The 114542-nt window shown below is 67.1% G+C and carries 94 protein-coding genes, 3 tRNA genes and 2 pseudogenes (2 of these 99 only partly in view); 46 read left to right on the forward strand and 53 right to left on the reverse strand.

From position 1 onward, the window contains the following. The 5 genes from KB879_RS07430 to KB879_RS07450 all read left to right on the forward strand — a co-directional run. Positions 1-556, forward strand: the 3' portion of a protein-coding gene (locus KB879_RS07430) for a tRNA-dihydrouridine synthase (protein WP_013956455.1). 413 nt of this gene lie to the left of the window's left edge; 556 of the gene's 969 nt are visible here — the last part of the coding sequence; the start codon falls outside the window, past its left edge; its stop codon occupies positions 554-556. Positions 557-701: 145 nt separating this feature from the next. Continuing rightward, positions 702-2081, forward strand: a complete 1380-nt coding sequence (rimO, locus tag KB879_RS07435) for a 30S ribosomal protein S12 methylthiotransferase RimO (protein ID WP_035820084.1) — start codon at positions 702-704, stop codon at positions 2079-2081. 92 nt (positions 2082-2173) lie between these two features. Beyond that, entirely contained in the window at positions 2174-3358 is a 1185-nt protein-coding gene (gene bktB / locus KB879_RS07440) for a beta-ketothiolase BktB (RefSeq protein WP_013956457.1), read from the forward strand. A gap of 8 nt (positions 3359-3366) precedes the next feature. Next, positions 3367-4005 (forward strand): hypothetical protein, encoded by a 639-nt coding sequence (locus KB879_RS07445; RefSeq protein WP_013956458.1) that lies wholly within the window; start codon positions 3367-3369, stop codon positions 4003-4005. A gap of 166 nt (positions 4006-4171) precedes the next feature. Continuing rightward, positions 4172-5395 (forward strand): cystathionine beta-lyase, encoded by a 1224-nt coding sequence (locus tag KB879_RS07450; protein ID WP_013956459.1) that lies wholly within the window; start codon positions 4172-4174, stop codon positions 5393-5395. 6 nt (positions 5396-5401) lie between these two features. On the opposite strand, the gene KB879_RS07455 is transcribed toward KB879_RS07450, so the two are convergent. From KB879_RS07455 to mfd, 8 genes are all read right to left on the reverse strand, one after another. Next, the gene (locus tag KB879_RS07455) at positions 5402-5641 is read right to left on the reverse strand and encodes a DUF2789 domain-containing protein (protein WP_010810122.1); all 240 of its coding nucleotides are present in this window, start codon (positions 5639-5641) and stop codon (positions 5402-5404) included. A gap of 117 nt (positions 5642-5758) precedes the next feature. Beyond that, positions 5759-7408 (reverse strand): PepSY domain-containing protein, encoded by a 1650-nt coding sequence (locus KB879_RS07460; protein WP_211980976.1) that lies wholly within the window; start codon positions 7406-7408, stop codon positions 5759-5761. 10 nt (positions 7409-7418) lie between these two features. Further along, the gene (locus KB879_RS07465; protein ID WP_153955275.1) at positions 7419-7721 is read right to left on the reverse strand and encodes a hypothetical protein; all 303 of its coding nucleotides are present in this window, start codon (positions 7719-7721) and stop codon (positions 7419-7421) included. After that, a complete protein-coding gene (locus KB879_RS07470; protein WP_013956462.1) occupies positions 7718-8005 on the reverse strand; it encodes a hypothetical protein in 288 nt (95 codons plus the stop codon). The genes KB879_RS07465 and KB879_RS07470 overlap by 4 nt, the downstream gene beginning before the upstream one ends. Positions 8006-8213: 208 nt before the next feature. Beyond that, positions 8214-9068, reverse strand: coding sequence for a phosphoserine phosphatase SerB (gene serB / locus KB879_RS07475; protein ID WP_013956463.1), 855 nt, complete (start codon positions 9066-9068; stop codon positions 8214-8216). Between the two features lie 114 nt (positions 9069-9182). Next, entirely contained in the window at positions 9183-10562 is a 1380-nt protein-coding gene (locus KB879_RS07480) for an amidohydrolase (protein ID WP_013956464.1), read from the reverse strand. Between the two features lie 233 nt (positions 10563-10795). After that, positions 10796-12010, reverse strand: coding sequence for an acetylornithine deacetylase (argE, locus tag KB879_RS07485; protein ID WP_013956465.1), 1215 nt, complete (start codon positions 12008-12010; stop codon positions 10796-10798). 76 nt (positions 12011-12086) lie between these two features. Further along, positions 12087-15536: a transcription-repair coupling factor gene (mfd, locus tag KB879_RS07490; protein WP_013956466.1), complete on the reverse strand. Its 3450-nt coding sequence runs from the start codon at positions 15534-15536 to the stop codon at positions 12087-12089. Between the two features lie 142 nt (positions 15537-15678). Between mfd and ispD the strand changes: the two genes are divergently transcribed. Both ispD and ispF read left to right on the forward strand, forming a co-directional pair. Next, entirely contained in the window at positions 15679-16491 is an 813-nt protein-coding gene (ispD, locus tag KB879_RS07495) for a 2-C-methyl-D-erythritol 4-phosphate cytidylyltransferase (RefSeq protein ID WP_013956467.1), read from the forward strand. A 4-nt stretch (positions 16492-16495) separates the two neighbouring features. After that, on the forward strand, positions 16496-17005 hold the full coding sequence (gene ispF, locus KB879_RS07500; protein WP_013956468.1) for a 2-C-methyl-D-erythritol 2,4-cyclodiphosphate synthase: 510 nt from the start codon (positions 16496-16498) through the stop codon (positions 17003-17005). Here the strand turns inward: ispF and KB879_RS07505 are convergent, their stop codons facing one another. From KB879_RS07505 to ompR, 6 genes are all read right to left on the reverse strand, one after another. Then, positions 17006-17578 carry a GNAT family N-acetyltransferase gene (locus tag KB879_RS07505; RefSeq protein ID WP_013956469.1) on the reverse strand — a complete coding sequence of 191 codons (573 nt, stop codon included), beginning with the start codon at positions 17576-17578 and terminating at the stop codon, positions 17006-17008. It lies immediately after the preceding gene. A 183-nt stretch (positions 17579-17761) separates the two neighbouring features. Then, positions 17762-18283 carry a carboxymuconolactone decarboxylase family protein gene (locus tag KB879_RS07510; protein WP_211980977.1) on the reverse strand — a complete coding sequence of 174 codons (522 nt, stop codon included), beginning with the start codon at positions 18281-18283 and terminating at the stop codon, positions 17762-17764. 106 nt (positions 18284-18389) lie between these two features. Next, positions 18390-18938, reverse strand: a complete 549-nt coding sequence (locus tag KB879_RS07515; protein ID WP_010810110.1) for a peroxiredoxin — start codon at positions 18936-18938, stop codon at positions 18390-18392. A gap of 297 nt (positions 18939-19235) precedes the next feature. Continuing rightward, entirely contained in the window at positions 19236-20537 is a 1302-nt protein-coding gene (locus tag KB879_RS07520) for an MFS transporter (protein WP_013956472.1), read from the reverse strand. Positions 20538-20761: 224 nt separating this feature from the next. Then, positions 20762-22111, reverse strand: coding sequence for an ATP-binding protein (locus KB879_RS07525; protein WP_211980978.1), 1350 nt, complete (start codon positions 22109-22111; stop codon positions 20762-20764). 24 nt (positions 22112-22135) lie between these two features. Then, complete coding sequence (ompR, locus tag KB879_RS07530; protein ID WP_010810107.1) at positions 22136-22858, reverse strand: two-component system response regulator OmpR; 723 nt, start codon at positions 22856-22858, stop codon at positions 22136-22138. Positions 22859-23172: 314 nt separating this feature from the next. Between ompR and KB879_RS07535 the strand changes: the two genes are divergently transcribed. Further along, positions 23173-23514, forward strand: a complete 342-nt coding sequence (locus KB879_RS07535; RefSeq protein ID WP_211980979.1) for a hypothetical protein — start codon at positions 23173-23175, stop codon at positions 23512-23514. 46 nt (positions 23515-23560) lie between these two features. On the opposite strand, the gene KB879_RS07540 is transcribed toward KB879_RS07535, so the two are convergent. Beyond that, the gene (locus KB879_RS07540) at positions 23561-24823 is read right to left on the reverse strand and encodes a Zn-dependent hydrolase (RefSeq protein WP_013956475.1); all 1263 of its coding nucleotides are present in this window, start codon (positions 24821-24823) and stop codon (positions 23561-23563) included. A 44-nt stretch (positions 24824-24867) separates the two neighbouring features. Continuing rightward, on the reverse strand, positions 24868-25704 hold the full coding sequence (gene hpnD / locus KB879_RS07545; RefSeq protein ID WP_013956476.1) for a presqualene diphosphate synthase HpnD: 837 nt from the start codon (positions 25702-25704) through the stop codon (positions 24868-24870). 326 nt (positions 25705-26030) lie between these two features. On the opposite strand from hpnD, the gene KB879_RS07550 reads away from it, so the two are divergent. Together KB879_RS07550 and KB879_RS07555 are read left to right on the forward strand one after the other, a co-directional pair. Next, positions 26031-27245, forward strand: coding sequence for an efflux RND transporter periplasmic adaptor subunit (locus KB879_RS07550; RefSeq protein WP_153955278.1), 1215 nt, complete (start codon positions 26031-26033; stop codon positions 27243-27245). Between the two features lie 4 nt (positions 27246-27249). Further along, positions 27250-30363 (forward strand): efflux RND transporter permease subunit, encoded by a 3114-nt coding sequence (locus tag KB879_RS07555; protein ID WP_211980980.1) that lies wholly within the window; start codon positions 27250-27252, stop codon positions 30361-30363. Positions 30364-30376: 13 nt separating this feature from the next. Here the strand turns inward: KB879_RS07555 and KB879_RS07560 are convergent, their stop codons facing one another. From KB879_RS07560 to KB879_RS07630, 15 genes are all read right to left on the reverse strand, one after another. Continuing rightward, a complete protein-coding gene (locus tag KB879_RS07560) occupies positions 30377-31396 on the reverse strand; it encodes a nitronate monooxygenase family protein (protein ID WP_013956479.1) in 1020 nt (339 codons plus the stop codon). 14 nt (positions 31397-31410) lie between these two features. Further along, positions 31411-32403, reverse strand: a complete 993-nt coding sequence (locus KB879_RS07565; protein ID WP_013956480.1) for an acyl-CoA dehydrogenase family protein — start codon at positions 32401-32403, stop codon at positions 31411-31413. Between the two features lie 26 nt (positions 32404-32429). Beyond that, positions 32430-33596 carry an acyl-CoA dehydrogenase family protein gene (locus tag KB879_RS07570; RefSeq protein ID WP_013956481.1) on the reverse strand — a complete coding sequence of 389 codons (1167 nt, stop codon included), beginning with the start codon at positions 33594-33596 and terminating at the stop codon, positions 32430-32432. A 38-nt stretch (positions 33597-33634) separates the two neighbouring features. Beyond that, positions 33635-35188, reverse strand: a complete 1554-nt coding sequence (locus KB879_RS07575; protein WP_211980981.1) for an acyl-CoA synthetase — start codon at positions 35186-35188, stop codon at positions 33635-33637. Positions 35189-35210: 22 nt separating this feature from the next. After that, positions 35211-36140: an SDR family oxidoreductase gene (locus KB879_RS07580; RefSeq protein WP_153955280.1), complete on the reverse strand. Its 930-nt coding sequence runs from the start codon at positions 36138-36140 to the stop codon at positions 35211-35213. Between the two features lie 38 nt (positions 36141-36178). After that, positions 36179-37159, reverse strand: a complete 981-nt coding sequence (locus KB879_RS07585; RefSeq protein ID WP_041228366.1) for a tripartite tricarboxylate transporter substrate binding protein — start codon at positions 37157-37159, stop codon at positions 36179-36181. A 78-nt stretch (positions 37160-37237) separates the two neighbouring features. Then, on the reverse strand, positions 37238-38425 hold the full coding sequence (locus tag KB879_RS07590) for a lipid-transfer protein (RefSeq protein WP_013956485.1): 1188 nt from the start codon (positions 38423-38425) through the stop codon (positions 37238-37240). Between the two features lie 34 nt (positions 38426-38459). After that, complete coding sequence (locus KB879_RS07595) at positions 38460-39599, reverse strand: acyl-CoA dehydrogenase family protein (protein ID WP_153955282.1); 1140 nt, start codon at positions 39597-39599, stop codon at positions 38460-38462. A 111-nt stretch (positions 39600-39710) separates the two neighbouring features. Beyond that, positions 39711-42476, reverse strand: coding sequence for a LuxR C-terminal-related transcriptional regulator (locus KB879_RS07600; protein WP_013956487.1), 2766 nt, complete (start codon positions 42474-42476; stop codon positions 39711-39713). A 156-nt stretch (positions 42477-42632) separates the two neighbouring features. Further along, positions 42633-43823 carry an amidase gene (locus KB879_RS07605; RefSeq protein WP_013956488.1) on the reverse strand — a complete coding sequence of 397 codons (1191 nt, stop codon included), beginning with the start codon at positions 43821-43823 and terminating at the stop codon, positions 42633-42635. 37 nt (positions 43824-43860) lie between these two features. After that, positions 43861-44874: an ABC transporter ATP-binding protein gene (locus KB879_RS07610; RefSeq protein WP_013956489.1), complete on the reverse strand. Its 1014-nt coding sequence runs from the start codon at positions 44872-44874 to the stop codon at positions 43861-43863. Between the two features lie 10 nt (positions 44875-44884). Next, a complete protein-coding gene (locus KB879_RS07615; protein WP_013956490.1) occupies positions 44885-45916 on the reverse strand; it encodes an ABC transporter ATP-binding protein in 1032 nt (343 codons plus the stop codon). Positions 45917-45919: 3 nt separating this feature from the next. Then, positions 45920-46807: an ABC transporter permease gene (locus KB879_RS07620; protein ID WP_013956491.1), complete on the reverse strand. Its 888-nt coding sequence runs from the start codon at positions 46805-46807 to the stop codon at positions 45920-45922. 10 nt (positions 46808-46817) lie between these two features. After that, positions 46818-47768, reverse strand: a complete 951-nt coding sequence (locus tag KB879_RS07625) for an ABC transporter permease (protein WP_013956492.1) — start codon at positions 47766-47768, stop codon at positions 46818-46820. Positions 47769-47891: 123 nt separating this feature from the next. Continuing rightward, complete coding sequence (locus KB879_RS07630) at positions 47892-49514, reverse strand: ABC transporter substrate-binding protein (protein WP_049800552.1); 1623 nt, start codon at positions 49512-49514, stop codon at positions 47892-47894. A gap of 216 nt (positions 49515-49730) precedes the next feature. Between KB879_RS07630 and KB879_RS07635 the strand changes: the two genes are divergently transcribed. Continuing rightward, positions 49731-50978: a Zn-dependent hydrolase gene (locus KB879_RS07635; RefSeq protein ID WP_211980982.1), complete on the forward strand. Its 1248-nt coding sequence runs from the start codon at positions 49731-49733 to the stop codon at positions 50976-50978. Between the two features lie 22 nt (positions 50979-51000). On the opposite strand, the gene KB879_RS07640 is transcribed toward KB879_RS07635, so the two are convergent. The 3 genes from KB879_RS07640 to KB879_RS07650 form a co-directional block, all read right to left on the reverse strand. Further along, the gene (locus KB879_RS07640) at positions 51001-51348 is read right to left on the reverse strand and encodes a hypothetical protein (RefSeq protein ID WP_013956495.1); all 348 of its coding nucleotides are present in this window, start codon (positions 51346-51348) and stop codon (positions 51001-51003) included. 156 nt (positions 51349-51504) lie between these two features. After that, positions 51505-52305, reverse strand: a complete 801-nt coding sequence (locus KB879_RS07645) for an IclR family transcriptional regulator (protein ID WP_013956496.1) — start codon at positions 52303-52305, stop codon at positions 51505-51507. A 229-nt stretch (positions 52306-52534) separates the two neighbouring features. Then, positions 52535-52621, reverse strand: a tRNA-Leu gene (locus tag KB879_RS07650). Between the two features lie 274 nt (positions 52622-52895). On the opposite strand from KB879_RS07650, the gene KB879_RS07655 reads away from it, so the two are divergent. Further along, positions 52896-53270, forward strand: coding sequence for a VanZ family protein (locus KB879_RS07655; protein ID WP_013956497.1), 375 nt, complete (start codon positions 52896-52898; stop codon positions 53268-53270). Here the strand turns inward: KB879_RS07655 and KB879_RS07660 are convergent. Further along, positions 53245-54102 carry a 23S rRNA (adenine(2030)-N(6))-methyltransferase RlmJ gene (locus tag KB879_RS07660; RefSeq protein ID WP_013956498.1) on the reverse strand — a complete coding sequence of 286 codons (858 nt, stop codon included), beginning with the start codon at positions 54100-54102 and terminating at the stop codon, positions 53245-53247. The two genes, KB879_RS07655 and KB879_RS07660, sit on opposite strands and share 26 nt — an antisense overlap. A gap of 166 nt (positions 54103-54268) precedes the next feature. Between KB879_RS07660 and mnmC the strand changes: the two genes are divergently transcribed. The 8 genes from mnmC (at position 54269) to KB879_RS07700 (ending at position 65222) form a co-directional block, all read left to right on the forward strand. Further along, entirely contained in the window at positions 54269-56242 is a 1974-nt protein-coding gene (mnmC, locus tag KB879_RS07665; RefSeq protein WP_013956499.1) for a bifunctional tRNA (5-methylaminomethyl-2-thiouridine)(34)-methyltransferase MnmD/FAD-dependent 5-carboxymethylaminomethyl-2-thiouridine(34) oxidoreductase MnmC, read from the forward strand. Between the two features lie 229 nt (positions 56243-56471). Continuing rightward, positions 56472-57827, forward strand: coding sequence for a trigger factor (tig, locus tag KB879_RS07670; protein WP_013956500.1), 1356 nt, complete (start codon positions 56472-56474; stop codon positions 57825-57827). A 102-nt stretch (positions 57828-57929) separates the two neighbouring features. After that, positions 57930-58580 (forward strand): ATP-dependent Clp endopeptidase proteolytic subunit ClpP, encoded by a 651-nt coding sequence (clpP, locus tag KB879_RS07675; RefSeq protein WP_011615108.1) that lies wholly within the window; start codon positions 57930-57932, stop codon positions 58578-58580. A 230-nt stretch (positions 58581-58810) separates the two neighbouring features. After that, positions 58811-60088, forward strand: coding sequence for an ATP-dependent Clp protease ATP-binding subunit ClpX (gene clpX / locus KB879_RS07680; RefSeq protein WP_013956501.1), 1278 nt, complete (start codon positions 58811-58813; stop codon positions 60086-60088). Between the two features lie 255 nt (positions 60089-60343). Next, positions 60344-62755: an endopeptidase La gene (gene lon, locus KB879_RS07685; RefSeq protein WP_013956502.1), complete on the forward strand. Its 2412-nt coding sequence runs from the start codon at positions 60344-60346 to the stop codon at positions 62753-62755. Positions 62756-62946: 191 nt separating this feature from the next. Then, positions 62947-63022: transfer RNA gene (locus KB879_RS07690), tRNA-Val, on the forward strand. 48 nt (positions 63023-63070) lie between these two features. Then, a tRNA-Asp gene (locus KB879_RS07695) sits at positions 63071-63147 on the forward strand. Positions 63148-63287: 140 nt separating this feature from the next. After that, positions 63288-65222: a SurA N-terminal domain-containing protein gene (locus tag KB879_RS07700; protein WP_013956503.1), complete on the forward strand. Its 1935-nt coding sequence runs from the start codon at positions 63288-63290 to the stop codon at positions 65220-65222. Between the two features lie 75 nt (positions 65223-65297). Here the strand turns inward: KB879_RS07700 and KB879_RS07705 are convergent, their stop codons facing one another. Further along, positions 65298-65954, reverse strand: a complete 657-nt coding sequence (locus KB879_RS07705) for an arylesterase (RefSeq protein WP_013956505.1) — start codon at positions 65952-65954, stop codon at positions 65298-65300. Between KB879_RS07705 and KB879_RS07710 the strand changes: the two genes are divergently transcribed. Next, entirely contained in the window at positions 65953-66651 is a 699-nt protein-coding gene (locus tag KB879_RS07710) for an ABC transporter ATP-binding protein (protein WP_153955284.1), read from the forward strand. The genes KB879_RS07705 and KB879_RS07710 overlap by 2 nt on opposite strands. Here KB879_RS07710 and pgi read toward each other — a convergent pair. The 5 genes and pseudogenes from pgi to tnpA (KB879_RS07735) all read right to left on the reverse strand — a co-directional run. After that, complete coding sequence (gene pgi, locus KB879_RS07715) at positions 66648-68291, reverse strand: glucose-6-phosphate isomerase (protein WP_013956506.1); 1644 nt, start codon at positions 68289-68291, stop codon at positions 66648-66650. The two genes, KB879_RS07710 and pgi, sit on opposite strands and share 4 nt — an antisense overlap. Positions 68292-68428: 137 nt before the next feature. After that, positions 68429-69391 (reverse strand): DMT family transporter, encoded by a 963-nt coding sequence (locus tag KB879_RS07720; RefSeq protein WP_013956507.1) that lies wholly within the window; start codon positions 69389-69391, stop codon positions 68429-68431. Further along, entirely contained in the window at positions 69388-70974 is a 1587-nt protein-coding gene (locus tag KB879_RS07725; RefSeq protein ID WP_013956508.1) for a bifunctional ADP-dependent NAD(P)H-hydrate dehydratase/NAD(P)H-hydrate epimerase, read from the reverse strand. Before KB879_RS07725 ends, KB879_RS07720 begins: the two co-directional genes overlap by 4 nt. Positions 70975-70980: 6 nt before the next feature. Beyond that, positions 70981-72279 (reverse strand): D-amino acid dehydrogenase, encoded by a 1299-nt coding sequence (locus KB879_RS07730; protein ID WP_013956509.1) that lies wholly within the window; start codon positions 72277-72279, stop codon positions 70981-70983. A 147-nt stretch (positions 72280-72426) separates the two neighbouring features. Then, positions 72427-72726 (reverse strand): annotated as a pseudogene (gene tnpA, locus KB879_RS07735) (IS200/IS605 family transposase); the annotation flags it as partial. 54 nt (positions 72727-72780) lie between these two features. Between tnpA (KB879_RS07735) and KB879_RS07740 the strand changes: the two are divergent. Then, positions 72781-73941 carry an RNA-guided endonuclease TnpB family protein gene (locus KB879_RS07740; RefSeq protein WP_049800573.1) on the forward strand — a complete coding sequence of 387 codons (1161 nt, stop codon included), beginning with the start codon at positions 72781-72783 and terminating at the stop codon, positions 73939-73941. A 105-nt stretch (positions 73942-74046) separates the two neighbouring features. On the opposite strand, the gene KB879_RS07745 is transcribed toward KB879_RS07740, so the two are convergent. The 4 genes from KB879_RS07745 to KB879_RS07760 form a co-directional block, all read right to left on the reverse strand. Next, positions 74047-75369, reverse strand: a complete 1323-nt coding sequence (locus KB879_RS07745) for a TRAP transporter large permease (protein ID WP_153957025.1) — start codon at positions 75367-75369, stop codon at positions 74047-74049. Beyond that, entirely contained in the window at positions 75369-75920 is a 552-nt protein-coding gene (locus tag KB879_RS07750; protein WP_153957026.1) for a TRAP transporter small permease subunit, read from the reverse strand. The genes KB879_RS07745 and KB879_RS07750 overlap by 1 nt, the downstream gene beginning before the upstream one ends. Positions 75921-76012: 92 nt before the next feature. Then, positions 76013-76978 (reverse strand): TRAP transporter substrate-binding protein, encoded by a 966-nt coding sequence (locus KB879_RS07755; RefSeq protein WP_013956514.1) that lies wholly within the window; start codon positions 76976-76978, stop codon positions 76013-76015. A 124-nt stretch (positions 76979-77102) separates the two neighbouring features. After that, positions 77103-78467, reverse strand: a complete 1365-nt coding sequence (locus tag KB879_RS07760) for an amidase (RefSeq protein WP_013956515.1) — start codon at positions 78465-78467, stop codon at positions 77103-77105. Positions 78468-78725: 258 nt separating this feature from the next. On the opposite strand from KB879_RS07760, the gene KB879_RS07765 reads away from it, so the two are divergent. The 3 genes from KB879_RS07765 (at position 78726) to KB879_RS07775 (ending at position 84427) form a co-directional block, all read left to right on the forward strand. After that, positions 78726-79331, forward strand: coding sequence for a winged helix DNA-binding protein (locus tag KB879_RS07765; protein WP_013956516.1), 606 nt, complete (start codon positions 78726-78728; stop codon positions 79329-79331). Between the two features lie 190 nt (positions 79332-79521). After that, positions 79522-83568 carry a phosphoribosylformylglycinamidine synthase gene (gene purL / locus KB879_RS07770; RefSeq protein ID WP_211980983.1) on the forward strand — a complete coding sequence of 1349 codons (4047 nt, stop codon included), beginning with the start codon at positions 79522-79524 and terminating at the stop codon, positions 83566-83568. 253 nt (positions 83569-83821) lie between these two features. Then, a complete protein-coding gene (locus tag KB879_RS07775) occupies positions 83822-84427 on the forward strand; it encodes a cytosine permease (protein ID WP_228772814.1) in 606 nt (201 codons plus the stop codon). Here KB879_RS07775 and tnpA (KB879_RS07780) read toward each other — a convergent pair. After that, a pseudogene (gene tnpA / locus KB879_RS07780) lies at positions 84320-84619 on the reverse strand (IS200/IS605 family transposase); the annotation flags it as partial. The gene KB879_RS07775 and the pseudogene tnpA (KB879_RS07780) overlap by 108 nt on opposite strands. 54 nt (positions 84620-84673) lie before the next feature. Here tnpA (KB879_RS07780) and KB879_RS07785 point away from each other — a divergent pair. From KB879_RS07785 to KB879_RS07800, 4 genes are all read left to right on the forward strand, one after another. Then, a complete protein-coding gene (locus KB879_RS07785) occupies positions 84674-85834 on the forward strand; it encodes an RNA-guided endonuclease TnpB family protein (protein WP_049800573.1) in 1161 nt (386 codons plus the stop codon). A gap of 183 nt (positions 85835-86017) precedes the next feature. After that, positions 86018-86194 carry a hypothetical protein gene (locus KB879_RS07790; protein ID WP_194946851.1) on the forward strand — a complete coding sequence of 59 codons (177 nt, stop codon included), beginning with the start codon at positions 86018-86020 and terminating at the stop codon, positions 86192-86194. Further along, positions 86191-86463: a creatininase family protein gene (locus tag KB879_RS40185; protein ID WP_211980984.1), complete on the forward strand. Its 273-nt coding sequence runs from the start codon at positions 86191-86193 to the stop codon at positions 86461-86463. Before KB879_RS07790 ends, KB879_RS40185 begins: the two co-directional genes overlap by 4 nt. Beyond that, entirely contained in the window at positions 86433-86966 is a 534-nt protein-coding gene (locus KB879_RS07800; RefSeq protein WP_211980985.1) for a creatininase family protein, read from the forward strand. Before KB879_RS40185 ends, KB879_RS07800 begins: the two co-directional genes overlap by 31 nt. A gap of 9 nt (positions 86967-86975) precedes the next feature. On the opposite strand, the gene KB879_RS07805 is transcribed toward KB879_RS07800, so the two are convergent. The 6 genes from KB879_RS07805 to KB879_RS07830 all read right to left on the reverse strand — a co-directional run bounded on the left by KB879_RS07805 (position 86976) and on the right by KB879_RS07830 (position 91202). Then, positions 86976-87275 (reverse strand): hypothetical protein, encoded by a 300-nt coding sequence (locus KB879_RS07805; RefSeq protein WP_013956521.1) that lies wholly within the window; start codon positions 87273-87275, stop codon positions 86976-86978. Positions 87276-87318: 43 nt separating this feature from the next. Beyond that, positions 87319-88113, reverse strand: a complete 795-nt coding sequence (locus KB879_RS07810) for a peptidylprolyl isomerase (protein WP_013956522.1) — start codon at positions 88111-88113, stop codon at positions 87319-87321. 4 nt (positions 88114-88117) lie between these two features. Beyond that, a complete protein-coding gene (locus KB879_RS07815; protein WP_013956523.1) occupies positions 88118-88432 on the reverse strand; it encodes a BolA family transcriptional regulator in 315 nt (104 codons plus the stop codon). 40 nt (positions 88433-88472) lie between these two features. After that, a complete protein-coding gene (locus KB879_RS07820) occupies positions 88473-89012 on the reverse strand; it encodes a septation protein A (RefSeq protein ID WP_013956524.1) in 540 nt (179 codons plus the stop codon). A gap of 38 nt (positions 89013-89050) precedes the next feature. Beyond that, positions 89051-89515, reverse strand: coding sequence for a peptide-methionine (R)-S-oxide reductase MsrB (gene msrB, locus KB879_RS07825; RefSeq protein ID WP_153954832.1), 465 nt, complete (start codon positions 89513-89515; stop codon positions 89051-89053). Positions 89516-89630: 115 nt separating this feature from the next. Beyond that, positions 89631-91202, reverse strand: coding sequence for a YdiU family protein (locus KB879_RS07830; RefSeq protein WP_153954831.1), 1572 nt, complete (start codon positions 91200-91202; stop codon positions 89631-89633). Positions 91203-91660: 458 nt separating this feature from the next. Here KB879_RS07830 and KB879_RS07835 point away from each other — a divergent pair, with 458 nt between their 5' ends. From KB879_RS07835 to KB879_RS07865, 7 genes are all read left to right on the forward strand, one after another. Further along, positions 91661-93286 (forward strand): 3-(methylthio)propionyl-CoA ligase, encoded by a 1626-nt coding sequence (locus KB879_RS07835; protein ID WP_013956528.1) that lies wholly within the window; start codon positions 91661-91663, stop codon positions 93284-93286. 140 nt (positions 93287-93426) lie between these two features. Further along, complete coding sequence (locus KB879_RS07840; RefSeq protein ID WP_013956529.1) at positions 93427-94677, forward strand: branched-chain amino acid ABC transporter substrate-binding protein; 1251 nt, start codon at positions 93427-93429, stop codon at positions 94675-94677. Positions 94678-94867: 190 nt separating this feature from the next. Further along, positions 94868-95815: a branched-chain amino acid ABC transporter permease gene (locus KB879_RS07845; RefSeq protein ID WP_010810051.1), complete on the forward strand. Its 948-nt coding sequence runs from the start codon at positions 94868-94870 to the stop codon at positions 95813-95815. Between the two features lie 4 nt (positions 95816-95819). Then, positions 95820-97133, forward strand: coding sequence for a branched-chain amino acid ABC transporter permease (locus tag KB879_RS07850; protein WP_013956530.1), 1314 nt, complete (start codon positions 95820-95822; stop codon positions 97131-97133). Beyond that, entirely contained in the window at positions 97130-97903 is a 774-nt protein-coding gene (locus KB879_RS07855; RefSeq protein WP_211980986.1) for an ABC transporter ATP-binding protein, read from the forward strand. Before KB879_RS07850 ends, KB879_RS07855 begins: the two co-directional genes overlap by 4 nt. After that, positions 97903-98616, forward strand: coding sequence for an ABC transporter ATP-binding protein (locus KB879_RS07860; RefSeq protein WP_153954830.1), 714 nt, complete (start codon positions 97903-97905; stop codon positions 98614-98616). The genes KB879_RS07855 and KB879_RS07860 overlap by 1 nt, the downstream gene beginning before the upstream one ends. Positions 98617-99137: 521 nt before the next feature. Further along, complete coding sequence (locus KB879_RS07865; protein WP_153954841.1) at positions 99138-101348, forward strand: TonB-dependent siderophore receptor; 2211 nt, start codon at positions 99138-99140, stop codon at positions 101346-101348. 94 nt (positions 101349-101442) lie between these two features. On the opposite strand, the gene KB879_RS07870 is transcribed toward KB879_RS07865, so the two are convergent. After that, positions 101443-103005, reverse strand: coding sequence for an amino acid permease (locus KB879_RS07870; protein WP_211980988.1), 1563 nt, complete (start codon positions 103003-103005; stop codon positions 101443-101445). A gap of 489 nt (positions 103006-103494) precedes the next feature. Between KB879_RS07870 and KB879_RS07875 the strand changes: the two genes are divergently transcribed. The 10 genes from KB879_RS07875 to KB879_RS07920 all read left to right on the forward strand — a co-directional run. Continuing rightward, complete coding sequence (locus tag KB879_RS07875) at positions 103495-105576, forward strand: 3-hydroxyacyl-CoA dehydrogenase NAD-binding domain-containing protein (RefSeq protein ID WP_153954828.1); 2082 nt, start codon at positions 103495-103497, stop codon at positions 105574-105576. Between the two features lie 30 nt (positions 105577-105606). Then, complete coding sequence (pncA, locus tag KB879_RS07880; protein ID WP_211980989.1) at positions 105607-106251, forward strand: bifunctional nicotinamidase/pyrazinamidase; 645 nt, start codon at positions 105607-105609, stop codon at positions 106249-106251. Positions 106252-106298: 47 nt separating this feature from the next. Beyond that, positions 106299-107477 carry an acetyl-CoA C-acyltransferase gene (locus KB879_RS07885; RefSeq protein ID WP_013956537.1) on the forward strand — a complete coding sequence of 393 codons (1179 nt, stop codon included), beginning with the start codon at positions 106299-106301 and terminating at the stop codon, positions 107475-107477. A gap of 300 nt (positions 107478-107777) precedes the next feature. Next, a complete protein-coding gene (locus KB879_RS07890; RefSeq protein ID WP_153954827.1) occupies positions 107778-109640 on the forward strand; it encodes an acyl-CoA dehydrogenase in 1863 nt (620 codons plus the stop codon). 46 nt (positions 109641-109686) lie between these two features. Then, positions 109687-110469, forward strand: a complete 783-nt coding sequence (locus KB879_RS07895; RefSeq protein WP_013956539.1) for an SDR family oxidoreductase — start codon at positions 109687-109689, stop codon at positions 110467-110469. Positions 110470-110596: 127 nt separating this feature from the next. Further along, positions 110597-111034: a PaaI family thioesterase gene (locus KB879_RS07900; RefSeq protein ID WP_013956540.1), complete on the forward strand. Its 438-nt coding sequence runs from the start codon at positions 110597-110599 to the stop codon at positions 111032-111034. Between the two features lie 93 nt (positions 111035-111127). Then, positions 111128-112138: an NADP-dependent oxidoreductase gene (locus KB879_RS07905; protein ID WP_013956541.1), complete on the forward strand. Its 1011-nt coding sequence runs from the start codon at positions 111128-111130 to the stop codon at positions 112136-112138. A gap of 77 nt (positions 112139-112215) precedes the next feature. After that, entirely contained in the window at positions 112216-113064 is an 849-nt protein-coding gene (locus KB879_RS07910) for a class II aldolase/adducin family protein (protein WP_153954826.1), read from the forward strand. 40 nt (positions 113065-113104) lie between these two features. After that, a complete protein-coding gene (locus KB879_RS07915) occupies positions 113105-114040 on the forward strand; it encodes a glutathione S-transferase family protein (protein ID WP_153954825.1) in 936 nt (311 codons plus the stop codon). Between the two features lie 60 nt (positions 114041-114100). Beyond that, positions 114101-114542: the start of an SDR family oxidoreductase gene (locus KB879_RS07920; protein WP_013956544.1), read on the forward strand. It continues 461 nt past the right edge of the window; the window shows 442 of its 903 coding nt (coding positions 1-442); its start codon is at positions 114101-114103; its stop codon lies beyond the right edge, outside the window.

Genomic DNA, 114542 nt, shown 5'->3' on the forward strand with positions numbered 1-114542 from the left:
GGCAAAAATGCGGCTGGGCGTCTCCGATACCTCGTTGGCGATTGATTGCGCCACGGCGCTGGCCGAGGGCGGCGCGGCCTCCCTCGTGGTCCATGCCCGGACGCGGGACCATGGCTACCGGCCGCCGGCCCACTGGGACTGGATCGCGCGCATTGCGGCGGCGGTGGACGTGCCCGTGATTGCCAACGGAGACGTCTGGACGGTCGCGGACTGGGAACGCTGCCGGGCCGTCAGCGGTTGCGCCGACGTGATGATCGGGCGCGGCGCCGTGTCCGACCCTTTCCTGGCCTTGCGCATTCGCGGGCTGATGGACAGCACGCCGTCAGACGAGGAGTGGCCACTGGTGCTGCGCCAGATCGCCACTTACCTGAAAAAGCTGCATGCCCGTATTGCCTCCTGCCACGAGCATGGGCGCGTGAAACTGTGGCTCAGCTATCTCAAGCGGACCTGGCCACAGGCCGCCGAACTGCATGCAGCCATCCGGCGCATGCAGGGCTCCGTGGAGATAGAGCGGGTCCTGGAAGGCCTGCCGGGAGCTGCTACCGCGCCGGAATGACGCGGCATTGCCGCAGCCTGGGCCACATGTGTGGAGTCAGGCGCCGAGAATTCATGGCAAACGGTTAAAATGCGCGATTGGCTCACCGGCCGCCGGCCCTGTCCCCGCATATTCCGCCGCGCCTGCCCCACATTCGGATTGCACCGTGAAAAACCCTTCAGAATCAACGACCCAGAAAGACCATAGTCCGCGTGTGGGATTCGTTTCCCTTGGCTGCCCCAAGGCGCTGGTCGACTCCGAGCAGATCATCACCCAACTGCGCGCCGAGGGCTATGCCATCAGCGGCACCTATGACGGCGCCGACCTGGTCGTGGTCAATACCTGCGGATTTATCGACGAGGCCGTGCAGGAGAGCCTGGACGCCATCGGCGAGGCCCTGACCGAAAACGGCAAGGTCATCGTCACCGGCTGCCTCGGGGCGAAGAAGGATGCGGCGGGCCACGACATCGTGTCGTCGGTGCACCCCAAGGTGCTGGCCGTGACCGGCCCGCATGCGCTGGGCGAGGTGATGCAGGCGGTGCACACGCACCTGCCCAAGCCGCATGACCCGTTCACCGACCTGGTGCCGGCCGCCGGCATCAAGCTGACGCCCAAGCACTATGCCTACCTGAAGATTTCGGAGGGGTGCAACCACCGCTGCTCGTTCTGCATCATCCCGTCGATGCGCGGAGACCTGGTGTCGCGCCCGGTGGCCGAGGTCATGCTGGAGGCCGAGAACCTGTTCAAGGCCGGCGTCAAGGAACTGCTGGTGATCTCGCAGGACACCAGCGCCTACGGCGTCGACGTCAAGTACCGCACCGGCTTCTGGAACGGCCGCCCGCTCAAGACCCGCATGACCGAACTGGTGGCGGCGCTGGGCGAGCTGGCTGCGCAATATGGCGCCTGGGTGCGCCTGCACTACGTCTACCCGTACCCGCACGTGGACGAGATCATCCCGCTGATGTCGCAGGGCCACGTGCTGCCGTACCTGGACGTGCCGCTCCAGCATGCGCACCCAGACGTGCTCAAGCGCATGAAGCGCCCGGCCAATGCCGAGAAGACCATGGATCGCATCCGCGCCTGGCGCGAGATCTGCCCTGAGCTGACCATCCGCAGCACCTTTATCGCCGGCTTCCCGGGCGAGACCGAGGCGGAGTTCCAGACGCTGCTGGACTTTATCGCCGAGGCCGAGCTGGACCGCGTCGGCTGCTTCGCCTATTCGCCGGTGGAGGGCGCCACCGCCAACGACCTGCCGGGCGCGCTGCCCGACGAGGTGCGCGAGGAACGCCGCGCCCGCTTCATGGAAGTGGCCGAAGAGGTCTCGGCGCGACGCCTGCAGCGCAAGGTCGGCCAGACCCTGCGCGTGCTGGTGGACGAGGTCAACCAGGACGGCGGCATCGGCCGTTCCTCCGCGGATGCGCCGGAAATCGACGGCCTGGTCTATATCGCGCCGCCGGAGCGCCATTCCCAGCGCTACCGCGCCGGCGAGTTCGTCGACGTGAAGATCACCGGCGCCGACGGCCACGATCTGTGGGGCGAGGTCTGAAACGGGTTGATTAGGTAAAAGTACGCTCGTTCGATTTCGTCCGCGTCCCGCTATACTGTGCGGTGCAACATAACCCTCATGGAGACAAAGTCATGACGCGTGAAGTGGTAGTGGTGAGCGGTGTCCGTACCGCGATCGGGACCTTTGGCGGCAGCCTGAAGGATGTGGCGCCGGCGGAGCTGGGCGCGCTGGTGGTGCGCGAGGCGCTGGCGCGCGCGCAGGTATCGGGCGACGATGTCGGCCACGTGGTGTTCGGCAACGTGATCCAGACCGAGCCGCGCGACATGTATCTGGGCCGCGTCGCGGCCGTCAACGGCGGGGTGACGGTCAATGCCCCCGCGCTGACCGTGAACCGCCTGTGCGGTTCGGGCCTGCAGGCCATCGTCAGCGCCGCGCAGACTATCCTGCTGGGCGATACCGACGTCGCCATCGGCGGTGGCGCGGAAAGCATGAGCCGCGCGCCGTACCTGGCGCCCGCGGCCCGCTGGGGCGCACGCATGGGCGATGCCGGCCTGGTCGACATGATGCTGGGCGCGCTGCACGATCCCTTCCATCGCATCCACATGGGCGTGACCGCCGAGAACGTCGCCAAGGAATACGACATCTCGCGCACGCAGCAGGACGAGGCCGCGCTGGAATCGCACCGCCGCGCTTCGGCCGCGATCAAGGCCGGTTACTTCAAGGACCAGATCGTCCCGGTGGTGAGCAAGGGCCGCAAGGGCGATGTCACCTTCGACACCGACGAGCACGTGCGTCATGACGCCACCATCGACGACATGACCAAGCTCAGGCCGGTCTTCGTCAAGGAAAATGGCACGGTCACGGCCGGCAATTCCTCGGGCCTGAACGACGCCGCCGCCGCGGTGGTGATGATGGAGCGCGCCGAAGCCGAGCGCCGCGGCCTGAAGCCGCTGGCCCGTCTGGTGTCGTACGGCCATGCCGGCGTGGACCCCAAGACCATGGGCATCGGCCCGGTGCCGGCGACCAAGATCGCGCTGGAGCGCGCCGGCCTGCAGGTGTCGGACCTGGACGTAATCGAAGCCAACGAAGCCTTTGCCGCGCAGGCGTGCGCGGTGACCAAGGCGCTCGGCCTGGATCCGGCCAAGGTCAACCCGAACGGCTCGGGCATCTCGCTGGGCCACCCGATCGGCGCCACCGGTGCCCTGATCACGGTGAAGGCGCTGCATGAGCTGAACCGCGTGCAGGGCCGCTACGCGCTGGTGACGATGTGCATCGGCGGCGGGCAGGGTATTGCCGCTATCTTCGAACGCATCTGAGGTTAGCCTTGCGCCCGGCTTTGCTGACGAAGAACCTCTGCACGCTGGGCCTGGCCGCCGTGCTCGCCCTGGCGGGCACGGTGCAGGCAGCGCCGGGCACCGAGCTGTCGACCGGCCCGGCTAACGTTGCACCCGCTGGCGGGCCTGCCGGCGGGGAAGGCCTGGGCATCAACCAGGCCATTCGCGACGGCGAAGCCCGGCGCGGCGGCACCTCGCTTTCCACTGGCGCGCCAAGACCTCTGGCGCCGCGGCCGGAATATGCGTCGCTGCCGGTCTACGTCGGCAAGGTCGGCGACCAGCCGGTGCGGCTGCGCCTGGGCCCCAAGCCTGACGAGCGCGACAGCGTGCGCGGCGAATACGCAGGCCGTGGCGCCGGTGTGCGCCTGCTGGCCGGCGAGTGGGAGGGCGGCGCCTTCCTGATGGAGGAGTCCGACGACGGCACCCGCGTGTCGGGCAACTGGGAAGGCAGCATCGACGCCAGCGGCGCCGTGCGCGGCACCTGGACCGATGCGTTCAACCCGGCCATCGTGCTGCCGTTCTTTATCCGCCCGCTGGGCGTGCTGGTGATCCCCCCGTTTGACATGACGCCCAACAGCGGCGTCACCTACGCGCCGCCAGCGCCGAAGTCCTCGATTTCCGGCTGGTAAGCCGTTTCCTGGTGCCCGCCGTTGCCATCAGCGGTGGCGCGGCCGGCATTTGCTGGTAAGCTCGAAGGCTCATCGAGTCTCATTCCTGACCGTTGCCGCGCTTCTGCCCGGGCATACCGCCGGGGCAGCGCGCCGTGGCCGGCCAGCAGCCAGCAAGGAAACCGCCGTGTCCGATTCGCCATCCGACAAGCCCGCGTCGCCCGCCCATTACCTGCAAACCGTTGCGGTCCAGCCCGAGCTGGAGATCGCGCCCGGCTTTGCCTCGTTTTCTCCCGCCACGCACCGCGGCTCCACCGTGGTGTTCCGCAACCTGGCCGAACTGCGTGCCCATGGCGACGGTGCGACCACTTACTGGCGCTATGGCCTGCACGCGACGCCCACCAGCGAGGCGCTGTGCCAGCACCTGGCGCTGCTGGAGGGCGCGCGCCACACGCTGCTGCAGCCGTCAGGACTCGCAGCAATCTCGCTGGTCTACTTCGCGCTGCTCAAGAGCGGCGACGACGTGCTGGTGCCGCGCAACGTCTACGGCCCCAACCGCGACCACGGCGAGTGGCTGGCACGCGAATTCGGCGTGACCGTGCGCTACTACGACCCGATGGACGCCGCTGCGGTGGCGGCGATGATCCGGCCGAATACGCGCCTGGTCTGGATGGAGTCGCCCGGTTCGGTGACCATGGAAGTGCCCGACAGCGACGCCATCGTCGCCGCGGCCAGGGCGCGCGGCGTGCTGACCGCGATCGACAATACCTGGTCGGCCGGCATCTACTTCCGCCCGTTCGACAAGGGCATCGATATCTCGGTGCAGGCGCTGACCAAGTACCAGTCCGGCGGCAGCGACGTGCTCATGGGCGCGGTCCTGACCTGCGACGATGCCCTGCATGAGCGCCTGAAGCGCACCCGCATGCTGATGGGCTGGGGTGTTTCCGCCGATGACTGCCACCTGGTGCTGCGCGGGCTGCCGAGCCTGCCGGTGCGCCTGGCCGCGCATGACCGTGCGGCCCGCGAAGTGGCGGAGTGGCTGCACCAGCGGCCCGAGGTTTCGCGCGTGCTGCATCCGGCGCTGCCGGACTGCCCCGGCCACGCCAGCTGGCGGCGCGATTTCACCGGTGCCAGCGGGCTCTTTGCCATCATCCTGCGGGCAAGCTATACGCGCCAGCAGGTGGATGCCTTCGTCGAGGCGCTGCAGCTGTTTGCGATCGGCTGGTCCTGGGGCGGCGCCCACAGCCTGGCCGTGCCATACCACGTGCAGGGCATGCGCCCGGCGGGCACCTGGCCGCCGGCCGGCTGGCAGGACACCGGCGAACTGGTGCGGCTTTATATCGGCCTGGAAGACACGCGCGACCTGATCGCCGACCTGCGCCAGGCGCTGGAGGCTACGCTGGCCGCGTAAGCGGCCTCAGGCCGGCTGTCTCAGGGCGAGATTGAGCTGGTCGACGACCTCGGCCCAGTCGGCGTCGTCCAGCAGCTCGTCGCGCAGCAGCGTAGCCTGGGCGGGGGTCCAGAACGGTGCCTCGGCCAACTCGACATCGTCGGGCAGCGGGGCGTGCGTGCCGATAAAGCTGCGGATGCTGGCTTCGTCGGAGGCCAGGCCGAGTTGGGCGAACAGTTCGGAAAACTGGTGGAAGGTCGATTCCATGGCGGTCGGCTCGATGTTGTTGGCCTGAGATAGTGTAGGGCAGCGGCCGGGCTGGCGCGGTCAAGGAAACAAAAACGGACGCTGCTGCGTCCGTTTTTGCGTGCGGGCGCCGTGCGCTCAGGGCGTATCCGCGCTGGGCATCGTCTTGGCGCTCGCGGTGGGCTTGGCGGCTTGTGCTGCTTGGGCTGCCTGCGGCATCGCCCACACCGACTCCGCCGGCCAGCTGCGCGCGCGGCGCTGCGTGGCGCGGGCCAGGGCGACAAAGCCCGCGGCCAGCGCGATCGCGCCGATATCGAAGCCGGCGATGATCCAATGCCCGCTGGGGATGCTGTGCAGCAGGTGGTCGCCGGTCAGGATCGCGTTCGCCAGCGGCACGGTCAGCGACGCCAGCGCGGCGGCGTAGAGCAGCTCCACCGCGGCGCGTACCGGCGGGCGCAGCAACGCCCAGGCACAGGCCAGACCAAACACCGTGAAATAGGTGTAGCTCACCGCGCGCTCCGGCCACAGCAGCGCCGCCGGGAAGCACAGCGCCACGCCGATGCAGCAGCCGATGCACACACCGACCGTGCCCTGCGCCAGCAGCCGGTGCACGCGCGGCTGCTCGGCCTGGCGCACCTTGCGCCGCGACTCGATCCACAGCAGGTTGCCCGAATAGAACAGGAAGGCGCCGGCCAGCCCGGCCAGCAGGTAGACCAGGCGCACCGGCAGCTCGCCGAAGGTGCCGAAATGCAGCGCGTACAGCGCGCTGTAGAGCCCGTGGTTGCTGTCGCGCGTGCCGGCGGTCTGGTTGGCGGTCAGCTGGCCCGCGTTGGGCTCGCCGCTGGCGGCATGGATGCCGACCGAGCCCAGGTTGCCGAGGGCCTGCGTGCTGGTGCCGCGCACTTCCACCACGGCATTGGCGTCGCCAAAGCGCTGGAAGCGGAACGACTCGGGCGCGAAACGCTCGCCGCCGTGCTCGCGCGCAATCTGCATCAGCGTGGCGGTGGGCATGGTCGGCACCGTACGGCCGGCCGCGGCCACTTCCGGTACGGCGGTGGTGGCACGGGGCACCGCCTCAAACAGGCGGCCGTCGAAGGTCAGTGTGTTGAACACCGTCATCAGCACCAGCGACACGGAGAACAGCGCGCCGGTGATGGCAAAGACCAGGTGGAAGGGCAGGCTGAACAGGCCCAGCACATTGTGGGTGTCCATCCAGAAGCGCTTCAGGTTGCGCCCGGGGCGCACCGCGAACAGGTCCTTCTTCAGCCGCGGCAGGTGCAGCAACACGCCCGACACCAGCGCCAGCCCGTACAGCACCGAGATCGCACCCATGAAGTAGATGCCGCCGACCGGGATCCCCAGCGAGTAGTGCAGGCTGTTCAGGAACGCCGACAGTTCGCCGATCACCTGGTCGCGCGAGGTGTCGCGCTGCATCGCGGCGTCGCCGGCCAGGCGGGCGTCGGTGGTCATCTGCCACTCGCCGGACTTGTCCTGCCAGTAGGCCGAGATATTGGGCTCGCCCTCCGACGGCATGATCACGTAGGAACTGGCCGCGGCCTCGGGGTGGATCGCGACCAGTTTCTGCATGAAGCGGTCGACCGCGGCCGGGTCGGCCTTGGCCTCGACCGGCGCGCTGCCCTTGAGCCGCGACGGCGACTGCCACACATGCAGTTCGTGGTGGAACACGGTGACCGCCCCGGCAAAGAAGGCGATAAACAGGGCCCAGCCGGCCATCAGGCCGACCCAGGTATGCAGCATCTGGTACAGGCGCAGGGTTGCGGTTTTCAAGATGGCATTCTCAGGAGGCGGGCAGTGCAGCCGGCGCCAGGCCGGCCAGGCGCAGCGCCCACAGCGCACCGAAGCAGATCAGGTTGGCGCCGCCCAGCCAGATCCAGGCGGTGCGGCTGGAACGGAACAGCAGGCTGGCGCTGATGATGGCCACCCACACCGGCAGGCAAGCCGCCACGGCCGCGACGATGCCGGTTTCCCAGCCGCCCGGCAGCCACAGGATCGACAGCGTGCACACCGCCACCGCCAGCGGCAGCCCGAGCAGCGCACCGGCCAGCCATTTGGTGCCTATCGCGGATTGGTCTGCGCTCATGCCCGTTGCTCCCGTGCCGCCCAGCGCTTGCGCGCGGCATAGGTGCCGATAAAGGGCCATACCGACAGCGCGCAGGGCACTGTTACCAGGCTGGCGGCAATGGCCACGGGCCAGCCGTCGGTGGTGCTCCACAGCCAGGTGCTGACGATGGCCAGGGCCAGGCCCAGCCAGCCCAGCACACGCGGTTGCGCGATCCTGCCGGGCGGCAGCAGGACCTGGTTGGGCGCGGCCAGGTACAGGCACGCGGCCGCAGCCAGGCCAACAAGGACGGCCAGAACTTGCATGGGGCAATGTCAGATAAACGAACATTAATGATAATGATTCGTATTTGAAGAGGCAAGCGCTAAGTAGACGCTGCGTCTCAGGGATGTATCTGCACTTGGGGAGGGACTTGCGCTGGCTGTAGCGCGAATTGTCGCTGGCGGCCCGGGTGGGTGGGGCCAGCCGGGCGCTTGCCGCCCGGCGCGAAGCCGCGTTTGCCGCGGACAGGGATCAGTGCGGGAACAGCGCCAGCAGGCCGTCCAGCCCGACGTGGTTGAACGCGACGCTGGCCTGCGCGCGCACCACCGGCTTGGCCCGAAAGGCCACCGACAGGCCGGCCACGGCCATCATCTTCAGGTCGTTGGAGCCATCGCCCATGACGATGGCCTGGTCCGGCGTGGCGCCGATCTGGGCGCAGACTTCCTGCACGGTGCGGGCCTTGACGTCGGCATTGACGATCTCGCCAACCACATTGCCGGTCAGCTTGCCGTCGACGATCTCCAGCGTATTGGCGCGGGTCACGTCGAGTTTGAGCCGTGCCTTGAGCTTCTCGGTGAAATGCACGAAGCCGCCCGACACCAGCAGCGTGCGCAGGCCCAGCGCCTGCACGGTCTGCAGCATGCGCTCGGCGCCCGGCGACAGCCGCAGGCGCTCTTCGTAGACGCAGTCCAGCACGCTGGCGTCCAGCCCCTTGAGCAGGGCCACGCGGCGGCGCAGGCTCTCGTTGAAATCGGTGATCTCGCCGCGCATGGCGGCTTCGGTGATGGCAGAGACCTCGGCCTTGAGGCCGCAGAAATCGGCGATCTCGTCGATGCACTCGATCGTGATCAGGGTCGAGTCCATGTCCATTGCCACCAGGCGGAAGTCGGACAGCTTGCGCCCCGGGGGCACCACTGCCCAGTCGATCGCGCGCGGGCCGCAGAAATCGTCCAGCGCATCGCGCAGCGCCGGCGTCAGCGGCGCGCATTCCTCGGCGGCCGCCACGGTATCGCTGCGCAGCACCAGTTCAGAGGCGCGGGCCAGGGTGCGGGCGGTGTCGAGGTCGGCGGTGGGAAGCGGGGCGGTGCTCTGGAGGATCAGGGGCATGACGAATGAGGATCGGGCGCTTGCCGCGCTGGCGGCAAGGCGGGGAGGGGCTGGCCGCAATGCGCGCGGCAAAACTGTTATTGTAGCCCCGCCGCAGCGCCCAGGGCGAGCCGCTCAGCGCTGCGCCATCACCATGTAGTCCACGGTCAGGCTGGACAGGGCGCGCACGCCGTTGATCAGCGCCGGCTCGTCCACATAGAACTCAGGCGAGTGGTTGGAAGGCGCCTTGGTCACATCCTGGCCCTTGGGCGTCACGCCGAGGTTGAAGAACAGGCCCGGCACTTTCTCTTGGTAGAACGAGAAGTCCTCCGACGCGGTCGCCTTGGGCGTGATCATCCAGTTGCCTTCGCCGGCCACGCGCTGCAGCGTGGGTGCCATCTTCTCGGTCAGGGCCGGCTGGTTGATGGTGGCGTTGTACAGCTCCACCACGCGGAAGTTGGCCTCGGCCCCGGCGCTGGTGGCGATGGCCTCGGTGGTGCGCTTCATGCGGGCATGGATGTCCTTCTTCATGCCTTCGTCATAGGTGCGCACGGTGCCCATCATCTCGACCTTCTCCGGCACGATGTTCATGCGGTTGCCGCCGTGGATGGTGCCCACGGTGATCACCGACGGTTCCAGCATGGCGTTGACCTGGCGGCTTTGGATGGTCTGCAGGCCCATCACGATCTGCGACGCCACCACGATCGGGTCGATCCCGCCCCACGGCCGCGCGCCGTGCGTCTGGCGGCCCTTGACGTCGATCCAGAACTGGTCGGCCGCCGCCATCGAGGGGCCGCTGCGCCAGCCCAGCTTGCCGGATTCGATGCCGCTGCTCACATGCAGGCCGAAGATCGCATCGACCTTGGGATTGTCCAGCACGCCCTCGGACACCATCTGCTTGGCGCCCCAGGTGTTGGAGCCATTGGGTTCGAAGTCGGCCGGGCTTTCCTCGGCCGGCTGGAAGATGAACTTGACCGTGCCGGGCAGCTGGTCCTTCATGCCGGCCAGCACTTCGGCGGTGGCCATCAAAATCGCCACGTGGGTGTCATGGCCGCAGGCGTGCATCACGTCCACTTCCTTGCCCAGGTACTGGCCCTTGGCCTTCGACGCGAACGGCACGTCCACGCGTTCCTTGACCGGCAGCGCATCCATGTCGGCGCGCAGCGCCACCACCGGACCGGGCTTGCCGCCCTTGAGCACGCCGACCACGCCGGTCTTGGCCACGCCTGTCTTCACTTCCATGCCGAGCTTGCGCAGGTGGTCAGCCACCAGCTTCGCGGTGCGGGTCTCGTAGTTGCCCAGTTCCGGATGCTGGTGGATGTCGCGGCGCCATGCGATTAGTTGTTTCTCGACGGCCTTGGCGCGGGTTTCGATCTGGGCGTGGAGGGTGTCGGCGGAGATGGGGGCCGGCGTGGTCTGTGCCTGCGCGGTGTTGCAGAGCAGGCCGGCGGCGAGGGCCAGGCCGGCGAGAGCAAAGCGGGTGGTGGGACGGGATGCGGAATCACGGACAGCCATGCAAGGTCTCCTTCGTTGTTGTTGGTGTAATGCAGGCAGTGTGGCGGCGCGCGGCAAGTGCAATGCGCCGGGAAAAGCGGAGTGGTTTCTCCCCTCTCCCTTTGGGAGAGGGGCGGGGGAGAGGGCAGGCGTATCTCGATGCGATGCGCGTCATTCGCCGAAGCGCTGGCCCCCTCCCCCGGCCCCTCTCCCGCAATCGGGAGAGGGGAGCAAAGCTCTGGCACGCTCGGCAGTCAGCTCACGCGCAAGCTGTCGACCACCTTGTGCAGGAAGGCCTCGCAAGCAGCCAGCTGCTCCAGCGAAACAAACTCATCCGGCTTGTGCGCCTGCTGGATATCGCCAGGCCCGCATACCACGGCGGGAATGCCGGCGCGCTGGAACAGGCCGGCCTCGGTACCATAGGCGACCTTGTTGGTGTCGCGGTCGGCGGTCAGCGCGCGCACCAGCTGCGTGATGGCTTCCTGCTCGGCCACGTCCAGCGACGGCGCGGCCGCGATCTTGCTCAGCGTCAGGCCGGCGTCGTCATGCTCGGCGCGCATCTTCGGCAGCAGCACGTCGTTGGCGTAGGCCTGGATGCGGGCGTAGATGGCTTCGGGATCCACGCCCGGCAGGTTGCGGAACTCGAACACGAACTCGCACAGCGCCGGGATGGTGTTCAGCGCGATGCCGCCCTGGATGGTGCCGGTCTGCGCGGTGGTGTAGGGCACGTCGAAGGCCTGGTCGTAGGGTCCATTGGCCTTGAATTCATCGGCGATGTCGCGGATGAAGCAGATCAGGCGCGCGGCGTATTCGATCGCATTGACGCCGCGCGGCGTCAGCGACGAGTGCGCGGCCTGGCCCCTGACGCAGCAGCGGTAGGCGTTGATGCCCTTGTGCGCGACGATCACGCGCATGCTGGTGGGTTCGCCGACGATGCAGCCGCCGGGCGTCACGCCGCGGTCGCGCAGTTCGGCCAGCAGGTAGGGCGCGCCCATGCAGCCGATCTCTTCGTCGAAGGACAGCGCGTAGTGCACCGGCTCGCGCAGCCTGGCCTGCAGGATGGCCGGCAGCAGCGACAGGCTGGTGCCGATAAAGCCCTTCATGTCGCAGGTGCCGCGGCCGTAGAGCTTGCCGTCGCGCACCACCGGCTTGAACGGGTCGGTCGTCCAGTCCTGGCCGTCCACCGGCACCACGTCGGTATGGCCGGAGAGCACGATGCCGCCGTTGGTGCTGCCGTCGGCGGCAGGCACGGTGACGAACAGGTTGGCCTTGTCCCGCTGCGGGTTGTAGCTCAGATGCGGCTTCAGTCCCTTGGCCAGGAAATGGTCGCGCACCGACTCGATCAGGCCCAGGTTGGAGTGGCGGCTGGTGGTGTCATACGCGACCAGCCGCTGGGTCCATTCAAGCGCGCTGCCGCGCGCGGCGGTTTCGGTGACGGGCTGGCGGTGGGAGGCGGCGTGGGCAGGCATTGGGGCGTTATCGCTAACTTGTTAAGTACTTGATGCTACACCCGGTCGGGCGCCGCGTCCATGCAGGATGCCCGTCCTACGCCAGTTGCCGCAACGTATGCTTGATGGTCTGCGCGCGGATCGCCACGTCCGGCATCTTGGCCTCGATGCGCAGCTTGTCCTGCCCGGCCAGCTTGATATGGCGGTTCTTCTGCACCAGGTCGATGATGCGCATCGCGTCGATCGGCGGGTTGGGCACGAACTGCACGCTGATGGTGGCCTCGCCCGCGTCGATCTTGCGCACGCCCAGCGGCGCCGCGGCGATGCGCAGCCGGTGGGTCTCGACCAGTGCCTGCGCCTGCGCCGGCAGCCGGCCGAAGCGGTCGATCAGCTCTTCCTGGATGTCGTCCACGCGCTCGGCGGTCTCGCAGTTGGCCAGCCGCTTGTACAGCGACAGGCGCTCGTGCACGTCGGCGCAGTAGTCGTTGGGCAACAGCGCCGGCGTGCCCAGGTTGATCTCGGTGGTGGCGGCCAAGGGCGCCATCAGGTCGGGCTCCTTGCCCGCCTTGAGGGCCTTGACCGCGGCGTTGAGCATGTCGGTGTAGAGCTGGAAGCCGATCTCGTGGATCTCGCCCGACTGCTTGTCGCCCAGCACCTCGCCCGCGCCACGGATTTCCAGGTCGTGCATGGCCAGGTAGAAGCCGGAGCCCAGTTCTTCCATCTGCTGGATGGCCTCCAGCCGGCGCCCCGCCTGCTTGGTCAGGCCCTCGACGTCATGCACCAGCAGGTAGGCATAGGCCTGGTGGTGCGAGCGCCCGACCCGGCCGCGCAGCTGGTGCAGCTGCGCCAGGCCGAACTTGTCTGAGCGGTGGATCAGGATGGTGTTGGCGGTCGGCACGTCGATGCCGGTCTCGATGATGGTGGTGCACAGCAGGATGTTGTCGCGGCGCGCGACGAAGTCGCGCATCACGCGTTCCAGCTCGCGCTCGTGCATCTGGCCGTGCGCGACGGCAATGCGCGCCTCTGGCACCAGCTCGGCCAGCCGCGCGCGCTTGTTCTCGATGGTCTCGACCTCGTTGTGCAGGAAGTATACTTGGCCGCCGCGCTTGAGCTCGCGCAGGATGGCCTCGCGGATCACGCCGTCTTCCTCGCGCCGCACGAAGGTCTTGATCGCCAGCCGCTTCTGCGGCGCGGTCGCGATCACCGAGAAGTCGCGCAGGCCTTCCAGCGCCATGCCCAGCGTGCGCGGGATCGGCGTGGCGGTCAGGGTCAGCACGTCGACCTCGGCGCGCAGGGTCTTCAACGCCTCCTTCTGGCGCACGCCGAAGCGGTGTTCCTCGTCGATGATGACCAGGCCCAGGCGCTCGAACCTGACCTGGTCGGACAGGATCTTGTGGGTGCCGATGACGATGTCGACGGTGCCTTCGTTGATCTGCTTGATGGCCGCGTCGATCTCTTTCTTGGTCTTGAAGCGCGACAGCTCGACGATGCGCACCGGCCATTCGGCAAAGCGGTCGGACAGCGTCTGGAAGTGCTGCTCGGCCAGCAGCGTGGTCGGCGCCAGCATCGCCACCTGCTTGCCGCCCAGCACCGCGACAAAGGCCGCGCGCAGCGCCACCTCGGTCTTGCCGAAGCCCACGTCGCCGCAGACCAGCCGGTCCATCGGCTTGCCCGAGGTCATGTCGGCGATCACCGCGGCAATGGCGGCGGCCTGGTCCGGCGTTTCCTCGAAGCCGAAGCTCTCGGCAAAGGTCTCGTAGTCCTTGGGCGAGAGCGGGAAGGCAAAGCCCTCGCGCGCGGCGCGGCGCGCGTACAGGTTGAGCAGCTCGGCAGCGGTGTCGCGGATCTGCTGGGCCGCCTTGCGCTTGGCCTTGTCCCACTGGCCCGAGCCCAGGTGGTGCAGCGGCGCGGTATCGGGATCGGCGCCGGAATAGCGCGAGATCACGTGCAACTGGTGCACCGGCACGTACAGCTTGCTGCCCTTGTCGTAGTCCAGGTGCAGGAATTCCTCGTCGCCCTGGCCCATGTCCAGCGTGACCAGGCCCTGGTAGCGGCCGATGCCGTGCTCGCTGTGCACCACCGGGTCGCCGATCTTCAGCTCGGCCAGGTCGCGCACCATCGAGTCAACGGCGGAGGCCTGCTCCTGCTTGCGGCGGCCGGTGCGGCGCGTGGTGCCGGCGTAGAGCTCGGCCTCGGTGACAAAGGCGATCTGCCACTGCGGCAGCGCAAAGCCGCTCTGCAGCGGCGCCACCGCGATCGAGAAATGCGCTTCGCCGGCCAGGAACGCGGCAAAGTCGTCCACCGGATGCGGGCGCAGGCCGCTTTCGGCAAAGAGCTGCAGCAGGGTCTCGCGCCGCCCGGCCGAGTCGGCGCACATCAGCACGCGGGTCTGCTTGTCGAGCAGCAGCGCTTCCAGGTTGACCAGCGGATCATCGGCGCGGCGGTTCACCGCGACGTCGGGCAGCATGGCCGAGAACGCGGCCTGGTCCGCATTGGCTTCGGCCTGGAGCACCAGGCGCGCCATCGGCTTGGCGGCAACGAAGAACTGCTCCTCGGACAGGAACAGGTCCGCGGGCGGCAGCAGCGGGCGCTCGCGGTCGTGGCGCATGAAGTTGTAGCGCTGCGTGGTATCGGCCCAGAAGCGGCGGATGGCCTCGTCGACATTGCCGGCGAAAGCCAACTGGGTATCGGCGGGCAGGTAGTCGAACACGGTTGCGCTGTGCTCGAAGAACAGCGGCAGGTAGTACTCGATGCCGGCCGATGGCACGCCGTTGCCGATGTCCTTGTAGATCGGCGACTTGGTCGGGTCGCCCTCGAACACCTCGCGCCAGCGGCCGCGGAAGGCGGTGCGCGCGGCTTCGTCTAGGGGGAACTCGCGCCCGGGCAGCAACCGCACCTCCTTGACCGGGTACAGGCTGCGCTGGGTATCGGGGTCGAAGGCGCGGATGGTTTCGATCTCGTCGCCGAACAGGTCGATCCGGTACGGCAGCGCCGAGCCCATCGGGTACAGGTCGATCAGGCCGCCGCGCACGCTGTATTCGCCGGGACGCATCACCGCGCTGACGTGCTCGTAGCCGGCCAGCGTGAACTGGGCCTTGAGCGCGTTCTCGTCCAGGCGCTCGCCCTGCTTGAAGAAGAAGGTGTAGGCCGCCAGGAAAGCCGGTGGCGCCAGCCGGTACAGCGCGGTGGTGGCCGGCACCAGCATCACGTCGCATTGCCCGGTCTGGATATCGTGCAGCGTGGCCAGGCGCTCGGACACCAGATCCTGGTGCGGCGAGAAGCTGTCGTAGGGGAGGGTTTCCCAGTCGGGCAGCAGGCGCACGCGCAGCTCGGGCGCGAACCAGGGGATTTCCTCGGCCAGGCGCTGGGCATCGACCGCGTGGGAGCACACCACGGCCAGCATCGGCGCGCGCTCGCGGTGCTGCCGAGCGTACGCGGCCACAGCCAGCGCATCGGCCGAGCCGCGCAGGCCGGCCACGCTGTGGCGCAGCCCCGGCTTGACCAGCGGCAGGTTGAGAAAGGGGAAGGCGGGCTTGGCGTCAGGCATGTCGGCAGCGGGGCGTTCAAAACGACGATACCCCGCCGGCATTGCGGGCGGGGGTCGGAGCAGGGGACCTCAACGGCCCGTGCCGGGCACGCGTCAATGCGGAATGGCGCGGCATGGCGACGGGCAAGGGCCGTATTATAGAATGCGCACCGGTTGTCCCGCTGGCCATGCTGGCCGGCAGGCGCCCGCGCCTCTTTCACTCCACCCCGATCCTGTGTCCGCTCGCCGCTTTGCCCTGATTCCCTGTGCCGGTTCCGGCAGCCGCGCCGGCGGCGCCGTGCCCAAGCAATACCAGACCGTGGCCGGCCGGCCGATGATCTGGTACGCGCTGGCGGCGTTCTCCGCGTGCGACGCCATCAACGCCACCGCGCTGGTGCTGGCGCCCGACGACATGCCGCTGGAATCGCGCTTCGGCGCGGCGGCGTTTGCCGGGCTGCGCTTCGATACCGCCTTTGTCGGCGGCGATACCCGCCATGCGTCGGTGCTGGCCGGGCTGCACCACCTGGCGCAGCTGGGCGCGACCGAGAGCGACTGGGTGCTGGTGCACGATGCCGCGCGCCCGGGCCTGACCCCGGCGATGATCCACGCACTGGTGCGCGCGGTGGAAAGCGACGGCGACGACGACCCTGACGCCGCCATCGGCGGCATCCTGGCTGTGCCGGTGCCCGACACGCTCAAGCGTGCCCAGGAAGACGCCCGCATCGGCGCCACGGTGCCGCGCGAGGGCCTGTGGCAGGCGCAGACGCCGCAGATGTTCCGCCTGGGCGTGCTGCGCCAGGCGCTGCAGGACGCCATGGCGGCCGGCGCGGTGGTCACCGACGAGGCCAGCGCGATCGAGCGCCTGGGGCTGCATCCGCGTCTGGTCAACGGCTCGCTGCGCAATTTCAAGGTGACCTACCCGGAGGACTTCGCACTGGCCGAAGTGCTGCTGGGCAACGACGGCAAAGGAGACTGACCGCATGATGCCTTTCGATATCCGGGTGGGACAGGGCTATGACGTCCACGCGTTGGTGCCTGGCCGCAAGCTGATCCTGGGCGGGGTCGAGATCCCGCATGACCGCGGCCTGCTGGGCCATTCCGATGCGGATGCGCTGCTGCACGCGGTCACCGACGCGCTCTTCGGCGCGGCCGCGCTGGGCGATATCGGCCGCCATTTCCCCGACACCGACGCGCAGTTTGCCGGCGCCGACAGCCGCGCGCTGCTGCGCGAGGCCGCGCGCCGCGTGCGCGCGGCGGGCTATGAAATCGGCAATGTGGATGCCACCGTGATCGCGCAGGCGCCCAAGCTGGCCCCGCATATCGGGGCGATGGTGGCGAACCTGGCGGAAGACCTGGGGGTGGCGCGCGGTCGCTGCAACGTCAAGGCCAAGACCAACGAGAAGCTGGGCTTCGAAGGGCGCCAGGAGGGCATCGTGGCGCAGGCCGCGGTGCTGCTCTGGCGCGCCTCGGTGGGCGACGTGCAGGACTGATCAGGGCCGCGCGGCGTCTGGTGCCGCGTTTTCCGGCGGGATGGCGTAGGTGTAGTCGATCAGGCGGGCCATTGCGCCCGCGCGCGCACCGGCTTCGGTGCGCTTGGTGAAGCCCATCTGCTGGCACAGCCGGTTGGCCGATGCCATTTCCGGCATGGTGCGCACCACCAGCGTGGACGCGCCGATATCGCGCGCGCGCTGGATGCAGATCTGCATCAGCGTGCGGCCCAGGCCCAGGCCGCGCGCCTGCGGGCTCACCGACAGCAGCCGCGCTTCCGGCTGGGTCAGGGTGATGGTGCTGCCGTCCAGTGCCGGCAGCGTGGCGCCCGGATGGCAGAACAGCACGGCGCCCATGATGCCGTGATCGGTCTCCGCCACCCACCATTCCATATCCGGATGGCTGGTCGCCAGCACCGCCTGCATGCCGCGCTGGAACGAGGCGCGGCAGTCTTCCATGATGGCTAGCTCATATTGCCCGTAGGCTTGTTGCGTGACGGCGGCGATGTCGCCCCAGTCATGCACCGCCGCGAGGCGGTAGTGGAAGCGGGGGGAAGTCGGCGAAGGCAGGGTCATGGCAGGCTGTAAGTGCGTGTCCTGCCTGGATTGTAGGCCGATCGCCGCACGTGTGCAGCCTCGGCGCGGAGCGGTTGCAGGATGGGAACAGCCGGCAATTCCTGATGGGAAGCTGCCGGCTGCTGTGCTACGGCGCCCGTGGCAGGGCGCCGCGGAGGGCGCGGGGGCGCGCTTTGGCGGGGCTTATTGCGCGGCGATCACGTTGGCGGCGGCCACGATCACGGCGGCGATGCGGCCGACATCGCGCAGTTGCTGCGCGGTCATGCCCTGTTCATTCTTCAGCAACTGGTAGTGCGACTTCACGCAGAAGTGGCACTTGCCCACGATTGAGGCGGCCAGCGCGTACATTTCGAAACGGCGCTTGTCCACGCCGCCATGGGTGGCATAGGCGTTCATGCGCAGGCCGGCCGGCTGGGTGGCCAGGTCCGGATCGTCGGCCATCTCGACGTACGGGTACCAGGTGTTGTTCATGCCCATCAGCGCCGCTGCGGTCAGCGCGGCGTTGGTTTCCTCGGGCGACAGCACGCCGGCGTTGCGGATGGCATCCACCAGCACCTTGCTCTGCGCCGCGAATGCCGCCGCCAGCGCCACGCCCACCGCATCGTTGCCTTCCAGCGAAGAGCGCGCGATAGTGCCGTCCACGTTCAGGCGGATGTCCTTGGCGTAATCGGGGATGAGATTTTTAATCGCGCTGAGGAATTCCATTTATTTCTCCTATCGATCGGGGCTCAAAAAACCCGCGCAAGCGGGTTTTGATGCGGAGGGCAGGACCCTCCGCGAATCGCCACGGTGTCTGGCGACAGACAGCAAATTACAGCGTGGCGCCACCAACGGCACGGTTGCACGGGCACAGCTCGTCCGTTTGCAGACCGTCCAGGATGCGCAGGACTTCTTCCGGGTTGCGGCCCACGTTAAGGTTGTTCACCGACACGTGCTGGATCACGTTGTCCGGGTCGACGATGAAGGTCGCGCGCAGCGCAACGCCGGCAGCGTGGTCACGCACGCCCAGCTGGTCGATCAGCGAACCGGTCACGTCGGCGAATTGCCACTGGTTCAGCTTGTTCAGGTCCTTGTGTTCGCGGCGCCATGCCAGCTTGACGAATTCGTTGTCGGTCGAGCCGCCCAGCACGATCGCGTCGCGGTCGGCGAAGTCGCCGTTCAGCTTGGCGAAGGCAACGATTTCGGTCGGGCAGACGAAGGTGAAGTCCTTCGGGTAGAAGTAGATGATCTTCCACTTGCCTTCGAACGACTTTTCGGTGATGTCTTCGAAAGCCGACTGGCCGTTCTCTTCGTGATTGTTGAAACCCGGCTTGACACCGACGACGTGGAAGGCTTCGAGCTTGTCACCAACGGTCTTCATAGACTATCTCCTGATACGGTTGCAATGAGAGCGGTGCTGCCGCCGCGCGGCTGGCGTGGGCCGGCTGCGTGGCTTACCGCGACAAAACGTGATTATGCGTCATCACCAGATGCCGGGCTAATTGATATTCTCAAAGAGCCCGATAGGCAAGGCATGTGACGCCTGGAGCGAATCCCGGCATGGGCAGCCGCGCGGCATCAGCCTGGCGGCTTCGATGCGGAAGGGCAAGTATGCCATGCGCGATGGGCCCGCTCATGGCAAGTTGGTGACGATTGCGGCGAGTTCAACCCGCCATGTTCAGGCCGGATGCATGACCGGCTCCGCGCGGCGCGCCCGGAAGATCACCAGCGTGGCGACCAGTCCGCACAGCGCGGCGAACATCAGCCACAGTCCCGGCGCCGCCTTGTTGCCGGTGGCGTGGATCAGCCAGGTCGAGATTGCCGGCGTGAAGCCGCCGAACAGCGCCGTGGCCAGGCTGTAGGCCAGCGAGAAGCCGGTGGTGCGCACCGCGGGCGGCATGATCTCGGTCAGCGCCACCACCATCGCGCCGTTATAGCTGCCATACAGGAACGACAGCCACAGTTCCACCATCAGCAGCCGCGAGAACGACGGCTCGGCCACCAGCCACGACACGGCAGGGTACGCGGTCAGCAGCGTCGCCACGGTGAAGAACAGCAGCAGCGGCTTGCGCCCGATGCGGTCCGACAGCGCGCCCATCAGCGGCAGCCAGATAAAGTTGGACAGGCCCACGCACATGGTGACGATCAGGTTGTCGGTGTCGTCCAGCTTCAGCACGGTCTTGCCGAAGGTCGGCGTGTATGCGGTGATCATGTAGAACGACACCGTGGTCATCACCACCATCATGCAGCCGGCCAGGATGATGCGCCAGTTGTCCAGCATCGAGCGGTAGATCTCGTCGATGGCGGGGCGGTGCTTGCGCGCCTTGAAGGCTTCGGTCTCTTCCAGCGAACGGCGGATCAGGAACAGGAACGGCACAATCAGGCAGCCCACCAGGAAGGGAATGCGCCAGCCCCATTCATCCATCTGCGCCGGCGCCAGCATGGCGTGCAGGATCACGCCCAGCAGGCCGGCGAAGATCACCGCCACCTGCTGGCTGCCCGATTGCCACGCGACGTAGAAGCCTTTGCGGCCAGGCCTGGCGATTTCCGACAGGTAGACCGAGACGCCGCCCAGCTCCACGCCCGCGGAGAAGCCCTGCAGCAGCCGCCCGGCCAGCACCAGCAGCGGCGCGGCCACGCCAATGGTGGCGTAGCCCGGCACGCAGGCAATCAGCAGCGTGCCCATGGCCATCAGCGCCAGCGTCATGATCAGGCCCTTGCGGCGGCCATGGCGGTCGATGTAGGCGCCCAGCACGATCGCGCCCAGCGGCCGCATCAGGAAGCCCGCGCCAAAGGTGGCAAGGGATAGCATCAGCGAGGCGAACTCGTTGCCGCTGGGGAAGAAGGTCCTGGCGATGGCGGCCGCGTAGAAGCCGTACACCATGAAGTCATACATTTCCAGGAAGTTGCCGCTGACGACGCGGAACACGGTGCGGAACCCGTGCTGCGCGCCGGGGGTGGCTGCGGAGGTATCTGACATGGCTGTCTCTCAGGCACCGCCGGTGGCCCCGGCGGCATGATGGTTCGGAGAAGTCAGCCAGGCGTGCGCGGGTCACGCCGCGTGGGAAGGATTTCGCCGCGGGCCTGATGACGGGCGCCAGTGTGCGCCGCGACCCTGTCATTGCCCTGACGAAAGCCTTTCAGAAGCCTATCAAAGGCTGTCGAAAACCTGTCAATGCGCCGGGGATGGCGCTCAGGTGACGCTCAGGCGCGCCGGAAGCAGGCGCTGACCACCAGACCGGTAGCCGGGGCGGCGCGGTTGGCCAGCAGCAGCCGGCCGCCATTGCGCTGCATGATGCGGTTGACGATGGACATGCCCAGCCCGGCGCCCTTGGCCTCGCTGCGCGCGGCGTCGAGCCGGTAGAAGGGCCGCGTCAGCAGCGACAGCTGGCCGTCGGGCACGCCGTTGCCGTGGTCGGCCACGGTCAGCACGGCCTCCTTGTCGTCCACGCGCGTGGTGATCTCTACCACGGCCATGCCGCTTTGCTCGTCCTTGGCATAGCGGCGCGCGTTCTCGACCAGGTTGTCCAGGATGCGCTGCACTTCCATGCGGTTGGCCACGGCCATCACCGGCTCATTGGCGCGCACGTGCACGCGCACGTCGTCATGCGCGGCGTAGACGCCCACGGCATCGTGCACCAGCGCCGACAGGTCCACCGGCTCGACGGTCTCCAGCGGCGGCCGCGCGTAGTTGAGGAACTGGCCGATGATCGCGTCCATCTGCTCGATGTCGGCGATCATAGCGTCGCGCGTGACAGTGTCCATCGGCGACATCTCGGTTTCCAGGCGCAGCCGCGTCAGCGGCGTGCGCAGGTCATGCGAGATGCCGGCCAGCATCACCACGCGGTCGTCGTCGAGCTGGCGCAGGTCGCGCACCATCTGGTTGAAGCTGTGGTTGGCCAGCGCCACTTCGCTGGCGCCATGCTCGGGCAGCGGCGGCGGGTCGCCGCCGGCGCCGATGGCGCGCGCGGCGTTGGCCAGCCGCTTGAGCGGGTAGTTGACGCGCGCGGTGATAAAGGCCGCGCCGATGATCGACAGCAGCAGCGCGGCAATACTCCACCACAGCCACTGGATGCCGGGCACGCGCTCGAAGCGCTCGGGGCTGATCGCCACCCAGTAGTCGTCGCCCTCGATCTCGAAACTGACCCACACGCCAGGAATGTCGTTGACGGTGGTGGCCAGCACCGTGTCCTCGCCCAGGCGGCTGCGGATCTCCTGCTGCACCAGGGTGGTCAGGAACGGGTTGGCGGTGGGCGCGGCGAAGTCGTCGTCCTTCTCGCGCGGATAGACCTTGATGCCTTCGTTCTGCACCAGGTCGAGCAGCAGGAAGCGGCGCCGGGCGGGGTCGGAATAGAGCAGGGCGGCGCGCGTGAGCTTGACCACGCTGACCACCTGCATGGCGATCTGCTGCGCGCGCGGGGCGCGTTCGAACAGCCGGTAGCTCTGGAACCAGATGCCCAGCGAAATCGCCAGCAGCAGGGCGATAAGCATGAAGGTCCGCCAGAACAGCGAACCAAAGAACCGCGTTGCGGTTCTACCGATTACGGTCGCCACGATGGGAACAGCGGCCGCGATCGGTTACTTCACGCCATCGGGGATGAAGACGTAGCCCAGGCCCCACACCGTCTGGATAAAACGGGGGTTGCTCGGGTCCGGCTCGATCAGCTTGCGCAGGCGCGAGATCTGCACGTCCAGGCTGCGGTCGAACACTTCGTATTCACGGCCGCGCGCCATTTCCATCAGCTTCTCGCGCGAGAGCGGCTGGCGCGGATGGCGGGCAAACACCTTGAGGACGGAGAACTCGCCAGTGGTCAGCGTGATTTCCTCATCGTTCTTGGTCAGCGTGCGCGTGGCCAGGTTCAGCACGAAGTCGCCGAAGGCGAAGGTCTCGGGCGTTTCCGACGGGGCGCCGGGCACTTCGGCCGGGCCCTTGCGGCGCAGCACCGCGTGGATGCGCGCGATCAGCTCGCGCGGGTTGAACGGCTTGGGCAGGTAGTCGTCGGCGCCCATTTCCAGGCCGACGATGCGGTCCACGTCCTCGCCCTTGGCGGTGAGCATGATGATCGGGGTCTGGTCATTGGCCCCGCGCAGCCGGCGGCAGATCGACAGGCCGTCTTCGCCCGGCATCATCAGGTCCAGCACCAGCAGGTCGAAACGCTCGCGCAGCCAGAGCTTGTTCATCGCGGTGGCGTTTTCCGCCACCAGCACGGTGAAACCCTGTTCGCCCAGATAGCGGCGCAGCAAATCGCGCAGACGCGGGTCATCGTCGACGACAAGAATCTTGTGGCTGGTATTTTCCATGGCGGTATCTTAGCGACTATCGCTTTCGCTCAAAATGGCTTAACAAAACGTTACATACTTTACCCCGTGGTATGGCAGTGTGCACCAATCGTGCGATTACACTGCGCAATCCGTCTTTTTGGGCGCCATGCGCGGCAGGTTTCCACGCATTTGCACCAGACGAACCACTGCCTCGCCCAGCCTGCCTAGCCCGCGCTGGCGCGATGCTTGCAGAGGGTGCGGCGCCGGACGGGGTACCGGAATTCCCGGCCTCAGGGCAGTCCATCCAGTCAGTCCAACGGCTGCTTTTCCCGAGGCCAAGATCGCCATTATCAATGAAAGTGAACCGAACCCGGCACGGGCATCCGCAGCATGGTATCGCCGGCGCCTGCCTAGCGCTGGCCGTGCTGGCGCTGTGCATGCCGGCCGGGACGGTGCAGGCGCAATCGGCCGGCATGGCCAACCTGCTCAAGCGCCACCCGTCGACCCAGGCCAGCGATCCCGGCAACAGCCAGCGCGAGGCGCGGGCCCGTGCCGAGCGCCATCGCGCCGAGCAGCGCGAAGCCGAGCGCCGGCGCGCGGACGAACGCGGCGGCTCGCGCCTGTCGCCGGACGAGCGCCGCAAGCTGCGCAAGAACCTCTACGACTTCGGGCGCGATATCTACCAGGGCGGCTGACCCGTTCTTGTCGTGCCGCGCCCCCCATGGTACGCCACTGTGGCGCTTAGCCGCGCGGCTGGAAGTGCCGCAGGAAATCCACGAAGACCTCCGCCGCCAGCTGGGCATCCTCCGCCGTGATGGTTTCCAGCGGGTTGTGGCTGATGCCGCCGTTGCCGCAACGCACGAACAGCATGGCCACGTCAGTGATGCGCTGCATCATCATGGCGTCATGGCCGGCGCCGGAGGGCAACTCGAAGGCCTGCAGCCCGCGCTTCTTCAGCACCGCCCCGAACTGGTCCATCAGCCAGCGCGCGCACGGCGCGTTGTTGACCGGCGGTACGCGCTCCACCTGGGCGGCCAGCCCGCGCCGTTCCGCGATCTGGCCGATGCCGGCGACGATGTCGACGATGGCGGCCTCGCGGATGCCATCCTCGCCGGCGCGAATATCCATCGAGAAGGTGCAGGCCGCCGGGATGACATTGCTCGACCCGTTGGGCACCTGCAGCTGGCCCACCGTACCGACCAGCGTCGACGCCGCCGCGCAGCGTTGCTCCACCAGCAGGATCATCTCGGCCGCGCCCGCGGCGGCGTCGCGGCGCATGCCCATCGGCGTGGTGCCGGCGTGGCTGGCCTGGCCTTCGACCCGCACCGCAAAGCGGCTGCTGCCCGCGATCTGCGTGACCACGCCCAGAGGCAAGTCGTGGTGCAGCAGCACCGGGCCCTGCTCGATATGCACTTCGACAAAACCCAGCAGCGACGCCGGATCGACCGCTGCGGCGCGCAGGGCCTGCAGATCGCCCGCGCCGGGCAGGTCCGATGCCGCCAGCGCCTCGCGCAGCGTGATGCCGTCCGCGTCCTGGCGCTCCAGCAGGGCGGGATCGAAGCGGCCCGCCAGCACGCTGCTGGCCAGGAAGCTGGTCTTGAAGCGCAGGCCTTCCTCTTCGGCGAACCCCACGACATCAAAGTGATAGGGCAGGCGGATGCCGGCCTGGTTGAGCGCGCCGACCACGGCGATCGGCAGCAGGATGCCAAGACGGCCGTCATAGCGCCCGCCATTGCGCACGGTGTCGAAGTGCGAGCCGGTCATCAGCACGCGCGCGCCGGGCACGGCCGGGTCGGCCGCATAACGGCCGATGACGTTGCCGATGGCGTCGATCCGCACCTGCATGCCGGCCGCCTCCATCCACTGCGCAAGCCGGGCCTGCGCGGCGCGGTGGGCCGGGGTCAGGTAGGCGCAGGTGAGGCCGCCTTCCATGTCGGAGAAGCGGGCGAGCTGGTCGGCGTGGGCGAGGATGGCGTCGCCGAGGGAAGCTGAGGTCTGCGTCATGGCGGTGCGGCTTGGGACGGGTCGAACAGAAAAGGGGCAGGACGCTAGCTGTTGCGCAACCAGGTCTTCCAGGCAATCCACAGCTTGCGCAGCGGGGTCAGCGCGATGCGCTGGTTCAGCACCTGGAACTGGCTCGCTTCCAGTTCGTCGAGCAGTGCGTGGTAAATCGCGCCCATCAGCAGGCCGGCACGCTGGGCGCGGCGGTCCTGCTTCGGCAGCAGCGCTAGTGCCTCATGGTACAGCGCGCGGGCCCGGCCGGCGTGGTACTGCATCAGCGCGACAAAGCGCTCGGAATGCTCGCCCTTCAGGATCTCGGAGGCCGGAACCTGGAACTGCTGCAGCGTATTGACCGGCAGGTAGATGCGCCCGCGCCGCGCGTCCTCGCCGACGTCGCGCAGGATATTGACCAGTTGCAGCGACTGGCCAAGCTTCTCGGCAAAGACCAGGGTCTGCGGGTCGGTATAGCCGAACAGCCGCGCGCTGAGCGTGCCGACCACGCCGGCCACGCAATGGCAGTAGCGGGTCAGGCCGGGCTCGTCCAGGTAGCGGGTCTGGGTCAGGTCCATTTCCATGCCTTCCAGCACTTCGGACATCTCGCCCTGGGGCAGGCCGGCGCTGCGCACATGCGGCTGCAGGGCCTTGGTGGTCGGATGGGTCGGCTCGCCCTCGAACAGGCGGCGCAGTTCGGCGCGCCACCAGTCCAGCTGCTGGTGGGCCAGGCCCGCGTCATGGGTGTCGTCGACCACGTCGTCGACTTCGCGGCACCAGGCGTACAGCGCGGTGATGGCGCGGCGGCGCTCGGCCGGCAGGAACAGGAAGCTGTAATAGAAGCTCGAGCCGCTCTGGGCGACTTTCTCTTGGCAATACTGATCGGGCGTCACGCCGGTCTCGGGTCGAAGATGTGGGGGGAAGCGGCAGAGGCGCGGCGGATTGTAGCATCGCGCCCGGCAGGGTATGGTCGCGCATGCCGAAGCCTGTCAGCGCAGTTCACCGGCCCGGAACGGCAACTGAGTCTTCATTCCAGCGGTTTCGTCGCCTGCCGTTTGACGCACCCGGAGGTCGTCGCTATATTACTGACCGACAAGTTATTTATTGCCAATGCCGGCTGCCCACGGCCATTCCGCCAGCCCCGACGACTTCCCGGGCGCAGGGATTGCGTTCACCGGCCAGTCTTGTCAGTGGTTCCCATCCGACTCGTTGCCTACCGATGCCAGTGCTTTGCCAAGTGCCGGAAGTTGCGGCTGCAGATACCCCTGTCGTTACGATGCCGCCGCGCCATATCGGTCGAGGCGCGACCGTAGCCGCACTTTTGACGGCCAGCCTGCTGGCCCTGGCCGGCTGCGGCAAAAAGGCCGAGCCGGCGCCGGAGGTGCGCCCGGTGCGCCTGATGCAGCTGAGCCCGCACAACGGCAAGACCGCCTTCGAGTTCTCCGGCGACGTGCGTCCGCGCGTGGAGTCGCGGCTGGGCTTCCGCGTGGGGGGCAAGATCGCCGCCAGGCTGGTGGATGTGGGCGCGGTGGTCAGCAAGGGCCAGCCGCTGGCGCGGCTTGATCCCACCGACCTGTCGCTGGCCGAGGCCGGTTCGCGCGCCCAGTTCGAGGCCGCGAAGACCGACCGTGACCTGGCCGCCGCCGACCTGAAGCGCTACAACGACCTGTTCACCAGGGGCTTTATCAGCGCTGCCGAGCAGCACCGGCGCCAGGCCAACTACGACGCCGCCGAATCGCGGCTGCGCCAGGCCCAGGCCGGGCTGCGCAGCCAGTCCAACCAGACCGGCTACTCGGTGCTGCATGCCGACGCCGACGGCGTGGTCACGGCGATTGATGCCGAGGTGGGCCAGGTGGTGACGCCTGGCCAGCCGGTGGTGCGCGTGGCGCAGACGGCAGAGAAGGAAGTCGCCATCGGCCTGCCCGAAGACCAGGTCGACCTGCTGCGCGGCATTACCGACGTGACCATCCATACCTGGGCCGAGCCGCAGCGCACGCTGCCTGGCCGCGTGCGCGAGATTGCCGCGGCGGCCGACCCCGTCACCCGCACCTATGCCACCCGCGTGACGGTGCCGAACCCGCCCGCCGACCTCAAGCTCGGCATGACCGCAGTGGTGACCTTCATGCGCACCGGCGCCACCCCGGCCATCCGGGTGCCGCTGACCGCGCTGCTGCAGGAGCAGGGCCGCAACCAGGTCTGGATCTATGACGCCGCCGCCGGCACGGTCAAGCCGGTGCCGGTGACGCTGGGCGAGGCCATCGGCAACGAGGTGGAGGTGCACCAGGGCCTGGCCCCGGGCCAGACCATCGTCACCGCCGGGGTGCACCTGCTGCGCGCGGGCCAGAAGGTGCGCCCGCTGCAGACGGTCGCGCCTGCGGCAGGACCTGCATCCGCCCCGGCATCGGCACCGGCCGCCACCCCGAAGCAGGGGTGAGCGGATGGACCATTCCCGCTTCAACCTGTCGCGCTGGGCGCTCGAGCACCAGCCGCTGACCCGCTACCTGCTGGTGGTGCTGCTGCTTGGCGGCATGCTGGCGTTCTTCCAGCTGGGCCAGGACGAGGACCCGCCCTTTACCTTCCGCGTGATGGTGGTGCAGGCCTTCTGGCCCGGCGCCACCGCCGAGCAGATCGCCGTTCAGGTGACGGACAAGATCGAGCGCCAGTTGCAGGAAGTGCCCTATGCGGACAAGATCCGCAGCTTCTCCAAGCCGGGCGAGACCACGGTGATCTTCCAGCTCAAGGACACCTCGCCGGCGAAGGAGACCGCGCAGGTCTGGTACACCGTGCGCAAGAAGATCGGCGATATCCAGCAGACGCTGCCCGCGGGCGTGCGCGGGCCGTTCTTCAATGATGAGTTCGGCGACGTGTACGGCACCATCTACGCGCTCTCGGCCGACGGCTTCAACTACAAGGAGCTGCGCGAGTACGCCGACCTGGTGCGCCAGGAACTGCTGCGCGTGCCGTCGGTGGCCAAGGTGTCGCTGATCGGCCTGCAGGACGAGAAGGTCTTCATCGAGTTCAACCAGGCGCGCTTTGCCCAGCTGGGGCTGGATATCAACGCCATCGCCGACCAGATCTCGCAGCAGAACAACCTGACCGGCAGCGGCGTGCTGGTCACCCCGACCGATAACCTGCAGGTGCGCCTGTCGGGCCAGTTCGCGAGCGTGGAAGACCTGGAGAACCTGGTGCTGCGTGGGCCCAACGGCATCGCCAATATCCGCCTGGGCGACATCGCGCACGTCTACCGCGGCTATGTCGACCCGACCCAGACGCGCATGCGCTTCAACGGCAAGGACGTGATCGGGCTGGGGATCTCGATGCAGAAGGGCGGCGACATCATCGAGCTGGGCAAGAACCTGCGCGCCGCGTTCGACCGGCTGCGCACGCAGTTGCCGGTGGGGATAGAGATGGACCAGGTGCAGGACCAGCCGGAGGCCGTCAAGCGCTCGGTTGGCGAGTTCGTGCACGTGCTGATCGAGGCGGTGGTGATCGTGCTGGCCGTGAGTTTTGTCTCGCTGGGCCTGCACACCCGTCCGCTGCGGCTGGACGTGCGGCCGGGCCTGGTGGTAGCGCTGACCATCCCGCTGGTGCTGGCGGTGACCTTCCTGTTCATGCATATCTTCGGCATCGGACTGCACAAGATTTCGCTCGGGGCGCTGATCGTGGCGCTGGGGCTGCTGGTCGATGACGCCATCATTGCGGTCGAGATGATGGTGCGCAAGCTGGAAGAGGGCTTCTCCAAGATGGAGGCGGCCACCTTCGCCTATACCTCCACCGCGATGCCGATGCTGACCGGCACGCTGATCACCGCGGCCGGCTTCCTGCCGGTGGGCCTGGCACGCTCGACGGTGGGCGAATATACCTTCGCGATCTTTGCGGTGACGGCGCTGGCACTGGTGCTGTCGTGGCTGGCGGCGGTCTATTTCACGCCCTACCTGGGCTACCTGCTGCTCAAGACCCGCGGCCCGGGCGCGGGCGAGGCCCACGAGGTCTTCGACACGCCGTTCTATGCGCGCTTTCGCCGGCTGGTGGACTGGTGCGTGACCTGGCGCAAGGTGGTGATCGCGATCACGCTGGTGGCCTTCGGGCTGGGCATCTACGCCTTCAAGTTTGTCGAGAAGCAGTTCTTCCCGGATTCCAGCCGCCCCGAGCTGATGGTGGAGCTGTGGATGCCCGAGGGCACCAGCTTTGCCCAGATGGAAACCGAGGCCAAGCGCTTTGAGCGGCTGGTCGGCAAGGACCGCGAGGTCGAGAGCCTGACCACCTTCGTTGGCACCGGCGCGCCGCGCTTCTACCTGCCGCTGGACCAGATCTTCCCGCAGACCAATGTGGCGCAGGTGATCGTGATGCCGGTCAGCACCGAGGTGCGCGACGCGCTGCGCCGCCGCATCATCAAGCTGATGGATGCGGAGTTCCCGTACCTGCGGGGCCGCGTCAAGCTGCTGCCCAACGGGCCGCCGGTGGCCTATCCGGTGCAGTTCCGCGTGATCGGGCCGGACGCCTCCGGGGTGCGCCAGCTGGCCGACCAGATCAAGGCCGAGATGCGCGCCAACCCCAACACCGTCGGGGTCAACGACAACTGGAATGAGAACGTCAAGATGCTGCGCCTGGAGATCGACCAGGACAAGGCGCGCGCACTGGGCGTGACCACCAATGCCATCGCCCGCGTCACGCAGACCGTGCTGAGCGGCGTGCCCGTGGGCCAGTACCGCGACGGCGACAAGCTGATCGACATCCTGATGCGCACCCCGCGCAATGAGCGCGATGCGATCTCGGACCTGAACAACATGCTGGTGCCGACCAACACCGGGCGCATGGTGCCGCTGACGCAGGTGGCGCGCGTGACGCTGCGCTCGGAGCCGGGCGTGGTGTGGCGCGAGAACCGCGACTTCGGCGTAACCGTGCAGTCCGATGTGGTCGACGGCATCCAGGGCCCGACGGTGACCGCGCAGATCAACCCGAAGCTGGACAAGCTGCGCGCGCAGCTGCCGCCGGGCTACCGCATCACCGTGGCCGGCGCGGAAGAAGAGAGCGGCAAGGCCGGCGCCTCGATCGCGGCGCAGCTGCCGCTGTGCATCTTCATCATCTTCACGCTGCTGATGCTGCAGCTGCACAGCTTCTCGCGCGCGACCATGGTGTTCCTGACCGGCCCGCTGGGCCTGATCGGCGCCGCCGCCACGCTGTTGCTGCTGCGCGCGCCGATGGGGTTTGTGGCGCAGCTGGGCATCACCGCGCTGCTGGGCATGATCATCCGCAACTCGGTGATCCTGGTCGACCAGATCGAGCAGGACGTCAGCGCCGGCGTGCCGCAGTGGACCGCCATCGTCGAAGCCGCGGTGCGCCGCTTCCGGCCGATCATCCTGACCGCCGCCGCGGCGGTGCTGGCGATGATCCCGCTGTCGCGCTCGATGTTCTGGGGGCCGATGGCGGTGGCGATCATGGGCGGGCTGATCATCGCCACGGTGCTGACGCTGCTGTTCCTGCCGGCGCTGTACGCGGCGTGGTTCCGCGTCAAGCGGCCGGAGGATGGCGTGGGAGCGCTGGCAGGCTGAGGCGCCGCGCGGTTCAGGCTGCGCGGGGGCCTGCGCAGAAGGTTTGTGCGAAGGTCTGAGTGAAGGCCGAAGCTGCCCGCGACGCCTCCGCCATCAGCCCGGCCACGATCTGCGCGGCCGGCTCGATCGCGTCGCAGAAGCCGCCGGCCGGTCCCAGCGAGACGATGCCGGCATCGACCTCGCCATCGGCATAGACACGCTGGCGCGTGCGCGACGACAGAATCAGGTCGCCGAACTCGGTATGGCTGCGCGCCCCGGCCGCTTCCAGGCGCTGCACCTCACGCGCGGTCTCGTTGGCCAGCACCCGCCAGGTGTCGCCCAGCGAGCCGAGGATGGCGGTGGAGCAGTGCTGGTCGGAGTCGACGATGCGCTGCTTGAGCGCCGCATGCGCGCGGATCTCGGCCGCGACCATGAAGCGGCTGCCCATCACCACGCCGTCTGCCCCCATTGCCAGCGCTGCCGCGATCTGCCGGCCGTTGCCGATGCCGCCGCCCAGCAGCAGCGGCACGCTCAGCCGCGCCAGCGCAAAGGCGCCGTTGACGAAGGTGGGCAACTGGCTCGCGCCCGGGTGCCCGCCTTCTTCCATGCCGACCAGCGTCACCGCATCCACGCCCATGCGTTCGGCGCTCAGCGCATGGCGCACGCTGGGGCATTTGTGGATCACGATGGCGCCGCCCTGGTGGATCGGATCGACCAGGCCCTCGGGCGCGCCGCCGGCGGTCTCGAAGCAGCGCACGCCTTCGTTCAGCGCCACATCGATCCACGCCTGGACGTTGCGGTTCTGCTCCGGCCGGCGCGCCAGCGTCAGGTTGACCCCGAACGGCTGGCCCCCGGCCAGGTCGCGGCAGCGGCGCAGGTCGTCGCGCAGCGCGGCCAGCGAGTCGAACGAGCGCGCGGTGATGAACCCCATCGCGCCGGCATTGACCATGGCCGCGACCATGCGCGATTCCCCCAGGTGATGCATGCCGCCCAGCAGGATCGGGTGGCGGATCGACAGCAGCTCGGTGATGCGGGTACGGAATGTGGCTTGCATGGGGAGGCAGGGGTTCACGCCGCGAGCGTCTCGCGCACGAAGTCGGTAATGGTTGTCTGCGGCTGCGCCAGCAGGGCCTGGCCGGCCAGGCGGTTCCAGTACGCCTCGGAGCCATCCGCCATGCGCCACTCGTGCAGGCGCCGGGTGTAGAGCTGCAGGTCGTATTCCTCGGTCACGCCGATGGCGCCGTGCAGGGCGTGCGCGGTGGCGGCGACCAGTGGCACCGCCATGCTGGTGCGGGCCTTGGCGATCGCAACCGGCATGCGGGCAGGAAAGGGGCCGTCGCCGGCAAAGGCGAGCTCCGCCGCGATCCCCGCCGCCGCCACATGCTGCGCCATCACGCTAAGCTGGTGCTGCACGGCCTGGAACTTGCCGATCGACTTGCCGAACTGGGAGCGGTCGTTGCAGTACTGCAGCGTCATGTCGAACACGCGCCCCATCGCGCCCGCCATGGCGGCGGCGTGGATGGCGGCGCTGAAGGCGCGCACGCGCTCGCCATGGTCGCCGACCGGACCCGGCAGGTCCCGCGCGGCCCATACCAGCGTGGCCGCCAGGCTGCCATGCACGCCGGACGGCTGGCGCGATGCCTGCGACGCATCGAGCAGCAGCATGCCGCCTTCCACGTTGGCCAGCACCCAGTCCGCGATCGCGCCAAAGGGCAGCAGCGGTGCGGTGATGGTGCCGTCGGCGCCACGCGCGCACTGGCCGGCCAGCGTGATCATGCCGGCCGGCGCCGCCTCGCCCGTGGGCGCCAGCAGCGCGCGGGCAGCGATGGCCTGCGCCGCCGGCAGCGGCAGCGCGTGGCTGCCGAAGAGGGTGAAGACCGGTCCGATCGCCTGCAGCGGCAGGGCCGCGCCGCCCGCGGGTTCCGGCGCCATCAGCTCCAGGAAGCCGGTATCGGCCAGTGCCGCCCACAGCGGCGCGGGTGACGCACCGCCCTCGATGGCGCGCAGCGCGGCCGGGGTGGCGTGATCGCGCAGGATGTCTTCGATGGCTTCGGTAAACATGTCGTCTCTCTGGAAGTCTGGTTGGCTCAGCGCAGGCCGAGGCCGCGGGCGATCATGCCGCGCAGCACTTCGCGGGTGCCGCCGCGCAGCGAGAAGGTGGGTGAGATCTGGCTCAGGAAAGCCACCGTGCGGTACAGCTCGGGGTCCGGCGCCGCGCCGGGGTCGGCGCTGGTCACGGCTTCGAGCAGGGCCGGGATGGACTGCTCGAAATCCGTGCCCAGGTCCTTGACCAGTGCCGCTTCCACCACCGGGCTTTCGCCGCGCGCCAGGCGCGCGGTCACGGCCACCGACAGGCTGCGCAGCGTGGCCAGCTGGGTCACGAAGCTGCCGAGCAGTGCGGCATTGGCGGCATCGGCGTCCGAGGGCTGGCCGGCGCGCAGCGCCTGCACCCAGAGATCCACCAGCACGATGCTGGAATAGAGCCGCTCCGGCCCACTGCGCTCGAACGCCAGCTCCGCCGTGACCTGCTCCCAGCCGCCGCCTTCCTCGCCGACCAGCGCGTCGTCGGGAAGGAACACGTCGTCGAAGGTGACCTCGGAGAAATGCGCGTCGCCGGTCAGGTCGACGATTGGGCGCACCGTGACACCGGGCGCGGCCAGGTCGATGATGAACTGCGACAGCCCCTTCTGGCGGTCTTCCGGCACCCCCGACGAGCGCACCAGCGCGATCATGTAGTGGCAATGGTGGGCGTTGGTGGTCCAGATCTTGCGCCCGCTCAGGCGCCAGCCGCCATCGCAACGCGTGGCGCGGGTGCGCACGCTGGCCAGGTCCGAGCCGGAGTCTGGCTCGCTCATGCCGATGCAGAAGAAGGCGCTGCCGTTGCAGATGCGCGGCAGGTGGAAGTCCTTCTGCGCCGGCGTGCCGTACTTCAGGATCAGCGGGCCGCTCTGGCGGTCGGCGACCCAGTGCGCGGCCACCGGGGCGCCGGCGGCCAGCAGCTCTTCCACCAGCACGAAACGGTGGAACGCATCCATGCCGGCGCCGCCATAGCTGGCCGGCAGCGTCACGCCAACCCAGCCGCGTTGCGCCAGCCGGCGGCTGAAATCGGCATCGAAACCCATCCACGAGCGCGCGCGGATATCGGCGCTGGCGGCTGGCAGGTGCTCGGCCAGGAAGCGCCTGACTTCGGCGCGCAAGGTTTCCGCCGCGGGCGGCAGCGCGGTCAGGCGGAAGGCGTCCAGCAATTGGCTCACGTCGTACTCCTTGGTGGCGGCATGCATTGCCGCCACGGTCATTGGGCTTTCCAGTAGCGGTCGCGCAGGGCCTGCTTGTACAGCTTGCCGGTGGGCAGCCGCGGCATGGCGTCGGTGAAGTCGATCGAGCGCGGCACCATGTAGCGCGCCACCCTGCCGCGCAGGTATTCGAGCAGGGTCTCGGCAAGTTCGGGGGACGGCGCGATGCCCGCGGCCGGTTCGACGATGGCCTTGACCTCTTCGCCCATCTCCGCATTGGGGACGCCGATCACGGCGGCGTCGCCGACGCTGGGATGCACCACCAGCGCGTCCTCGATCGCCTGCGGGTAGATGTTGACGCCGCCGGAGATGATCATGAACGCCTTGCGGTCGGTCAGGTACAGGTAGCCGTCTTCATCCATCCGGCCGATATCGCCCACCGAGGTCCAGGTGGGGTGGCGCGGGTGCTGCGCGGCGCGGGTCTTCTCCGGATCGTTGTGGTAGTGGAACGGCAGGGCTTCGCGCTCGAAGTAGACCAGCCCGCTTTCGCCGCAGGGCAGTTCGTTGCCGTCCTCGTCGCAGATATGCAGCACGCCCACCAGCGCCTTGCCGACCGAGCCCGGGTGCGTCAGCCATTCCGCCGTGTTCAGCGTGGCCACGCCGTTGCCTTCGGTGGCGGCGTAGTACTCGTGCACGATCGGTCCCCACCAGGCGATCATCTCGCGCTTGATTTCCTGCGGGCAGGGGGCTGCCGCGTGGATCGCCACGCGGTGGCTGGACAGGTCGAAGGCCTCGCGCTGCGCCGGCTCCAGTTTAAGCATGCGGATGAACATGGTCGGCACCCACTGGCTGTGGGTGACGCGGTAGCGCTCGATCATGCGCAGCGCCTCGACCGCGTCGAACTTCTCCATGAAGACCACGGTGCCGCCGCCGAACTGGGTCTCAAGCCCATAGCCGAGCGGTGCGGTGTGGTACAGCGGCGCGGGCGACAGGTAGGTGGTATCGGCGTCGAAACCATAGCGAACGAACTGGGCCCGGCGTGGCGAGCCCGAGCCTTCGGTCACATAGCCCTGCGGCTGCGCGCGCACGATGCCCTTGGGCCGGCCGGTGGTGCCGGAGCTGTAGATCATGGTCGCGCCCATCCATTCTTCGGCCAGGCGCCCGGCCGGGTGCGCGGCGATGGCCGTTTCGTAGCTGTCCCAGCCGGGAATGGTGCCGTCCACCATCAGCCGGCTGCGGCAGGTCGGCATCAGGTCCGTCAACTGGGCAGCCAGCTCGCGCATCGCGTAGGAGGTCACCACCACCTGCGCCTTGCTGTCCTCGATCAGGTAGGCGGCTTCGGGCGCGGTCAGGAAGCGGTTGACGGGGGTGATCAGCAGCCCGGAACGCAGCGCGGCCCAGCACAGCTCAAAGCAGCGCATATTGTTTTCGAGCACCATCGCGATATGGTCGCCGCGGCGTAGGCCAAGCGCGTACAGGTACTGGGCAAAGCGGTTCGAGCGCTGGTCCAGCTCGCTGTAGCTCAGGACCTCGCCGGTGGTGCCGTTGATGGCGGCGGGCTTCTCAGGGTTCAGGGCGGCGTGATCGCCCAGGTACTTGGGGGTCGGTGTCATGGTGCGGTGCTCGGTGCGGTGATCAGGCGGCGGGGATCTCGCCCGACGTGTCGGCATTGGCCGCGGCCTGGCGGACCAGCGCGGGAATCAGTTGGCCAAGCTCGGCGGCGTCCCAGCGGCCTGACTTCTCGATGCGCGGGCCGGCGTGCCAGCCTTCGGCCACCGTGATGCGCCCGCCGCGCACGCCGAACACGCGCCCGGTGACGTCGCCGGACTCGACGCTGCCCAGCCAGGCCACCAGCGGCGCCACGTTGCCGGCATCGAGCGGATCGAAGCCCGGCACGGCGCCGGCGGTGAACTCGTTGCGCCGCTTGGCGAAGATGTCTTCGGTCAGCCGGCTCATCGCGGTCGGGTAGATCGCGTTGACGGTGACGCCGTAGCGGTCCAGCTCGCGCGCGGCGATCACCGACATCGCGGCGATGCCGGCCTTGGCCGCGCCGTAGTTGGACTGGCCGGCGTTGCAGTACAGGCCGGACGACGAGCTGGTGTTGATCATGCGCGCGGCGCGCTGGCGCCCCGCCTTCGATTCCTCGCGCCAGTAGGCGGCGGCGTGCCGCGACGGCGCAAAGGTGCCGCGCATATGCACGCGGATCACTGAATCCCAGTCCTCCTCGGTCATGTTGACCAGGGTGCGGTCGCGCAGGATGCCGGCATTGTTGACCAGTACGTCGAGGCCGCCGAAGGTGTCGATGGCGGTGCGGATCATGCGCTCGGCGCCGGCCCAGTCGGCCACGTCGTCGAAGCTGGCGATGGCCTCGCCGCCGGCGGCGCGGATCTCGGCCACCACTTCCTGGGCCGGGCCGCTGGCGGCACCGCCGCCTTCGCCGCGCCCGCCGAGATCGTTGACGACCACTTTCGCGCCCTGGCGGGCGAACTCCAGCGCATATTCGCGCCCGATGCCGCGACCGGCACCGGTGATGACGGCAACGCGGTCCTTGCAAAGCTGTGACATGGTGAATCCTGTTTTCTGGGTTGTGCAGGGCGGCGCCTTCAGCGCGCGCTGACGTCGTAGTTCTTGACCAGTTCCCCGTAGCGCACCCGCTCCGAGGCGATCATGGCGCGCATCTGCTTGCCCGGCTCGGCCAGCACTTCGGCATAGGCCGTGCGCGCGGCGAAATTGCGGAATTCCGGCGTGCCCAGCGCCTTCAGCAGCGACGCCTCGAGCTTCTGCGCGATCGGCTCGGGCGTCTTGCTGCTGACGCCAAAGCCGATCCACACCGACAGCTCATAGTTGGCCACGCCGCTTTCACGCACGGTTGGCACGTCGGGCAGTTCAGGGTGGCGCGCGCGGGTGGTCACGGCCAGCGGGCGCAGCTTGCCGGCGCGCAGCAGCGGCAGGGCGCCGCCGACATCCAGCAGGGCCAGGTCCACCGCGCCACCCATCAGGTCGGTCTGCACCTGCGCCGCGCCCTTGTAGGGAATGTGGTTCAGGTCGATGCCGGCCATCTGCTGCAGCTGCAGCCCGCCCAGGCGATAGTGGTAGCTGTAGTTGGCCAGGCTGACCGTATGCGGCTTCCTGCGCGCGGTGGCGAGGACGTCGGCAACGCTCTTGTAGGGCGAATTGGCGCCCGTGACCAGCACCGCCGAAGCGCGGATCGCGGCAGCCAGCGGGCGGATATCGCGTGGGTCATAGGGCAGCTTGTCGTTGACCAGCGGGTTGATGACCATGGCGCTGGGCGAGATCATCAGGATGCTGTAGCCGTCAGCCGGCGCGTTGAGCAGGCTCTGCACGGCGATGATGGTGTCGGCGCCGGGGCGGTTCTCGACCACGGCCGGCTGGCCCAGGTCCTTGCCCACCAGCTCGGCGACGAAGCGGGTGACGGTGTCTGAGCCGCTGCCCTGCGTCAGGGGCACGATAAAGCGCAGCGGACGCGAGGGGAAGTTGTCGGCGGCGCTTGCCGGCAGCGCCGGCAGCAGCATCGCGCAGGCCAGGCCAAGGCCCAGCAGGCGGGAAAGCGTGGAACGTTTCATGGCGGTCTCCTTGCGGGGCACTGCCGGCAGCACGATGCTGCCGGCGCGCCACGTCATTGCTTGGGTTCGGTCCAGGGCTCAGTACTTGCCGTACAGCGTCACCACGCACGCGCCGCCGAGGCCGAGGTTGTGCTGCAGCGCCAGCTTTGCGCCTTCCACCTGCCGATGCTCGGCGGTGCCGCGCAGCTGGTGCGTCAGTTCGTAGCACTGGGCTAGGCCGGTGGCGCCCAGCGGGTGCCCCTTGGACAGCAGGCCGCCCGACGGGTTGACCACTACCTTGCCGCCGTAGGTGTTGTCGCCGTCCATGACGAATTTCTCGGCGCCGCCTTCGGGGCAGAAGCCCAGGGCTTCGTACGAGATCACCTCGTTGTGCGCGAAGCAGTCGTGCAGCTCGCACACATCGACGTCCTCGGGGCCGATGCCGGCGTGCTCGTAGACCTTGTTGGCCGCCGCGCGCGTCATGTGGGTGCCGACGTAGTTCAGCATGGACGGCGGGTCGAACGAGGCGGGCGGATCGGTGGTGAGCGCCTGCGCCACGATCTGCACGCCGGTGCGCAGGCCGTGCTGGCGGGCAAAGCGCTCGGACACCAGGATTGCGGCCGCGCCGCCGCAGGTCGGGGGGCAGGCCATCAGGCGCGTCATCACGCCCGGCAGCAGTTCCACGTCGTTCATCACGTCTTCGGTGGTGACGACCTTGCGGAACAGCGCCAGCGGGTTGTTGGCGGCATGGCGGCTGGCCTTGGCGCGCACCGCCGCAAAGGTCTCCATGCGGGTGCCGTAGCGCTGCATATGCTCGCGGCCGGCGCCGCCGAAGGTGCGCAGGGCCTGCGGCAGGTGCGCCATGTCGGCGGTCAGCCCGTGCATGATCGGCTGGAAGCGGGCGCGGGTCACGGGGCGGTCATCCCAGTGCGACTTCAGCGCGCCTGCCTGCATCTGCTCGAAGCCCAGCGCCAGCACGCAGTCGGCATCACCGCTCTCGATCGCCTTGCGCGCCAGGTAGAGCGCGGTCGAGCCGGTCGAGCAGTTGTTGTTGACGTTGATGATGGGGATGCCGGTCATGCCGACTTCATACAGCGCGGTCTGGCCGCAGGTGGAGTCGCCGTAGACATAGCCGGCAAAGGCCTGCTGCACCTGCTCGTAGCCGATGCCGGCGTCCGCCAGCGCGCGGCGCGTGGCTTCGGCGCCCATTTCGGTGTAGCTCAGGCTTGCGCCGGGCTTGGCGAAGGGGATCATGCCGACGCCGGCAACCAGGACTTTCTCGCTCATGATGGATTCCTGAAGGAGGTTTCGAAAAAGGGGCTCAGAGCTTGCGTGCGATCAGGTCGCGCAGTACTTCGCTGGTGCCGCCGAAGATGCGGGTCACGCGCATGTCGACAAAGGCGCGCGCGATCGGGTACTCGAGCATGTAGCCGTAGCCGCCGTGCAGCTGCACCATGTCGTCGATGCACTTCCACAGGGTCTCGGTGGCGTACAGCTTGGCGATGGCCGCCTCCTGCAGCGACAGCTTCTGCACCATGTGCTTGCCGATGTAGTAGTCGACCATGGTGCGCACCGCCACGGCCTGGGCCTTGACGTCGGCCAGCTTGAACTTGGTGTTCTGGAAGTCCCACACGGTCTGATTGAAGGCGCGGCGCTCCTTCACGTACTGCAGCGTCAGCTCAAGCTGGCGCTCCAGCTTGGCGGCGCAGTAAGCGGCGATGATCAGACGTTCCTGCGGCAGCTCTTCCATCAGGTGGATGAAGCCGCCGTTCTCGTTGCCGATCAGGTTGGTGACCGGCACGCGCACGTTGTCGAAGAACAGCTCGGCGGTGTCGGCGGCGTGCTGGCCGACCTTCTCCAGCTTGCGCCCGCGGCGAAAGCCCGCGCGCTCCGCCTCGACCATGATCAGGCTCACCCCCTTGGCGCCCGCAGTCGGATCGGTCTTGCAGACCACCACGATCAGGTCGGCATTCAGGCCATTGGAGATGAAGGTCTTGCTGCCGTTGATCACGAACTCGTCGCCGTCGCGTACGGCGCTGGTACGGATCGACTTCAGGTCGGAGCCGCTGCCGGGCTCGGTCATGGCGATGGCCAGGATCTTCTCGCCGCGGCAGATCCCGGGCAGCCACTTGCGCTTCTGTTCCTCGGTGCCCAGGCGCACGATGTAGGGTGCGGTGATGTCCGAATGCACCGAGAAGCTCGGGCCGGAAATGCCGGAACGGTGATATTCCTCGGCCAGCACGGCGGAGTGGCCGAAATCGCCGCCGCCGCCGCCGTATTCCTCGGGCACTGTGACGCACAGCAGGCCTTCGCGGCCGGCCTTGAGCCAGGTCTCGCGGTCGACGCAGCCGGCCTGGTCCCAGGCGGCCTGGCGCGGCAGGCATTCGCGCTCGAAGAAGCGGCGCGCGGTTTCCCTGAACATCTCGTGGTCTTCGCGATAGACGTTGCGGATGATTTCCATCGATGGCTCCCGGTCTGACTGGTGGACGGCAGCGGTGTCGCTGCCTCGTTGGATCCAGTGTGGCCGGGGGCGGGTGGGAAGTCCCTACACCGGTGGTGTAGGTGGAGTAGATCAGGGGGTGGGCAGGGCGCCGGCGTCGCGCAGCCGGGCCACGGCTTGGTCACGTCCGGTGACTCCCAGCTTGGCGTAGACATTGCGCAGGTGCCACTTGACCGTGTCGAGCGACACGTTGAGGATGCGCGCGATCTTCTTGTTCGGCATGGCCTGCGCCAGCAGGCCCAGCACCTCCTGCTCGCGCTCGCTGAGGGTGGCCAGGCGCGCGAGTTGGGCGGCCGGGGCCGGCGAGGGAGCGGGACTGGCGGACGCGCCCGGACCGGCGGCGTCGGCCAGGCGCTGCGCGTAGAACGCCAGTACCGGGTCCAGGCTGTCATCGCCGGCCAGCACCGCCAGCATGGCCGGCACCTGCGGCGAGGCGTCGAGCAGGCTGCGCACCAGCCCGTGGCGGTGGCCGATGCGCAGCCCGTCGAGCAGTTGCCGGCGCGCGGCGGCGGGATCGCGGCGGCCCCGGTGGGCCTGCGCCATCAGCACGCGCAAGGTGGCCACGCGGGACCAGCGCCCGCCGGCCTCGGACAGCGCCGCCAGCGGCTCCAGGCGCGCCAGCGCGCCGTCGAAATCGTTGTGGTGCAGGCACATGCCGATGCGGGCCAGGTCGGCGTGGACCCGCACTTCCCAGGCGGTGCTGCGCACCGCGCCGGCATGCCGGGCCGCCAGCGCTTCCAGCCGCAGCAGCGCGTCGTCGGCGGCGTCGACATGGCCGTCTTCCAGCAGCCGGCGCGAGCGCAGTGACAGGGCCCCGGCCACCAGGCGGTCGACTCGGTGGCGCTGCCCGTAGCGCTCCAGCCGGTCCAGGCACGCCAGCGCACCGGCGTGGTCGCCGGCGTGCCAGCGGCTGCAGGACAGCGCCAGCAGCGCGCGCAGCACGGTGTCGGGGATCGAGATGCGCACCAGCACGTCGATGCGGGCATCAAGCAGGCTGGCGGCAGCCTCGACATCGTTGAGTTCGTACAGGGTCTCGCCCAGCAGCGCGGCCGCCATGCAGGCCACGCCGGCGCAGGCGGCGCCACGCTGCTCGGCATCGGCTAGCACGTCATGCAGCACGCGTTCGGCCACCAGCACCTGGCCCTCGACGGCGTGCGTCATGCCGCCCATGCAGCGGCCCAGCAGCGTGCCGCGCGGCGCGCCGTCGCAGGGCGCGCCGTCCTCGATCACGCGCCGCGCCTGGTCGTATTCGCCGCGGTAGATATGCATCCACGACAGGATGTTGCCGCGCCCGGTCAGGGTGAAGTCGTCCGCGCCGGCGGGCACGCGCTGCAGCGCCGGCAGCAGGTTGGCGACGGCATCGGAGTCGTCGCGCAGCAGCGCCATGCTGCCTTGCAATATCGCCAGCGCATAGTGCTCGCGCGGGCCCAGCCGCCCGGCCTGGGCCTGCATCCGCTGCAGGCTGTCTTGCAGCCCGTCGGAGTCGCCGGCATACATCTGCAGATGGGCCTGGACCAGCAGCAGGCCGAAGCGGGCCCGTATCTGTTCCGCCGGCAGTTGCCGCACCAGCGCGGCCAGCTTGCTGAGTTCGCCGCGCGCGAGCAGGCTATGCGCGCGGCCGTGCACCATGTCGGCGGCGGCCGCGCTGTCCCCGGCCAGCACCGCGTGCCGCACGGCCTCGTCGACGTGGCCATGCGCGTTGAACCACTGCCAGGCCGCTGCGTGCATCGCCGCCTGCGTGCCCTGCGGCAGCCCGCCGAGGCGCCCCAGCAGCACTTCGCGCAACAGCGGGTGCAGGCGGTACCAGGCTTCGCCATGGCTGTCGCTGCCGATCTGCGCGATGAACAGGTCGTCGCGCGCCAGGTGCGCCAGCCGCACGGTGATCTCGGCGGCGGCTTCGGGCCGGCCCAGCAGGGTGGCGCACAGCGCGCCGCAAAAGCGGTGGCACAGCGCCATGCGGGTGAGCAGGCCGAGGTCGTCCGGCGTCAGCCGCACCAGCACCTCGCGCTCGAAATAGCTGGCAAAGGTCTGTGCGTCGCGCACCTGGACCGGGTTGTACGATCCGCCGCGCTTGCCCTTCAGGTCGATGGCAAAGAGCTGCAGGCCGGCGGCCCAGCCGTCGGTGAGTTCATGCAGCCGGCCGGCATCGCGGGCGTCGACGTGGCCCAGTTGTTCCTGCAGGAAACGGGCGGATTCCTGTGCCGAGAAGCGCAGGTCGGCCAGCCCGAATGACGACAGCAGCCCCTGCGTGCGCAGCCGCGCCAGCGACAGCGGCGGCGCGGTGCGCGAGGCCAGCACCACGTGCAGTTGCGGCGGCGCGTAGTCGAGCAGCCAGCGCAGCGCCAGCACCACGCCGGGGTCGTCCAGGTGATGGACGTCGTCGAGCATCAGCACCAGTTCGCGCCGGCGTGCGCCGATGGCCCGCACCAGCGTGATCACCCAGTGCTCGACCGCGGACTGGTGGCCGTCGCGGCCCATCAGCACCCAGGCATCGCGCACGATGGCCGGATCCACGGTGGCCAGGCTGGCGACCAGGCCGTTGAAGAAGGCCGCGACGCTGTTGTCTTCCGGGGCGAGCGACAGCCAGGCGACGTCGAAGTCCAGCGTCAGCAGGGCCTGGCGCCACGCCGCCAGCGTGCTGGTCTTGGCGCAGCCGGCCGGCCCCTGGATCACCACGCAGCGCTGGCGCCGCGCCTCGGCCAGGCGCGCGAGCAGGGTGTCGCGCGGCATCAGCGGGCGGGCGCCGCGGGGCGGCACCAGCTTGGTCGGCGTGACCGCGAAGGCAGGTGTGGCGGACTGGCGGGCGGATTCTGCTGGCGCGGCTCCGGCCGGGGACATGCTGGGCTCCTCTTGTCCGTGCGGCGCGGGCCGGCGGACCAATGCGATGGCAGCATTGTAGGAGCGCCGGGCTGGCCGGCGGCGTCTTCAGATGGCGGGCCACCTGACGCGGGTGGGGCGCCGGGCGCCCACCCGCGTGCCGTTTGCCTTAGTGGTTCAGGCCTGGTGCGCCATGATCCGCTCCGCCAGTGCCACCAGGCTGCGGTCGCTGCCCGCCGGCCCCAGCAGCGAGATGCCGAGCGGTGCGCCGTCGCGGCGGGCCAGCGGCAGGTTCAGCTGCGGGAAGCCGCTCAGCGGCGTCAGGCACAGCGTCTGGGAGGCGAGGTTGCGGTAGGTCTCCAGCGATTCGACCGGCTCGGCGCGCAGCGGCGCGATATCGGGCATGGTCGGCAGCACCAGCACGCCGTCCTGCCCCAGCAGCCGGCCCACGTGCGCGGTGAAGTCGCGGCGCACGGCACTGGCTTCGTCGAACTGGCTGCGGGTGACGGCCTTCGAGAAGGCGAAGCGTGCCGCGACATCGGCACCCAGCTCCAGCCCGTGTTGCTCGATCAGTTCGCCGTCGCTGTGCCACGCCTCCCAGCCCTGCACGTAGCGGAACGCCCACCACAGCTCGGACAGCGGCCGGTCGGCCACGGTGACTGGCGCGGCCCGGCCCAGCGCGGCTTCGATCCGGGCGACGGCCGGTGCCAGCGCGCCGCGGGCTTCCGGGGTGGGCTGGCCGAACAGGTCGGTGGCAACTAGCAGCCGCGGCGCGGCCGGCAGCGGCGCCGGGTCCGCGCCGAACAGCACCTCGGCCACGCGCGCGAAGGTGCCGATGTCGCTCGCGAAAAAGCCGCAGGTGTCCAGGCTCTCGGACAGCGGCAGGCAGCGCTCCAGCGAAATTCGCCCGTGCGTGGGACGGATGCCGAACAGGCCGCAATGGCTGGCCGGCGCACGCACCGAGCCGCCGGTGTCGGAGCCCAGCGCGAAGTCACACAAGCCGTTCGATACCGCCGAGGCCGAGCCCGACGACGAGCCGCCGGTGATGCGGTCCGGCGCCGCGCCGTTGACCGGGCGCCCGTAGTGGGCGTTCTGGCCGTTCATGGAGAAGGCCAGCTCGTCAGTGTGGGTCTTGCCGACGAAGGCGGCGCCGGCATCCAGCAGCCGCTGCACCGCCGGCGCGGTCGCGGCCTTGATGCCCGAGCGCGCCAGCACGTGCGGATTGCCGCCGCCGGTCGGATAGCCCGCTACATCGAACAGGTCCTTCACGGCAAAGCTAAGGCCCTGCAGCGGGCCGCTGGCGGCGTGCGGGACGGCAACCTGGGGGTACGGCATGAAGGCACGGGCAGGATGGGTGGCAAGCGTCATGGGGGGCCTGGAATATGTTGGGGTTCTGGGATGGGGCTTATGCCGCGGTGGCCACGGCGGGCTCGGCGGCCAGCACGCAGCTGACGCGGTGGCCGGTGCCGACGGTGACCGCCTGCGGCACCTCGGCCAGGCATTGCGGGCGCGCATGCGGGCAGCGTGGCGCGAAGGTGCAGCCCGGCGGCAGCGCGGCCAGGTCGGGCGGGGCGCCGCCGATGGCCTGCAGCCGCTGGCCACGGTCCATGCCATGCTGCCGGCTTTGCAGCAGGGCGATGGTGTAGGGGTGGCGCGCCGCGCGCAGCAGGGTGCGGATCGGGCCTTCCTCGACAATGCGCCCGCCGTACATCACCGCGACGCGGTCGGCGATCTCCACCGCCGCGCCGATATCGTGGGTGACGAAGACGATGGACAGCCCCAGTTCGCGCTGCAGCTCGCGCAGCAGGATCAGCACCTGGATCTGCACGGTGGCGTCCAGCGCGGTGGTGGGCTCGTCGGCGAGCAGGATCCTGGGCCGCGCCGACAGTGCCAGCGCGATCATCGCGCGCTGGCGCATGCCGCCCGACATCTCGTGCGGGTACGCTGCCAGCCGTCGCTCCGGGCTGGGAATGCGCACGGACTCGAGCGCCTGTAGCGCGCGCTCGCGCGCCTCGGCGGCCGAGACCTTGTCGTGGGTGCGGATGCATTCGACGATCTGCTGGCCGACGGTGTAGACCGGGTCCAGCGCCAGCAGCGGCTCCTGGAACACCATCGCCATGGTGCCGCCGCGCAGCCGGGCCAGCGCGCGCTGGTCGAGCGCCATCACGTCGGCGCCGTCGACGCGGATCCGGCCCTCCATGCGGGTGCGGCGCGGCGGGTGCAGGCGCATCAGCGCGCGCAGCGTGACGCTCTTGCCCGAGCCGGATTCGCCGATCAGCGCCACCGCTTCGCCTGCGCCCACTTCGAGCGAGACGCCGTTGACGGCGCGGATGGTCTTGCCGCCGCCGGAGAAGGTGACGTGCAGGTCCCGCACCGAAATCATCGGCGCGCCAGGTGTGCTTTGTGGGGTGGTGGACATGGTGGGCTCCTCAGGGCGCGGTGGCCAGCAGACAGGCGACCGGATGCCCGGCCACCAGGTCGGTCAGCTGCGGCTCGCGCCGCGCGCACACGTCCTGCGCCATGGCGCACCGCGGATGGAAGCTGCAGCCGGGCGGCGGGTTGATCGGATTGGGCGGGTCGCCCGCCAGCGGCGCGACCGCGGTGCGGTGGTCCGGGTCCAGCGACGGCATCGACTTCAGCAGCGCGCGCGTGTACGGGTGCGCCGGGTGGCGATAAAGGGTCTCGGTATCCGCGATCTCCACCACCTTGCCCAGGTACATCACCATCACGCGGTCGCACAGGTAGCGGATCACGTTGAGGTCGTGGCTGATGAAGACGTAGGTCAGGTCGAACTCGGCCTTCAGGTCCAGCAGCAGGTTCAGCACCTGCGCCTCCACCGACTTGTCCAGTGCCGAGACCGCCTCGTCCAGGATCACCAGCCGCGGGCGCAGCGCCAGCGCGCGGGCAATGTTGACGCGCTGGCGCTGCCCGCCGGACAGCTCGTGCGGGTAGCGCCCGGCAAAGCGCGCCGGGTCCAGCCCGACGCGCTGCAGCAGGTAGCGGGCGCGCTCGGTGGCTTCGCGCGCCGGCACGCCATGGACGCGTGGCGTGAAGGCGATCGACGCCTCGATGGTCAGGCGCGGGTTCAGCGACGAATAGCTGTCCTGGAACACCATCTGCACCTGGCTGCGGAACTGCTTCATCGGCAGCTGGGCCGAGCCCACGCCCTGCGCGTCGAAGATCAGCTCGCCGCTGTCCTGCTGCGTCAGCTGCATCAGCAGCCGCGCGGTGGTGGACTTGCCGCAGCCGGACTCGCCGACCACCCCCAGGGTCTCGCCCTTGAGCACGTCGAAGCTGACGCCATCGACCGCGCGCACCGACGCGGCACGCGCGCGCAGGCCGGGCAGGCCGGACTTGATGGGGAAGTGCTTGACCAGCTGGTGGGCGATCACCAGCGGCTGCGCCGGGCCGCCGACATCGCGGCCGGCCTGTGGGGAAGGGGCCTGCATCAGTGCTGGCATGGTTCAGTCCTTGATTTCCATGGCCGAGCGGATGCCGTCGGCCAGCAGGTTGAACGAGACCGAGGTCAGGAAGATCATGGCGCCGGGCAGGGCGGCAACCCACGGCTGGGTATAGATGGCCGTGCGCAGCGTGTTGAGCATCAGGCCCCACTCCGGCTCGGGCGGCTTGACGCCCAGGCCGAGGAAGGACAGGCCCGAGGCCAGGATCATCGACACCGAGATCAGGCTGGTGGCATAGACGAAGATCGGCCCAAGCACGTTGTTGAGCACATGGGCGCGCACGATGGTCAGCGACGACGCCCCGGAAGCACGCGCCGCGTCGACAAACTCGCGGTTGCGCACCTGGGTGGTCACGCTTTCGGCCACGCGCACGATCTGCGGGATAAAGACGATGGTCAGCGACAGCAGCGCATTGCCCACGCCCGCGCCCAGCGTGCCTGACAGCGCGATCGCCAGCAGCACCGACGGGAAGGCGTACAGGATGTCGGTGAGCCGCATGATCACGGTGTTGGTCCAGCCGCCGGCATAGCCGGCGACGATGCCGAGTGCGCTGCCGATGACAAAGGCCAGCAGCACCGGCGTGATGCCCATGAACAGCGACAGCCGCGCGCCCAGCATCAGCCGCGACAGCATGTCGCGTCCCAGCTCGTCGGTGCCCAGCGGGAAGTGCTCGGTGCCGATCGGCTTGAGGCGCTTGAGGATCGATGCCGCGTACGGATCGGCGGGCATCAGTGCCGGGGCGAACAGCGCCATCAGCACCAGCCCCAGCAGCACCAGCGCGGCCAGCATGGCCAGCCTGTTGCGCAGCAGGCGCCGGCCGACCGTGGTCCAGTAGCCGGGCGAGCGCTGCACCGCAGCGGCGGCCGGTGATGGGTCGAGGGTCATGTCCATGTCGGCCTCCTCAGTTGCGCTGGATGCGCGGATCGAACAGCGTCTGCAGCGCATCGACCAGCAGGTTGAGCAGCACGAAGAACACAGCCAGCACCAGGATGGTCCCCTGCAGCAGCGGGAAGTCGCGCTGGAAGATAGCGGCGTTGAGCAGGAAGCCGGTGCCGGGCCATGAGAACACGGTCTCGATCAGGATCGAGCCGCCCAGCAGGTAGCCCAGCTGCAGGCCCATCACCGACAGCGCGGTCGGCGCCACGTTCTTGAGCACGTGGCGGAACACGGCCAGGTCCGACAGGCCGCGCGCGCGCAGGCCGACGATGAACTCGTTGGCCAGGATCTCAGCCACCAGCGCGCGCACCGTGCGCGCCACGATGCCCATCGGGATCACCGACATGGTCACTGCCGGCAGCAGCATGTACTGCATGTGCTCCCAGTCCCAGGCCCAGTCGCCCGAACCGCCCGGCCCGGCGCCGGTGGCCGGCAGCCAGCCCAGCAGCACCGAGAACGCGATCACCAGCACCATCCCCAGCCAGTAGTGCGGGATGCTGACGCCCAGCACCGACAGCAGCGACGCGGTGCGGTCGGCCACGGAATCGCGCAGGTAGCCGGCGACAAAGCCGAACAGGCAGCCGAAGCTGAAGCCGATCAGCGTGGCCACGGTGGCCAGGCGCAGGGAATTGACCACGGCTGCGCCGACTTCGGCCATCACCGGCCGGCTGGTGGCGATCGAAGTGCCCAGGTCGCCCTGCAGCGCGCGGCCCAGCCAGTGCAGGAATTGCTCCAGGAAGGGCTTGTCGAAGCCGTAGAGCGCGGTCAGCTGGCGGCGCAGGTCTTCCGAGGCGTCGGGCGGCAGCACCGACACCAGCGGATCGCCGGGGGCGATATGAACCAGCGAGAAGCACAGCAGCGCCACCCCGAGCAGGATGGGGATGGCATAGAGGATGCGGCGGAACAGGTATTGCATGGGGGGATCCGGCAAGTTGGGGGCGTGCGTGCGCGGTGCGCGGCACGCGGGAAAGACCGGGCGGGACTGCCGGGCCGCGCGGCGGCGGGGCTGCCGCGCGGCGTCCGTCGGGCGCGGCCGGGATCAGTCCATCGACATTGTCGCGATATCGATAAACCAGCTCTGCGGCTGCACCACGCCCTTGACCTTCTTCGAGATCGCGCGCGGGCCGACGTCATGCGCGATCAGCACGAACGGCGATTCCTCGACGATGCGTGCATGCAGCCTGGCCAGCGCCGCGTCGCGCGATTTCTCGTCAAACGAGGTGCGCGCGTTCTCGATCAGCTTGTCGAACTCGGCATTGCCGAAGTAGCCCCAGTTGTTCGAGACCGGCGGCTGGGTCTTGGTGCTGACGAAGCGGACCATGGCGAAGAACGGGTCCATTGCCGCAAAGCTGACGTTGATGGCGTTGGCGCCGTGCGCGCTGGCGTCCTTGGCGCCGACGCGCCAGTTGGTGAAGAGCGTGTTCCACTCGACCACGTCGAAATCGACGTCGATAAAGCACTCCTTCAGGTTCTGCTGCACGTACTCGTTCATCGGCAGCGGCTGCATCTGGCCGGAGCCCGACGCCGACACCTGCACCTTGACCTTGACCGGTTTGGCGGCCGAGTAGCCGGCCTCCTGCATCAGCTTCTTCGCCGCGGCCGGGTCGTACTTGATATCGAACTTCGGATTGCCCCACCACGGATTGCCGGTCTCGACGATGCCCTTGGCCTCGGCCATGTAGCCGCCCAGCAGGGTCTTCAGGCCGCTGCGGTTGACGCACAGGTTGGCGGCCTGGCGCACGCGCTTGTCCAGCCACGGCGAGCCGGGCGCGAACGACAGCTGCCACGGCCACATATGCGGCTGCGCGTTGGCGTAGACCTGGAAGCCGCGGCTCTTGATCTGGGCGATGGCGTCGGGCGCCGGGGCTTCGATCCAGTCGACCTGGCCCGACAGCAGCGCGGCGGTGCGGGCGTTGGCCTCGGGCATCGGCACCATCACCACCTTGTCGATCTTTGGCACGCGCTTCGCGTCCCAGTATTGCGCATTGCGCACCACTTCCAGGCGCTCGCGCGGCACCAAGCGGCTCATCCTGAACGGCCCGGTGCCGGCGGCGTCGGCGGCAAACGCGACCCAGGCCTGCTTGGAGCGCTCGACCGGATCGGTGACCGAGGCCGGCACCGCGGCGAACTTCTTCTCCCACTGCGTGGGCGAGGCCATGAACAGGTTGGTCAGGTTGTAGGGCAGGAACGAATCCGGCTCGGAGGTGACCAGCTCGACGGTGAGGTCGTCGATCTTTTTTGCCGTGCGCAGCGTCGGCATGCGCGAGGCGGTTACGCCGACCTGGCTGGGATCGAACTGCCTGGCGGTCTTGTCCAGCACTTTGCCGACGTTCCAGACCACGGCGTCGGCGTTGAATGGGGTGCCGTCGTGGAATTTGACGCCGGGGCGCAGCTTGAACACCCATCTGGTCTTGTCGGCGGCGTCGACCTTCCATTCGGTGGCCAGGCCCGGGATCAGCAGGCTGGGGCCGTTGCCCCTGGACAGGTCCCATTGGGTGAGGCCGTCGTACATCGGGATGCCGGAGAAGCGGTTGCCCTCAAAGCCCTGGTCGGGCTGGCCGAGCGTGCGCGGGATGTCGGCGGCGGTCATGCCGATGCGCAGCACCTTGTCGGCATGGGCGGCACCGGGCAGCGCGAGCAGCGCCAGCACGGCGGCGCTCATGACCGAGGCAGCTGACTTGAGACCTTTCGCGAGAAGGGAGGGATCGTGGTGCACAGGCTTGCTCCTGGGTTGGCTTGAGGGGACGGATGTCTGCAAAGCAAGTCATGTGCCACGGTGGCAGGGCCGGGAACCCGGGCCGAAGCGCGGGCGATGGTGGTCTGCTTCTTGCTGAACCTGCTGCCGTTTCCTCTCCCTCCACCCCACCCGCAACCAGACATGGACCAGCTACACCTTCCCCGCATCAATGGCGCCCGCCTGTGGCAATCGCTGATGGACCTCGCCGCGATCGGCGCCACGCCCAGGGGCGGCGTGTGCCGCATCGCGCTGACCGAAGCCGACCGCAAGGGGCGCGACCTGGTGGTGCAGTGGTGCCGCGAGGCCGGGCTCGACGTGCGCGTCGACGAGATCGGCAACGTCTTCGCGCGCCGCGCCGGCAGCGCCCCCGACGCGCGTGCCGTGGCCACCGGCAGCCATATCGACACCCAGCCCTCAGGCGGCAAGTTCGACGGCAACTTCGGTGTGCTGGCCGGCCTGGAGGTCATGCGCACGCTCGACGACCTGGGCATCGTCACGCGCGCGCCGCTGGAGGTTGCGTTCTGGACCAACGAGGAGGGCACGCGCTTCACGCCGGTGATGATGGGCTCGGGCGTGTTCGCCGGAGAATTCGACGCGGCCTTTGCGCGCGCGCAGGCCGATGTGGATGGCGTCAGCGTGGGCGACGCGCTGGCGGCCATCGGCTACCGCGGCGCGCAGCCGGCGGGCGCGGTGCCGGGCGGCATGTTCGCGGCCTACTTCGAGGCGCATATCGAGCAGGGGCCGGTGCTGGAGGCGGCCGGCCTGCCGATCGGCGTGGTCTCGGGCGCGCTGGGCCAGCAGTGGTACGACGTGACCGTGACCGGCATGGACGCGCACGCCGGCCCGACGCCGCTGGCGCTGCGCCACGACGCGATGCTGGCGGCCGCGCGCATGGTCGAGGCGGTCAACCAGATCGCGCGCGACGAGGCGCCGCACGGGCGCGGCACGGTCGGCTATCTGCAGGTCACGCCGAACTCGCGCAACGTGATTCCGGGCCGGGTCGATTTCTCGGTCGACTTCCGCAACCTGTCGCAGGCTGGCCTGGACCGCATGCACGCGGCCATGCAGGCGGCATTCGAAGGCATTGCCCTGGCTGCCGGCGTGGAGGTCGAAATCCGCCAGGTGGTGAAGTTCGAGCCGTGCGTGTTCGCGCCCGAATGCGTGGACAGCGTGCGGCGCGCGGCCTCGGTGCTGGGCCTGCCGCATATGGACGTGGTCAGCGGCGCCGGCCACGACGCGGTCTACGTCGCGCGGCGCGCGCCCACCGGCATGATCTTCGTGCCGTGCAAGGACGGCATCAGCCATAACGAGCTTGAAGACGCGCTGCCCGAGCACATCGAGGCGGGCGCCAACGTGCTGCTGCAGGCCATGCTGGCGCACGCGCGCTAGGGCGCCTGCGCCAGATCCGGGGCTAGTTGCAGATCGTGCCGGGAACCGGCTTGCCGGAGGCGGTCAGCCCCTGGCACGCATCGCCGCTCGCCAGGCTGGTATCCGCGGCCGCGGCCGGTGACAGCTTCAGCTTGCCTGCCACGGTGCAGCACCCACGGGGTGGTGGTGGGGCCGGCGTGCGCTTGGTCGCCGACAGCGGCGCCGGCCCACCGGCTTCCGCGGTTTCTTCCGCGTCAGGAAAGACGCACTGCCCTTGCTGGCAGATCCGCTCTCCTTTGCACTGCATGTCGTACTGGCATCCGGCGGCCTGTGCAAACGATGACCAGCCAGCGGTCATCGACGCTGCCAACAGCAAAGCGGGGAATTTCATATGCCCTCCGATCAGGGCTGAGATAACGATGCCGGACCGGCGCGGTGCCGCCCAGACACCTTCAGCATAGATCGCGGCAAGGGTCCGCGAAAGGCACTGGCACTCAGGTGTTCTACCACCCCTGCGCACGTTGGCCGGCGTTCGCGGTGCCGGGCCTCAGTGGGCGATGGAGCACGAGATCGCCCGCGCGCATTCCATCACCAGCGGCGCCAGCTTTTTCTGCGCCTCGGCCATGCTCCAGCGGCTGGCCGGCGGCGACACGTGCACCGCGCCGACCGCCACGCCACGGCTGTTGACGATGGGCGCGGCCAGGCCCATGTCGCCGATGAACAGTTCCTCTTCATTGCTGGCGTAGCCCAGCCGTCGGCACGCTGCCACGCGCTCGAAGATCGCATCCACGCCGGTCAGCGTCGCGGGCGTGCGCGCCACGCGCGCCGACTGCTCCAGCATCGCCAGCACCTGTTCGTCGGGCAGCGTGCTGAGGTAGGCCCGGCCGGAGCTGGTGCAGTACATCGGGATGCGCATGCCCACCGGCGTCAGCACCGGCATGTGTTTGGCGGTCATCAACTGGGCCACGTAGACCATGTCCAGCCCGACCGGCTCGGTCAGGTTGGCGGTCTCGCCGCTGGCTGCGGCCAGCTGCGACAGGTAGGGGCTGGCCACCGGGATCAGCGCGTCGGCCGCCAGGTAGTTGTAGCCGATCTCCATCACCCGCGGCGTCAGCCGGAAGCGGCGCGTCTGCGGGTGCTTGTCGACATAGCCCAGCGCTTCCAGCGTATGGATGGTGCGCTGCGCCGAGCTCTTGTTCATGCCGGTCAGCGCGGCCAGCTCCGACAGGGTCAGCGTGCGGTGCACGCCGTTGAAGGCGCGCAGGACTTCGAGGCCTTTTTCCAGCGACTGGTTGAAGAGCGGGTTGTCGCGGTCGGGCGTGGGTAGCGGGACAGGTTTTGACGGCATAGTTGCGTCGGCGGGCGAGAGGCCGGGCGGCACCATCCGCGGGATGGCTGCACCACGATGAATGAGTATTGCACCAATATACGAATGTATCGATTATCGATACGATGACGAAATGATAGCGTCGCTGGCGCAGACTGGAAAGTGCCGCGGCGTGGGAGTGCCTGGCTGGAGAAGCGGGCCGAAGGGGATTTGAAAACGGAAGTTGTCAGTCCGCCACTTGAAGGGCGGATGGTGCGAGGGAGGGGACTCGAACCCCTACACCATTGCTGGCGTCAGGACCTAAACCTGGTGCGTCTACCAATTTCGCCACCCTCGCGGTCCTTGCGGCGCTGCCCGGGCGGGCGGCCGCGATGCTCGCTGGCTTGCGCCGGACAGGAAAGCAAAAAAGGCGGCTGGAACTGCCCGCCTTTCACCTGTCCGCTGCTGCCGGCACTGGCCGCCGAACCGTGGTGTCGGCATGGCTCGCACCTGCGGTGCAACGAGGCTGCGGATTGTAGCGCAAGGCGCGGGGGGAATCCAGCCCTGCCGGGCGCTGCGGTGGCGGCGGCAGGCGGCAGGGCTATATTGTCGGCTTTCCAGATGCCGCACACATGCCGATGATTGCCTTCCCGACCCTGACCCCGCTGCGCTGGCGCCTGCTGTTCTGGGGCTGCGCGGCCGCGGTGCTGGCGCTTTCGCTGATGCCGCCGACGCAGCCCCTGCCGACCACCGGCTGGGACAAGTCCAACCATATGCTGGCGTTCGCGGTGCTGGGCGTGCTGGGCCGGCGCGCCTACACCGGCCGTGGCTGGGCCGTCTTGCTGGGGCTGGTGGCGTACGGCGGGCTGATCGAACTGCTGCAGGGGCAGACCGGCTACCGCGAGGCCGACTGGCTCGACCTGCTGGCCGACAGCGTCGGCCTGGCCGCGGGCATGGCGCTGGACTGGCTGGTGCGCCGCCTCAGCTCTCCTCGGCTTCGAGCGTGAACCTTGCGCCGTCGTCCTGGCCAAGCAGGTCGGTTAGCACCGGCATGGCCTGCTGCAGCGATTCCTTCAGCCGCCACGGCGGGTTGACGATGAACATGCCGCTGCCGTGCAGGCCCAGGCCGCCCTCGACCGGATGCCTGACGGTCAGGGTCACGTGCAGCCAGCTCTTGAGCGGCAGGCCCTTGAGCTGCACCGGCAGCTGCACCGATTCACGCCGCTGCACCTGCGGGTACCAGACCGCATAGACGCCGGTGGCAAAGCGCTCCAGCCCGTCACGGATGGTCTGCACGGTGCGGGCGTAGTCCTGCTTGTCCTCGTAGGAGGGGTCGACCAGCACAAGCGCGCGGCGCGGCGGCGGGGGTAGGATGGCCTTGATGCCGCCGAAGCCGTCGCCGTCGTACAGCATGACGCGGCGCCCGGCGCCGCGGAAGTTGTCGCGCAGCACCTGGATCTCGGTGCTGTGCAGCTCGAACAGCCTCAGCCGGTCGTGCTCGCGCAGCATCTGCCAGGCCAGCCAGGGCGAGCCGGGGTAGTGGCGCAGGTTGCCGTCCGGGTTGAGCGCGCGCACCTGGTCCAGGTATTCGTCCAGCATCGCCGGCAGCTGGGTGCCGCTGGCGGCGGCGCGCCACAGCGGCGCGATGCCGGTTTCGAATTCGGCCTTCTTCTGCGCGTAGGCGTGGTCCAGCGCATAGAGGCCGGCGCCGGCATGGGTGTCGATATACCAGAACGCCTTGTCCTTCTGCGCCAGGTGATCGAGCAGTTGCACCACGATGGCGTGTTTGAGGACATCGGCATGGTTGCCGGCGTGGAAGGCGTGACGGTAGCTGAGCATGTGGAGCGGGGCGCCTGGGCGGCGCAGATCAAGGGGCAGGGCGGTGCGGTCTGCGGGAAGGCCGCTATGCTACCATCCGGCGCGAATTGCCAACCCCGGCCAACCCCGCTCCCACGCCCCGGCGAATCCGCCCTGGCATTTTGCTTTTCGCCGAGTTTCCTGTCCCATGCCGCGCGCATTAGAGCCCGCCGAGTCCATCCTGTCTGCCGAAGGCATCCCGTATTCGCCCCGCTACGACGACGTCTACCACAGCACCGAAGGCGGGCTGGCGCAGGCCGCCTATGTCTTCCTGGGCGGCAACGGCCTGCCGCAGGCGTGGGCCGGCCAGCGCCAGTTCGTCATCGTCGAGACCGGCTTCGGCCTGGGGCTGAATTTCCTGGCGACCTGGCAGGCGTGGCGCGATGATCCCCAGCGCTGCGGATCGCTGCATTTCGTCTCGATCGAAAAGCACCCGTTCACCCGCGAAGGGCTGGCGCAGTTGCACGCCGGGCTGGACGGGCTGCAGCCGCTGGCGCAGGCGTTACAGGCGCAATGGCCGCTGGCGCTGCCGGGCCTGCACCGCCTGGCCTTCGACGGCGGGCGCGTGGTGCTGACGCTGGCGCTGGGCGATATCGAGCAGATGCTGCCGCTGCTGGCGGCCGGCGTCGATGCCTTCTACCTGGACGGTTTCGCGCCGGCGCGCAATACGGAGATGTGGTCGCCGCAGGTGTTCCGCGGACTGGCGCGGCTGGCCCGGCCAGGCGCCAGGCTGGCCACGTGGGCGGCCGCGGGCTTCGTGCGGCGCGGGCTCAAGGACGTCGGTTTCGAAGTCAGCAAGGCGCCCGGCTTTGGCGGCAAGTGGCAAATGACCGTCGCGCGCTTCCGCCCGCAATGGAAAGCGCGCCGCCATGCGCCGCCACTGCCGGCGCAATGGGCCGAGCGCCATGCCATCGTGATCGGCGCCGGCCTGGCCGGCTGCGCCGTGACCGAGCGGCTGGGCGCGCGCGGCTGGCGCGTGACGCTGTTCGATGGCCATGACGGGCCGGCGCGGCAGACCTCGGCGCACCGCGCGGCGGCCATGCATGCGCACGTGTCCGCCGACGACAGCCTGCTGTCGCGGCTGTCGCGCGCCGGCAACCAGTACGCGCTGCGTGCCTGGGCGGCGCTGGCCGAGGCCGGCCATCCGGTCGGCTGGCATGGCTGCGGCGTGCTGCAGATCGGCGAGGACGAAGCCGAAAGCGAGGCCCAGCGCGCCGCGCTGGCGGCGCTGGGCTTGCCGGAAGGATTCGTGCGCTGGATGCGCGCTGAAGAGGCGGCAGCGGCCCACCATGCCGGCGTGCCGCGTGGCGGCCTGTGGTTCCCGCAAGGCGGCTGGCTGGCGCCGCCGGACATCTGCGCGGCGCAGCTGGCGCAAGCGGGCGCTGCGGTGACGGCACGTTTCGGCTGCCGGGTTGCTGCAATCGCGCGCGTTGACGGGCAATGGCAGGCGGTCGGGCAGGACGGTGAAGTGCTGGCATCGGCGCCGGTGCTGGTACTGGCCAACGCACATGAGGCGCAGCAACTGCTGCCGCGGCAGCACTGGACCATGCGGCGCGTGCGCGGGCAGCTGACCACGCTGGGGTCGGCGCAGGTGGACGCGCTCGGCGGCTGGCCGGATTGCGTGGTGACCGGTGCCGGCTACCTGCTGCCGCGTGCCGCAGACGGCGCGGGCCGGGTCGGCTCCAGCTACGACGCCGACGAAGGCCCGCTGGTGGAGCAGCCGGCGGTCCACGCGGCCAATCTGGCGCGCCTGTCCGGCATGCTGCCGCGCCAGGCCGATGCCGTGGCCGCCATCGATCCCGCAACGCTCTCCGGCTATGTCGGCGTGCGCACGGTCACGCACAACCGGCTGCCGCTGGTCGGCCAGGTGCCTGACGAGGCCGCCGCGCTGGCGCAGGCCGCATCGCTGCGCGGCGCGCACTTGCGTGACCTGCCGCGCATGCCTGGGCTCTACGCCGCCCTTGCATATGGGTCGCGCGGCCTCACCTGGGCAGCGCTGGGCGCGGAACTGCTGGCCAGCCAGATCGAGGGCGAGCCGCTGCCGCTGGAGTCGGACCTGGCCGATGCGATGGATCCGGCACGCCTGCTGCTGCGCGCGCTGCGCCATGGGCAGACGGGATAGCACCGCGGGTCCGGCGGGCGGGTCCGGGCCCGTTCCGGGCAAAATCTGCCGGAAGCGAATGAAAACCGTGCGATAATCCCCGTTTTCCGTTTGCGCGGAGCTTCCCGTTCGCCGGTGCGCCGCCCCGGCCGTCCTGTGGTGACGGCGCCGTGGCGGTAAAGCGGGCGGTACATGCGCAAGCGGTAGCACCTACGAACACAACTACATTTTCTGGATTGGATCTACGACCATGTCGAACGTGATTGAGAACCTCGGCAAGCTGGACCGCAAGGTGACCCTGGCCATCCCCAAGGCCGAAGTGGAGAAGGAAAAGCAGGAGCGCCTGGTTCGCCTGTCGAAGACCGTGAAGATGTCGGGCTTCCGTCCGGGCAAGGTGCCGATGAAGATGGTCGAGAAGCAGTACGGCCAGCAGGTCGAGTTCGAAGTGCGCTTCGACAAGGCCGCACGCAAGTTCTTCGACATCACCAAGGAACAGGACGTCAAGGTTGCCGGCCAGCCCAAGTTCGAGATCAAGAACGAAGGCGTGGGCGAGGACGAAGTCGCCTTCGACGCCACCTTCGAGGTGTACCCGGAAGTGACCATCGGCGACCTGTCGGCTGCCGAAGTCACCCGCACCGGCACTGAAATCACCGATGCCGAAGTCGACAAGACCATCGACATCCTGCGCAAGCAGCGCGTGCACTACCACGCCCGCGGCGAAGCCGGCGAGCATGGCGACGGCGGTGCCGACGTCACCGCCCAGAACGGCGACCGCGTGACGCTGGACTTCGTCGGCAAGGTCGACGGTGAAGAGTTCGCCGGCGGCAAGGCCGAGGACTTCCCGTTCGTGCTGGGCGAAGGCCGCATGCTGCCCGAGTTCGAGCAGGCCGCGCTGGGCCTGAAGGTCGGCGAAAGCAAGACCTTCCCGCTGGCCTTCCCGGCCGACTACCACGGCAAGGAAGTGGCCGGCAAGACCGCCGAGTTCACCGTGACGCTGAAGAAGATCGAGTGGGCGCACCTGCCGGAAGTCAATGATGCCTTCGCCAAGTCGCTGGGCATTGCCGACGGCAGCGTCGACAAGATGCGCGCCGACATCCGCGAGAACCTCGAGCGCGAAGTGAAGCGCCGCACGCATTCCATGCTGAAGGACCAGGTCATGGAAGCGCTGCTGAAGGCCAGCGAGCTGGACGTGCCCAAGGCCCTGATCGAGCAGGACCAGGAACGCCTGGTGGAAATGGCCCGCCGCGACCTGGAGCAGCGTGGCATGCCCAACGCCAAGGACATGCCGATCCCGGCCGAGATGTTCGCGCAGCAGGCCGAGCGCCGCGTCAAGCTGGGCCTGATCCTGGCCGAGATCGTCAAGGCCAACGGCCTGGAAGCCAAGGCTGACCAGATCAAGGCCGAGATCGAGGACTTCGCCAAGAGCTACGAAGACCCGAAGGAAGTCATGCGCTGGTACTACGGCGACCAGCAGCGCCTGGCCGAAATGGAAGCCTACGTGCTCGAAAACAACGTGGTAAATTTCGTGTGCGACAAGGCCAAGGTCACCGACAAGAAGGTGTCCTTCGAGGAACTCACCGCCGAAGGCAACCAGCAACAAGCCTGAGGCCGGAAGTGACCCGCAGCCCCGCGCCACGGCGTGGGGCCGGGCAACTTCCCGAGTTACCCCGGATGGCCTTGCGATCCGACGAATCCATGGAGAACATGCATGACCCGCAATGATTTGCTTGACCGTCTCGCCACCACGCAGGCTTCGGCACTGGAAACCCAGGGCCTGGGGCTGGTGCCGATGGTCGTCGAGCAGTCCGGCCGGGGCGAGCGCGCCTATGACATCTACTCGCGCCTGCTGAAGGAGCGCGTGGTGTTCATGGTGGGCGAGGTCAATGACCAGACCGCCAACCTGGTGGTGGCCCAGCTGCTGTTCCTCGAGAGCGAGAACCCCGACAAGGACGTGTCGCTGTACATCAACTCGCCGGGCGGTTCCGTATCGGCGGGGCTGGCGATCTACGACACCATGCAGTTCATCAAGCCGGACGTGTCCACGCTGTGCATGGGCATGGCGGCAAGCATGGGCGCGTTCCTGCTGGCGGCTGGCGCCAAGGGCAAGCGTTCGGCGTTGCCCAACTCGCGCATCATGATCCACCAGCCGCTGGGCGGCGCGCGCGGCCAGGCCTCGGACATCGAGATCCAGGCGCGCGAGATCCTGTACCTGCGCGAGCGGCTCAACACCATCCTGTCCGAGGTGACGGGCCAGCCGGTCGAGAAGATTGCGCGCGACACCGATCGCGACAACTTCATGAGCGGCGACCAGGCGGTTGACTACGGCCTGATCGACAAGGTCCTCGCCCGTCGCGGCTGATGCAGCGGGCCGCCGTGGCGCAATCCGCAGCGGCGGCCGGCCAGGCTGGCAAGGGCTCAAATGGCGAAGGCTACACCGGAACGAGGCCCCGTGCCTCGTTTTTTGCTTTTGCCCCACAGCCGGGGGGAACCGCCGGTGGTGCCAATTGTTTTGGCGTATGATGCGTTGAAGCGTATCTCCGGGGAGCCTTTCGCCCCGCGGTGTGCGCACAGCAAAAGTGACTGATTCCTATGGCGGACAAAAAAGGTTCATCCAGCGAAAAGCTTCTGTACTGCTCCTTCTGCGGCAAGAGCCAGCATGAGGTCAAGAAGCTGATTGCCGGCCCGTCGGTGTTCATTTGCGACGAATGCATCGACCTGTGCAATGAGATCATCCGGGACGAGGCCACGGCATCCGAGAAAGACGCCGCTGCGGCCGCGCGCTCGGACCTCCCCACGCCCCACGAGATCCGCGAAAGCCTGGACCAGTATGTGATTGGCCAGGAACAGGCCAAGAAGATCCTGGCCGTGGCGGTCTACAACCACTACAAGCGCCTCAAGCACCTCGGCAAGAAGGACGATGTCGAGCTGTCCAAGAGCAACATCCTGCTGATCGGGCCGACCGGCTCGGGCAAGACGCTGCTCGCGCAGACGCTGGCGCGCCTGCTCAACGTGCCGTTCGTGATCGCCGACGCGACCACGCTGACCGAAGCCGGCTACGTGGGCGAGGACGTCGAGAACATCATCCAGAAGCTGCTGCAGAACTGCAACTACGAAGTCGAGAAGGCGCAGCGCGGCATCGTCTACATCGATGAGATCGACAAGATCTCGCGCAAGTCCGACAACCCGTCGATCACGCGTGACGTGTCGGGCGAGGGCGTGCAGCAGGCACTGCTCAAGCTGGTCGAAGGCACCATGGCATCGGTGCCGCCGCAGGGTGGCCGCAAGCATCCGAACCAGGACTTCCTGCAGGTGGACACGACCAACATCCTGTTCATCTGCGGCGGCGCCTTCGATGGCCTGGAGAAGGTCATCATGCAGCGCTCGGACAAGACCGGCATCGGCTTTGCCGCGCAGGTCAAGAGCAAGGATGAGCGCGACGCCAGCGAAGTGCTGCCGCAGACCGAGCCGGAAGACCTGATCAAGTTCGGCCTGATCCCCGAACTGATCGGCCGCCTGCCGGTGGTCGCCACGCTGTCCAAGCTGGACGAGGCCGCGCTGATGCAGATCCTGGTCGAGCCCAAGAACGCGCTGGTCAAGCAATACCAGAAGCTGCTGGCAATGGAAGGCGTCGAGCTGGAAATCCGCCCGGGTGCGCTGAGCGCCATCGCCCGCAAGGCGATCCGCCGCAAGACCGGGGCCCGCGGCCTGCGTTCGATCCTGGAGCAGTCGCTGATGGACGTCATGTACGACCTGCCCAACTACAAGGGTGTGCAGAAGGTGGTGATCGATGAAAATACGATCAACGGCGATGCACCTCCGCTGCTGATGTATGAAGAGCAGCAGCCCAAAGTGGCGGGGTCCAACTGACGCGAGGGCTGCCAGACGTGGTAAGTGGTCGGGACCACACCGGCAGCTGGGCGGAAAGGCCGTTCGCGTAGAAGCGAGCGGCTTTTTTTGTTTATTTCTACCGACGAGAGGGAGGAAACGCGGGTATGCTGTTTCAGAGGGGCCAGCAAGTGCAGGGAGCGGCATCTGCCTGCCTTGATGAATCGATTGGCACGTATCTTGTAATCGATTCGGGCGGCCCAATTTACGCCTTAAATGACTGACTTGGGGAAAATGATGTCCGGAACACAACTCCTCCCGGCCGAGCCGATTCGCCTCCCACTGTTGCCGCTGCGCGACGTGGTGGTGTTTCCGCACATGGTGATCCCGCTGTTTGTGGGACGCCCGAAGTCCATCAAGGCGCTTGAGACTGCGATGGAGGCGGGCAAGAGCATCATGCTCGTGGCCCAGAAGACGGCGGCCAAGGACGAGCCGACCGCCGACGACCTGTATGAGGTCGGCTGCATCGCCAATATCCTGCAAATGCTGAAACTGCCCGACGGTACCGTGAAGGTGCTGGTCGAGGGTACCCAGCGCGCGAACATCCGCGAGGTGAGCGAGGACGAATCGCACTTCATGTGCGAAGCCGTGCCCGTGCCGCCCGCACCTGGCGAAAGCGCCGAGACCGAGGCCCTGCGCCGCGCGATCGTGTCGCAGTTCGACCAGTACGTGAAGCTCAACAAGAAGATCCCGCCTGAGATCCTGACTTCGCTGTCAGGGATCGACGAGGCAGGCCGCCTGGCGGACACCATCGCCGCGCACCTGCCGATCAAGCTCGAGCAGAAGCAGAAGATCCTGGAGATGGTCAATGTGACCGAACGCCTGGAAAGCCTGCTGTCGCAACTCGAGGGCGAGATCGACATCCTGCAGGTCGAAAAGCGCATCCGTGGCCGCGTCAAGCGCCAGATGGAGAAGAGCCAGCGCGAGTACTACCTGAACGAGCAGGTCAAGGCCATCCAGAAGGAACTGGGTGAGGGCGAAGAAGGCGCCGACCTGGAAGAACTCGACAAGCGCATCAAGGCTGCGCGCATGCCGAAGGAAGCCAAGAAGAAGGCCGACGCCGAATTCAAGAAGCTCAAGCTGATGTCGCCGATGTCGGCCGAAGCCACCGTCGTGCGCAACTACATCGACACGCTGGTGAACCTGCCGTGGCGCAAGAAGAGCAAGGTCAACAACGACCTCGCCAACGCCGAGCGCGTGCTGGACGAAGACCACTACGGCCTGGAGAAGGTCAAGGAACGCATTCTCGAGTACCTCGCAGTGCAACAGCGCGTGGACAAGGTGAAGGCGCCTATCCTCTGCCTGGTCGGGCCTCCCGGCGTGGGCAAGACCTCGCTCGGCCAGTCGGTGGCGCGCGCGACGAACCGCAAGTTCGTGCGCATGGCACTGGGTGGCGTGCGTGACGAGGCCGAGATCCGCGGCCACCGCAGGACTTACATCGGCTCGATGCCGGGCAAGATCCTGCAGAGCCTGTCCAAGGTCGGCGTGCGCAATCCGCTCTTCCTGCTCGACGAGATCGACAAGATGGGCATGGACTTCCGCGGCGATCCGTCGTCGGCGCTGCTTGAGGTGCTGGACCCGGAACAGAACCACACGTTCCAGGACCACTACATCGAAGTGGACTTCGACCTGTCCGACGTGATGTTCGTGGCGACGTCGAACTCGCTCAACATCCCGCCGCCGCTGCTCGACCGTATGGAAGTGATCCGCCTGTCGGGTTACACCGAGGACGAGAAGGTCAATATCGCGCAGCGCTACCTGCTGCCCAAGCAGATCAAGAACAACGGTCTGAAGGCAGGCGAGATCGAGGTTGCCGAAAGCGCGATCCGCGACATCATCCGCTACTACACGCGTGAAGCGGGGGTGCGTTCGCTGGAACGCGAGGTCTCCAAGATCGCGCGCAAGGTGGTCAAGCTGCTGCTGCTGAAGAAGGAGTCGGGCACGATCAAGGTCGATTCCGAGAACCTGGACAAATTCCTCGGCGTGCGCAAGTACGACTTCGGCCTGGCCGGCAAGGAAAACCAGGTGGGCCAGGTGACCGGCCTGGCGTGGACCGAGGTGGGCGGCGACCTGCTGACCATCGAAGCCGCGATCATGCCGGGCAAGGGCAACATCACGCGCACCGGTTCGCTGGGCGATGTGATGAAGGAGTCGGTCGAGGCCGCACGTTCGGTGGTGCGTTCGCGGGCACGCCGCCTGGGTATCACGGATGAGATGTTCGAGAAGCGTGACATCCACATCCACGTACCCGAAGGCGCCACGCCCAAGGACGGTCCGTCGGCAGGCGGTGCCATGACCACGGCGCTGGTGTCGGTGCTGACCGGCATCCCGGTGCGCGCGGATGTCGCCATGACCGGCGAGATCACGCTGCGCGGCGAGGTGCTGCCGATCGGCGGCCTCAAGGAGAAGCTGCTGGCGGCCCACCGCGGCGGCATCAAGCTGGTGCTGATCCCGGAGGAAAACGTCAAGGATCTGGCCGAGATCCCGGACAACGTGAAGAACGCCATCGAGATCGTGCCGGTCCGCTGGATCGACAAGGTGCTGGAACTGGCGCTCGAGCGCAAGCCCGAGCCGCTGCCGGAAGAAGACGCCAAGCCCGCCGAAGTGGCGGACAAGGCCACGGCCAAGGTTGAGCGTCTGCATCACTGACACAGCTTTGGCCGCATGAAGAAACGCCGCAGGGCAGTGATGCCCGGCGGCGTTTTTTTTTGCGCGCGCAGGTCTTGGCAAACTGAAATCACCTGTATTACACTTGCGCCCTCGCAACGCAAACCACGGCAACTGCCGCGAGGTGCGGAGCGATCAGCAAGTTGCAGGCAGCCAGCCTGCGATGGTCGAGCGGGTGCTTAGCTCAGTTGGTAGAGCGGCGCCCTTACAAGGCGTAGGTCGGGGGTTCGAGCCCCTCAGCACCCACCACTCTCCATCGCAAGGACATGGGCATCGCCGGCAGCAGGCGCCGACACAGGAGTGGTAGTTCAGTCGGTTAGAATACCGGCCTGTCACGCCGGGGGTCGCGGGTTCGAGTCCCGTCCACTCCGCCAGTTTTGTTGAAAACGCCCGCGTCTGCGGGCGTTTTCATTTGCTCCCCATGTTTCCCACCCTCCACAAAGGGTGCGTGCCCAGCGGCTCCTGCTAGAATCGTGGAGTTTGTCTTTCGTGCCAATCCACTACCCGAATCCGCATGCTTGATTTCGTACGCAACAACCGGCGCCTGATGCTCTTGCTGCTGCTGGTGCTTGTTTTCCCGTCGTTCGTGTTCTTCGGCGTGGAAAGCTATTCGCGCTTCATGGACAGCTCGCACGATGCCGCCAAGGTCGATGGCCGCGCCATCAGCGTGCAGGAAATCGACAACGTCGTGCGCGACCAGAGCGAACGCGCGCGCCAGATCCTTGGCGCCAGCTATGACCCGCGCCAGTTCGAAGGCCCGGACGCACGCAAGGCCGTGCTGGACCAGCTGATTCTGCAACGCGTGATGGCCAGTGCCGTGGCGCGTGAGCACCTGACCGTGTCCGACGCCAAGCTGCTCGAGGAAATCAGCAACCTGCCGGCGATCGCGCAACTGCCGCGCACCAAGGACGGCAAGGTCGACGACAAGGCCTACCTGCAGCTGCTGCAGTCGCAGGGCATGACGCCCGAGCAGTTCGATGCCCGCATGCGCTTCGAACTGGCCACGCAGCAACTGGGCGCATCGGTCGCCGCGACGGCCTTCGTGCCCAAGTCGCTGCTCGATCGCCTGATCGCCGTGCGCGACCAGCAGCGCGACGTGCAGGCGCTGCTCTTCAAGCCGGCCGCCTACACCGCCAAGGTGCAGCCCGATGCGGCCGCGCTGAAGGCCTACTACGACAGCCACCAGCAGGCCTTCTCGGTGCCGGAACAAGCCAAGGTCGAGTACCTGTTGCTGTCGGGCGAGGCCCTGGCCGCGACGCAGGCGGTCACGCCCGAAGAGCTGAAGTCCTACTACGACAGCAATATCGCGCGCTTCCGCATCGACGAGCAGCGCCGCGCCAGCCATATACTGATCAGCGCTCCGAAGGAGGCGCCGGCCGCCCAGCGCCAGGCCGCGAAGGACAAGGCCACCAAGCTGCTGGAGGACCTGCGCAAGCACCCTGACACCTTCGCCGACGTGGCGCGCAAGAACTCGCAGGACCCGGGCTCGGCCGGCAAGGGCGGCGACCTGGGCTTCATGGGCCGCGGCGCGCTGGTCAAGCCGTTCGAGGACGCCATGTACGCGCTCAAGGATGGCCAGGTCAGCGACGTGGTGGAAACCGACTACGGCTACCACATCATCAAGCTGACCGGCATCAAGCCCGCCGAGACCAAGCCGCTGGAAGCCGTGCGCACGGAACTGGAAGCGGAGCTGCGCAAGCAGTTCGCCGACAAGAAGTTTGCCGAGCAGGCCGATGCCTTCGGCAATACCGTGTATGAGCAGGCAGACAGCCTCAAGGCTGCCGCCGACAAGTTCAAGCTGACCATCCAGACCGCCGACAACGTCACGCGCCAGCCGAACCCGGCGCTGGGCGCGCAGAGCCCGCTCAACAACGACAAGCTGCTCAAGGCGCTGTTCAGCGACGACGCGATCAAGAACAAGCGCAACACCGAGGCCGTCCAGGTGGGCCCGAACACGCTGGTGGCCGCGCGCATCGTCGAGTATCGCCCGGCGGCCGTGCGCAAGTTCGAGGAAGTCGAAGCCAAGGTGCGTGAGGGCTATATCGCCCAGCAGGCGGCCGAACTGGCGCGCAAGGACGGCGAGGCTCGCCTTGCTGCGCTGAAGAAGGCAGACAGCGCCGACGGCTTTGGCGCGGTGCGGACCGTGTCGCGCGCGAAGGCCGAGGGCATTGCGCCGCAGGCTGTGGAAGCGGTGATGCGTGCCGATGCGGCCAAGCTGCCGGCGGTGGTTGGTGTCGACCTGGGGGCCGAAGGCTATGCGGTCTATCGCATCACCAAGGTGAGCCAGCCGGCGCAAGGCAATCCGGCCCAGCGCCAGGCCGAAGCGCAGCAGCTGTCGCAACTGGCCGGCCAGACCGACCTGCAGGCCTTCTATGAAAGCCTGAAGGCCCGCTCCAAGGTCAAGATGCTGACGCCGGTGGGCGCCACGCAGGCGCAAGGCGCCGAGTAAGCGCCAGATCAGCCCCGGCAGCCTCGCTGCCAGCAAGGACCCCTGCCAGGCGGCAGGGGTTTTTTTTCTTTGTTCTTACTTCGCGCCGCTGCGCCTGAGCATCGGCTTGAGTTGCGGCCACACCGTATCGAGCAGGGCTGGCTGTGCCGCGGCGGTCGGGTGGATGCGGTCGGGCTGGAACCAGTCCTGCCGCGTGATGACCTTGTCGAGGAAGAACGGCACCAGCCGCACCTTGTATTCGCTAGCCAGCTTCGGATACAGCGAGACGAACTTCTCGGTGTAGTCCTGCCCGTAGTTGGGCGGGATGCGCATGCCGATCAGCAGCACGCCCGCGCCGGCCGTCTGTGCCGTGGTGACGATGTTGCGCAGGTTGGCCTCGGTGGTCTGCAGCGGCAATCCGCGCAGCGCATCGTTGGCGCCAAGCTCCACCACCACGATGGCCGGGCGGTGCCGCGACAGCAGCTCCGGCAGCCGCGTCTTGCCGCCGATGGTGGTCTCGCCGCTGATGCTGGCATTGACAACGCTATAATCGAAGCGCTCCTGCCGCAGGCGCTCCTGCAGCAGCGTGACCCAGCCCGCGCCGCGCGTGATGCCGTACTCGGCGGAGAGGCTGTCGCCAAGCACCAGCAGTGCCGGCGCCGCGGCCTGGGCTGAGGCCCCGGCCGATAACGTCAGTGCCGTGCCGGTTGCCAGCAGCAGCCGGCGCCATTTGCCTCGGATCCCAATATCCATGTCTTCTTCCATTCTCGCTGTCGAGTCCCTCGGAAAGACCGTTGCCGACACGACCGGTTCGCTGACGATTTTGCACGACGTGACCTTTTCCGTCACGCCGGGCGAAACGCTCGCCATCGTGGGGGCGTCCGGCTCGGGCAAGTCGACGCTGCTCGGGCTGCTGGCGGGGCTGGACCTGCCCAGTACGGGCACGGTACGGCTGCACGACCAGGACCTGTTCGCGCTGGACGAGGACCAGCGCGCCGCGGTGCGGGGCCGCCATGTCGGCTTTGTGTTCCAGTCGTTCCAGCTGGTCGGCCACCTGACTGCGCTGGAGAACGTGATGCTGCCGCTGGAGCTGCGCGGCGAAACGTCGCAGGTGCGCGAGCGCGCCCTGGACATGCTGCAGCGTGTGGGCCTGGGCGCGCGGCTGGGGCACTATCCGCGCACGCTGTCGGGCGGCGAGCAGCAACGCGTGGCGCTGGCGCGCGCGTTCGTGGCGCGCCCGGACATCCTGTTTGCCGACGAGCCCACCGGCAGCCTCGATACCGCCACAGGCGAAGCCGTGATCGCGCTGATGTTCGAGCTTAACCGCGATGCCGGCTCCACGCTGGTGCTGGTCACGCATGACCGCTCGGTGGCGGCGCGCTGTGGCCGCATCCTGACCATCGACGCCGGCCGCGTGGCCAGCGATGAATGGATGGGCGCGGAGGTCTAGCTGGCGGCGCCCGCCTTCAGCACCGCGCGGGCGCGCTCGATCAGCGACGTGGTGGAGGCATCGTGCTGGCCAACGGTATTCCCGGTCAGCTCGGCTTCGATCGGACGGGCCAGGATCTTGCCCAGCTCAACGCCCCACTGGTCGAAGGAATTGATCTTCCAGACCACGCCCTGCACGAAGGTGCGGTGCTCATACAGCGCAATCAGCGCACCCAGCACGTGCGGCGTCAGGTTTTCCATCAGCAGCGTGTTGCTGGGGCGGTTGCCCTCGAACACCATATGGGCGATGCGGACTTCGTCCTTCACGCCGGCGGCACGGAGTTCATCGGCGGTACGCCCGCGCATCAGCGCCTCGGCCTGCGCGAAGCAGTTGGCCAGCAGCTTGGCGTGATGCCCTGCCAGCCGGCGCGGCGGCACCAGCGGCGCGACAAAGTCCACCGGCACCACCTGCGAGCCCTGGTGGATCTGCTGGAAATAGGCATGTTGCCCGTTGGTGCCGGCCGTGCCCCACACCACCGGCGAGGTATGCGTGCGCACGCGCTGCCCGTCGAGCTGCACTGACTTGCCGTTGCTCTCCATCTCCAGTTGCTGCAGGAAGGCGGGAAACAGCTCCAGCGAGGTGGAGTAGGGTGCCATGCAGCTGGTCGGCAAATGCCAGAAATTGCGGTACCAGATGCCCAGCATGCCCAGGATCACCGGCATGTTGCGCTCCAGCGGCGCGGTGCGGAAGTGCTCGTCCATGGCGCGCGCGCCGGCCAGCAGGTCGGCGAAGGCATTGAAGCCTACCGCCAGCGTGATTGACAGGCCGACCGACGACCACAGCGAGAAGCGTCCGCCGATCCAGTCCCAGAACTCGAACATATTGGCCGGGTCGATGCCGAACTCGCGCACCGCTTCGGTATTGGTCGAGACTGCGACGAAATGCTTGGCAAGGTCATGCTCGGCCACGCCGTTGGCGACAAACCAGGCGCGCGCGCTGCGCGCGTTGGCCATGGTTTCCAGCGTGGTGAAGGTCTTGGAGCAGACGATCACCAGCGTGCGTTGCGGGTCGAGCCGCACCAGCGTCTCGGCCAGGTCGGTGCCGTCGACATTGGAGACGAAGTGCATGCGCGGCGCGGCATTGCCATCGGCATCGGCCAAGTGCGACAGCGCGCGGCATACCATGCGCGGCCCCAGGTCGGAGCCGCCGATGCCGATATTGATGACATCGGTGATGCGCTCGCCGGTGGCACCCTTCCAGGCGCCGCTGCGCACACGCTCCGAGAAATCGCGCATGCGTACCAGCACCCGCTGGATCGCCGGCATGACCTGCTCGCCGTCGACCTTGTAGCCGGCGCCGGCGGTCGCGCGTAGCGCTACGTGCAGGGCCGCGCGGTCTTCCGTCGTATTGATATGCTCGCCCGCAAACATCGCGTCGCGGCGTCTGGTCACGCCGGCCTCGGCTGCCAGCTGCACCAGCAGGCGCATGGTTTCGGGCGTGATCCGGTTCTTCGAGTAGTCGAGATAAAGCCCGGCGGCTTCCAGCGAGAATTGCGCGACGCGTTGCGCGCCTTCGCCGTCGAACCACTCGCGCATCTGAGCGTCGCGAAGGGTTTCATGGTGCCGCAGCAGGGCGTTCCAGGCGTGAAGGTCGGTGGGCATGCGGGACTAGGAAGTTTGCAGGGGCGCGAGTGCGCGCGGCGGCGCAGACTCGCAAAGTATATCGCCTGCGCCGCGGCACTTTTACCCCTCAGCGTAAGCAACTGTTAACACTTGCAACATAGCAGCATGTGTGCGCGCTAAGTATCAGACATTGTCTGACGTCGCCGGCCAGCGAGCCGGCCCGCGACAGCGCGCAGCACCGGTTCGCCGCCCGCCACGCACAAGCCACCCAGGCAGATAATGCCGATGCCAGCTGCGGTGGTCCAGTCGGGCAGTTGGTCGAAGGCCAGGTAGCCGATCACGGTGGCGGACAAGATCTGCAGGTACAGGAAGGGGCTCAGGAACGAGGCATCCGCGTACTGGAAGGCCCGGATGACGAAATAGTGGCCCAGGGACCCGGTGATCCCTGCAGAGAGCAACAGCGCACATTGCATCGGCGTGGGCCACGCGCTGAACCAGAAGAAGGGCACGATCAGCGTGGTCAGGCAGGCGCCGGTGACACCGCTCTGGATCAGTGTGGTCATGGGCGCGTCATGCGCGGCAATGCGGCGCGTCAGCATCTGCATCAGCGCGAACACCAGTGCCGACACCAGGCCCAGGCCGACGCCGAGCGGACTGAGCTGGCCACCCGGGCGCACCACCACCAGCATGCCGGCAAAGCCGACCACCACACCGGTCCAGCGCATCCAGCGGGCATGGCGCCCGGGGCGCTCGCCCAGCAGCCACGGCGACAGCGCCACCACGAACAGGGGCGCGCAGAAATTCAGTGCCGTGGCCTGCGCCAGCGGCATCAGCATCAGCACGCTGAAGAACACCAGCGTCGAGACCAGCATTAGCCCGCCCCGCAGCCACTGCAGCCCAAGCTTTGCCGGCCGCCACTGGCACCGCCAGCCGGCGGGACCGAGCAGCAGGAAGATCGCGACCACATGGCCGACATAGCGCACCCATGCCACGGCCACCAGCGGCAGTCCTTGCTGCGTCAGGGTCTTGCTGGTGGCATCGAGCAGGCTGAGGATCCATTGCCCGATGACCAGCAGCGCGATGCCGGTAAGCAGGTGGCGGCGGTCGGCGGGATCGCGCAGCAGCGCGCCGCGCGTCATGCGCGGGTCCCGGCCAGCAACTGGTTGAAGACGGTGCGCGCCGGCGCGTACAGTTCGCTTGCGGTGACGCCGGCCAGCCCGGTGCCCTGGGCGACGAGGGCATCGGCTGCACGGCCGTGGATCCACACCGCCGCCTGGGCTGCGGCCAGAGGCGCCATGCCCTGTGCCAGCAGGGCGCCCAGCATGCCAGCCAGCACGTCCCCGGTGCCGGCACTGGCAAGCGCCGCATTGCCGGTCGGGTTGAGCGTGCATGGGCTGCCGCCAGGTGCCGCGATCACGGTGCCCGATCCCTTCAGCACCACTACGGCCAGCCATTGCGCAGCCAGTGCCGCGGCGGCAGCGGGCCGGTCGCGCTGCACGTCGGCGACGGGCACGCCCATCAGCCGGGCGGCTTCGAGCGGGTGCGGTGTCATCACGCAAGCCGCGCCGCTGGCGGCCAGTGCCCCGGCCAGCGCCGGATCGGCGGCCAGCAGGTTCAAGGCATCGGCATCCAGCACAAGCGGCACGGGCGCGGCTTGCAGCAGCCGCGCAAACTGCTTGTGTGCGTTGGCATCCGTGCCCATGCCCGGACCGATCACCAGCGCCGACATCGCAGCGAGGGCCAGTGCGTCCACGGCATGCAGCATCAGCTCGGGATGCAGCGGATCGAACAGCGGTGCGGGCTGCGCCAGGAAGCCGATATGCACCTTGCCCGCGCCGAGGAACTGCGCGGCCCTGGCGCCCAGCAGCGGCGCGCCGGTCATGCCGAGGTTGCCGCCGATGACCGCCAGCGAGCCATGCGTGCCCTTGTTGCTGGCGTGGCGGCGGCGCGGCAGCGCGGTACTGAACAGTGCCGGGCCGTTTACCAGGCAATGGGGCGCTTCGTCCGGCGGATAGCCGAGCCCGATCGGCGCGATGTCGACCTCGCCGGCGCAGTCGCGCCCGTCCAGTGTCAGCAGCCCGGGCTTGGCGGCGATAAAGGTCAGCGTGCGCTGCGCGCGCACGGCCGGCGTGCCCGCGCCGGTGTCGGCGAACAGTCCGCTGGGGATGTCCAGCGCAAACACCGGCAGCGCGCTGCGGTTGATTTGTCCGATCCACCACGCCATGGTGCCGTCGGCGGGGCGGTTCAGGCCGATGCCGAGCAGGCCGTCGACGATCGCAGCGGTGCCGGCGGGCCAGTCCGCGTCAGGCGAGGCAGCCATGCCCGCGACCACGTTGACCGGGACGCCGGCGGCGTGCGCTTGCTGCCATGCTGTCGCGGCGTCGGCGGGCAGGTGCTGCGGGTCCGCCGTCAGCCATACCTGCACGGCACGGCCGGCGCTGTGCAATTGCGTGGCGGCCACCAGCGCATCGCCGCCATTGTTGCCGGGACCCGCCAGGAACAGCAGCGGGCCGGCGGGTGCGTGGCAGGCCAGCCAGCGCGCGCCCGCGGCGCCGGCGCGCGACATCAGCGTAAAGGCGGGCAGTTGCGTGAAGGCGGCGTTCTCGATGCGGCGGATGGCGGCGACGTCGTACAGCGGAACCGGTGCGGATGCGGCGGCATCGAGTGCAAACCAGCCGTCGCCGCTTGCGGGCGAGGTGGCGGAAGAGGCAGAGGGTGTCATGTCTGGTTATCTGGCGGGCCCCAAGCCGTAGCGGTCGGGCAGCAGGCCCTCCATGTCGATGTCTGGGCCGCCATGGGGGCCGGCGCTGGCGGCGATCTGGTCAGCCGTAATCTTGCCCGATCCGCAGCTCATCGCCCAGCCCGTCGAGCCATGGCCGAGGTTGAGGAACAGGCCGGGTACAGCCGTAGGGCCGATCAGCGGCGGCCCGTCCGGCAGCATCGGCCGCGCGCCCACCCATTGCGTGGCTTCCTGGTAGTTGCCGGCCACCGGGAACCAGTCGCGCGCGACCTTGATCAGCGTATTCAGTGCGGCCGGCCGCAAATCGAGCGTGCGTGAGCCCAGCTCGGCCGTGCCCGCCACGCGCAGGCGGTTGCCCATGCGCGTGATCGCGACCTTGTAGGACTCATCCATCAGCGCGCCCAGCGGCGCCTGCAGTTCGTCGCGGACCATCACCGTCACCGAGTAGCCCTTGACCGGATACAGCGGCACGCGCAGGCCCAGCGGGCGCAGCAGCGCGGTGCTGTCGGCGCCGGCCGCGACCAGCACGCGGTCGGCGTTCAGCACCTGGCCAGGGCGCTGCTTGTCAGCGTGCGACAGCTCGACCTGCAGCTTGCCTGCGTTGTCTGGCCTGACGCGCGCCACCTGGGTGTCGAAGCGAAACGATACGCCTGCGGCCTCGGCATGCCGGTGCAGCGCGCGCACGAACATCGGGCAGTTGCCGGATTCGTCTTCCGGCAGGTGCAGCCCGCCAGCCAGCGGCGTGTCGGCCGCCAAGCCCGGTTCGATGCGGCGGCATTCCTGCGCGCTGACCAGCCGGTGCGGCACGTTGTTCTCGCGCAGCAGGGCCACGGCGGGCGCGGCCAGGTCGAGGTCGCGCGCGGTGCGGAACAGCTGCAGATAGCCTTGCGACTGCTCGTAGTCGATCTCCAGCTCGCTGCGCAGCCGGTGCAGGCACGCGCGGCTGTAGAACGCCAGCCGCTGCATGCGCAGCTTGTTGGCGCGGTAGCGCTCCAGCCGGCATTCGCGCAGCCAGCGCGCGATCCAGCGCCACATGGCGGGGTCGGCGGAAGGGCGGAACAGGACCGGCGCCTCGCGCGCAAAGAGCGTGCGCAGGATCTTGCCGGGCATGCCCGGCGCGGCCCATGGCGTGACGTAGCCGGGCGCGATCACGCCGGCATTGCCGAAGCTGGCTTCCTGCGCCGGCGCGGCGCGGCGTTCGAGCACGGTCACGTCGAAACCGGCCTGCCGCAGGTACCAGGCGGAACTGACGCCGATCGCGCCGGCGCCGATGACGATCACATGCATCGGACTGGAAACCTCCACATTGCCGCGCCGGCGGGAAAGGGTGGGGCCGGGCGGGGCCGGCCAATGCTATTTGACCAGGTGCGCGGCAAGCCTCGGCCTTTAGGCCGGGGAAGGATAGCGCGGACGCCGTCGGCGTCCTTTCGGCGGCTAATGCGGCGTCTGTTGTTGTTCAATGTATTGGCGGATAATCTCGATGGGCGCACCGCCGCAGCTCCCTGCGAAGTAAGACGGCGACCACAGCGCACCGCCCCATAGCTTCTTGCTGATGCTCGGGTAGTTCTTCTTTCGGATCATACGGCTGGATACCCCTTTCAAGCTGTTTACCAGTGCGGACACCGCGACCTTTGGCGGGTAGTTCACAAGAAGGTGAACGTGATCGTCCTCCCCATCGAACTCCACCAGTTCAGCTTCGAAATCTGCGCAAACGCCGGTAAATATGTCGCGCAGGTCCTCTGCCGAATGTCATTGTCGTCGCTCATAGGCCAAGAGTATGATTGGGCCATGCAGCGTCTTCAAGCCTTCAAATACGAATTGATGCCGAACGGCGAGCAGCAGCGCAACATGCGCCGTTATGCCGGATCGTGCCGGTTCGTCTATAACAAGGCGCTGGCGTTGCAGAAACAGCGTTACGATCAAGGCGAAAAGAAGCTCAGCTATGCCGGTCTGTGTAAGCAACTCACGGAGTGGCGCAACAGCACGGAAACAGCATGGCTGGCCGATGCACCAGTCCATCCTCTTCAACAGACGCTCAAGGACTTGGAGCGGGCCTACACAAATTTCTTCGCAAAACGGGCCGACTTCCCGCGTTTCAAGAAGAAGGGTCTGGGCGACAGTTTCCGCTATCCCGACCAGAAGCAAATCAAGCTTGATCAGACCAACTCGCGTATCTTTTTGCCCAAGCTGGGCTGGCTGCGATACAGGAACAGCCGCGACGTACTCGGTGAGGTACGCAATGCCTGCGTCAGCCTTTCGGGCGGCAAGTGGTTTGTTTCGATCCAGACTGAGCGGAAGGTCGAGCGACCTGTGCCGAAAGCCACCAGCGCCATCGGCATCGACATGGGCATCGCTCGCTTTGCCACCATGAGCGATGGCACTTTCCTCGCGCCGCTCAACAGCTTTAGGAAGCACGAAGCCAGACTGCGCCGTGCGCAGCGGGCGATGAGCCGCAAGACGAAATTCAGCAACAACTGGAAGAAGTCCAAGGCCCGAATCCAGCGTATCCACGCACGCATCGGTAACGCCCGCCTCGACTACCTGCACAAAGCCACGACCACGATCAGCGAAAATCAAGCGATGGTGTGTATCGAGGACCTGAAGGTACGGAACATGTCCAAGTCAGCGGCCGGTTCAAGCGGGCAACCGGGCAAGAACGTCAGGGCCAAGTCCGGCCTGAACAAGGCCATCCTCGATCAGGGTTGGTACGAGTTCGGGCGTCAACTGGAATACAAGCTAGCGTGGAATGGCGGCTGGCTAATAGCTGTGCCGCCACAGCACACCAGTCGCACGTGCCCTTGCTGCGGGCATGTATCTGCCGAGAACCGGCAGAGCCAGGCGAGCTTCGCCTGTGTGGCATGCGGCTATGCGAATCACGCCGACGTGGTCGGCGCGATCAACATTTTGGCGCGGGGGCACCGCGTTGCAGCCTGTGGAGAGTCGGCGTAGTCAAGCCGCTCTACGAAGCAGGAACCCACCGAAGTGACTACGTAGAGCATCACGTAGCGCCGTAGGAATCCTCGTCCTTTCCGCCGTAAGGCGGCAGCCGAAGGCTTAGGACGGAGAGGATGTCAATTCCTGCTGCATGACAATGTCCGGCAGCCAGGTCACCACGACGGGCCAGATCGTGATGATGGCGATGGCCACCACCATCATCATGAAGAAGGGCAGCGAGACCCGCGCTATGTAGTTGCTGTCCTTGCCGGTCATGCTCTGCAGCACGAACAGGTTGAAGCCCACCGGCGGCGTCACTTCGGCGATCTCCACCAGTAGCACGATGAAGATGCCGAACCAGACCAGGTCGAAGCCGGCCGCCTGCACCATCGGCAGCACGGTCGCCGTGGTCAGCGCGATCATCGAGATGCCGTCCAGCGCCGTGCCCAGCACGATGTAGATCACCGTCAGCACGGCGATCAGCGCCCATGGCGACAGGTGCATCGCCGCCACCCATTCCGCCAGCGCGCGCGGGATGCCGGTAAAGCTCATGGTCACCGACAGGAACGAGGTGGCACCCAGCACGAACATGATCATCGCGGTCAGCCGCGTGGCCGACATCAGGCTGTCCCAGAACGCCGCGCGCGTAAGCGAGCCGCCCGCCCATGCCAGTCCCAGTGACGCCACCACGCCGTAGGCCGCGGCTTCTGTCGCGGTGGCATAGCCGGTGACCATGACCCAGGTGATAAAGGCGATCAGCACCATGCACGGCAGCAGCTGGCGGATCGATGCCAGCCGCGCGCGCCAGTTGAAGTGCTCCGACGCCGGGGTCTTGTCGGGGTTGGCCAGCGCCCAGGCCACGATATAGCCTGAGAACAGCAGCATCAGCAGCAGCCCCGGTATGAAGCCCGCCAGGAACACGCGGATGATCGACACGTCCGCCGACACCGCATACACCACCATGGTGATCGATGGCGGGATCAGGATGCCGAGCGTGCCCGCGCACGACAGCGAGCCGAGCGTGGTGCGCTCGTCGTAGCCGCGCCGCGTGAGTTCCGGCAGCGCCGACTTGGCGATGGTGGCGCAGGTGGCCGCCGACGACCCCGACACCGAGCCAAAGATGCCGCAGCCCAGGATGTTGACGTGCATCAGCCGTCCCGGCAGCCAGTTCAGCCAGGGCGAGAGCCCGTTGAACATCTGCTCGGACAGCTTGGTGCGGAACAGGATCTCGCCCATCCAGACAAAGAGGGGCAGCGATGCCAGCGTGTATGAGGCGCTCGACGACCACCATGCGTTGGCCAGGCTGACCAGCGCCTCGCGGTCCGAGAACACCACCAGCCCGACCCATGAGGTGACCGCAATGGCCACGGGGATCCACGCGCCGATCGCCAGGAAGACGATCATCACCAGCAGCAGGATCAGTGCAACGACGACTGTGCTCATCAGACCGTCTCCCCGAAATCGCCGGAGGCGAGCTTTTCTTCCTGGGCTACCTGGTAGCGCGGCTTCTGTCCGCGCACCACGCGCAGCCATTCATCGCCGACCGCCAGCAGGAAGCCGATGCAGCCGAGCACCGCGAAGCTCTGCGGCATCCACAGCGGAATCACGATCTGTCCCTGCGAGACATCGCCGATGTCCCAGCTCTGCCACGCAAAGGTGCCGAGCGCCCACGCCGCATATGCGGCAAACGCCAGGCAGATGGTCAGCGAGACCAGCTCCAGCACCCAGCGCCGGCGCGGGCCCACGGCCCCCAGCAGCATCTCGACGCGCACGATGCCGCCATGCTGGAAGGTCTGGCCAAGGATCAGGAAGGCGGACGCCGCGCACAGCCAGGCGACGATGTCATCGCCACCCTTGAAGATCACCGAGGTCTCCCGCGACAGCGACATCAGGATCATGATCACGCAGACGGCGAGGATGCACAGCGCGCCGAGCATGGCAAAGAGGTCAAGCAGGCGGTCGAGCCAGCGCTTGGAGGAGGGGGCAGTTGGCATGATGGACGGCGTCAGGGAGGGAGGGGGGCTCCCCGCCATGCCAGCCTGCGCGGCAAGGGCGGGGAGTTCATGGAGGCGGGCAGGCCCGCAGCCTACTTGCGGTAGGCGTCCAGGATGGCCTTGCCGTCCTCGCCCGCGCCCTTGGCCCAGTCATCCACCATGGTCTGGCCCACCTTCTGCATGTCGGACTTGAGCTGCGGCGAAGGCGGCTGCACCGTCATGCCGTTGCGCGACAAGGTCGCCAGGTACTCCTTGGTCTTCTGCTCCGACACCTGCCAGCCGCGCTTCTCGGCATCGGCCACGGCCTTGAGCAGGGCGTCCTGGGTCGGCTTGTCCAGCGCCGCGAACGCCTTCTTGCTGACCACCAGCATGTTCTTGGGCAGCCAGGCGTCCACCGTGTAGAAGTACTTCACGCTCTCCCACACCTTGGTGTCGACGCCGGTGGCGCCCGACGACATGAAGGAGTTGACCGTGCCCGTGGCCAGCGCCTGAGCCAGGTCGGCAGCCTGGATGGTCACCGGCTGGGCGCTGACCAGCTCGGCGATGCGCGAGGTGGCCGGGTTGTACGCGCGCCATTTCAGGCCCTTCATGTCCCCGGCCGAATTGATCGGCTTATTCGCATAGATGCCCTGCGGCGGCCACGCCACCGCGTACAGCAGCTTCATGCCCTGCTTGTCGAGCACCTTCTCGGTGGCCGGGCGCGAGGCCTGCCACAGCTTGTAGGCATCCCCATAGCTGGTGGCGAGGAATGGCACGGCATCGACGCCGAACACCGGGTTCTCGTTGGCCAGCAAGGACATCAGGATTTCGCCCATCTGCACCTGGCCGGTCTGCACGCCGCGCTTGATCTCGTTGGCCTTGAGCAGCGAGCCATTGGGATGCAGCACGATCTTGAGCTTGCCGCCGGTGGCCTTGTCCACGTCGTTGGCCATCTGCTGCAGGTTCTCGGTGTGCAGGTTGCTGACCGGATAACCGGTCGGCAGGTCCCACTTGGTATCCGCCTGTGCCGCCACGGCGGCCATCATCAGGCCGGCCGCAACGATTGCCTTGACTCGCATCTCGATCTCTCCTGGTGTGCGCGCGGGGGCGCGGTTGTACTGCTGGTTGCGTACTACCTGGTGCCGATCGTGCCCGCATTGGGGGGGGGCACGTCGGCGCAAGATCAACGGCGCGGCGGCAGGCTCAGTCGTCGCGCTGTGAAGGTTGCACGATGCATTCCAACGCAAGGGCCGTGCCCAGCAGGTCGGCATCGCGCATCGGGCCGTGCGACAGCATCAGGCCCACGGGCAACTCGTCCGGCGCGTGGCAGGGCATCGAGATCGAGCAGCCGTCAAGGAAATTGAAGGCCGAGGTATTGCGCAGCAGCAGGGCATTGACGCGGAAGAATTGCGCATCATCGGTGCGCAGCGGCGCAATCTCGGGCGCGACCATCGGCACGGTCGGGCAGACCACGGCGTCGAAGCGGGCCAGGCGCGCTTGCATGCGGGCGATCCAGTCCAGCCGGGCGCGGCCCAGGTCGATATAGTCGGCGGCGCTGATATTGGCGCCGCGGTCGATGCGCGAGGCCACGCGCGGGTCGTACAGCTCGCGCCGTCCGGCCAGCAGGTGGCGGTGGATGGCAAAGGCTTCGGCCGAGCTGAAGCCGCCCTGGGCGTTCAGGCCCGCCAGCTCGCCAAGCTCGGGTAGGTCGACGTGCTCAAGCTGCACGCCGGCGGCCGACAGCCGGCCCAATGCCCGGTCGAAGGCACGGGCCACTACCGGGTCGAGGTCGTCCAGCAGGACCTGGCGCGGGATCGCCAGCCGCGTGGCGGCGGGGTTGGTCACGCGCGGGATCACTGCGCTGTCGGCGATCACGCTGTCCATGGCAATGCAGTCGCTGACCGTGCGCGCCATCGCGCAGGCGGTATCCAGCGTGTACGACAGCGGAAAGGCTCCAGTCAGTGGCACGCGCCGCGTGGTGGGCTTGAAGCCGGTGATGCCGCACAGCGCGGCGGGGATGCGGATGGAACCGCCGGTGTCGCTGCCAAGCGCCGCGACCGCCAGCCCCAGCGCCACCGAAACGGCCGCACCCGACGACGAGCCGCCCGGGATGCGTGCCACGCCATCCGTGCCGGCCGGGTTGACCGGCGTGCCGTAGTGGGGATTGATGCCCACGCCCGAGAACGCGAACTCCGTCATGTTGGTGCGCCCGACCAGGGCTGCCCCTGCCGCGCGCAGGCGGGCGACCACGGTGGCGTCCGCCGTGGCCGGCGCGGCATCCTTGCGCACCAGCGAGGCCGCGCTGGTGACTTCGCCGGCCACGTCGTACAGGTCCTTGACCGAAACCGGCAGCCCTGCCAGCGGATGCAGCGCCTTGCCGGCGCGGCCGGCGGCATCGGCTGCGCGCGCGACCTGGGCCGCAGCCTCGAAGGTGCTGTGCAGGAACACGGCCTCGGCAGCCGGCGTGGCGGCAAGCGCGGCCGCTTGCTCGATGATCTGCGCACGGCTGGTGGCGCCGTCGCGCAGGCGGGTGTTCAGGGTGTCGAGGTCGGGAAGCATGGATGGCATGGGGTCTGCGAACGGGGTGCGAGGGCGGGGCAGGCACCGCCATGGTGGCTGCCGCCTGCCAGCATGGGGAAGGGCGCGGTGCACATGCGCAGGGCCAGTCGTGGCCGGCGTCCTCCCTCATGCTTTACCTGTATTTATTAGGTGTTCATGCTCATAATTCGCCAATAAACTGTCAAGCTAAAATTGCCGGAGCGCGCCCCGGGCTTCTACCTAGCACAGCCAGCGCCAGCGCCACCCCCATCGAAAGGAGTCTCCCGCATGCCACGCAAACCAGCCGAGAGCGGGCACACCGCCGCCGCCGTGGCCGATGTCCCTGGCGTTGCCGGTAAGGCAAGGCCGGCCACCGCGCTGTCACGCGCGGCCGGGGCCAATATCGTGTCGTCGTCGCACCTGGTGTCGGTACGGAGCCCCGAGCTGTCCGAGTTCGAGTTCGGCCTGAATACCGCCTACAACGCCTACAGCCGCTGGGTGGTGCGCTGCATGGGCGCGGCCGGCGTGCGCGACCTGACCTTCCTGGACGTGCTGGTACTGCATCACGTGAACCATCGCGGACGGCCCAAGCGGCTGGCCGATATCTGCTTCGTGCTGAACGTGGAAGACACGCACCTGGTGACCTACGCATTGAAGAAGCTGCAGGGACTGGGGCTGGTGAGCGGGGAGCGGGTCGGCAAGGAGGCCACTTATTCGACCACCCCGGCCGGCACCGAGGCCTGCGCGCGCTACCGCGAGATCCGCGAGCAATGCCTGACCAGCAACTTCACCGAGGGCAGCGAAGAGAATGCCGAGATCGGCGAGCTCGCCCGGCTGATGCGGGTGCTGACCGGCCTGTACGAGCAGGCCGCGCGCTCGGCGACGTCACTCTGAGCCGTCCATTTGGTAAAAGTGATGCATAAGCATTATCAGGATGGGCCGTAACACGGCCCCGCCGTGATGTCGCAGTGCAAAATCCGGGTGCCGGCAAGGTACAATAGCGGTTTCCCGCCAGTCGGCACCCCATGCAGCGGTGCCGGCTAAGCAGCAGCCCCTACCTCACCGCCTCCCGACCGCTACGATCATGGCGCATTTCTCGTGCTTCCCCGGCGCTTTGGCGCTTTCCGCCTTCCGTCAGCAACGCCTGCTCACCGCCCTGCGGCAGATCGACGCCGATATTGAATCGGTGCATGGACAGTTCCTGCACTTTGTTGACGCACAGACGCCGCTGTCGGCCGAAGAGCAGTCCCGCGTGGCGGCGCTGCTGACCTACGGCGCGCCGTTTGCCGATCCGTCTGACGGCGACCGCTTCGTGGTGATCCCGCGCTTCGGCACGATCTCGCCGTGGGCCAGCAAGGCCACCGACATCGCCCATAACTGCGGCCTGACGCATATCCACCGCATCGAGCGCGGCATCGAGATCACCGTGATCTGCAAGAAGGGCCTGCTGCGCGGCCGCAAGACGCTGGACGCGGACACCCGCGCCGCCGTCGCCGCGCACCTGTTCGACCGCATGACCGAGACCGTGGTCGCCTCGCGTGACGATGCCGCCGGCCTGTTCCAGGAACTGCCGGCCAAGCCGCTGCGCTTTATCGATATCTCCGCCGGGCGCAGCGCGCTGGCCGCGGCCAATGTCGAGATGGGCCTGGCGCTGTCCGAGGACGAGATCGACTACCTGGTCGAGGCCTACGGCAAGCTGGAGCGCAACCCGACCGACGTCGAGCTGATGATGTTCGCGCAGGCCAACAGCGAGCACTGCCGCCACAAGATCTTCAACGCCACCTGGACCATCGACGGCGTGCAGCAGGACAAGTCACTGTTCGCGATGATCCGCAATACGCACCAGCTTAATCCGCAGGGCTCGATCGTGGCCTACTCGGACAACTCAGCGGTGATGGAAGGCGACGTGGCCGAGCGCTGGTTCCCGCGCGGCGATGACCACAAGTACGGCCGCCACGAGGCGCTGACGCACACGCTGATGAAGGTGGAGACGCACAATCACCCGACCGCGATCTCGCCGTTCCCGGGGGCCTCCACCGGCGCCGGCGGTGAAATCCGCGACGAGGGCGCGACCGGCCGCGGCGCCAAGCCCAAGGCCGGCCTGACCGGGTTCACGGTGTCAAACCTGATGCTGCCCGAGGCCGTCGAGTCCTGGGAAAACGACCGCGACGCCGCCCAGCCGGTGGCACACCGCAACCCCGACCACAAGCCCGGCGTGACCGGCAAGCCGGACCGCATCGCCTCGCCGCTGCAGATCATGATCGACGGCCCGCTCGGCGGCGCCGCCTTCAACAATGAATTCGGCCGCGCCAACCTGGGCGGCTACTTCCGCGTCTACGAGCAGAACGTGGGCGGGACCGTGCGCGGCTACCACAAGCCGATCATGATCGCGGGCGGCATCGGCAATATCGACGCCGGGCACACGCACAAGAATCCGCTGCCGGCCGGCACGCTGCTGATCCAGTTGGGCGGCCCGGGCATGCGCATCGGCATGGGCGGCGGCGCCGCCAGCTCGATGGCGACCGGTACCAATACCGCCGACCTGGACTTCGATTCGGTCCAGCGCGGCAACCCGGAGATGGAGCGCCGCGCGCAGGAAGTGATCAACGCGTGCTGGCAGCTCGGTGACGCCAACCCGATCCTGTCGATCCACGACGTCGGCGCGGGCGGCATCTCCAACGCTTTCCCGGAACTGGTGGACGGCGCCGACCGCGGCGCGCGCTTCGACCTGCGCCAGGTGCACCTGGAAGAGTCCGGCCTGTCGCCAGCGGAAATCTGGTGCAACGAGTCGCAGGAGCGCTATGTGCTGGCCATCGCGCCGGACAGCTTCCCGCAGTTCCAGGCCATGTGCCAGCGTGAGCGCTCGCCGTTCGCCGTGGTTGGCATCGCCACCGAAGAAAAGCAGCTGCAGCTGGTCGACGCCAGCGTCGACGCTGCGCTCAAGGAGCACTACGCCGTCGACATGCCGATGGACGTGCTGCTGGGCAAGCCGCCGCGCATGCACCGCGACGTCAAGCGCGTGGAAGAGGCATTGCCGGCCGTGGACGTGACCGGCATCAGCCTGGAGCAGGCGGTGCGCGACGTGCTGCGCCATCCGACGGTGGCCAGCAAGTCGTTCCTGATCAGCATTGGCGACCGCACCGTGGGCGGCATGAACGCGCGCGACCAGATGGTCGGCCCGTGGCAGGTGCCGGTGGCCGACGTAGCCGTGACCACGCTCGACTACAAGGGTAACGCCGGCGAGGCGATGACCATGGGCGAGCGCACCCCGCTGGCCGTGATCAACGCGCCGGCATCGGGCCGCATGGCGATCGGCGAGGCGCTGACCAACCTGGCGGCCGCGCCGGTCAAGGACCTGGGCAAGGTCAAGCTGTCGGCCAACTGGATGGCGGCCTGCGGCGTGGAAGGCGAAGACGCGAAGCTGTATGACACCGTGCACGCCGTCGGCATGGAACTGTGCCCGGCGCTGGGCATCAGCATCCCGGTCGGGAAGGATTCGCTGTCGATGCGCACCAAGTGGCAGGACGACGGCGTCAACAAGGAAGTGGTCGCGCCGGTATCGCTGATCATCTCGGCCTTTGCCGCGGTGGACGATGTCAACCGCACGCTGACCCCGCAACTGCGCACCGACGCCGGCGACACCGTGCTGATCGCTGTCGACCTGGGCCGTGGCAAGAACCGCATGGCCGGCAGCATCCTGGCGCAGGTCATGCAGCAGGTGGGCGACAGCGCCCCCGACGTCGACAATGCCGAAGACCTGAAGAACTTCTTCAACGTGATCCAGCGCCTGAACCGCGAAGGCAAGCTGCTGGCCTACCACGACCGTTCCGACGGCGGCTTCATGGCTGCGCTGGCGGAGATGGCCTTTGCCGGCCACTGTGGCGTGTCGCTAAACGTCGACATGCTGGCGCTGGACCCGCAGCAGGAGCAGGACTACGGCGACGCCAAGAACTGGGCGCAGCAGATTGCCGAGCGCCGCAACGACCAGACCCTGCGCGCGCTGTTCTCGGAAGAGCTGGGCGCGGTGGTGCAGGTGCGTATGGACGACCGCGACACGGTCTTCGCCGTGCTGCGCGAAGCCGGCCTTTCGGCCTGCAGCCATGTGGTGGGCAAGCCCAACGCGACCGACCAGATCGAGGTCTACCGCGATGCCAAGAAGGTCTTCGGCGCCTCGCGCACGGACCTGCAGCGCAACTGGAGCGAAGTCAGCTGGCGCATCTCGCGCCTGCGCGACAACCCGGCCTGCGCCGACAGCGAATACGACCGCCTGCTCGACGCCGCCGACCCAGGTATCAGCCCGGTGCTGACCTTCGATGCGGCCGAAGACATCGCCGCGCCGTTCATCGCCGCCGGCGCCCGTCCGCGCGTGGCCATCCTGCGCGAGCAGGGCGTCAACTCGCAGATCGAGATGGCGTACAGCATGGACCGCGCCGGCTTTGACACGCACGACGTGCATATGAGCGACCTGATCGCCGGCCGCGCCAACCTGGCCGACTTCAGCGGTTTCGTTGCCTGCGGCGGCTTCAGCTACGGCGACGTGCTGGGCGCGGGCGAGGGCTGGGCCAAGACCATCCTGTTCAACGCGCAGATGGCCGAGCAGTTCGCGGCCTTCTTCAACCGCCAGGACACTTTCGCGCTGGGCGTTTGCAACGGCTGCCAGATGATGAGCAACCTGGCCCCGATCATTCCGGGCGCGGGTGCGTGGCCCAAGTTCACGCGCAACCAGTCGGAGCAGTACGAAGCGCGCTACGTGACCGTGGAAGTGCAGTCCTCGCCGTCGATTTTCTTCGCTGGCATGGAAGGCAGCCGCATCCCGATCGTGGTTGCCCACGGCGAAGGGTTTGCCGACTTCTCGCAGCAGGGCAATATCGACCAGGCCCACGTGGCGCTGCGCTTTGTCGACAACTACGGTGCGGTCACGCAGGCCTATCCGCTCAACCCGAACGGCTCGCCCGACGGCATTACCTCGGTGACCACCGTCGATGGCCGCTTCACCGTGCTGATGCCGCACCCGGAACGCGTGTTCCGTGCCGCGACCATGAGCTGGGCGCCGGATGCGTGGAAGCAGGTTGTCGACGGCGGCAGCCCGTGGATGCGGATGTTCCGCAATGCGCGGAAGTGGGTGGGGTAAGCATCAGCCCAGGGCCTGCGCCCTTCGTCCCAACCAAGAGCCACCGGCAGCGCCGGTGGCTTTTTAGTTTTTCGGCGATGCAAGCAGCCAAAGCCCGGATGGCGACGGCCATTTCGCTACGCATCTTGGAATCTTCCGCATTTCCTGCCGCTTTCGCACTGTTACTCTCGCGCTGACTCACGATCGGATGCAGGACTGGTTCCCTTGCATCCGGGTCGCTCGAACACGGAACGGTGGATTCGGAGATCCCATCATGAATCAGAAGGTGCAGTCGTCCCCGGCAGTCGATGCAGACTATATGTTTACCCCGGTCCCGCCCGACGCACGCAGGCCGACCTGGAAACAGGTGGCGGTATGGGTGGGGTTTGGCTACGTTGCCACCGGCCTGTTCATCGGCGGCACGCTGGCCGGGCCGGCGGGCGGCGCGGGTGTTTCCTTCCCCATGGCCTTGCTGGCCATCGCCATCGGCATGGGCATCCTGTTCGTGCTGACGTCGCTGCTGGGCGTCATCGCGCAACGAACCGGGCTGAGCCTGGCGCTGCTGTGCCGCTATGCCTATGGCGCAAAAGGCATGAACCTGCCGATGCTGACGCTGGGCTGGTTCTCCGCCATCACCGGCATGGTGGGCGACATCTGGGGCGCGTTCATCGGCAATCCGAGCGGCATCACCGTGCTTGACCAGGTGCGCGGCAAGCCTCGGCCTTTAGGCCGGGGAAGGATAGCGCGGACGCCGTCGGCGTCCTTTCGGCGGCTAATGCGGCGTCTGTTGTTGCTCAATGTATTGGCGGATGATCTCGATGGGCGCACCGCCGCAGCTCCCTGCGAAGTAAGACGGCGACCACAGTGCACCGCCCCATAGCTTCTTGCTGATGCTCGGGTAGTTCTTCTTTCGGATCATACGGCTGGATACCCCTTTCAAGCTGTTTACCAGTGCGGACACCGCGACCTTTGGCGGGTAGTTCACAAGAAGGTGAACGTGATCGTCCTCCCCATCGAACTCCACCAGTTCAGCTTCGAAATCTGCGCAAACGCCGGTAAATATGTCGCGCAGGTCCTCTGCCGAATGTCATTGTCGTCGCTCGTAGGCCAAGAGTATGATTGGGCCATGCAGCGTCTTCAAGCATTCAAATACGAATTGATGCCGAACGGCGAGCAGCAGCGCAACATGCGCCGTTATGCCGGATCGTGCCGGTTCGTCTATAACAAGGCGCTGGCGTTGCAGAAACAGCGTTACGATCAAGGCGAAAAGAAGCTCAGCTATGCCGGTCTGTGTAAGCAACTCACGGAGTGGCGCAACAGCACGGAAACAGCATGGCTGGCCGATGCACCAGTCCATCCTCTTCAACAGACGCTCAAGGACTTGGAGCGGGCCTACACAAATTTCTTCGCAAAACGGGCCGACTTCCCGCGTTTCAAGAAGAAGGGTCTGGGCGACAGTTTCCGCTATCCCGACCAGAAGCAAATCAAGCTTGATCAGACCAACTCGCGTATCTTTTTGCCCAAGCTGGGCTGGCTGCGATACAGGAACAGCCGCGACGTACTCGGTGAGGTACGCAATGCCTGCGTCAGTCTTTCGGGCGGCAAGTGGTTTGTTTCGATCCAGACTGAGCGGAAGGTCGAGCGACCTGTGCCGAAAGCCACCAGCGCCATCGGCATCGACATGGGCATCGCTCGCTTTGCCACCATGAGCGATGGCACTTTCCTCGCGCCGCTCAACAGCTTTAGGAAGCACGAAGCCAGACTGCGCCGTGCGCAGCGGGCGATGAGCCGCAAGACGAAATTCAGCAACAACTGGAAGAAGTCCAAGGCCCGAATCCAGCGTATCCACGCACGCATCGGTAACGCCCGCCTCGACTACCTGCACAAAGCCACGACCACGATCAGCGAAAATCAAGCGATGGTGTGTATCGAGGACCTGAAGGTACGGAACATGTCCAAGTCAGCGGCCGGTTCAAGCGGGCAACCGGGCAAGAACGTCAGGGCCAAGTCCGGCCTGAACAAGGCCATCCTCGATCAGGGTTGGTACGAGTTCGGGCGTCAACTGGAATACAAGCTAGCGTGGAATGGCGGCTGGCTAATAGCTGTGCCGCCACAGCACACCAGTCGCACGTGCCCTTGCTGCGGGCATGTATCTGCCGAGAACCGGCAGAGCCAGGCGAGCTTCGCCTGTGTGGCATGCGGCTATGCGAATCACGCCGACGTGGTCGGCGCGATCAACATTTTGGCGCGGGGGCACCGCGTTGCAGCCTGTGGAGAGTCGGCGTAGTCAAGCCGCTCTACGAAGCAGGAACCCACCGAAGTGACTACGTAGAGCATCACGTAGCGCCGTAGGAATCCTCGTCCTTTCCGCCGTAAGGCGGCAGCCGAAGGCTGAGGACGGGGAGGATGTCAACCGGCCCGCCTGGGATTCGACATCGCGCCGATCACGCTGGAAGTGTTCCTGGCATGCGTGACCTGCGGCCTGCTGTTCACCGCGACCTCGATGTCCGGCATGAAAGGGCTGGAGCGGCTGGCGGTGCCGGTGGCGCCCGTCATCATGCTGATCGCGGTGCTGGTACTGGTGTACCTGTTGTTGCATCCGGTCCTAAACGCGAAAGCGCAGCCGCTGGCGGAGAACGCATCATGAAGAAGGTCTTGCTGAATGAGTTCTCCACGGCCGAACTGGAGGCCATGTTTGCCGCTGGCGGTATAGACAGCGACATCACCGTTTTTGGCAGTTGCGAAAGTCACGGCGGGCACCTGCCGCTCGGGCCGAACCTGTTCGTTCCCGCCGAAGTGGCACGGCTGGCGGCGCAACGGCTTGAACGGACCATTGTGGTCCCCGGCGTGCCGTTCGGCACCTCGATGCGCTACAACGCCACCCGATGGCGGTCTCGCTGCGCTTCAAGACGGTGACGGCGCTTGCCGAGGATATCTTCGAGAGCCTGATTGCCTACGATATCCGGTACATCTTTGTGCTGAACGGGCACGACGGCAATATTGCGCCGCTCGAGATCGCCCAGCGCAAGGTCAAGCAGCGCTACCCGAAGGTGGTGTTCGCCTTCCTGCCTGCCTGGTGGTCGGTGATCGGCAGCCGGCTTGGCGACGGCTTCTTCGCCGAGTGGAATGGATTGGGCCACGGCGGCGAAGGTGAAACCTCGATCACCATGGCGGTGTTTCCGGACCTGTGCGACCTGGGCAAGGCCATGCGGCAGATGCCGGTAGACAGCATCCGCATCGGCGAGCGCGTACAGATCATGTGGGATATCGCCAAGGTTTCGGCGACCGGCGCCACCGGTGACCCGACCTGGGCCAGCGCGGAAAAGGGCAGCAAGATGCTGGACGCGCTGGTCGGACTGGTTACCGACAGTATCAGGCAGCTCGATGAAACGGGGTGGCGCTACGACCTGCGCCAGTGAAGGCAAGGTTCAGCCGGCAAGCGGAGGGAGCAGGCGTGAACTCCATGACGCATAGGCGTAGGTCAGCATGCGCCCCGATTCAAAACCCGGAGGCGGCCTGATCTCGCCGCGAGCCTCCCTGTACGCCACCACGGCGTGCAGGATCTTCTCGGGCGCGTAACGGTCACGCAGGGGCAGGTAGGGGTGGAGCTGGCGCCAGCCGGGGGCGGCGCCGTCCAGGGTCGCCCAGGCAAGTGCGCAATAGCACATGCCCCGGGACGAGAGATGCCAGAGTTGCCAGTAACGGCCAGTCGACTCCACGCGCTGCATCCTTGAATCTTGCAGGACCGGCGGGGGGCGACCGGACCGTGCCTTACTGGATCTTGGCCTTGTCCTTGAGTGACTTCATCATGGCCTGGAACTGCTCGCGCTGCCAGTTCTGGTCCCCCATCAGCATCTGCGTCAACTGCGGCTTGACCTCTTCGAACGACGGGATCTTGGCGTCGCGCACGTCGACCAGTTCGATGATATGCCAGCCGAACTGGGTCTTGACCGGCGTATCGGTCAGCTGGCCCTTCTTCAGGCCGGTCATGGCTGCCGAGAACTCAGGCACGTAGCTGCTGCTGTTGGCCCAGTCCAGGTCGCCGCCGTTGGCCGCGGAGCCCGGGTCCTTGGACGAGGCCTTGGCCATGTCCTCAAACTTGGCGCCGCCCTTGATCTTGGTGATGATCGCCTTGGCGTCGGCTTCCTTTTCCACCAGGATATGGCGGGCGTGGTATTCCTTGCCGTTGCCAAACTGCGACTTGATCTTGTCATACTGCTTGCGCAACTCGGCGTCGCTGGCGCCGTGGGTCTTCACGTAGTCTTCGAACACTGCGCCGGCCAGCACGTTCAGGCGGGCCTGTTCCAGTTGTTCCTGCACGTCGTCGCGCTGGGTCAGGCCGCGCTTGTTGGCTTCCTGCGAGAGCAGTTCGCGGTCGATCAGCATGTTGCGTGCGCGCGAGCGCAGCTCCGGGTTGTCGGGCTGGCCGGTGCCGGCGATCAACTTGTCCAGCTTTGCCGATGAAATGGCCTTGCCATTCACGACGGCGGCATTCTGGGCGATGGCCGGCAGGCTGCCGGCAGCAAGCACAGCCGCCAGGCTGAACGAGAGGACGGTGGTCTTCATGGAATCAGGTCTGAGAGTTGCTGGAAGAATAGTGTGATGATGCGCGGGATTGGTACTCTTGGTCGGTGAACGCAGTCACGGCAAGTGCGTGGATCTGCGCGGGGAACAGACCGCGCAGCGCATCATACACCATGCGGTGTCGTGCAACCCGGCTGTGACCCGTAAAGCGCTCGCTGACGATTGTCACGTGGTAATGTCCGCCGCCGGATGCGGCGCCGGCATGTCCGGCGTGCAGCGCGCTGTCGTCGCGCACGGCCAGGTGGCTGGGGGCGAGCGCTTCGCGCAGCATCGCCTCGATAGTGGCGGGATCGGCTGCCATCAATGGTTTCCTTCGGTTTGGGGGTGCGGGGGCGGGGCCGTCAGTCCTGGCTGTTCTCGGGCATGTGGCGCGACAGCCAGACACTCTGGGCGACGATGAACACCAGCATCATCCCCATGCTGCCGAACAGCTTGAAGTTGACCCAGGTCTCGGTCGAGAACTGGTAGGCCACGTACAGGTTCAGCACGCCCATGGCGGCAAAGAAGCCGGCCCAGGCGGCGTTCAGCCGCGCCCACACCGGGTCGGGCAGGGTCACCTGTTTTTCCATCATGGCGCGGATCAGGTTCTTGCGCCAGCCGATCACCGAGCCCAGCAGCGCCACCGCGAACATCCAGTAGAGCACGGTCGGCTTCCACTTGATGAAGGTCTCGTTGTGCAGCACCAGCGTGGCGCCGCCGAACACCGCGATGATCAGCAGGCTGACCCACTGCATCGGCTCGACCTTGCGGTGGCGGAACCAGACCCAGCCGATCTGCAGCACCGTGGCGCCAATGGCCACGGCGGTGGCGGTGTAGATGTCAGCCAGCTTGAAGGCGGCAAAAAACAGGATGACCGGGAACAGGTCGAACAGGAATTTCATGCGGTACCAGGTTGTGTCCGGCGTGCTTGCCGGAGCGTTCAGCGCTGCGGGTCGCGCCGGGGTTTGTCGCCGCTGCCGGCGGCGTGGGCATCATCCGCCGCACGCTGTGCCGGGTCGCGATCATCGAATTTTAGCGCAGCCGAGTTGATGCAATAGCGCAGACCGGTCGGGGCGGGGCCATCTTCGAAGACATGGCCCAGATGGCTGCCGCATTCCTTGCAGCGTACCTCTACCCGCGTCATGCCGTGGCTGTGGTCGACGTGCTCGGCAATCACCTCGCCGTTGATGGCGCGGAAATAGCTGGGCCAGCCGCAGCCGGCATCGAACTTGGTGGCGGATTCGAACAGCGGCGCGCCGCAGCCCACGCAGTGGTAGATGCCGTTGTCCCAGTGGTCCCAGTAGCGGCCGGTGAACGGGCGCTCGGTGGCGGCCTCGCGGGTCACGCGGTATTCGATGTCGGAGAGTTGTTCACGCCACTCGGCGTCGGTCTTGGTGGTGGTCATGGTTTGTCCTCGCAGGGCTTCCTCGGATGGGTTCCTCAGTTAAGGCATTGGTCGTGCGAACTGCGCGAACCTTACACCGGCTGGCGCCGGCGTGCAGGGCGCGGATCACATGGCGTCACGACGAGCAACTGACCTCCAGGCCGGACGCCCAGTCCGGCGGCAGCGCCGCGTAGTGTTCTGCCTCCGGCTGTTCGTCGAAGGGGCGCGACAGCACTGCCAGCAGCCGGTCCACTTCGGTGAAGTCCTTCTCGCCGGCGTGCCGGATCGCGGTTTCGGCCAGGTGGTTGCGCAGCACGTATTTGGGGTTGACCGCCAGCATTTCCAGTTCGCGCGCGGCATCGTGCGACTGCTCGGCGCGCAGGCGCACGCGATAGTCGGCCACCCACGTGTCAAAGGCGGCACGATCCAGGAACAGGTCGCGCACCGGCGCGTCGCGCGCGGCATCGGTGGATGAAATGCCGCACAGCTTGCGCCAGAACAGCGTGTAGTCCACGCGCTGGCCATGCAACAGCTGGAACAGGCTGGTCAGCAGTGGCTCATCGCTCTTGTCGTCGCCGCCGGCAGGCGGGCGCAGGCCCAGCTTGGCGCGGTAGTGGCGGAAGAACGCCGCGGCATAGCGCTCGCGGAACGGGTCCAGCGCCGCGCGCGCGGCTTCCACGGCGGCGTCGCGCGCGCCTTCCTTGTCGGCATCCTCCGGTGCCAGCCACAGCGGCAGCAGCGCCTGGGCCAGGCAGTGCAGGTTCCAGAACGCCACCTGCGGCTGCTGGCTGTAGGCGTAGCGGCCCTGCGTGTCGGAGTGGTTGCAGATATGGTTGGCGTCGAATGCATCGAGGAAGCCGAACGGGCCGTAGTCGATGGTCAGGCCCAGGATCGACATATTGTCGGTATTCATCACGCCATGGCAGAAGCCCACCGCCTGCCAGTGCGCGATCAGGTCGGCGGTGCGCAGCGAGACCTCCCGCAGCAGCGCCTGGTAGGGCTGGGTGTCGTCGCGGCACGCGGGCATGAAGTTGTCGATGACGAAATCCGCCAGCTTGCGCAGCGCGGCCACGTCGTCGTGCGCGGCGAAATGTTCGAAGTGCCCGAAGCGGATAAAGGTCGGCGACAGCCTGGTCACCACCGCGGCGGTCTCGATGGTCTCGCGGCGCACCGGCGCGTCCGAGCCCATGATCGACAGTGCGCGAGTGGTCGGCACGCCCAGTGCGGCCATGGCTTCGGAGCAGAGGTACTCACGGATCGACGAGCGCAGCACCGCGCGGCCATCGGCCATGCGCGAGTAGGGCGTCAGGCCCGCGCCCTTGAGCTGGATTTCCCACGGGCCGGTGGCGGTCTCGGCCTGCGCCAGGCGGATGGCACGGCCATCGCCGAGCTGGCCGGCCCACACCCCGAACTGGTGCCCGGAATATACGCTGGCGAGCGGGTCGGCCCAGTCCGGCACCTGGTTGCCGACAAAGGTCTCGATAAAGTCCTCGCGGCTGCCGATGTTGGCGTCCCAGCCGAGCAGCGCCGCCGCGGCCGGCGCCACCCCCACCAGGTAGGGTGACGGCAGCGGCGTGGGACGCAGGCGCGTAAAGAACTGCATGCCGAGTTCGGCGAAGCCGGGCGCGGTGCGAAAGGGCACGGACAGCGTGGCCGGCGTGGCTGTGTCGGAGGGCTGCGGAGCTTGTGACTGGGGCGTGTCTGGCATCGCGTAGGGGCGCCTCGGGGCGCAAGGGGCGGTGCGAATTCCGTGCGTTCGTCGATGTGCGGCGAACCGCGTAAAAGGCGGTGCAGCGCGGCATGCCGGGCGCACGAAAATGCGATGGTGGCTAGGGAAAACGACATGTTGAGGTGCAACATGCCACGCAGTATTGTACGTCCTCAACGGCACTCGACCGCTCGACCGAGTGAATGCCGCCATGCACCGCACGGTTATTTTCCTCCTTCAGTGCGCACATGAATCCGGTGCATGGGCTTTTCGCAGAATTGCGGCCCCGAATTCGATGGCAATACCGACGGCAACCCCGACGGCAATACGCAACGACAGTACGGCAGTGCACAACGAGATCGGCCGGATGCCGATTTGGTGCATGGAAACGACCGCCAAAAAATAGTACGGTTGTTCGTTTTCAGGCGAATTACACAAGACATTCAGGAGGCAGGTTCATGGCATTGATGGGTCAAATGATGAGCGCGCCGCTGCTCATTTCCTCCATCATCAAACACGCCGCGCGTTACTACGGCAGCACCGAGATCGTCTCGCGGCGCACGGAGGGCGACCTGCATCGCTATACGTACCGCGATTGCGAACTGCGCGCCCGCAAGCTGGCGCAGGCGCTGGGCGCACTGGGCGTGAAGCAGGGCGAGCGCGTCGGCACGCTGGCCTGGAACGGCTACCGCCACCTGGAGATCTACTACGGCGTGTCCGGCATGGGCGCCGTCTGCCATACCATCAACCCGCGCCTGTTCCCCGAGCAGATTGCCTATATCGTCAACCACGCGGAAGACGGCTATGTCTTCTTCGACCTGACCTTCCTGCCACTGGTGGAAGGCGTTGCGCCGCATTGCCCCAACGTCAAGGGGTGGGTGGCGATGACCGACCGCGCGCATATGCCGGCCGAATCCAAGGTGCCGCTGCTGTGCTACGAGGAGCTGATCGACGCGCAGGACGGCAACTACGAATGGCCGCAGTTCGACGAGAACCAGGCGTCGAGCCTGTGCTATACGTCGGGCACCACCGGCAATCCCAAGGGCGCGCTGTATTCGCACCGCTCGACGGTGCTGCACTCGTATGCGTCGGCACTGCCCGACGCGCTGGGCTGCTCCGCCAGCGACGTGATCCTGCCCGTGGTGCCGATGTTCCACGTCAATGCCTGGGGCCTGCCGTACTCGGTGCCGCTGGTCGGCGCCAAGCTGGTGCTGCCGGGTGCCAAGCTGGACGGGGCCTCGATCTATGAACTGTTCGAGCAGGAGAAGGTGACCTTCTCCGCCGGCGTGCCGACGGTGTGGCTCGGCCTGCTCCAGCACGTGCAGTCGAACAAGCTCAAGTTCTCCACCTTCCGCCGCACCGTGATCGGCGGCTCGGCCGCGCCGCCGGCGATGATCCGCGCGCTCGAGGCGCTGGATGTGGAAGTGATCCACGCTTGGGGCATGACCGAGATGTCGCCGCTGGGCACGTCGTGCAAGCTGCTGGCCAAGCACCAGGACCTGTCCGACGCCGACCGCCACAAGATCCAGGAAAAGCAGGGCCGCGTGATCTTCGGCGTCGACATGAAGATTGTCGATGGCGACGGCAACGAGCTGCCGTGGGACGGCAAGGCCTTCGGCGACCTGATGGTGCGCGGGCCGTGGATCATCGACCGCTACTTCCGCAACGATGCCAATCCGCTGGCCGACGGCTGGTTCCCGACTGGCGACGTCGCCACCATCGACGCCGATGGCTTCATGCAGATCACCGACCGCAGCAAGGACGTGATCAAGTCCGGCGGCGAATGGATCTCGTCGATTGATATCGAGAACGTCGCCGCTGCGCACCCCGCGGTGCATATGGCGGCCTGCATCTCAGCCTACCACCCCAAGTGGGATGAACGCCCGCTGCTGGTTGTGGTGAAGAAGCCCGGCGCCGAAGTCACCCGCGAAGAATTGCTGCAGTTCTTCGAGGGCAAGGTCGCCAAGTGGTGGATCCCGGACGACGTGGCCTTTGTCACCGAGATCCCGCTGACCGCCACCGGCAAGATGCAGAAGCTCAAGCTGCGCGAGCAGTTCAAGGACTACAAGCTGCCGACCGCCTGACGCCGGCACGCGCTTTCCGGTGCGCCATGCCTGCTTGCGGCATGGCGTGTCCGGGGCCGGCTGCAGGGCGTGGCATGGAGGACGCCGCGCAGCCAGCCAAATACGACGACAAGCCAACGACAAGAGTGAAGGAGACAGGTATGACCAAAATGCGTCCGCTGGTGGCCGGTGTGGCCGTGTTTGCCGCACTGGGTTCTGCGCTGGTTTCAGGTACCGCACTCGCGGATACGGTGAAGATCGCCTTCATTGACCCGCTATCGGGGCTGATGGCTCCCGTTGGGCAGAACCAGCTCAAGAGCTGGCAGTATGTCGCCGACATCGCCAACCAGAAGAACTGGGCCGGCGCGCACAAGTTTGAGGTGGTGGGTTTCGACAACAAGCTGTCGCCGCAGGAAAGCCTGACCATCCTCAAGCAGGCGGTCGACCAGAACATCCGCTATATCGTGCAGGGCAACGGCTCGTCGGTCGGGCTGGCGCTGCAGGACGCGGTGGCCAAGCACAACGAGCGCAACCCCGGCAAGGAGATCGTCTACCTGAACTACGCCGCGGTGGACCCGGACATGACCAATGCCAAATGCAACTACTGGCATTTCCGGCTCGACGCCAACTCGGACATGAAGATGGAGGCGCTGACCACCTTCCTGGCCAAGGACCCGAACGTCAAGAAGGTCTACCTGATCAACCAGAACTACTCGTTCGGCCACCAGGTGGCGCGCGCGGCCAAGGACTACCTGAAGCGCAAGCGCCCGGACATCCAGATCGTCGGTGAAGACCTGCACCCGCTGGCGCAGGTCAAGGACTTTGCCCCGTACGCGGCCAAGATCAAGGCCTCTGGCGCCGATACCGTGATCACCGGCAACTGGGGCAGCGACCTGGCGCTGCTGATCAAGGCGGGCAAGGATGCCGGCCTGACCACCAATTACTACACCTACTACGCCGGCACCACCGGCGTGCCCACGGCGATGGGCGCCACCGGCGCCGAGCACGTCAAGTATGTCGGCTACTACAACCCCAACAACAAGGGGTTCAAGGGAGCGGATGTCATCGAGGGCTTCAAGAAGAAGTACAACGATGACTTCTACGTGATGGCCTCCTACACCGGCATTGCCATGCTGGCCAAGGCCTTCAAGGACACCGGCTCGACCGATCCGATCAAGGTTGCCAAGGCGCTCGAGGGGATCAAGGTCGACAGCATGAACGGCACGGTCGAGATGCGCAACTCGGATCACCAGGCGCAGCAGTCGCTGGTGGTCGCCACCTGGACCAAGGTGGATGGCAAGGAAATTAAGTACGACCAGGAAAACACCGGCTACGGCTGGAAGACCAACGCGCTGATGGACCAGTACGTGTCGGCCCAGCCGACTTCCTGCCAGATGAAGCGGCCGGGCTGATCCTGTTCGTGACGGGCCGGCCACGCTGACAAAGTGGCCGCCCGATCCTGCATACTTTCGGTCTTTTTCGGTCGATACCGGGGAGCGTCCGGGGCGGGCATCCGCCCCCGGAGGGGGACGCTCACCCTCAATCCAACCGGACGGATGCCGGCATGCCCACGCATGGCGGCGCCAGCTTGAAGGACACGCTGTGGAATTCTTCGTCATCTCACTGCTGAATGGCATCAGCTACGGGCTGCTGCTGTTCATGCTGTCATCGGGCCTTACGCTGATCTTCAGCATGATGGGCGTGCTTAATTTCGCCCACGCCAGCTTCTACATGCTGGGCGCCTACTTTGCCTACACCATCGCCAGCAAGGTCGGGTTCTGGCCGGCGCTGATCTTCGCGCCGCTGCTGGTGGCGGGCGCGGGCGCGCTGGTGGAGCGCTTCGGCCTGCGCACGGTGCACAAGTACGGCCACGTGGCCGAGCTGCTGTTCACCTTCGGCCTGGCCTACCTGATGGAAGAGGGCGTCAAGCTGGTGTGGGGCCTGGCGGCGGTGCCATACCGGATTCCCGCGGAGCTGGACGGGCCGCTGTTCACGGTGTTCACCTCGTCCTTCCCCAAGTACCGCGCCTTCATGATGCTGGTGTCGCTGGGCATGCTGGTGGCGATCTACCTGGTGCTGACGCGTACCCGCATCGGGCTGGTGATCCAGGCCGCGCTGACGCACCCGGAGATGGTCGAGGCGCTGGGCCACAACGTGCCGCGCGTGTTCATGATGGTGTTTGGCGGCGGCGCCGCGCTGGCCGGGCTGGCGGGGGTGATCGGGGGCAATGCCTTTGTCACCGAGCCGTCGATGGCCGCGGCAGTCGGGTCGATCGTGTTCGTGGTGGCGGTGGTGGGCGGCATGGGATCGCTGGTGGGCGCCTTCATTGCGTCGATCCTGATCGGCGTGCTGCAGACCTTCGCGGTCACCATCGACGCCTCGCTGGCGGGCCTGATGACCAGCCTGGGGCTGGCCGTCAGCGAGGCCACGCCGTTCTATTCCTTGTGGAAGCTCACGGTGGCCCAGGTGGCGCCGGTGCTGCCGTACCTGTTGCTGGTGGTGATGCTGATCTTCCGCCCGCGTGGACTGATGGGAACCCGGGAGAGCTGACACCATGGAGCAAGCGATGCAACAACCCCGCGAGCCGGTGGTGACCGGCCGCACCCTGCGCTACAGCCCGCTGAATCTGGCGCGCTGGATCATCTGGAGCCTGACCGTGCTGGCCATGCTGGTGCTGCCGCTGATCTTCACCGGGGGCTTCGCCATCACGCTGATGTCGCAGATGGGCATCATGATCATTTTCGCGCTGTCGTACAACATGCTGCTCGGGCAGACCGGCATGCTGTCGTTCGGCCACGCGGTCTACTCCGGCCTGGGCGCGTTTATCGCCGTGCATGTGCTGAATATGGTCGGGGCGGGCAAGGTCTGGCTGCCGGTGTCGATGCTGCCGCTGGTGGGCGGCCTGGCGGGCGCCTTCTTCGGCGTGATCTTCGGCTACGTCACCACCAAGAAATCCGGCACCACCTTTGCCATGATCACCATGGGCATTGGCGAGATGGTGTTCGCCAGCTCGCTGATGTTCCCGGAGTTCTTCGGCGGCGAGGGCGGCATCTCCACCAACCGCGTGGTCGGTGACCCGTTCCTGGGCATCACCTTCGGGCCGGGGCGCCAGGTGTACTACCTGATCGCGGCGTGGTGCCTGCTGTCGATGGTGGCGATGTACGCCTGGACGCAGACGCCGCTGGGCCGCATCGCCAACGCCGTGCGCGACAACCCCGAGCGGGTCGAGTTCATCGGCTACAACACCCAGCGCGTGCGCTACCTGGTGCTGATCCTGTCGGCATTCTTCGCGGGTATCGCGGGGGCCCTGGGCGCCATCAACTTCGAGATCGTCTCGGCCGAGAATGTCAGCGCGGTGCGCTCCGGCGGCGTGCTGCTGGCGGTGTTCATCGGCGGCGCGGGCGTGTTCTTCGGGCCCATCATCGGCGCGGTGGTGTTCGTGCTGTTCGCGGTGGCGCTGTCGGACCTGACCAAGGCCTGGCTGCTGTACCTGGGCCTGTTCTTCGTGTTGATGGTGATGTTCGTGCCGGGCGGGCTGGCCAGCCTGCTGCTGATGCAGATGCCGCTGCTGGGCAAGGGCAAGCTGGGCCCCATGCTGCCGTCCTACGCGCGTGCCGGCGGCGCCGGCGTGGTGCTGCTGCTGGCCATGATCCTGACGGTCGAGCTGGTCTACAAGGTTCAGGTCGATAGCGCCAACGGCACCGCGATGTCGCTGTTTGGCGTCGGCTTCGATGCCGCAACCTGGACGCCATGGCTGGTGGCGGCGGTGCTGTGGGCGGCTGGCCTGTTCGCGTGGCGCCTGGCGGCGGCGCGGGTGCGCGGTGCGTGGGACAAGGTACAGATGGAAATCGCAGGAGGCAGGGCATGACAGTGGCACTGGAACTGACCGATGTACGCAAGAAGTTCGGCCAGACGGAGATCATCCGCGGCGTGAACCTGAGCATCCCGAAGGGTGAGCGCCATGCGCTGATCGGGCCGAACGGGGCGGGCAAGTCGACCACCTTCAACCTGATCTCGGGGCGCTTTGCGCCGACCAGCGGCACGGTGCGCCTGAACGGCGCGGAGATCGGCGGGCTGCAGCCCTTCGTGATCAACCGCATGGGGCTGTCGCGCAGCTTCCAGATCACCAACATCTTCCATCGGCTGTCGGTGTTCGAGAACCTGCGCTGCGCGGTGCTGTGGTCGCTCGGCTACAAGTATTCGTTCTGGCACCGGCTCAAGGGCCTGCGCGACACGCGCGAGCGCGCGGAGGAGGTGCTGGAACTGATTGGCATGCAGCACCGCCGCGACAGCCAGGCGGGCCTGCTGACCTATGCCGAGCAGCGTGCGCTGGAGATCGGCATCACCATCGCCGGCGGTGCCGAGGTGATCCTGCTGGACGAGCCCACCGCGGGCATGAGCCGCTCCGAGTCCGATCACGCGGTCGAACTGATCCGCAAGGTTACCGTCGGCAAGACGCTGGTGATGGTGGAGCACGACATGAGCGTGGTGTTCGGCCTGGCCGACCGCATCTCCGTGCTGGTCTACGGCGAAGTGATCGCCACGGATACCCCGCAAGCCATCCGCAATAACCGCAAGGTCAAGGAAGCCTACCTGGGCACCACCCTCGACGAGGAAGCCACCGAAGGAGCGCACTGATGGGCAAGCGCATGCTGAACGTCCAGGGCCTGCACGCCTACTACGGCAAGAGCCATATTCTCCACGGCGTGGACGCGCATATCGACGAAGGCGAGATCGTCGCGCTGCTGGGCCGCAACGGGGTGGGGCGCTCGACCATGGCCAAGGCCGTCCTCGGCATGGTCAAGGCCGAGGGCTCGGTGCGGTTTCGCGACGAAGAGATCCTGGGGCGGCGTACCTTCGAAATCGCGCACCTCGGGATTGGCTATGTGCCGGAGAACCGCGACATCTTTCCGACCCTGACGGTGCGGCAGAATTTGCTGCTGGGGGAGAAGCGCAACCCACGGCAGGCCAAGCCGCGCTGGACCGTCGAGGACATGTTCAACATGTTCCCGCGGCTGAAGGAGCGCGAGAACACCTCGGCCGGCGTGCTCTCCGGCGGCGAGCAGCAGATGCTGACGCTGTGCCGCACGCTGATGGGCGACCCCGACCTGGTGTTGATCGACGAACCGACCGAAGGGCTGGCGCCGATGATCGTGGCCTTGGTCGGGGACTACCTGAAGACGCTGAAGGAGCGGGGTATTTCCGTGCTGCTGATCGAGCAGAAGCTGGCGATCGCGCTGGACATTTCCCAGCGCGTCTACGTGATGGGACACGGGCACATCGTGTTCGAAGGCACGCCCGCGGAGCTGAAGGCCAACTCGCAGGTGAGAAAGGAGTGGCTGGAGGTCTGATCCGGCGCTTACCATGGATTTGCGCCGGGTCTGCATCGACCCGGCGCCAAGGCCCAGCCGCGCCCTGCGGCACAGCTTCAGCCGGGCTGAAATATCAGAAGAATCAATAGCTTGTCAGCGCCCTGGCGGTGACGGGAAAGCAACGCCGGGCGGACGCTCCCGCACGCGCCATGCCCGCCGGTAGCGCGAAGTAGACTAGTCAACTAGCTGCCGTGCACCATCAAAAAGTGGCTATATTGTCACGCAAAATTGATATATGCAGCCATTTCTGCCGTTTCATGCATTGTATTCGACACTTTTTATAGTTGAATGCGAATGATTCGTGTTTGTGTTTTGATTTGTATCAATCTATAATCGCCCGCCGTTATGGATGACATGAATCAAAGCTTTCGCGCTGCCTGAACTTGTCTTCATGACCATGAATAGATCGAGTCAAGAAAACTACAAAGGGAAGGTAGATCGTGAAACAACAACAGGACACGTTCCGGCTGAATCCGCTGGCCGGGGCGCTCGCCGGCGCCATGGCAGTGTTTGCCATGCAGGGCGCTGCGGCGCAGGAGAGCCAGCCTGCCGCCGTGGCCGGTGCCGGCACCAAGCCCGTGACGCTGCAGAGCGTGACGGTGACTGGGGCGAAGGAGGACGGCTACAAGGTGGATGAGGCCCAGTCGGCCAAGTTCACCGCGCCGCTGCTGGATACCCCCAAGTCCGTCACCGTGGTGCCGGCACAGGTGGTACAGCAGACTGGTTCCAACTCGCTGCAGGACGCGCTGCGCACCACGCCGGGCATCACCTTCGGCGCCGGCGAAGGCGGCAACCCGATCGGCGACCGTCCGTTTATCCGCGGCTTCGACTCGATGTCGAGCATCTATGTCGACGGCGTGCGCGACACCGCTTCGCAGACACGCGACACCTTCAATATCGAAAGCATCGAAGTCATCAAGGGCCCGAGCTCGGCCTTTGGCGGCAAGGGCTCGGCCGGCGGCATGATCAACATCGTGTCGAAGCTGCCGACCAGTGAGAACTTCGCGCAGGGCTCGGTGGGCGTGGGCACGGACTCTTATTTCCGCGCCACGGCTGACGGCAACTACGTGCTCAACGACAATACTGCCGTGCGCCTGAATGCGCTGGGGTATACCGCCAACGTGCCCGGCCGCAACGAGGTCGACCAGAACTCCTGGGGCTTCGCGCCGTCCGTGACCTTTGGCCTGAATTCGCCCACGCAGGTCACGCTGTCGTACTACCACCTGCAGGGCAACGGCATGCCGGACTACAGCATCCCGTATTCCCGTCCTGCCAGCCAGTCGACCAAGGCCAGTCCGTCGCAGCCGGCCAGTGTCGACCGCAACAATTTCTACGGCCTGACCGACCGCGATTTCCAGAAGACGCAGTCCGATATCGCCACGGCCACGGTCAAGCATGACTTCCGCAACGGCCTGGTGTTCAGCAACACCAGCCGCTGGGGCCGCGCCAGCAACAACTACATCGTCACCAACCCTGACGACAGCAAGGGCAACGTGCCGCGCGGCTTTGTCTGGCGCAATACCAAGAGCCGTGATTCGGCGACCGAGACGCTGACCAACCAGACCGACCTGAGCGCCAAGTTCGACACCGGCAGCCTCAAGCACACCGTGCTGTTCGGCTTTGAGTTCAGCCGCGACGATACCAGTAACACCCCATATAACGTGGTCTCGGCCAACCCCGCGGCGGCCGCGGGGATCTGCAATGCGTCGCTGGTGGCCAGCTTCGACTGCGCGCCGCTGGCCAACCCGAACCCGAACGACCCGTGGCGCGGCAGCATCACCAAGATGCCCGTCACCACCACCACGACCACCAACACGCAGTCGGTCTACCTGTTCGACACGGTGGAGATCACCAAGCAGTGGCTGGTCAACGGCGGCGTCCGCTACGACAACTACGACACGCACTCGTTCGCCAACGCGTACAGCAACCCGAACACTGGCGCAGCCGTGGCGCAGCTGGATGTCCGCAACAAGTCGCACTTCTTCAACTACCAGGCGGGCGTGGTCTACAAGCCGGTCGAGTACGGCAGCATCTATGTGTCGTACGGTACTTCGTCGACGCCGCCGGGCTCAACCAATGGCGACGGGGCGGACAACATTACCCTGGCGCAGCGCAACCTGGAGCCGGAAACCTCACGTTCGGTGGAAATTGGCACCAAGTGGGACCTGCTGGCTCGCCGTCTGTCACTGACCGGTGCGATCTTCCAGATCGAGAAGAACAACGCGCGGGTCGCGGTTGATGCCAACACCACGATCAATGCCGGTAAGCAGCGCGTGAAGGGCTTCGAACTGGGCTTCGCCGGCAGCCTGACCGACAAGTGGGGCGTGTTCGGCGGCTATACCTACCTGAACAGCGAGCTGATCGACAACGGTCCGCAGGCAGTCAACGCGGCCAACAACGGCAACCAGTTCCCCAATACGCCGAAGAACAGCTTCAGCCTGTGGACCACCTACCAGGTGCTGCCGGCGCTGACTTTGGGCGCGGGTGCGTACTATGTCGACAAGGTCTATGCCAACCCGGCCAACTCGCTGTATGTGCCGTCGTACTGGCGCTTTGACCTGATGGGCGCCTACAAGGTGAACAAGAACCTGTCGCTGCAGCTCAATATCCAGAACCTGTTCGACAAGACGTACTACACCAAGGCGCACAACCACTACGGCGCGCTGGGGGCGGGGCGCTTTGGCATGCTGACGGCGAACTTCAGGTTCTGAGGGGTACTGCGGCCGGAGTTCGGCAACCTCGGCCTGCGCAATCTGTGTGCCCCCTCTCCCGCTTGCGGGAGAGGGGGGTGAGGGCGGGGCGCCCCTACGAAGTCATGCCAGTGCCTGCCCTCACCCCCTGCCCCTCTCCCGCAAGCGGGAGAGGGGAGTGAACCGGCGGTTTCGGCAAGTCAAACGGCATATCGTCGTAATCAATCAGCCGTGACTTCTTTACGGCCCGGTACCCCCACCACAGCGCCAGGAACGCCGGCACGCCGATATAGGTCGCCACGATCTCCGGCCACCGGTTCGGAATATCCGCAAACGCCTGGTAGTTCTGCCCGGCCACGATCACCACGCACAGCATCACGGTAAAGATGGGGCCGAAGGGATAGAGCGGCGAGCGGTACGCCAGCATGCCTACGTCATAGCCCTGGTGCACCAGCCCGCGACGGAAGCGGTAATGGCTGATGGCAATGCCCAGCCAGGCAAAGAAGCCGGTCATGGCCGAAGTGTTGAGCAGCCACAGGTAGGCCGCCTTGTTCCCGAACAGCGAACTGAAGAAACACAGCGCGCCCACGGCGGTGGTGGCCAGCAGCGCATTGAATGGCACGCCGCTCACGGTCAGCTTGCCGAACGCGCGCGGCGCGCGGCCGCTGACGGCCAGGCCGTAGAGGATCCGGGTCGACACGTACATGCTGGAGGTGCCGGCCGAGAGCAGCGCGGTCAGCACCACCGCGTTCATCAGCCCCGCGGCAAAGGCCAGGCCGGCGTGGCGGAACACCAGTGCGAACGGGCTCACGCCCACGTCGGTGACGTCGTTGCGCAGCAGGCTGGGATCGGTATAGGGAATCAGCACCCCGATGATCAGGATCGCGATCACATAGAACAGCAGGATGCGCCAGAAGGTCTGCCGGATCGCGCGCGGGATGGTCCTGGCCGGGTTCTCCGCTTCGCCGGCGGCCACGCCCACCGTTTCCGTGCCCTGGAAGGAGAAGCCCGCGATCATCGCCACGCCGATCATGGCCGGGATGCCGCCGACAAAGGGCGCGTCGCCCATGGTGAAGTTGCGCCAGCCCGACTGCGGGCCACCTTTCATGATGCCGAAGATCATTAACAGGCCCACGCCCAGGAACACGATCACGGTCACCACCTTGATCAGCGCGAACCAGTACTCGGCCTCGCCGAAGCCGCGCACCGAGAACGCATTGAGCCCGAACATCAGCAGCAGGAACGCGGCGCTCCAGACCACGCCGGGCATTTCGGGGAACCAGTACTGCATCACCAGCTGCGCCGCGGTCAGTTCCACGGCGATGGTCACCGCCAGGCTGAACCAGTAGTTCCAGCCCAGCGCGAAGCCGAAGCCTTCGTCGACATAGAGCGCGCTGTAGGTGACAAAGGAGCCGGCCACTGGCATATGCACCGCCAGCTCGCCCAGGCTGGTCATCAGGCAATAGACCATCAGGCCGAGCAGCATGTACATCAGCAGCGCGCCGCCGGGGCCGGCCTGCGCGATCGAGGCGCCCGAGGCCACGAACAGCCCGGTGCCGACCGCGCCGCCGATGGCAATCATGGTCAGGTGGCGGGCCTTGAGCTTGCGCTTGAGGTGGTCGTGCTCGACTACCGGGTGCTGGTGCTCGTGAGCGTGGGAATGTGAGGGGGAAGACATCAGGGTCGCTGGACCTTCCGCCGATCCGCATCTTGTGGAACCCGGACGGCAAAAAACGAAAAGCCGCGAGTCTACCGTGTCGGCCCGCGCGATTTGTCCGTGTCGGTCAAATAAAGTCCGATACTGATTTAGAGGCGGCACTCAGTCGCACTCTGAAAGTGCTCTATCAGGCACGTCATGGCGATTTGGCGCTGGGTTAGGTGCCCCCTCCATGCATCGCGATCAGGGGCGGCATTCGCGCCGCGCATGTCGCCGGAATAGTCCGAAAATTGAAATTGAACGACCGTGCTATTTTGTGTATGCTTGTTTCGCCCAAGCGCCGGAAGGCGTTGCGGGACGCGGGAAAGCGGCAGGTCGGGCGGAGGGTTTACCCGCCCATGACAGTCACCTCCCGCAGCAGTCGCCGGCCGCCGCTGGCCGCGCCTTGCAGTAAAAAATGAATTCGAGAATTCGAATCCCGAGACAACTTTTGACACCAAAGGAACCAGCATGACAGCGCAGTATCAGGTTCAGGACGGCGTAGCCGTCATCACGCTCGACAATCCCCCTGTCAACGGCCTGGGTCACAGCACCCGGCTTGGCATCGTCGAAGGCATGACCCGTGCGCTGGACGATGCCGCCGTCAAGGCCATCGTCATCACCGGCGCTGGCAAGGCTTTCTCGGGCGGCGCCGACATCCGTGAATTCAATACGCCCAAGGCCATGCAGGAGCCGACGCTGCACTCGGTGATCCGCGTGCTGGAAGGCTCCTCCAAGCCGGTGGTGGCCGCCGTGCACTCGGTCGCCATGGGTGGCGGCCTGGAACTGGCGCTGGGCTGTAACTACCGCGTGGCGTCCAAGGGCGCGCAGATCGCGCTGCCGGAAGTGAAGCTGGGCCTGCTGCCCGGCGCCGGCGGCACGCAGCGCCTGCCGCGCGTGATCGGCCTGGAGGCCGCGGCAAACATGATTGTGTCGGGCACCCCCGTGCTGTCCGAGAAGTTCGCCGGCACCAAGCTGTTCGACGAGATCGTCGACGGTGACGTGCTGCCCGCGGCGGTCAAGTTCGCGCAGAACGTCGGTGCCGCCGCCGGCCCGCACCCCAAGGTGCGCGACCTGAAGGTGCGCCACGAGAACCCCGAAGGCTACCTGGGCTTTGCCCGCAACACGGTGGCCGCGATGGCAAAGAACTTCCCGGCGCCGCTGAAGTGCCTGGAAGCGGTGGCCGGCTCGCTCAAGCCGTTCGAGCAAGGCCTCAAGGAAGAGCGCGAGGGCTTCTTGTTCCTGGTGACCACGCCGGAATCGCGCGCGCTGCGCCACGCCTTCTTCGGCGAGCGTGCCGCCAGCAAGATCCCCGACGTGCCCGAAGGCACGCCGACCCGCAAGATCGAGAAGGTCGCCGTGATCGGCGCCGGCACCATGGGTGGCGGCATCAGCATGAACTTCCTGAACGCGGGCATCCCGGTCACCATCCTGGAAACCAAGCAGGAAGCGCTGGACCGCGGCGTGGCCACGATCCGCAAGAACTACGAGAACAGCGCCAAGAAGGGCAAGCTGACGCAGGAGAAGGTCGAGCAGCGCATGGGCCTGCTGAGCACCACGCTGTCCTATGACGACCTCAAGGACGCCGACCTGATCATCGAGGCCGTGTTCGAGGAAATGGGCGTCAAGGAGACCGTGTTCAAGAAGCTGGATGAAGTCGCCAAGCAAGGCGCGATCCTGGCCTCGAACACCTCCACGCTGGACGTCAACAAGATCGCCTCGTTCACCAAGCGTCCGCAGGACGTGGTCGGCATGCACTTCTTCAGCCCGGCCAACGTGATGAAGCTGCTGGAAGTGGTGCGCGGCGAGAAGACCGGCAAAGACGTGCTGGCCACGGTCATGCAGATCGGCAAGAAGATCAAGAAGACCGCGGTGGTGTCGGGCGTGTGCGACGGCTTTATCGGCAACCGCATGATCGAGCAGTACAGCCGCCAGGCAGGCTACCTGCTGGACGAAGGCGCGCTGCCGGAACAGGTGGACAAGGCCATCGAGAAGTTCGGCTTTGCCATGGGCCCGTTCCGCATGGGCGACCTGGCCGGCAACGACATCGGCTGGGCCATCCGCAAGCGCCGCGCGGTGGACAAGCCGGACATCCAGTACTCGAAGACCGCCGACCTGCTGTGCGAGATGGGCCGCTTCGGCCAGAAGACCGGCGCGGGCTGGTACGACTACAAGGCGGGCGACCGCAAGCCGTACCCGAACCAGCAGGTCAACGACATGATCGTGCAGCATTCGAAGGACCTGGGTATCACGCGCCGCAAGATTTCTGACGAAGAGATCGTCGAGCGCCTGGTGTTCGCGCTGGTCAACGAAGGCGCCAAGATCCTGGAAGAAGGCATTGCTTCCAAGGCCTCGGATATCGACATGGTGTACCTGACCGGCTACGGCTTCCCGCTCTTCCGCGGCGGCCCGATGCTGTACGCGGACCAGGTCGGCCTGTACAACGTGGCGCTGTCGATGAAGCGCTATGCCAAGGGCTACCACGGTGAAGCCTGGCAGGTCGCGCCGCTGCTGCAGAAGCTGGCGGACGAAGGCAAGGGCTTTAACGGTTAATACAGCCACACGGTTCAGCCTGGAGCTGAGATGAACACCACTATCGGACCGGACGATTGCCTGCTGGTGATCGACGTGCAGAACGACTTCATGCCGGGCGGCGCGCTTGCCGTGCCCCACGGCGATGAGGTGGTGCCCGTCATCAACCGGCTGGCGCGTGCGTTCGGTCATGTGGTGCTGACACAGGACTGGCATCCCGTCAGCCACGTCTCGTTCGCGGCCAACCATGCGGGCACGCAGCCGTTCCAGACGCTGACGCTGCCGTATGGCGAGCAGGTGCTGTGGCCGGTGCATTGCGTGCAGGACACGCCCGGCGCTGCGCTGCATGCGGGCCTGCACGTGCCGCATGCGCGGCTGGTGATCCGCAAGGGCCATCACGCCGATGTGGACAGCTACTCCGCCTTCCTGGAGGCGGACCGCGCCACGCGCACCGGGCTAGCCGGCTACTTGCGCGAGCATGGCGTCAAGCGCGTGTTCTGCGCCGGGCTGGCGACGGACTACTGCGTGGCCTGGAGCGCGCTCGATGCGCGCGCCGCGGGCTTTGCCGGCGCGGTGATCGAGGATGCCTGCCGCGCCATCGACCTGGAAGGGTCGCTGGCCAGGGCATGGCAGGACCTCGGCGCCGCCGGCGTTGCGCGCGTCACGTCCGCTGAACTGCTCAAGGGCCAGGGCTGAACCGAACCACCGAACTGAACGACACAAGAGATTCCGAGGAGCAAGACATGAACGAAGCAGTCATCGTATCCACCGCGCGGACCCCCCTGGCCAAGAGCTGGAAGGGCGCCTTCAACATGACCCACGGCGCCACGCTGGGCGGCCATGCCGTCCAGCACGCCATTGCCCGCGCCAAGATCGAGGCCGCCGAAGTGGAAGACGTGCTGATGGGCTGCGCCAATCCGGAAGGTGCCACCGGCGCCAACATCGCGCGCCAGATCGCACTGCGCGCCGGCTGCCCGGTCACCGTGCCCGGCGCCACCGTCAACCGCTTCTGCTCGTCTGGCCTGCAGACCATTGCCATGGCCGCCCAGCGCGTGATCGCCGATGAGGGCGACATCTTCGTCGCCGGCGGCGTGGAGAGCATCTCGTGCGTGCAGCAGGAGATGAACCGCCATATGGTCCAGGAAAGCTGGCTGCTGAAGAACAAGCCGGAAATCTACTGGAACATGCTGCAGACCGCCGAGAACGTGGCCAAGCGCTACAACATCTCGAAGGAGCGCCAGGATGAGTACGGCGTGCGCAGCCAGCAACGCGCCGCCGCCGGGCAGGAAGCCGACAAGTTCAAGGACGAGATCGTGCCGATGACGGTGCTGGCGGGCGTGGCCGACAAATCGACCGGCCAGCTGGTGACGAAGGAAGTCACCATCTCCGCCGACGAAGGCATCCGCGCCGATACCACGCTGGAAGGCGTGGCCAAGATCCGCAGCGCCGTGCCGGGCGGCGTGATCACCGCCGGCAATGCCTCGCAGTTCTCGGACGGCGCTTCGGCTGCCGTGGTAATGAACGCACGCGTGGCCGAGGCCCGCGGCCTGCAGCCGCTGGGCGTGTTCCGCGGCTTTGCCGTGGCTGGCTGCGAGCCGGACGAGATGGGCATCGGCCCGGTCTTTGCCGTGCCCAAGCTGCTGAAGAAGGCTGGCCTGAAGGTCGACGACATCGGCTTGTGGGAGCTGAACGAAGCCTTCGCCGTGCAGGTGCTGTATTGCGCCGATACGCTGGGCATCCCGATGGACCGCCTGAACGTCAACGGCGGCGCCATCGCCGTGGGCCACCCCTACGGTGTGTCGGGCGCGCGCCTGGTCGGCCATGCGCTGATCGAAGGCAAGCGCCGCGGTGTGAAGTACGTGGTGGTGACCATGTGCATCGGCGGTGGGCAGGGCGCGGCTGGATTGTTCGAAGTGCTCTGAAGCAGGGCACGGTCATGGCGCTGGTCCCATGCTTTGCATGGGACCAGGCAGGGCGCGTATGCGCCTTTTTTTGACCACAGCTTTACACCCGACGCCGGTTTGCTCCCCTCTCCCATTTATGGGAGAGGGGCGGGGGAGAGGGCGGGAGTCTCCACGGAGTGAAGCGTTCCGGCGCTTGCCATACGCCGGCCCTCTCCCCCAGCCCCTCTCCCGCAGGCGGGAGAGGGGAGCAAACCGGCGGTTGGTTAGAAGGCAACAAGAATTCACGGCGCGCCACGCAGTGCGCCGCATGGAGACACCATGTCGATGATCCTTTCCCGCCGCGACCTGAACTTCGTGCTGTACGAATGGCTCAAGGTCGACGAGCTCACGCGCATCCCGCGCTATGCCGATCACTCGCGCGAGACCTTCGACGCCGCGCTGGACACCTGCGAAAAGATCGCCACCGACCTGTTCGCGCCGCACAACAAGAAGAACGACCAGCAAGAGCCGCATTTCGACGGCGAGACCGTCAGCATCATCCCCGAGGTCAGCACCGCGCTGAAAGCCTTCTGCGAGGCCGGGCTGATGGCCGCCGGCCAGGACTATGAACTGGGCGGCATGCAGCTGCCAGTGGTGGTCGAGAAGGCCGGCTTCGCCTACTTCAAGGGTGCCAACGTCGGCACCAGCTCGTACCCCTTCCTGACCATCGGCAACGCCAACCTGCTGCTGACGCACGGCACGCCCGCGCAGGTCGAGACCTTCGTCAAGCCGGAGATGGAAGGGCGCTTCTTCGGCACCATGTGCCTGTCCGAGCCGCAGGCGGGCTCTTCGCTGTCGGACATCACCACGCGCGCCGAGTACGAGGGCGAATCGCCGCTGGGCGCGCAGTACCGGCTGCGCGGCAACAAGATGTGGATCTCGGCCGGCGAGCACGAGCTGTCGGACAATATCGTCCACCTGGTGCTGGCCAAGATCCCCGGCCCGGACGGCAAGCTGATCCCGGGCGTGAAGGGCATCTCGCTCTTCATCGTGCCCAAGTACCTGGTCAACGAAGACGGCTCGCTGGGCGAGCACAACGACGTGGTGCTGGCCGGCCTGAACCACAAGATGGGCTACCGCGGCACCACCAACTGCCTGCTCAACTTCGGCGAAGGCATGAAGTACCAGCCGGGCGGCAAGGCCGGCGCGATCGGCTACCTGGTGGGCGAGCCGCACAAGGGCCTGGCCTGCATGTTCCACATGATGAACGAGGCACGCATCGGCGTGGGCCTGGGCGCGGTGATGCTGGGCTATACCGGCTACCTGCACGCGCTGGACTACGCGCGCAACCGCCCGCAAGGCCGCGCGGTCGGCCCCGGCGGCAAGGATGCGGCCAGCCCGCAGGTGAAGCTGGTCGAGCACGCCGATATCCGCCGCATGCTGCTGGCGCAGAAGAGCTATGTCGAAGGCGGCCTGGCGCTGAACCTCTATTGCGCGCGCCTGGTCGACGAGGAAGAGGCCGCGGCGGCCGCCGGCGACGAGGCCGCGCATGCGCGCCTGGCGCTGCTGCTCGACATCCTGACCCCGATCGCCAAGAGCTGGCCGTCGCAATGGTGCCTGGAGGCCAACAACCTGGCGATCCAGGTGCATGGCGGCTATGGCTACACACGCGAGTACAACGTCGAGCAGTTTTACCGCGACAACCGCCTGAACCCGATCCACGAAGGCACGCACGGCATCCAGGGCCTGGACCTGCTGGGCCGCAAGGTGGTGATGAAGGATGGCGCGGCCTTCAAGCTGCTGGGAGAGCGCGTGCAGGACACCATCGGCGGCGCGCTGGCCGCCGGCGATGCCGAGCTGTCGCAGCAGGCAGGCGCCCTCGGCGCCGCCACCAGACGCCTGGCCGAGGTCACGCAGGCGCTGTGGAGCGCGGGCGACCCCAACGTGACGCTGGCCAATGCCTCGGTCTACCTGGAGGCCTTCGGGCACGTGGTGGTGGCGTGGATCTGGCTGGAGCAGGCACTGCTGGCGCAAGCCGCGCTGCCGCGCGCGAACGGCAAGGAAGACGAGGACTTCTACCGCGGGAAGCTGGCCGCGGCGGCTTACTTCTTCCGCTGGGAGCTGCCCAAGGTCGGCCCGCAACTGGCGCTGCTTGAATCGCTCGACCGCACCACGCTCGACATGCAGGACGCGTGGTTCTGAGCGGCGCTCGCCCATCCCCGAACACTACAGAACGAAGGAAGACAATATGCGTACCATCCAGCAACTATTTGACCTGAAGGGCAAGACCGCGCTGATCACCGGCGGCTCGCGCGGGCTTGGCCTGCAGATTGCCGAGGCGCTCGGCGAGCAGGGCGCGCGCGTGGTGCTGTCGGCACGCAAGGCCGATGAGCTGCAGGCGGCGCAGGCGCACCTGAAATCGCTCGGCATCGAGGCCGACTGGATCGCCGCCGACGGCTCGCAGGAGTCGGAGATCGCGCGCCTGGCGGACGAAGCCATCGCTAAACTGGGCCACGTCGACATCCTGGTCAACAACGCCGGCGCCACCTGGGGCGCACCCGCCGAAGACCACCCGGTCGAGGCCTGGGACAAGGTAATGAACCTGAACATCCGCGGCCTGTTCCTGCTGAGCCAGCGCATCGGCAAGCTGTCGATGATCCCGCGCCGCTATGGCCGCATCATCAACGTGGCGTCGATCGCGGGCCTGGCCGGCAACCCGCCGGGCAGCATGGAGACCATTGCCTACAACACCTCCAAGGGTGCGGTGGTCAATTTCACGCGCACGCTGGCGGCCGAGTGGGGCGAGCACAACATCACCGTCAACGCGCTGGCGCCGGGCTTCTTCCCGTCAAAGATGACCAAGGGCTCGCTCGAGCGCATGGGCGTAGAGGCGATGTGCGCCGGCGTGCCGCTGCACCGCCTGGGCGACGACGAGGACCTGAAGGGCGCGGCTCTGCTGTTTGCCAGCGACGCCGGCAAGCACATCACCGGCCAGATCTTGGCGGTGGACGGCGGCGTCAGCGCGGTCTGAGCCGGGCCAGGGGCATTCCGGACATGACGCACGGCGCGGCTTGGCGGAATCCCGGATTGCCCTCAAACTTGGGGCCGGCGCGAGGCCTCGGCCTCGCCGGCACCTAATTCTCGGACTCGCAATTGCCATGAACCAGTTCAAAGGCCCCCTGACCCACATTCCCTTCCTCGCCGACCTCGGCGTGACCTGCAACCTTGCCGAAGGCGGCCGCAGCGAGATCGCGCTGCCGATCGAGAAGCGCCACCAGAACAGCTGGGACATGGCCCACGGCGGCGTGATCATGACGCTGCTCGACGTGGCCATGGCGGTGGCCGGCCGCAGCAGCGACGCGGATGGCCGGGGCGTGGTCACCATCGAGATGAAGACCAGCTTCATGACGCCGGGGCGCGGCGCGCTGACCGCGCGCGGCACCACCGTGCACCGCACCACCACCATGGTGTTCTGCGAAGGCGAGATCGTCGATGCCGACGGCAAGACCGTGGCGCGCGGCTCGGGCACCTTCAAGTACATCCGGCGCATGCCGCCGCAGCGCCCGGGTGAAACCGATACCGGTGCCGACGGCTGAGCGCCGGCACCGATGCAGCAGACGGGGCAGCGCGGCTGTCCCTCCCGACGCAGTATTCAAGCCGTTCCATATTCCTACTGAAAGGAATCGATCATGTCCAAAACGTTCAAGCGCATAGTCCTGGCCTCGCGTCCCGAAGGCGCGGTGACGCCGGCCAATTTCCGCCTGGAAGAAGTGCCCGTGCCGCAGATCGCCGACGGCCAGGTGCTGGTGCGCAACCATTACCTGTCGCTGGACCCGTACATGCGCGGCCGCATGAACGACAGCAAGTCCTATGCCGCGCCGCAGCCGCTCGATGAGGTCATGATCGGCGGCACCGTGGGCGAAGTGGTGGAAAGCAAGAACAGCAAGTTCAAGCCGGGCGACAAGGTGGTCGGCATGTTCGGATGGCAGGAGATGGGCGTCAGCGACGGCACCGGCCTGCAGCCAGTCGACACCACGCATATCCCGCTGTCGGCCTACCTAGGCTCGGTCGGCATGCCGGGCGTGACCGCCTGGTACGGCCTGAACAAGATCATCCTGCCCAAGCCGGGCAAGACCATCGCGGTCAGCGCGGCTTCCGGCGCGGTGGGCAGCGTGGTCGGGCAGCTGGCCAAGCTGGCCGGCTGCCGCGCGGTCGGCTTTGCCGGCGGCAAGGACAAGTGCGACTACGTGGTCAATGAGCTGGGCTTCGATGCCTGCATCGACTACAAGGCGGCCAAGGATCCCAAGGAGCTCTACACGATGCTCAAGGAAGCCACCCCGGACGGCATCGACGGCTATTTCGAGAATGTCGGCGGCGATATCCTGGACGCCGTGCTGACGCGCATGAACGCCTTCGGCCGCATCGCCATGTGCGGCATGATCGCGGGCTATGACGGCCAGCCGCTGCCGCTGAAGAACCCGCAGCTGATCCTGGTGTCGCGCCTGACCATCGAAGGCTTTATCGTCTCCGAGCACATGGAAGTCTGGCCGCAGGCGCTGAAGGAACTGGGCACCGCTGTCGCACAGGGCAAGCTCAAGTTCCGCGAAAGCATCGCTGAAGGCCTGGCCAGCGCGCCGGAAGCCTTTATCGGCCTGCTCAAGGGCAAGAATTTCGGCAAGCAGCTGGTCAAGCTGGTCTGATCGGCGCATGCAGGGCCGCGGCGCGCCTGCCGGGCGCGCCGCGGGCAACGGATTTCACCAAAAAAACGGAGACACCGATGAATGCCCCGCAAGCCCCGCAAATCCAGAGCGACGACGAGATCGGCGCCGGCCTGCCCGAAGAGGTCAAGGCCCGCTACCGCAACCTGCCGCGCCCGCCGCAGTTCGCCACCGCCGCCGAAGAGCGCCTGCACCGCAAGCAGCGCCTGGCCGCGGCCTTCCGGCTGTTTTCCAGGTTCGGTTTCGATGAAGGCGTGGCCGGCCATATCACCGCGCGCGACCCGGAGTTTCCCGATACCTTCTGGGTCAATCCCTTCGGCGTGCATTTCAGCCAGGTCAAGGTCTCCAACCTGATCCGCTGTGACCACCACGGCGACGTGGTCGAGGGTGACTACCCGGTCAATGCCGCGGCCTTTGCCATCCATTCGCGCGTGCACCAGACCCGCTCCGACGCGGTCGCGGCCGCGCATTCGCACAGCACCTATGGTCGCGCGTGGTCCACGCTGGGCCGCCCGCTCGATCCGCTGACGCAGGACGTGTGCGCGTTCTACCAGGACCATGCGGTCTATGACGATTTCGGCGGCGTGGTGGTGGAACTCGACGAGGGCCAGCGCATCGCCAATGCGCTGGGCCAGAACAAGGCCGCGATCCTGCAGAACCATGGCCTGCTGACGGTCGGCAAGACCGTGGACGAAGCCGCCTGGTGGTTCATCACCATGGAGCGCTCCTGCCACGTCCAGTTGCTGGCCGAAGCCGCCGCGGCGCGCACCCAGGCGCCGCTGAAGCTGATCTCCGATGCGGCCGCGCGCCAGGCCTATTCGATCGTCGGCACGGCGCAGGCGGGCTGGTTCCAGTTCCAGCCGCTCTATGCCCGCATCGTCAAGGAACAGCCGGACCTGCTGGACTGAATTCGCACGGCACCCGCTGGCAAACATGGAGGTGGACCGCATGGCTGACATCATTCTTCACCAGTACGCAACTTCGCCATTCTCCGAGAAGGTCCGCCTGCTGCTGGGCGCCAAGGGACTGGCGTGGCAGGCGGTGGAAATCCCCGCCATCCTGCCCAAGCCTGACCTGCTGGCGCTGACCGGCGGCTACCGCCGCACGCCGGTGATGCAGGTCGGTGCCGATATCTACTGCGATACCGCGCTGATCTGCGAGGTGCTGGACGCGCTGGCGCCCACGCCGGCGCTGTATCCGCCGGCCCAGGCCGCGGTGGCGCGGGTCGCGGCAGCCTGGTTCGATGCGGCGCTGTTCACGGCGTCGGTGACCTATGTGTTCCAGCCAGCCGGCGTTGCCAGCATGCTGGGCCACCTGTCGCCGGCGCAGGTCCAGGCCTTTAGCGCCGACCGCAAGGCCATGCGCGGCGACACCAATGCGCTGCGCATGCCGTTGGCCGAAGCCACCGCGCTGCTGCATGAAACGTTCGGTCAACTGGAAACGCAGTTCGCGGCCGGGATCGAGCATGTGGCCGGGCCGGCGCTGTCGGTTGCCGACTTCTCGCTGTACCACAACCTATGGTTTATCCGCCGCGCCGGCGCGCTGGCGCAGCTGCTGGAGGCTTACCCGCGCCTGCAGGCCTGGTATGCGCGCATGAACACCTTCGGCCATGGGCGGCCGCGCGTGATCGACAGCGAGGACGCGCTCGGCGCCGCGCGCAGTGCCGATCCGGTCGTGCTGGATGAGGGTGTCATCGCCGATGCCGGCCTGCAGGCCGGCGACCCCGTCACCGTCACGCCCACCGACTATGCGCGCGACCCTGTGGCCGGCGTGCTGCTGTCGCTAACCGCGCGCCGCGTCACGCTGCGCCGCCAGGACCCGCGCGCCGGTGCGCTCAATGTGCATTTCCCGCGGCAGGGCTACCAGGTGCAGCGCGCCGCCTGAGCGCGCGCACGGCACACGGCCCGTCGTTCCCCAAACGAATCACGCAACAGGACAGACGATATGAAGGATTTCTCCAACAAGGTGGCTGTCATTACCGGCGGTGCCTCGGGTTTCGGCAAGGAGTTTGCCCACATTGCCGCCGACATCGGCATGAAGCTGGTGCTGGCGGATGTGCAGGAAGACGCGCTGGACGCGACCGTAGCGGAATTCAAGGCACGCAATGTGCCGGTGATCGGGCTGCGCACGGACGTCTCGCGTGCCGACCAGGTGCAGGCGCTGGCCGATGCTGCCATCGAGGCCTTTGGCCAGGTCAACCTGCTGTTCAATAACGCCGGCGTGGGCGCGGGCGGCCTGATCTGGGAGAACTCCGAGAAGGACTGGGAGTGGGTGCTGGGCGTCAACCTGTACGGTGTGGTGCACGGCGTGCGTATCTTCACGCCGCTGATGCTGGCCGCGGCAGGGAAGGATCCGGCCTACCAGGGCCATATCGTCAACACGGCGT

Source organism: Cupriavidus sp. KK10 (assembly GCF_018223725.1).
Taxonomy (GTDB): domain Bacteria; phylum Pseudomonadota; class Gammaproteobacteria; order Burkholderiales; family Burkholderiaceae; genus Cupriavidus; species Cupriavidus necator.

What these genes read in the sequence shown, in the direction of transcription:
- bktB (WP_013956457.1), top strand. Translation starts at nt 2,174, where the DNA reads ATGACGCGTGAAGTGGTAGTGGTGAGCGGTGTCCGTACCGCGATCGGG.
- KB879_RS07455 (WP_010810122.1), bottom strand. Translation starts at nt 5,641, where the DNA reads ATGGAATCGACCTTCCACCAGTTTTCCGAACTGTTCGCCCAACTCGGC.
- KB879_RS07465 (WP_153955275.1), bottom strand. Translation starts at nt 7,721, where the DNA reads ATGAGCGCAGACCAATCCGCGATAGGCACCAAATGGCTGGCCGGTGCG.
- KB879_RS07470 (WP_013956462.1), bottom strand. Translation starts at nt 8,005, where the DNA reads ATGCAAGTTCTGGCCGTCCTTGTTGGCCTGGCTGCGGCCGCGTGCCTG.
- serB (WP_013956463.1), bottom strand. Translation starts at nt 9,068, where the DNA reads ATGCCCCTGATCCTCCAGAGCACCGCCCCGCTTCCCACCGCCGACCTC.
- KB879_RS07480 (WP_013956464.1), bottom strand. Translation starts at nt 10,562, where the DNA reads ATGGCTGTCCGTGATTCCGCATCCCGTCCCACCACCCGCTTTGCTCTC.
- argE (WP_013956465.1), bottom strand. Translation starts at nt 12,010, where the DNA reads ATGCCTGCCCACGCCGCCTCCCACCGCCAGCCCGTCACCGAAACCGCC.
- mfd (WP_013956466.1), bottom strand. Translation starts at nt 15,536, where the DNA reads ATGCCTGACGCCAAGCCCGCCTTCCCCTTTCTCAACCTGCCGCTGGTC.
- ispD (WP_013956467.1), top strand. Translation starts at nt 15,679, where the DNA reads ATGCGCACCGGTTGTCCCGCTGGCCATGCTGGCCGGCAGGCGCCCGCG.
- ispF (WP_013956468.1), top strand. Translation starts at nt 16,496, where the DNA reads ATGATGCCTTTCGATATCCGGGTGGGACAGGGCTATGACGTCCACGCG.
- KB879_RS07505 (WP_013956469.1), bottom strand. Translation starts at nt 17,578, where the DNA reads ATGACCCTGCCTTCGCCGACTTCCCCCCGCTTCCACTACCGCCTCGCG.
- KB879_RS07510 (WP_211980977.1), bottom strand. Translation starts at nt 18,283, where the DNA reads ATGGAATTCCTCAGCGCGATTAAAAATCTCATCCCCGATTACGCCAAG.
- KB879_RS07515 (WP_010810110.1), bottom strand. Translation starts at nt 18,938, where the DNA reads ATGAAGACCGTTGGTGACAAGCTCGAAGCCTTCCACGTCGTCGGTGTC.
- KB879_RS07520 (WP_013956472.1), bottom strand. Translation starts at nt 20,537, where the DNA reads ATGTCAGATACCTCCGCAGCCACCCCCGGCGCGCAGCACGGGTTCCGC.
- ompR (WP_010810107.1), bottom strand. Translation starts at nt 22,858, where the DNA reads ATGGAAAATACCAGCCACAAGATTCTTGTCGTCGACGATGACCCGCGT.
- KB879_RS07535 (WP_211980979.1), top strand. Translation starts at nt 23,173, where the DNA reads ATGAAAGTGAACCGAACCCGGCACGGGCATCCGCAGCATGGTATCGCC.
- KB879_RS07540 (WP_013956475.1), bottom strand. Translation starts at nt 24,823, where the DNA reads ATGACGCAGACCTCAGCTTCCCTCGGCGACGCCATCCTCGCCCACGCC.
- KB879_RS07550 (WP_153955278.1), top strand. Translation starts at nt 26,031, where the DNA reads ATGCCAGTGCTTTGCCAAGTGCCGGAAGTTGCGGCTGCAGATACCCCT.
- KB879_RS07555 (WP_211980980.1), top strand. Translation starts at nt 27,250, where the DNA reads ATGGACCATTCCCGCTTCAACCTGTCGCGCTGGGCGCTCGAGCACCAG.
- KB879_RS07560 (WP_013956479.1), bottom strand. Translation starts at nt 31,396, where the DNA reads ATGCAAGCCACATTCCGTACCCGCATCACCGAGCTGCTGTCGATCCGC.
- KB879_RS07565 (WP_013956480.1), bottom strand. Translation starts at nt 32,403, where the DNA reads ATGTTTACCGAAGCCATCGAAGACATCCTGCGCGATCACGCCACCCCG.
- KB879_RS07575 (WP_211980981.1), bottom strand. Translation starts at nt 35,188, where the DNA reads ATGACACCGACCCCCAAGTACCTGGGCGATCACGCCGCCCTGAACCCT.
- KB879_RS07580 (WP_153955280.1), bottom strand. Translation starts at nt 36,140, where the DNA reads ATGTCACAGCTTTGCAAGGACCGCGTTGCCGTCATCACCGGTGCCGGT.
- KB879_RS07585 (WP_041228366.1), bottom strand. Translation starts at nt 37,159, where the DNA reads ATGAAACGTTCCACGCTTTCCCGCCTGCTGGGCCTTGGCCTGGCCTGC.
- KB879_RS07590 (WP_013956485.1), bottom strand. Translation starts at nt 38,425, where the DNA reads ATGAGCGAGAAAGTCCTGGTTGCCGGCGTCGGCATGATCCCCTTCGCC.
- KB879_RS07595 (WP_153955282.1), bottom strand. Translation starts at nt 39,599, where the DNA reads ATGGAAATCATCCGCAACGTCTATCGCGAAGACCACGAGATGTTCAGG.
- KB879_RS07600 (WP_013956487.1), bottom strand. Translation starts at nt 42,476, where the DNA reads ATGTCCCCGGCCGGAGCCGCGCCAGCAGAATCCGCCCGCCAGTCCGCC.
- KB879_RS07605 (WP_013956488.1), bottom strand. Translation starts at nt 43,823, where the DNA reads ATGACGCTTGCCACCCATCCTGCCCGTGCCTTCATGCCGTACCCCCAG.
- KB879_RS07610 (WP_013956489.1), bottom strand. Translation starts at nt 44,874, where the DNA reads ATGTCCACCACCCCACAAAGCACACCTGGCGCGCCGATGATTTCGGTG.
- KB879_RS07615 (WP_013956490.1), bottom strand. Translation starts at nt 45,916, where the DNA reads ATGCCAGCACTGATGCAGGCCCCTTCCCCACAGGCCGGCCGCGATGTC.
- KB879_RS07620 (WP_013956491.1), bottom strand. Translation starts at nt 46,807, where the DNA reads ATGGACATGACCCTCGACCCATCACCGGCCGCCGCTGCGGTGCAGCGC.
- KB879_RS07625 (WP_013956492.1), bottom strand. Translation starts at nt 47,768, where the DNA reads ATGCAATACCTGTTCCGCCGCATCCTCTATGCCATCCCCATCCTGCTC.
- KB879_RS07630 (WP_049800552.1), bottom strand. Translation starts at nt 49,514, where the DNA reads ATGAGCGCCGCCGTGCTGGCGCTGCTCGCGCTGCCCGGTGCCGCCCAT.
- KB879_RS07635 (WP_211980982.1), top strand. Translation starts at nt 49,731, where the DNA reads ATGGACCAGCTACACCTTCCCCGCATCAATGGCGCCCGCCTGTGGCAA.
- KB879_RS07640 (WP_013956495.1), bottom strand. Translation starts at nt 51,348, where the DNA reads ATGAAATTCCCCGCTTTGCTGTTGGCAGCGTCGATGACCGCTGGCTGG.
- KB879_RS07645 (WP_013956496.1), bottom strand. Translation starts at nt 52,305, where the DNA reads ATGCCGTCAAAACCTGTCCCGCTACCCACGCCCGACCGCGACAACCCG.
- KB879_RS07655 (WP_013956497.1), top strand. Translation starts at nt 52,896, where the DNA reads ATGCCGATGATTGCCTTCCCGACCCTGACCCCGCTGCGCTGGCGCCTG.
- KB879_RS07660 (WP_013956498.1), bottom strand. Translation starts at nt 54,102, where the DNA reads ATGCTCAGCTACCGTCACGCCTTCCACGCCGGCAACCATGCCGATGTC.
- mnmC (WP_013956499.1), top strand. Translation starts at nt 54,269, where the DNA reads ATGCCGCGCGCATTAGAGCCCGCCGAGTCCATCCTGTCTGCCGAAGGC.
- tig (WP_013956500.1), top strand. Translation starts at nt 56,472, where the DNA reads ATGTCGAACGTGATTGAGAACCTCGGCAAGCTGGACCGCAAGGTGACC.
- clpP (WP_011615108.1), top strand. Translation starts at nt 57,930, where the DNA reads ATGACCCGCAATGATTTGCTTGACCGTCTCGCCACCACGCAGGCTTCG.
- clpX (WP_013956501.1), top strand. Translation starts at nt 58,811, where the DNA reads ATGGCGGACAAAAAAGGTTCATCCAGCGAAAAGCTTCTGTACTGCTCC.
- lon (WP_013956502.1), top strand. Translation starts at nt 60,344, where the DNA reads ATGTCCGGAACACAACTCCTCCCGGCCGAGCCGATTCGCCTCCCACTG.
- KB879_RS07700 (WP_013956503.1), top strand. Translation starts at nt 63,288, where the DNA reads ATGCTTGATTTCGTACGCAACAACCGGCGCCTGATGCTCTTGCTGCTG.
- KB879_RS07710 (WP_153955284.1), top strand. Translation starts at nt 65,953, where the DNA reads ATGTCTTCTTCCATTCTCGCTGTCGAGTCCCTCGGAAAGACCGTTGCC.
- KB879_RS07705 (WP_013956505.1), bottom strand. Translation starts at nt 65,954, where the DNA reads ATGGATATTGGGATCCGAGGCAAATGGCGCCGGCTGCTGCTGGCAACC.
- pgi (WP_013956506.1), bottom strand. Translation starts at nt 68,291, where the DNA reads ATGCCCACCGACCTTCACGCCTGGAACGCCCTGCTGCGGCACCATGAA.
- KB879_RS07720 (WP_013956507.1), bottom strand. Translation starts at nt 69,391, where the DNA reads ATGACGCGCGGCGCGCTGCTGCGCGATCCCGCCGACCGCCGCCACCTG.
- KB879_RS07725 (WP_013956508.1), bottom strand. Translation starts at nt 70,974, where the DNA reads ATGACACCCTCTGCCTCTTCCGCCACCTCGCCCGCAAGCGGCGACGGC.
- KB879_RS07730 (WP_013956509.1), bottom strand. Translation starts at nt 72,279, where the DNA reads ATGCATGTGATCGTCATCGGCGCCGGCGCGATCGGCGTCAGTTCCGCC.
- KB879_RS07740 (WP_049800573.1), top strand. Translation starts at nt 72,781, where the DNA reads ATGCAGCGTCTTCAAGCCTTCAAATACGAATTGATGCCGAACGGCGAG.
- KB879_RS07745 (WP_153957025.1), bottom strand. Translation starts at nt 75,369, where the DNA reads ATGAGCACAGTCGTCGTTGCACTGATCCTGCTGCTGGTGATGATCGTC.
- KB879_RS07750 (WP_153957026.1), bottom strand. Translation starts at nt 75,920, where the DNA reads ATGCCAACTGCCCCCTCCTCCAAGCGCTGGCTCGACCGCCTGCTTGAC.
- KB879_RS07755 (WP_013956514.1), bottom strand. Translation starts at nt 76,978, where the DNA reads ATGCGAGTCAAGGCAATCGTTGCGGCCGGCCTGATGATGGCCGCCGTG.
- KB879_RS07760 (WP_013956515.1), bottom strand. Translation starts at nt 78,467, where the DNA reads ATGCCATCCATGCTTCCCGACCTCGACACCCTGAACACCCGCCTGCGC.
- KB879_RS07765 (WP_013956516.1), top strand. Translation starts at nt 78,726, where the DNA reads ATGCCACGCAAACCAGCCGAGAGCGGGCACACCGCCGCCGCCGTGGCC.
- purL (WP_211980983.1), top strand. Translation starts at nt 79,522, where the DNA reads ATGGCGCATTTCTCGTGCTTCCCCGGCGCTTTGGCGCTTTCCGCCTTC.
- KB879_RS07775 (WP_228772814.1), top strand. Translation starts at nt 83,822, where the DNA reads ATGAATCAGAAGGTGCAGTCGTCCCCGGCAGTCGATGCAGACTATATG.
- KB879_RS07785 (WP_049800573.1), top strand. Translation starts at nt 84,674, where the DNA reads ATGCAGCGTCTTCAAGCATTCAAATACGAATTGATGCCGAACGGCGAG.
- KB879_RS40185 (WP_211980984.1), top strand. Translation starts at nt 86,191, where the DNA reads ATGAAGAAGGTCTTGCTGAATGAGTTCTCCACGGCCGAACTGGAGGCC.
- KB879_RS07800 (WP_211980985.1), top strand. Translation starts at nt 86,433, where the DNA reads ATGGCGGTCTCGCTGCGCTTCAAGACGGTGACGGCGCTTGCCGAGGAT.
- KB879_RS07805 (WP_013956521.1), bottom strand. Translation starts at nt 87,275, where the DNA reads ATGCAGCGCGTGGAGTCGACTGGCCGTTACTGGCAACTCTGGCATCTC.
- KB879_RS07810 (WP_013956522.1), bottom strand. Translation starts at nt 88,113, where the DNA reads ATGAAGACCACCGTCCTCTCGTTCAGCCTGGCGGCTGTGCTTGCTGCC.
- KB879_RS07815 (WP_013956523.1), bottom strand. Translation starts at nt 88,432, where the DNA reads ATGGCAGCCGATCCCGCCACTATCGAGGCGATGCTGCGCGAAGCGCTC.
- KB879_RS07820 (WP_013956524.1), bottom strand. Translation starts at nt 89,012, where the DNA reads ATGAAATTCCTGTTCGACCTGTTCCCGGTCATCCTGTTTTTTGCCGCC.
- msrB (WP_153954832.1), bottom strand. Translation starts at nt 89,515, where the DNA reads ATGACCACCACCAAGACCGACGCCGAGTGGCGTGAACAACTCTCCGAC.
- KB879_RS07830 (WP_153954831.1), bottom strand. Translation starts at nt 91,202, where the DNA reads ATGCCAGACACGCCCCAGTCACAAGCTCCGCAGCCCTCCGACACAGCC.
- KB879_RS07835 (WP_013956528.1), top strand. Translation starts at nt 91,661, where the DNA reads ATGGCATTGATGGGTCAAATGATGAGCGCGCCGCTGCTCATTTCCTCC.
- KB879_RS07840 (WP_013956529.1), top strand. Translation starts at nt 93,427, where the DNA reads ATGACCAAAATGCGTCCGCTGGTGGCCGGTGTGGCCGTGTTTGCCGCA.
- KB879_RS07850 (WP_013956530.1), top strand. Translation starts at nt 95,820, where the DNA reads ATGGAGCAAGCGATGCAACAACCCCGCGAGCCGGTGGTGACCGGCCGC.
- KB879_RS07855 (WP_211980986.1), top strand. Translation starts at nt 97,130, where the DNA reads ATGACAGTGGCACTGGAACTGACCGATGTACGCAAGAAGTTCGGCCAG.
- KB879_RS07860 (WP_153954830.1), top strand. Translation starts at nt 97,903, where the DNA reads ATGGGCAAGCGCATGCTGAACGTCCAGGGCCTGCACGCCTACTACGGC.
- KB879_RS07865 (WP_153954841.1), top strand. Translation starts at nt 99,138, where the DNA reads ATGGCAGTGTTTGCCATGCAGGGCGCTGCGGCGCAGGAGAGCCAGCCT.
- KB879_RS07870 (WP_211980988.1), bottom strand. Translation starts at nt 103,005, where the DNA reads ATGTCTTCCCCCTCACATTCCCACGCTCACGAGCACCAGCACCCGGTA.
- KB879_RS07875 (WP_153954828.1), top strand. Translation starts at nt 103,495, where the DNA reads ATGACAGCGCAGTATCAGGTTCAGGACGGCGTAGCCGTCATCACGCTC.
- pncA (WP_211980989.1), top strand. Translation starts at nt 105,607, where the DNA reads ATGAACACCACTATCGGACCGGACGATTGCCTGCTGGTGATCGACGTG.
- KB879_RS07885 (WP_013956537.1), top strand. Translation starts at nt 106,299, where the DNA reads ATGAACGAAGCAGTCATCGTATCCACCGCGCGGACCCCCCTGGCCAAG.
- KB879_RS07890 (WP_153954827.1), top strand. Translation starts at nt 107,778, where the DNA reads ATGTCGATGATCCTTTCCCGCCGCGACCTGAACTTCGTGCTGTACGAA.
- KB879_RS07895 (WP_013956539.1), top strand. Translation starts at nt 109,687, where the DNA reads ATGCGTACCATCCAGCAACTATTTGACCTGAAGGGCAAGACCGCGCTG.
- KB879_RS07900 (WP_013956540.1), top strand. Translation starts at nt 110,597, where the DNA reads ATGAACCAGTTCAAAGGCCCCCTGACCCACATTCCCTTCCTCGCCGAC.
- KB879_RS07905 (WP_013956541.1), top strand. Translation starts at nt 111,128, where the DNA reads ATGTCCAAAACGTTCAAGCGCATAGTCCTGGCCTCGCGTCCCGAAGGC.
- KB879_RS07910 (WP_153954826.1), top strand. Translation starts at nt 112,216, where the DNA reads ATGAATGCCCCGCAAGCCCCGCAAATCCAGAGCGACGACGAGATCGGC.
- KB879_RS07915 (WP_153954825.1), top strand. Translation starts at nt 113,105, where the DNA reads ATGGCTGACATCATTCTTCACCAGTACGCAACTTCGCCATTCTCCGAG.